The organism is Salinispora sp. H7-4 (genome assembly GCF_013416675.1).
In the GTDB taxonomy this organism is placed as follows: domain Bacteria; phylum Actinomycetota; class Actinomycetes; order Mycobacteriales; family Micromonosporaceae; genus Micromonospora; species Micromonospora vitiensis.
On the sequence record NZ_JABZED010000033.1, the window covers coordinates 116,421 to 214,596 of the forward strand.

Sequence of the window (98,176 nt, forward strand, 5' to 3'; positions counted from 1 at the left end):
CAGCTCCACGGCCGTGACCGAGTTGCGGCCTGACAGCTCGGAGTAGGCACCGGACTGGTCGTTGAGGACACCCAGCACGATCGCGCCACCGGTCACCTTCTCGTCCCCATCGGACTGGGGACCCCCACCACCGCAGCCGGCGACCACGAGCGCCGTGGCCGTTGCCGCCGTGACCACACCCACCGTCCTACGCATGACCATCCCTTCGTCCGCGCACCGCGCGGGATCGGTCCTGAGCTACTCAGATGCCGAGGTACGACAGCAGTTCGCGTTCCCGCGACCGCACCTCGGAGTTCTCCATCGCCGCCGTGACGCGCCCCTCGGCCAGCAGGTAGTGCCGGTCGGCGACGCTGGTGGCGAAGCGCAGGTTCTGCTCCACCAGCAGCACCGTCGCCCCGTGCCGCTTGGCTTCCCGCAGCAGGTCACCGACCTGCTGTACGAGCAGCGGCGCCAGCCCTTCGGTTGGTTCGTCGCAGAGCAGCACGCGGGCGCCCATCCGCAGGACCCGGGCCAGCGCCAGCATCTGTTGCTCGCCGCCGGAGAGCGTCGTGGCGGCCGAGTTGCGCCGCTGGTAGAGGGCGGGGAACGCCTCGTACACCCGCTCCAGCGACCACGGGTCGGGCCCAACGGTGGGCGGCAGGGTCAGATTCTCGGTCACGGTCAGGGTGGCGTAGCTACCCCGATCGTCGGGAACCCAGCCGAGTCCCCGCCGGGCCCGCCGGTCCGCCGACAGGTTGCCGAGCGCTGTCCCGCTCAGCTCGATGGTGCCCCGCCAGCCGGGGTGCAGGCCCATGACGCAGCGCAGCAGGGTCGACTTGCCGGCGCCGTTGCGACCCACCAGGGTGACCACCTCGCCGGGTTCCACGTGGAGACCGGCGTCCCGCAGCACCTGCGCCTCGCCGTACCAGGCGGAGAGGTTCTCAATGCGCAGCATCGGCGGCTCCCAGGTAGGCGGTGATCACCCGTTCGTCGGCGCGAACCTGCTGGTACGGGCCTTCGACGAGGACCCGGCCGGCCTGCAGGACGGTGACGGTGTCGGCGAGCCGACCGACGACGCTCATGTTGTGCTCGACCAGCACCACGGTTCGGCCCTGCCGGACCTGGGCGATCAGCTCGACGGTGCGGTCGACGTCCTCCAGCCCCATGCCCGCGGTCGGCTCGTCCAGCAGCAGCACCATCGGGTCCAGGGCGAGGGCGATCGCCAGCTCCAGGGCGCGCTTACGGCCGTACGCGAGCGCCTCGGCGGGCACCGCCGCCAGCTCGGCCAGGCCGACCATCGCCAACAGTTCGTCGGCCCGATCGGTGTAGCGCCGCATCAGCTTCGCCGACCGCCAGAACCGCCAGCCCAGCCCGCTCGGACTCTGCAACGCCAACTCGACATGTTCCCGGGTGGACAGCTGCGGAAAGAGGCTGGTGATCTGGAAGGAGCGGGCGATGCCCCGGCGGGCGACCTGCTCCGCCGGCAGGCCGGTGATGTCCCGTCCCGCCAGCTCGATCCGACCACCGGTGGGTGGCAGGAAGCCGGTGAGCAGGTTGAACAGGGTTGTCTTGCCCGCACCGTTCGGGCCGACGAGCGCATGCACACTGCCCTCGGCGACCGCCAGGTCAACGCCGTCGACCGCACGGAAGCCCCGGAAGTCGCGGATCAGCCCGTGGGCCGACAGGAGGTCTTGCCTGGCCATCGCCACCCCTCTCCCCGGCCTGGCGACGGACAAAGTCGGTGACTGCGGTCACAGGTCCGTCGGGTGTGCAGGAAACCTACGGCCGTAGATCGAAGAGAGGCTATGTTGCCAGACACCACATTCCGACACCCCGATGCGTGGCCGACCGACGCCCGGAAGGCGGGTTCCGGGGGCCGCCGGACGACGCGCCCAAACGCGGGTTCCGGGGTCGCCCACGAACGCAAGCCGGAGCAGCCGACCGGCGCCTACCCGGTCCGAGCTCAGAGCTTGTTGTGGCTCGTCTCCACCTCCATGGCATGCCGGACAGCCGACGCCACCTTCCCCAGGTTCATCTCGCGGAGGTGCTCAATCAACAGGCCCCGTACACCAGCGAGCGTCTTCGGCAAGACCACCAACTCCAACTCCGAGGGCGGGATGACGGCGCGAAAGCGGGGATCGTTCAGTGCACTTCCGATCAGCCGCTCCGCGATCCACTGTGGTGTCAGCTCTTTCACCACAAAAGTCAGGTGCACGCTGGTCTCCTGAGAATCCCGGGAGTGCGGGTTGTGCACCCATCCCCTGGGGAGCACCAAGACGTCCCGAGCGGCCAGCTCTACTGCCAGGTCTGGGCCAGCTTCCTGCCACTGCTTGGTCCACCCGTCGTCCCAGAGGCTTGTCGACATCGAATGGTCACGCCATGGCGCAGGGACCTTAGGCTCGAACAATTCCCAGGTCTTTATACCCTCCAGCTGCACCACAATCCCAAGATACTGATCCCAGTGATAGTCAAGCCCCTGAGCGCCCGGCGGTGTAATGAATGCGGTGACATAGCCTGAACAGCCGGTCTCCGCCTGAATTCCTACGCAAAGGGCACTCATGGCCGGGTGCCAGCGGTTAAGTTCACGGAGTTGGATGGTACAGCCACGCTCTAGCAGGAGTTGGGCACTTGCCGGCATCACCCGATCGTCCAGTGTGAACCGACTCGGATGAAGCCCCTCACCCTGATAATAGATGTTGACGTAGTCGCTCGGCGCGCAGCCCGTGTCCAAAAGGTTCCGAATCGTCTGGGCATTGACCATCCGCCCGATCGGGCTAGCTGGTGGTAGCTTCAACGTGTATGGGCGCTCCGGCCATTCTTTGATAATGGCGGCTGCAGCCTCGACCCCGAGGATAAATTCGAGGGACATAATTCTCCCAAGCATGGAAATCAGGTCGGCGGCAGTGGGCACGGCATGCCCACCTTGTGGCGGTGCGGGCAACAGATCACCGCAAGTGACACAACTCTGTTTCCGCTCACGCTTGCGGTGTAGTGCCAGATTGCGTCCGCTCCACCCAGCAACTCGGCGCGCGTGCACTCCAGGCGCACCGCCTTGTCCATGACGCTCAGCGCCGAGTCGGGGGGCTGCTGCTCGTACATGCCCGCGAGCCAGTCCAACGCTCCCCGTACGTCAGTCCACGTCCGCTCACGTCGGGTCTGGTTGGTTCGTAGCAGATAGTGGCCAGTTTCCAACGGCGGGAACGTTGCCCGTAGGAACGCAGCCGTCGCCGCATCACCAGGACTCAGCCCAGGCCGACGTTCGTGATCATGCTCTCGCCCGAAGAGCTGATGCGGGCCTATCCATGGACCGTAGCCGTGCCAGTGATGCGGCATCTTTCCCCCTGAGTAGAGGCTGGCCGCGCTACCGCGCGGCCAGCTCGGGCAGTCAGATTCCGTTGGCGTCAAGCCATTCAGCAAAGTTGCGCAGCTCGGAGCGGTCGAACCGCAGCAGCGGGGAGTCCGCCCCCAACTTCGAGTCACCGAGGATCACTGCCCCATCGGTGCCGGGAAGGATCGCTGCTGCGACGCAGCTTTCCATGGTGTTCGTGATACCGCCGCCGCAGAGTTTGCGAAGGTTGACCTCGGAGGCATCGACTGCGTACAGGTCGAGCGGTTCCATGAAAGGATCCCTTCAGGTGTGTGCCACACTGCGTGGATTCGTTCCACGCGCCGGGTGGTGCGCCTTTCGTCCCGGCCTGGCCGTCCGCTATCCACGGAGACGACCAGGCCGGACGTTTCAAGAGGACTCGGTACAGGCGATCCGCGCTGCCGATCGCCGCGACAGGCGGGCCAACTGATCGTCAGCCCAGTCGAGCTGCGGGCAACTATCATCATCGACGCACTTGGGACAGGTCGAACCCCAATGGTTACGAATGATCAATTCAAGCGCGTGCAACACCAAATCCAGATCCACCGACTCGGCAGCGCTGGCCAAGGAACGATCTGGTTCGGCTGTTTGGTGATCCCTTGCCACCGTCCATGCCAGAAACCGCTCCGTAAGCCCATCTGGCGTCCTTCCATTAAGCTGACGCAGCTGATCAGACGCCTCATTCAAAAGGACGCCAAGATAGGTTAGTAGGGCTGATTTCCTCCCGCGGAACTCGGCCAACAAGACAAGCCGCGCCGGTTGACAGGGCCAGTCGACACCGCACGCCCGACACCGCCAGAGCGGACGCATTGGCTGGTGTGGGATCAGCTTGCGCGTCACTGTGTTGGCCGACGGTCGCCACGTGCCCGAAACTGCCCCGCCAGCGTGAGGCAGCCGGCCCGGCCCGCCCGAATGACCGGTAGCACCTCGGTCGGACGCGGGGGCAAGTTAAGCCCGGGAACGCGCTTGACTAGTGACGGTGCAACGGTTCGCACCGACCGGAGCTGAGTGAAGTGCACGTTACCTCCCTTCTTGGAAGGGCTACCCCGGGACATAGGAAGTCCAGGGGCAGCCCCGCAGAATCCGCCCCAAGCCGTTCGCCTGGTCGGAACAGATCCGCATGGTGACAGTCTGGCGAGGACGCATTACTCTCGAAAGACCATCGCGCTGTCTGACGCTTAAGTAATAGTTGTGCCCCCCTAATGTGCAGAGACGTACAAGCGAGTGCAGAGGTGTACAGATGACTCGACTGCCCATGCTGGAACTGTTCGCCGGGGAGATGCGCCGGCTACGGGTTGATGCTGGCCTTTCTCAGGAGGCACTAGGGGACCAGATCAACTACTCGGCGAGCTTGGTGGCCGCCGTTGAGCAGTGTCGACGCCCTCCACGAGAAGAATTCACCATGCGCTGCGACAAAGTCCTTGCGTCAGGGGGGCTACTTGGACGAATCAGAGAATCTATCGTCAAAGAATCCCTAATGCCCTGGTTTCGCGAGTGGGTGACGATCGAACGGGAAGCCACCGCACTGTGCTCGTTCCAGCCCCTTGTCCTTCCCGGCCTGGTCCAGACCGAGGCATACGCACGAGCTCTACACGAGGGTGCGAGTCACCTGGTCGGGGATGAGATGGAGCAGCAGGTTGCTGCACGGCTGGCTCGGCAGGAGATCCTGCACCAGGAGTCCCCGCCCCTACTGGTCGCGGTACTCGACTACACCGCCCTGGAGCGCCCGATCGGCGGGCCAAAGGTGATGCGTGAGCAGTTGCTCCACCTCAGGGAAGTGGCCACTACGCCGAAGGTGCACCTACATCTAATCCCCAGGGGTACGGGGGCCTATCACGGATTGAACGGGGCGTTCGTCATCGCGACACCGCCCGAGGGTGAGGATATCGCCTACCTGGACAGCCAGTTGCACGGCACGATCGTGGAGCGCACGGCGGACGTACACTCGCTGCGGCAGACCTGGGAGTCTGTGCGGGCCGAGGCGTTGCCCCATGGAGCCACCCTCAACTTGATCTCGGAGGCAATAGAGTCATGGACCTGACCGGTGCCGTGTGGCACAAGAGCACCTGGAGCAGCGGCAACTCCGGTGACTGTGTGGAGGTCGCCGACAACCTTCCTGGCGTCGTGGGCGTTCGAGACAGCAAGGACCCGACCGGGCCGGCGCTGGTGTTCGGGCCAGCGGCATGGCGAGCATTCGTAACACACACCAAGCAGCACTGATCGTCAACAAAGGCCCGACTCCCCGCGAGTCGGGCCTTTGTTGTCGGCCACCGGAGCCGAAGCGGACGCCTCGGGCGGCCAGCCGGTCAACGCGGTGAGGGCCCGATCGACATCGTCCTCGCTGGAGTAGATGTGGAACGAGACCCGGACCCGGCGGCACACACCGCCGTGCGGGCTGGCGGGTCACTCCGGGTTGGAAGCGTTTCACCGCACGTCTCGCAGGTGCAGGTGGTAGAGAATGGCATTCGTTGGTAGGGGTGTTGTCGGCCGGGAGTAGGAAACGATGCACGGAATCTGTCAGCGGGTAGTCCGTGGCACTGGCCGGGTGGGGCGCGTCCTCGCTGGATGGTTCTTTCTCGCGTTTGCGGTGACGGTGACGCAGGCGCTCAGCGTATGGCCCGCGATCGCGCAGTCCGGACTATCGTCGTCTGTCGTCGCGTCGGACACCGTCCTCGCCTGGGGCCAAAACACCGACGGCCAACTGGGCGACGGGACCACCACCGACCGCAGTACACCCGTCGCCGTCGACCTGCCCACGGGCACCACGATCACCGCCATAACCGGCGGCGACAGCCACAGCCTGGCAGTGACCTCCACCGGCATCGCCCTCGCCTGGGGCGAAGGCTCGGCGGGCCAGTTGGGTGACGGGAGCACCACCGACCTGAGCACACCCGTCGCCGTCGACCTGCCCACGGGCACCACGGTCACCGCCATCGCCGGCGGTGGCAACCACAGTCTGGCGAAAACCCCCACCGGCGCTGTCCTTGGCTGGGGTAACAACTTCGATGGTCAGCTGGGCGACGGAAGCACCACCGACCGCAGTACACCCGTCCCCGTCGACCTACCCACAGGCACCACGACCACCGCAATCGCCGGCGGCGACAGCCACAGCCTGGCAGTGACCTCCACCGGCACCCTCCTCGCCTGGGGCAAGAACAGCGACGGCCAACTGGGCGACGGAACCACCACCGACCGCAGCACACCCGTCGCCGTCGACCTACCCACAGGCACCACGATCACCGCAATCGCCGCCGGCGACGACCACAGCCTGGCAGTGACCTCCACCGGCACCCTCCTCGCCTGGGGCGAAAACGGCGATAGTCAGCTGGGCGACGGAACCACCACCAACCGCAGCACACCCGTCCCCGTCGACCTACCCACAGGCACCACGACCACCGCAATCGCCGCCGGCGACGACCACAGCCTGGCAATGACCTCCACCGGCACCGCCCTCGCCTGGGGCAAAAACAGCGACGGCCAACTGGGCGACGGAACCACCACCAACCACACCACACCCGTCCCCGTCGACCTACCCACAGGCACCACGATCACCACCATCGCCGCCGGCAATAGTGGTGACCACAGCCTGGCCCTCGTCGCGCCACCGACGTCCACCACCACCTTGCAGGTCACACCACCAAACCCGACAGCGGATCAGGATGTCACCCTGACCGCCACCGTCACCTGCAACGTCGACACCCCCACCGGAACCATCACCTTCCGCACCAACGCCACCACCCTCGCCACCACACCCCTGACCACCGCCACCGCCAGCCACACCGCCACCCTGCCCGCCGGCACCCACACCCTCACCGCCCACTACACCAGCACCAACACCTGCCCCAACAGCCAATCCACACCCACCACCATCACCATCGCCCCACCACCCGACGACCCCGACCTGCCCATCACCGGCCCCAGCCTGCCCACCACCATCGGCGCCGCCACCCTGCTCACCCTCACCGGCGCCACCCTCATCCACCTCACCCACCGACGCCGACCAACACACGAGAACCAACATCGAGGATGACCTCGGTGTGAACGTCCCAGAAATGTGTCGCCCACCTCCCCGAGCAGCACTGAACATCAACAGCACAGGCCCGACCCGCAGGGTGTCGAGCCTGTGCTGTTAGCCAACGCCGCCGACGGCGGGCACGCACGGGGACGCCTCGGGCGGTCAGCCGGTCAACGCGGTGAGGGCGCGATCGACGTCGTCCTCGCTGGAGTAGAGGTGGAACGAGACCCGGACCCGGCCGGCGCGTACCGCCGCCCGTAGGCCGGCGCGCTCCAGCCGCGACTGCGCCTCCGGCACCTCGGCGGTGGTGATCGCGCTGTCGCCGGGCGGCAGCCCCAGGCCGGCGCGGAATCGGTTGGCCAGCGCCACGTTGTGCGCGTGGATCGCCGGCACCCCCACCTGCAGCAGCAGCTCCAGGGCGGGAGCCGCACCGATGTAGCTGAACCAGGCCGGGGCGATGTCGAAGCGGCGGGCGCTGTCGGCGAGGCGCAGCGGCGGACCGTACAGAGATGTCAGCGGGTCGGCTCCGGCATACCAGCCGGCGGCGTCGGGGCGCATCCGCTCCCGCAGCTCGGGCGCGTAGTACGCCAGGGCGGTCCCCTTCGGGGCCAGCAACCACTTGTACGCGGCGAGAACGACCACATCCGCGAGCGCGGCGTCGAACGGCAGCCAACCGCAGGCCTGGGTGGCGTCAACCGCCACCAGGGCGTCGTGTGCTCGGGCCGCGGCGACGATGTCCGCGTACCGGGCCACCGCGCCGTCGGCGGACTGCACCAGGCTGAACGCGACCAGGTCGGTGTCGGCGTCGATCGCGTCCACGAGACCCGCCAGCGGAACGGTACGCACCCGGACGCCCCGCTGCTCCTGGGCCAGCCAGGGAAAGAGGTTGGAGGTGAACTCGACCTCGGGGACCAGCACGGTCGCCCCCGCCGGCAGCGCCGCGGCCACCGGCGCGAACAGCTGCGACGCCGCGCTGCCGATCGCCACATCCGGTTCGGGGACACCGACCAGGCGCGCGAACGCGGCCCGGGTACGTGCCTGGGCCTCGTCCCAGCCCTCCCCTGTCACACCCATGTTCCCCGTGCGCCAGCCGGCGAGCGCCTCCTGCAACGCCGCCCACGCCGGGTCGGGCGGCAGCCCGTAGCTGGCGGTGTTCAGCCAGCCCTCATGGGGCTGCCACAGCTGCTGTGCCTGCTTGATCTGCATGGCACCGACGCTAGCGACCGGGCCCGCCGCCGCGGAGGACCAATTCGACGCGGGCGGCACCGGCACCGGGCGGAGGTCAGCCCACGTTGGCCGGGCCCAGGACGCTCTTCAGGTCGGCCATCAGGGCGGTCGTCGGCGCCACCCGGAACGGGCCGAGGCGCAGCCGGGTCACCTTGCTGCCGTTGAGGAGCTTGACGTGCACCTCCGCGTCGCCCGGGTGCAGCACCAGGGTCTCCTTGAGCCGCTCCACCAACGGCGGCGTGCAGCGGGTCACCGGGATGGTGAGGGTGACCGGCTTGTTGGCCGAGTTGCTGCTGACATCCGGAATCGACATGTCCATGGCCATGATCCGCGGGGTGTCGTCCCGGCGGTCGACCCGCCCCTTGACCACCACGATCGCGTCCTCGGCGATGTACTCCCCGATCACCTCGTAGGTGTTGGGGAAGAACAGCGTCTCCACCCCGCCGGCCAGGTCCTCCAGCGTCGCCGACGCCCACGCCCGGCCCTGCTTGGTGACCCGGCGCTGCACCCCGGAGAGGATGCCCGCGAGGGTCACCACCGTCCCGTCGGGGACGGTCCCCTCCTCGGAGAGGGCCGCGATGGTGGTGTCGGCGGCCGCACCGAGCACATGCTCCAGCCCGAACAGCGGATGGTCGGAGACGTAGAGGCCGAGCATCTCGCGCTCGAAGGCGAGCTTCTCCCGCTTGTCCCACTCCCCCTCGCCGATCACCGGCATCACCGTGGTGCTCTGTCCGGCGTCGGTGTCGGCGAACCCGGCGCCGAAGAGGTCGTACTGGCCGACGGCCTCCTTGCGCTTGACGTCGGCGTACGCGTCGATGGCGTCGGCGTGCACCGTGAGCAGGCCCTTGCGGGAGTGGTTGAGCGAGTCGAACGCACCTGCCTTGATCAGGGATTCAATGGTCTTCTTGTTGCAGACGACCGCCTCCACCTTGGACAGGAAGTCGTAGAAGTCGGCGTAGGCGCCCTTCTCCCCCCGGCAGCGCATGATCGAGGTAACCACGTTCGCGCCGACGTTGCGGATCGCGGCCAGACCGAACCGGATGTCCCGGCCGACCGGGGTGAACGGCCCGGCCGAGGTGTTCACATCCGGCGGGAGCACCTGGATGCCCATCCGGCGGCACTCCGACAGGTAGAGCGCCATCTTGTCCTTGTCGTCGCCCACCGAGGTGAGCAACGCCGCCATGTACTCGGCCGGATAGTTCGCCTTGAGGTAGCCGGTCCAGTACGACACCAGGCCGTACCCCGCGGTGTGGGCCTTGTTGAACGCGTAGTCGGCGAAGGGGACGAGGATGTCCCACAGGGTCTGGATGGCCTCGTCGGAGTAGCCGTTGCCGCGCATGCCGTCGCGGAACGGCACAAACTCCTTGTCGAGGACCTCCTTCTTCTTCTTACCCATCGCCCGGCGCAGCAGGTCGGCCTTGCCGAGGCTGTAGCCGGCGAGGACCTGGGCGGCGCGCTGCACCTGCTCCTGGTAGACGATCAGGCCGTGGGTGGGGCCGAGGATCTCCTCCAGCGGCTCGGCCAGCTCCGGGTGGATCGGGGTGATCTCCTGGAGGCCGTTCTTGCGCAGTGCGTAGTTGGTGTGTGAGTTGGCGCCCATCGGGCCCGGCCGGTACAGCGCCAGAACGGCGGAGATGTCCTCGAAGTTGTCCGGCTTCATCGTCCGCAGCAGCGACCGCATCGGCCCACCGTCGAGCTGGAACACGCCCAGGGTGTCGCCCCGGGACAGCAGCTCGTAGGTCGGCTTGTCGTCCAGCGGCAGCTGGAGCAGGTCGACGGTGCGCCCGTGGTTGCTCTCGATGTTCTTCAGCGCGTCGTCGATGATGGTCAGGTTGCGTAGGCCGAGGAAGTCCATCTTCAGCAGCCCGAGCGACTCGCAGGTCGGGTAGTCGAACTGCGTGATGATCGCCCCGTCGGCGTCCCGGCGCATCAACGGGATGTGGTCGACGATCGGCTCGGCGGACATGATGACCCCGGCGGCGTGTACCCCCGTCTGCCGGATCAGTCCCTCGATCCCGCGGGCCGTGTCGATGACCTTCTTGACGTCCGGGTCGGACTCGTAGAGACCACGGATCTCGCCGGCCTCCGCGTACCGGGAGTGCTTCGGGTCGAAAATACCGGTCAGCGGGATGTCCTTACCCATCACCGCCGGTGGCATCGCCTTGGTGATCCGGTCGCCGACCGCGTACGGGTAGCCGAGCACCCGCGCCGAGTCCTTGATCGCGGCCTTCGCCTTGATCGTGCCGAAGGTCGCGATCTGGGCGACCTTGTCCTCGCCCCACTTCTCCGTGACGTATTTGATCACCTCACCGCGCCGACGCTCGTCGAAGTCGATGTCGACATCCGGCATCGAGACCCGCTCGGGGTTGAGGAACCGCTCGAAGATCAGACCGTGTGGCAACGGGTCCAGGTCGGTGATGCCGAGCGCGTACGCGACGAGTGAACCGGCGGCCGAACCGCGGCCCGGCCCCACCGCGATTCCCTCGTTCTTGGCCCACTGGATGAAGTCGGCCACCACGAGGAAGTAGGACGGGAACCCCATCTGGATGATGACGCCCAGCTCGTATTCGGCCTGCTTGACGTGGGTCTCCGGGACACCGTTCGGGAAGCGGCGGGCGAGCCCCTTGAACGTCTCCTTGCGGAACCAGGACTCGTCGCTCTCCCCCTCCGGCACCGGGAAGACCGGCATCAGGTTCCGGAAGTCGAACATCCCGGCCGGGTCGACCATCTCCGCGACCAGCAGGGTGTTCCGGCAGCCGGCGAGCCACAGCTCGGAGGAGTCGACGGCGCGCATCTCGTCGGCGGACTTGATGTAGTAGCCGCTGCCGTCGAACCGGAACCGGTTCGGATCGGCGACGTTCGCCGCGGTCTGCACACAGAGCAGGACGTCGTGCGCCTCGGACTGCGCCTGGTAGGTGTAGTGCGAGTCGTTGGTCACCACCGGCGGGATATCCAGCTTGTGGGAGATCTCCGTCAGCTCCTGGCGGACCCGGCGTTCGATGTCGATGCCGTGGTCCATCACCTCCAGGAAGAAGTTCTCCTTGCCGAAGATGTCCTGGTATCTCGCGGCGGCCTTCAGCGCCTCGTCGTACTGGTCCAGCCGGAGCCGGGTCTGCACCTCGCCGGAGGGGCAGCCGGTGGTGGCGATCAACCCCTCGGAGTGCTCAGCGAGGAGCTCCGCGTCCATCCGCGGCCACTTGACGAAGAAACCCTCGGTGAACGAACGGCTGGTCAGCTTGAACAGGTTGTGCAGACCGACCTTGTTCTTCGCCCAGATGGTCATGTGGGTGTAGCCACCGCTGCCGGAGACGTCGTCGCTCTTCTGCTCCGGCCGCCCCCAGCGCACCCGCTTCTTGTGGAACCGCGACTCCGGCGCGACGTACGCCTCGATCCCCAGGATCGGTGTGACGCCGGCCGCCATCGCCTGCTTGTAGAAGTCGTTCGCGCCGTGCATGTTGCCGTGGTCGGTCATCGCCACGGCGGGCATCCCCTGCCGGTTGACCTCGGCGAACAAGTCCTTCAGCCGGGCCGCACCGTCGAGCATCGAGTACTCAGTGTGCACGTGCAGATGCGCGAACGAATCGCCCATGCGTGGCCCCCCGGGTCGCTTCATGGGTGGTGAGAAGAACGGTCGGCCCACCCTATCCCCGGCCGCCGACACACCTCCAGCGAGCCGCGCGGGGCGCCCGGCCGGGCGGCGGGGGGCCGGGGGAGCACCCCGGCGGTGCCGCCCCGGAGCCAGGCCGACACCGCCGGTTCCGCCGGCGGGGGATCAGTTCGCGGACACCTCGGCCGGCAGCTCAACCGGGACCACCGTCGCCTCGATGTCGGCGCGCAGGGCGGCGATCCGCCGGGCCAGCTCGGCCACCACCCCGGCGAAGGGCACCTGCGTCGTGACCCCGGTCACCCGGTCCCGTATCTCGGCCGCGCCGTCGGCGACGCTGCGCCGGCCGATGGTGAGCCGCAGCGGCAGACCGATCACGTCCGCGTCGGCGAACTTGACGCCGGCCCGCTCGGCCCGGTCGTCGAAGAGCACCTCCACTCCGGCCGCCCAGAGCTCGTCGTAGACCCGCCGGGCCAGCTCACCGGCGGCGGACGCCAGGTCGTCCAGGAGGGTGAGGTGCACCTGGTACGGCGCGATGGTGACCGGGAGCCGCAGCCCCCGCTCGTCTCGGTGCTCCTCCGCGAGGCAGGCGAGCAACCGCCCCACGCCGATGCCGTAGCAGCCCATGGTCACCGGCCTACGCTGGCCGTCGGCGTCCAGGTACTCCGCGCCGAGGGCGGTCGAGTAGCGGGTACCGAGCTGGAAGATCTGCCCTACCTCGACCCCGCGGGCGGTCCGCAGTTCACTACCGCACTCCACGCAGGCGTCACCGGCACGGGCGGCGGTGATATCGCCGACGTGGTCGGCGACGAAGTCCCGCCCCACGTTGACGTTGCGTAGGTGCACGCCCTCCCGGTTGGCGCCCGCGACCAGGTTCGTGGACGCGGCGACCAGCTCGTCAACGACGACGGTCACGCCCGTCACCCCGACCGGCGAGCCATAACCGGCCACTGCGCCCACCTTGGCGATCTCCTCCTCGGTCATCGGGCGCAGCTCCGCCGCCTGCACCAGGTTGCCGATCTTGGTCTCGTTCGCCTCCATGTCGCCCCGGACGACCGCCAGGATGAACTCGGTGCGCACCGTCTGATCGCGCTCCTCCCGCGACGCGGCCAGGAAGATCGCCTTGGCGGTCTCGGCCGCCGGCACGCCCAGCGCCGCCGTCAGCGCCGCGATGGTGGTGGCCCCCGGGGTGGCGATCTCCGCCAGCTCCGCCCACGGCGCGGTGGACGGCGCCGGCTTGCCGAAGGTGGCGGCCTCCCGGTTGGCGGCGAAGCCACAGGAGTCGCAGATCAGCAGGGTGTCCTCGCCGATCGGGGTGAGGTACACGAACTCGTGGGCCAGGCTGCCGCCCATCATGCCCACGTCGGAGCGGACCGCCGCGACCGGCAGCCCGCACCGCCGGAAGATGGTGAAGTACGCCTGATACTGGGTCCGGTACCGCGCCGCCAGCCCCGCCGCGTCCACATCGAAGCTGTACGCGTCCTTCATGACGAACTCCCGTACCCGGATCAGGCCGGCCCGCGGACGCGGGTCGTCCCGGAACTTCGTCTGCAGCTGAAACACCAGCCGCGGCAGCTGGCGGTAGGACTCGATCTCCGACCGGCCGAGGAACGTCACCAGCTCCTCGTGGGTCATCGCCAGGACCAGGTCCCGGCCGCGACGATCCCGGAAGCGGGCCAGCTCCGGGCCGACCGTGAAGTAGCGGCCGGACTGCTTCCACAGCTCGGCCGGATTCACCACCGGCATCGAGACCTCCTGTCCCCCGACGCGCTCCAGCTCCGCGCGCAGCACGGCCTCGATCTTGCGGATGGTGCGCCAACCGAGCGGAAGATAGGCGAAGATGCCCTGCCCGACCTGCCGCAGCATGGCGGCCCGCTGGAGCAGTTGGTGTCCCTCCGACTCGGAACGTCCCGGCGCGGTGTGCAGGGTGGCGCCGAACATGGTCGACATTTTCATGGCTGTGCCCTCACAAATCGAAAATGGCGCTGCTCCCGGGTTACGAAATGCCCGGGTCTGTGCGGTGAATGACCTCAGGGTGCGAGCGGGGGAAGACGGAAAGGCGGCGAGCGCGAAGGGACCGAGCCGCCGGAAGGGGGCCTAGGCGCCGGAAGGGGCCGAGCCGCCGGAAGGGGTTGCCGGCGCGGACACCCGCCGGCGACGGAGCGTCGCTCAGCGGGGCGCCGGCGGAGTAGGTCGAGGCGCTGGCGGGCCGGAGGGCACGCCGAGCACCGGGCTCGGCCCGCCCTGCTCGATGCCGCTCATCAGCGCCCCACCCTCCACATCAACCACTGCGACTGTAGCGGAAACTCTCCCGGCCGTCGGCGCAGTTCCGGCGGGCGAACCCGGAGCGACCGGTTCCGGCGCCGGCCCGGGCCGGGAGCAGCGCCGGTCCGGCGAGATAGCATCGTCGACCGATGGATACCGTGGCGGGGATGCACTGGCGCCGGCCCGGGCCGACCCCGGAGCAGCAACGGCGGGACCTCTTCGTGGGGCTGGCCGTGACCGTGCTGGCGATAGCCAGCCTCACCCTCACCCGCGGCGCGGGTCTGTTCCTGCTCGGCCCGCCCCCGTCGTTCCCGGAACAGCTGCTCTGGGCCGTCGCGGTGGGCCTACCGCTGATCTGGCGGCGGCGATTCCCGGTAGCGACGATGCTGGTCATCTCGGTCGCGTTCGTCGCGGCACAAGTCCGCGCCGCACCGGAGACGCAGGTCACCACGGGGGTGCTGTTCACGGCTCTCTACACCGTCGGCGCCTGGGGACAGGACCGCCGCCTGGCCCGTCGGGTGCGGATCGGCGTGATCGCCGCCATGTTCGGTTGGCTGGGCATCTGGTACTCGATCCGGCTGCGCAGTCTGCTGGCGGACCCGCCGCCCGAGGCGTTCGCCAACGCCGTGGGACCGATTCCCCCGCCGATCGCCGCGGTGCTCAGCGGCGCACTCGTCAACATCCTGTTCTTCGGGCTCGCCTACTTCTTCGGTGAGATCGCCTGGCTGGCCGCCCGACGCGAGCACGAACTCCAGGCGCAGGCCGATGAGCTACGCCGGTCGCAGGCCGAGGTCAGAGCGCACGCCGTGATCGGGGAGCGGGTGCGGATCGCCCGGGAACTGCACGATGTCGTCGCCCACCACGTCTCGGTGATGGGGGTGCAGGCCGCCGCCGGCCGCCGGGTCCTCGACCGGGATCCGGCCAAGGCCCGCACCGCGCTGGCTGCGGTCGAGGAGTCGGCGCGCACGGCGGTGGACGAGCTACGCCGGATGCTCGGCGTCCTGCGGGCCCGCGACCACGAGCCGGACACCGTCGAACCGCCTCCCGGAATCAGCCGGGTCGCCGCCGTGGTCGAACGGGCGCGCGAGACCGGCCTCGGAGCCACGCTGGGGGTGTACGGCGACCCGGTGCCGATCCCGGAGTCGATCTCCCAGGCGACGTACCGGATCGTGCAGGAAGCAGTGACGAACACGCTCAAACACGCCGTTGCGGCGACCACACTGGACATACGGATCCGCTACCTGGCGCACGAGGTGGAGGTGGACGTGACCGACGACGGCCGCAGCAGCGGTACGACGAATGCCGACGGGGTGGGCCTGGTCGGTATGCGCGAGCGGGTCGCCACCCACGGTGGCACGCTGGAGATCGGCCCCCGCGCCGTCGGCGGCTGGCGGGTCCGGGCCCGCCTCCCGCTGTCGCTGACCGAGCGGCAGGCGGCGTGACCGCGGCGCCGGCGACGAGCCGGGCCATCCGGATCCTGCTCGCCGACGACCACCACCTCGTGCGTACCGGGTTCCGGGTCATCCTCGAGGTGGAGGACGACATCCAGGTCGTCGGGGAGGCCGCGGACGGCGAGCGGGCGGTGAGCATGGCGGGGGCGCTCCGCCCGGACGTGGTCCTGATGGACGTGGAGATGCCCCGGGTCGACGGGCTGGAGGCCACCCGACGGATCGTCGCGGACCTGGCCCGACCGCACGCTCCGGCCGTGTTGATCCTCACCACCTTCGACCGGGACGACTATCTGTTCGCCGCGCTGCGCGCCGGAGCCAGTGGATTCCTGCTGAAGAACGGCACGCCGGAGGCGCTCGTGGCGGCGATCCGGGTGGTCGCCCGCGGCGATGGCCTCATCGCCCCCGAACTCACCCGGCGAGTGATCGCCGCCTTCGCCAAGCCGGGCGGCGAACCAACGACGGCAGCCGGGGCGCTGCCAGACCTCACGCCACGCGAGCACGAGGTGCTGGTTCTGGTCGCCTCCGGGGCGAGCAACGCCGAGATCGCGGCCACCCTCCGGCTCGGCGAGGCGACCGTGAAGACCCATGTCAGCCGGGTGCTGGTCAAACTCGGCCTACGGGACCGGGTGCAGGCGGTGGTCTTCGCGTACGAGCACGGGGTGGTGCGGCCGGGCAGGTGACCCGCCTCCGTCGCGGGGTGGAGCCGGTCGTCCACCTACCGGGGGACGGAACGGGCCGCGAGGTGATCTAGCGTTGCCAGCGTGACGAACATGCTCCGACTCGACGGCGTCGACCGCAGCTTCGGTGGCCGCCGCGTGCTCCAGAATGTGTCCTTCGACGCGGAGGCCGGTCGGATGACCGGCTTCGTCGGCGGCAACGGTGCCGGCAAGACCACCACGATGCGCATCATCCTCGGCGTGCTCGCCGCCGACGCCGGCCAGGTGACCTGGCGGGGGGCGCCGCTGACCCGGACGGTCCGTCGGCGCTTCGGGTACATGCCGGAGGAACGCGGCCTGTACCCGAAGATGGCGGTCCGGGAACAGCTCTTCTACCTGGCCCGGCTGCACGGGATGACCGCGCCGGCGGCGGCGCGCAGCACCGATACGTTGCTGGAGCGGGTCGGTCTCGCCGACCGCGGCAACGACCTGCTGGAAAAACTGTCGCTGGGCAACCAGCAACGGGCCCAGATCGTCGCCGCGCTGGTCCCCGACCCCGAGGTGCTGGTGCTCGACGAGCCCTTCTCCGGCCTCGACCCGCTGGCCGTGGACACGGTCGTCGACGTGCTGAAGGAACGGGCCGCCGCGGGGGTGCCGGTGCTTTTCTCCAGCCACCAGCTGGACGTGGTGGAGCGGCTCTGCGACGACCTGGTGATCATCAGCGCGGGGACGATCCGCGCCGCCGGCAGCCGAACGCAGCTGCGGGCCACGCACACCGCACCCCGCTACGAACTGGTGGTGGAGCACGACGCCGGCTGGCTACGCGACCACCCGGGCGTGACCCTGGTCGAGCTCGAGGGCGCCCGCGCCGTGTTCGAGTTGCCCCGGGGGGCCGATGAGCAACCGGTACTCCACGCCGCGCTCGCCCGTGGACCCGTCCGCGGGTTCCGACCCGTCGTCCCGTCGCTGGCCGAGATCTTCCGAGAGGTCGCCCTGTGAACACCCTCGCCGCCACCCAGCTGGTCGCGGCCCGCGAAGTCCGGGCCAAGCTGCGCGACCGCACCTTTCTCCTCAGTACGCTGATCTTCCTGCTCATCGCCGCCGCCGCGACGACGCTGCCGTCGCTACTGTCCGGCGGCCCCGCCACGGTGGCCGCCACCCCGGCGGTCTCGGCCGAACTGCGCGCCGCCGGACTCGAGGTCCGCGAGGTACCCGACGACGCCGCCGCCGAACGGGCGGTTCGGGACGGCGACACCGACGCGGCGGTGGTCGCCGGGCCCACCGTGCTCGCGCGGGAGAAGGCCCCCGCCGACGTGGTGGCGGCGCTCAGCGTCGAACCGCCGGTACGGTTGCTGAACCCCACCCCGGCGGAACCACCGGGAGCCGCACTGGTGCCGTTCATCTTCGCGTTCGTTTTTCTGCTCACGTCCCAGACCTTCGGCGTACAGATCGCACAGAGCATCATCGAGGAGAAGCAGACCCGGATCGTCGAGATCCTGGTGGCCGCCGTGTCGGTACGAGCCCTGCTCCTCGGCAAGATGATCGCCGGCACCGTGCTGGCCCTGGGTCAGATCGCGCTGGTGGCGCTCGTCGCGGTCGTGGGCCTGCGACTCTTCGGTGACAGCGAGCTGCTGAACCTACTCGGGCCGGCGATCGGCTGGTTCCTGCCGTACTTCCTGCTCGGCTTCGTCCTGATCGCCGCCCTGTGGGCGGCGGCCGGCGCCCTGGTCAGCCGGCTGGAAGACATCGGCACAGTGGCCATGCCGGTCCAGTTGGTGGTGATGATCCCGTTCTTCGGGGTGATCTTCCTCAGTGACAACGCGTTCGCCATGCAGGTGCTGTCCTACGTGCCGTTCTCGGCGCCGACCGCGATGCCGCTCCGGCTGTTCACCGGGGACGCCGCCGGCTGGGAACCTCCGCTGTCCCTGGCCCTGCTCCTGGTCACCGCGCTCGCCGTCCTGGCCGCCGGTGCCCGGGTGTACGAGGGGTCGCTGCTGCGGACCAACGGCAACACCTCGCTCCGGACGGCCTGGCGGGAACGAGAGACAGTGGGCTGAAATCCCACCCCGAAAAAAGCGCACCCCGTGGGTCCGGCCCGGGCCGGATCCACGGGGTGCGCGCGACCAGCGGCGGGTCAGCCGAGTCGCGCAAGCAGCTCGTCGGAGGCGTCGAAGTTCGCGAAGACGTTCTGCACGTCGTCGCAGTCCTCCAGCACATCGATCAGCTTGAGGACCTTCCGAGCGCCCTCCTCGTCCACCGGGACGCTCATGCTCGGGACGAGCGAGGACTCCGCCGACTCGTACTCGATGCCGGCGTCCTGCAACGCGGTACGCACCGCGACCAGGTCACCCGGCTCGGAGAGCACCTCGAACGCCTCACCCAGGTCGTTGACCTCCTCGGCACCCGCGTCCAGGACGGCCAGCATCACGTCGTCCTCGGTGGTGCCGGCCTTGGCCACGATCACCACGCCCTTGCGGTTGAACAGGTACGACACCGAGCCGGCATCGGCGAACGAGCCGCCGTTACGGGTCAGGGCGGTCCGCACCTCGGTGGCGGCGCGGTTCCGGTTGTCGGTCAGACACTCGATCAGCAGCGCGACGCCACTGGGCCCATAGCCCTCGTACATGACTGTCTGGTAGTCGGCACCACCGGACTCGAGGCCGGAGCCCCGCTTCACCGCGCGGTCGATGTTGTCGTTGGGGACCGAGCTCTTCTTGGCCTTCTGGATCGCGTCGTAGAGCGTCGGGTTACCGGCCGGATCACCGCCGCCGGTCCGCGCCGCGACCTCGACGTTCTTGATCAGCTTGGCGAACATCTTGCCGCGCTTGGCGTCGATGACCGCCTTCTTGTGCTTGGTCGTCGCCCACTTTGAGTGGCCGGACATCCGCTACCTCCGTTGCTACCCGCCGTCTACCTCGACCGCACCGCACTCGCCCGCTCCCGCCGACGTACGCGGAGGGTGCCGGCCGGCTCTGGTGGAAGCCGCGGCGGAGAGCTGGCCCTGCCGAATCCCGGCAATCCTACCGGTGGCCCGCAGCCGTGCGTGAGCGCCGCACGACACCGCCGGGTCGCGCCGGGGGTGGCACGACCCGGCGGGGCTCGCCCGACCCGACCGGTGGCCGCTCAGATCGCGGCGCGGACCAGGTCCGCGAAGTACGCGTGCAGGCGCCGGTCGCCGGTCAGCTCGGGATGGAACGCGGTCGCCAGCAGGTTTTCCTGACGGACCGCGACGATCCGACCCGCCGCCGGGCCCTCGGTCACCGTACCGAGTACCTCGACGCCCCGGCCGACGCGCTCGACCCACGGCGCCCGGATGAACAGCGCGTGGAGCGGGCCGCCGTCGATGCCGGCCAGGTTCACCGGCGCCTCGAACGAGGCGACCTGCCGCCCGAACGCGTTGCGTCGAACGGTCATCTCGATGCCGGCGAAGCCGCGCTGGTCAGCACGGCCGTCGAGCACCTCACTCGCCAGCATGATCATGCCGGCGCAGGAGCCGTAGACGGGCATGCCGGCGGCGATCCGCTTGTCGATCGGCTCCCGCAGCTCGAAGAGGTCGGCCAGCTTGCTGATCGTGGTGGACTCGCCCCCCGGAATGACCAGCCCGTCCACCGTCTCCAGCTCCGTGGGGCGGCGGACCGGGCGGGCGTGCGCGCCCGCGGCCGCCAGGGCGGCCGTGTGCTCCCGGACATCGCCCTGCAGCGCGAGCACCCCGATGACGGGTGCCGTCATGTTCGCTCCTTCCGGAGGGTGCCGGGCAGCCCCGGCGGCCAGACCGCCGGCGTGGACCGGGCTACCTCGCGGGGCGGCGCACCGATCGGCCGGGGCTGAGCTCCCCTCACCAGCCGCGCTCGGCCAGGCGATCCGACTGCGACAGGGTGCCGGCGTTGATGCCGACCATGGCCTCGCCGAGCCCGCGGGAGACCTTGGCCAGCGTCTCCGGGTCGTCGTGGAAGGTGGTGGCCTTGACGATCGCGGCGGCCCGTTGGGCCGGGTTGTCGGACTTGAAGATGCCGGAGCCGACGAAGACCCCCTCGGCGCCGAGCTGCATCATCATGGCGGCGTCGGCCGGGGTGGCGATACCACCGGCGGTGAAGAGCACCACCGGCAGCTTGCCCGTCTCGGCGATCTCCTTGACCAGTTCGTACGGGGCCTGGAGCTCCTTGGCGGCCACGTACAGCTCATCGGTGGGCAGGGACTGGAGCCGGCGGATCTCGGCGCGGATCCCCCGCATGTGGGTGGTGGCGTTGGAGACGTCGCCGGTGCCGGCCTCGCCCTTCGACCGGATCATGGCCGCGCCCTCGGTGATCCGCCGCAGCGCCTCGCCCAGATTGGTCGCGCCACAGACGAACGGCACCGTGAAGGCCCACTTGTCGATGTGGTTCGCGTAGTCGGCCGGGGTCAGCACCTCCGACTCGTCAACGTAGTCGACACCGAGCGACTGGAGGATCTGCGCCTCCACGAGGTGACCGATCCGGACCTTGGCCATGACCGGGATCGAGACCGCCGCCATGATGCTGTCGATCATGTCCGGATCGCTCATCCGGGAGACCCCGCCCTGGGCCCGGATGTCCGAGGGGACCCGCTCCAGGGCCATCACCGCGACCGCACCGGCGTCCTCGGCGATCTTGGCCTGCTCCGCGGTGACCACGTCCATGATCACACCGCCCTTGAGCATCTCGGCCATTCCCCGCTTCACGTGCGCGGTGCCGGTGACCGGGGCGTTGGTGGAAGAATTCGAAGTCTGGGTATCGGGCACGGTTCATCGCTCCTAGGGACGTGCACGCGAGTGGCTGGTGCGAATGCTACGAGGAGCCACCCCGGCAGCCCGACAGCCAATCAGACCCATGGTGGCCTGCCCTGTGTCCGCCATCACGTACCCGGTCAGTCCTCGACCATGCCCTCCGGGGCGGCCAGCGTTGGTTCGTCGATGTCGAAGTACCGCGGCCACGGGCGCCGCCGCCCCATCCGCAACAGCCGGACCAGTGGCCGGCCCCGGGCCGCGCGGGCGTCCCGAACCAGATCCGTGTGCACCTGGCGGGCCAGGGCCAGCCGCCGGCTGGCGGCGATGACGGCCTCGGTGTCCGGATCGCCGGGCTCCAGCTGCAACGCCCGCAGCTGCCGGGTGAGATCGTTCTCGGCGGCCTCCCGCTCGTCCGGCCGCACGTCCAGCGCGACGCGGGCCGCCGCGTACAACTCGACGCCGTAACGACGTTCGGCGAGCACCGCGGCGGTCGCCGCCCGCCGCAGCAGGTGGGCGTCGAGCGCCCGGGCCGCGAGCTCCGCCCGGTCCTGCAACCGCTCGACCCGGCCGGCGGTCCAGACAAGGTACGTCGCCAGCAGCGCGGCGACCAGCGTCGCACCCACCAACCACCACATGCCCGGCATCGTAGTGCTGCTCCGTTCCCTCCGCCGGCCTCCCCGCTACCTCCGCCCCACCGGTCAGCCCAGCCCCACCCACTCCTGGTCGATCACCCGGCCGTCAGCGGCCTCAATCGCGGCGGCGTACACCTCGAGAATCCGGCGGGCAACCGTGGGCCAGTCAAACGTCGCCACCACCTGATCCGCGTAGGCGGTCAGCTCGGTCCGCGCGTCCGCGTCGTCCAGGAGGTCGGCCAGCGCCGCCCGCAGCGCCGCCGAGTCGCCGGTGCGGAACAGCCGCCCGGCCCGGCCCCGGTCCAGCACCCGGCGAAACGCGTCGAGATCGCTCGCCACGACCGCGGTCCCCGCCGCGAGCGCCTCGGTGAGGATCATGCCGAACGACTCCCCGCCCGTGTTCGGTGCCACGTAGAGGTGAACACTGCGCAACATGCGCGCCTTGTCCGCCTCGGAGACCAGCCCGAGAAAGGTGATGCGGTCCCGCAGCTCGGCCGGAAACTGGTCGTACAGGTCGGCCGGATCACCGGGGCCGGCGACCAGCAGGCGCAGCCCCGGACGCTCACCGGCCAACGACACGAACGCGTCCCGCAACACCGGGAAGCCCTTGCGGGCTTCGGTGAACCGGCCCAGGAAGCCGATCGTGCCGCCGTCACCGGGCGTGCACGAGCCCGGCCAGCCCGGCAGCGGCTCGGCATCGGCGAACTTCGCGACGGCCACCCCGTTCGGGATCTCCACCGCTCCGCCGTCCATGTGCTCCACCTGCACCTTGCGGGCCAGGGCACTCACCGCGATCCGGGCGGTGATGCGCTCCAGCACGATCTGGAGCACCCCCTGGGCGGCGGCGAGCACCCGGGAACGCGTCATCGCCGTGTGGAAGGTCGCCACCACCGGCCCCCGCGCGCAGAGCACGGCGAGCATCGACAGGCTCAACGCCAGCGGCTCGTGCACGTGCAGCACGTCGAAGTCGCCCCGGTTGATCCAGCGGCGGACCCGGGCGGTGGAGACCGGGCCGAAGGCGATCCGGGCCACCGAGCCGTTGTACGGCAGCGGAACCGCCCGACCCGCCGGCACCACGTACGGCGGTAGCTCCGACTCCTCGTCCGCGGGGGCCAGGACGCTCACCTCGTGCCCGAGCCCGATCAGCGCCTCGGCGAGATCCATCACGTGGTTCTGCACGCCACCGGGCACATCCAGGGAGTACGGGCACACGATGCCGATCCGCACGTTGGCGCCCCTCCCCTCAGACCTGTCCGGTAGGCGGCGAGGGCCGCGCCGCGCCGTTCGGTGTGGCACGCTGGTCCAGCCACATCCGTTGCAACATGTGCCAGTCTTGCGGATTGCGGGCCACGCCCGCCGCCAGCTGATCGGCGACCCGCTGGGCCAGTATCCGCACCCGTACGTCGAGCGGGCCCTGCTCGGGATCCGGCAGCTCCAGTGGCCCCTCGATCCTGGCACACGCGACCTCCGGCTCGTACCACAAGGAGGCGACGTAGAGCGGCGCACCGGTGCGCAGCGCCAGCAGGGCCGGGCCGGGCGGCATCCGGGTGGCGGAGCCGAAGAAGTCGACCGGCACGCCCCGGGCCGAGAGGTCCCGGTCGGCGAGCAGCGGCACCACGTAGCCGGCGTTCACCCGGTCAACCAGCACGTCGAAGGCGGGCCGTTCGCCACCGTGGGTGGGCAGGATCTCCATCCCCAGACCCCGCCGGAACGCAAGGAAGCGCTGGTAGATCCCCTCGGGCTTGAGCCGCTCGGCGACGGTGGCGATCGGCCAGCCCATCGCCGCGACCCAGGCACCCGCCATGTCGTAGTTGCCGGAGTGCGGCAACGCCACGATCGCGCCCCGGCCGGCGGCCACATCCGCGGCGAGCAACTCCTGGCCCTCGAGCCGGAATTCGGCGAGCAGCCGAGCCCGGCTCAGCGTCGGCAGCCGGAACGTCTCCATCCAGTACCGGGCGTAGGAGCGCAGCCCGGCGCGAACCAGCCCGTCCAGCTCGGCCTCGGAAACCTCCGGACCCACCACCCGGCGCAGGTTGGCGCGGAGTCGCGCCGCGCCCCCACCACCGCGGCGGTGGGTGTGGTCGGCGCCCGCCCGGAAGACGGCGGCCGCCACCGGCCGGGGCAGTGCGCGTACCGCACGCCAGCCCGCGAGGTAGGCCAGCTCGGTGAGGTTCATCGGCGCCACCGCTCGAACGCCCTCACCTCGGTCCGCCCGGGGCGGTGGGGAGCTGCTGGGCCTGCCGGTACACGTGGGCCATCCGCTGCCCCACCGTGAAGATCGAGACCGCGGCGAGCAGCCAGAGCGCGACCGGCAGGGCGACCTTCAGGCCCAGCCCGGCCAGCAGGCCCCCGACACCGACGATCAACAGCCGCTCCGTACGTTCGGCGATGCCCACGTTGCAGGTCAGGCCAAGCCCCTCGGCCCGCGCCTTCACGTACGAGACGAGTCCACCGGCGGCCAGACAGAGCAGCGCGGCGGCGAGGCCCGCATGGTTGCCCTCGGTGGCGAGGTAGTAGGCCACCGCACCGAAGACCGCGCTGTCGGCGACCCGGTCCATGCTCGAGTCGAGGAACGCCCCGAACCGGGTGGAGCCACCGCTCATCCGGGCCATCGTCCCGTCCAGCAGATCGGTGAGAGCGAAGACGGTGACGATCAACGCGCCGGCGACGAGATGACCGCGGGCTCCGAAGCCGAGCGCTCCGACGAGCACCCCGAGGGTGCCCGTCACAGTAACCGTGTTGGGGGTCACGCCCGCACGGAGCAGGCGGCGCGCGACCGGTTCGACGACGCGGGTCATGCCCGCACGGGCCGTCACTTGGAAGATCTTCGCCATGGCGGTCCCACGATAACGGTCCGGTGCCGCCAGCGGTACGGACGGTCGGGCGACCCGCCCGGGGGAACTTGTGTCGTACCGCCCTCGGGGTGTCTGATCGACCCAGAAAGGTGAGGCAGCTCACCGCTCCGCCTATCCCGTTCCCGCTTGGCAGCAGCACCCCGGAGGATATCGCCGCGCACCCGCCCCAGGCCGCTTTCTCTCGCGCGCGGCGGTCGCCACCACACACCCGGCTGAGGGAGGTGCGCCGATGGCGCAGAAGAGTCAGGACAAGGGGGTCGCCGGCGCGGTACCGGCGGTGACCCACCCCGGAGACATCCGCAACGTGGTGCTCGTCGGGCACTCCGGCGCCGGCAAGACGACCCTGGTCGAGGCGTTGCTCGCGGCAACCGGCACGATCGGTCGCGCCGGGAACATCACCGACGGCACCACCACCTGCGACCACGATCCGGCTGCCATCCGCCAACAACGGTCGGTGGCCCTGGCCTGCGCACCGCTCGTGCACGACGGGATCAAGGTCAACCTGCTGGACACCCCCGGCTACGCCGACTTCGTCGGCGAGCTGCGCGCCGGGCTGCGGGCCGCCGACGCCGCGCTCTTCGTCGTCTCCGCCGTGGACGGGATGGACGCCACCACCGCCGCGCTGTGGGAGGAGTGTGCGGCCGTGAACATGCCGCGGGCGGTGGCCGTCTCCCGGCTGGACCACCCGCGCGCGGACTTCGACGAGGCGGTCGCCCTCTGCCAGCGGGTGTTCGGCGACAACGTACTCCCGCTCTACCTGCCGATGCTCGGCGACGACGGCATCTCCACCGCCGGCCTGCTCGGGCTGATCACCCGCCGGGTCCTGGACTACACCGCCGGGCTGCCCGCCGAGGTGCGGGAGCCGGACCCGGAACACCTGCCGGCGATCGTCGAGTCCCGCAACGAACTGATCGAGGGAATCATCGCCGAGAGCGAGGACGAGACCCTCATGGACCGGTACCTCGAAGGTGCCGAGATCGGCACCGACATCCTCGTCGAGGATCTGGAGAAGGCGGTCGCGCGCGGTCACTTCTATCCCGTGGTGCCGGTCTGCGCGCAGACCGGGGTCGGGCTCGACGCCCTCCTGGAGGTGCTCACCGCGGGCTTCCCCGCACCACTGGAGCACGACCTCCCGGCGGTAACCGGGGTGGATGGCACGCCTCGCCCCCCGCTGACCTGCGACCCGGCCGGGCCGCTGGTCGCCGAGGTGGTCAAGACCACCATCGACCGGCATGTGGGGCGGGTCTCCCTGGTCCGGGTCTTCTCCGGCACGCTCCGCCCCGAACAGGTCGTACACGTCTCCGGGCACGGCCTGGCCGACCGCGGCCACCCCGACCACGACGCCGACGAACGGGTCGGCCACCTCTACTCACCGCTCGGCGCGGCGCTGCGCGAGGTGCGCGCCGGTGTCGCCGGTGACCTCTGTGCGCTCACCAAGTCGGGCAGCGCGGAGACCGGCGACACGATCTCGGCCAAGGACGACCCGCTGCTGGTCGCGCCCTGGGAGATGCCGGAGCCGCTGCTGCCGGTGGCGATCGTGGCGCACAGCCGGGCCGACGAGGACGCCCTCGCCCGCAACCTCGCCCGGCTGGTGGCCGGTGACCCCACCCTGCGGCTCCACCGCGACAGCGAGACCCATCAGCTGGTGCTCTGGTGCATGGGGGAGGCGCACGCCGACGTGGTGCTGGAACGGCTGCGCACCGGTGGGGTCGAGCTGGACACGGCACCGGTGCGGGTCGCCCTGCGGGAGACGTTCACCGTAGCGGCCAAGGGGCACGGCCGGCACGTCAAGCAGTCCGGCGGGCACGGCCAGTACGCGGTCTGCGACATCGAGGTGGAACCGCTACCCCGGGGCGCCGGCTTCGAGTTCGTCAGCCGGGTGGTGGGTGGAGCCGTACCGCACAACTACATCCCGTCGGTGGAGAAGGGGGTCCGGGCCCAGCTGGAGCGCGGGCTGGCGGCCGGCGCCCCCCTGGTGGACCTGCGGGTGACGCTCGTGGACGGCAAGGCGCACAGCGTCGACTCCTCCGACGCGGCGTTCCAGACCGCCGGTGCGCTGGCGCTCAGGGACGCGGCCGACAAGGGCCAGCCGACGTTGCTGGAACCAGTTGACGAGGTGGTCATCCGGGTGCCCGACGCGTCGGTCGGTGCGGTGTTGGGCGACCTCTCCGGCCGACACGGCCGGGTGCTCGGCACCGAGCCCGACACCACCGCCGAGGGGCGAACGCTGGTCCGCGCCGAGGTGGCCGCGACCGAACTCCTCCGCTACGCCGTGGAGCTGCGTTCGATGACCGCCGGTACGGGCACCTTCCGCCGCGAGTTCGCCCGCTACGAACCCATGCCCAGCCACCAGGCCGACCGGGTCCGCGCGGAACGCGGCTGACCGGGTACCGCGACGACGGTCACCGCCTTCGGTCCGCCGACGAGGGTGGCCGGCGCCGCGGGATGTTGGGCCGGTGGCCGGCGCCGCGGGATCGTGGGGGCGGTGGCCGGCGCCGCGGGATCAGTGGAGTCAGGAGGGCCAGGCGCTGGCCAGCAACGCCCGGGTGTCGCCGAGCAGCTGCGGCAGGACCTTGGTCCGGCCGATCACCGGCATGAAGTTGGCGTCACCACCCCAGCGGGGCACCACATGCTGGTGCAGGTGCGCGGCGATACCGGCACCGGCGACCCCACCCTGGTTCATCCCGAGGTTGAAGCCGTGGGCACTGCTGACCTTACGGATGACGCGCATCGCGGTCTGGGTGGTGGCGGCCAGCTCCGCCGTCTCCCGGTCGTCGAGGTCGGTGTAGTCGGCCACGTGCCGGTAGGGGCAGACCAGCAGGTGCCCCGGGTTGTACGGGTACAGGTTGAGCACCACGAACACGTGCTCGCCCCGCGCCACGACCAGGTTCTCCGGCTCCGGCCGCCGCGGGGCGAGGCAGAAGGGGCAGCCGGTGGGCCCCTCGTATCCGCCCTCGGGCCGGTCCCCGCCGGAGATGTAGGTCATCCGATGGGGCGTCCAGAGCCGGTCCAGGCCGTCGGCCATAGCATCGCTGTTGGTGTGTTCCTCCGCCCCAGTCACAGCAGCGATCCTACGGCCCGGGCGCCCGTCACTCCTCGGCAGCCGAAGGTCCCTGGTTGGCGCGGGAGTTGACCACATCGAGGACGTGGTTGACCGCCTCGGCCGCCGGCACCCCGTTGCGCTGGGAGCCGTCCCGGTAACGGAACGACACGGTGCCCGCCGCCACGTCGTCGTCGCCGGCGATCACCATGAACGGAATCTTCTGCTGCTGGGCGGTCCGGATCTTCTTCTGCATCCGGTCGTCACCGGCGTCGACCTGGGCGCGTACGCCGGCCGCCCGCAGCGCGGCGACGAAGCCGTCCAGGTACTCGGTGTGCTCGGCGCGGATCGGGATGCCGACCACCTGCACCGGCGCCAGCCAGGCGGGGAACGCTCCGGCGTAGTGCTCGGTGAGTACGCCGATGAAGCGCTCGATCGAGCCGAACTTCGCGCAGTGAATCATGATCGGCTGCTGCCGGCTGCCGTCGGCTGCCTGGTACTCCAGCCCGAAGCCGGCTGGCTGGTTGAAGTCGTACTGGATCGTCGACATCTGCCAGGTGCGGCCGATCGCGTCCTTGGCCTGGACCGAGATCTTCGGGCCGTAGAAGGCGGCACCCCCCGGGTCCGGCACCAGCTCGAGCCCGGTGTCCCGGGCGCACTGCTCCAGCACCGCCGTCGCCGTCGCCCAGTCCTCGGCGGAGCCGACGAACTTGTCCGGTTTGGTCTCGTCGCGGGTGGACAGCTCGAGGTAGTAGTCGGTGATGCCGAAGTCCTGCAGCAGGCCAAGCACGAAGGCCAGCAGGTGCTTGATCTCCGCGGGCGCCTGCTCCTTGGTGCAGTAGGAGTGCGAGTCATCCTGGGTGAAGCCGCGCACCCGGGTCAGCCCGTGGATGACGCCGGACTTCTCGTACCGGTAGACCGACCCGAACTCGAAGAGCCGCATCGGCAGTTCCCGGTAGGAGCGCCCGCGCGACCGGTAGATCAGGTTGTGCATCGGGCAGTTCATCGCCTTGAGGTAGTAGTCCGCCCCTTCGAACTGCATGGGCGGGAACATCCCGTCGGCGTAGTACGGCAGGTGGCCCGAGGTGTGGAAGAGGCCTTCCTTCGAAATGTGCGGGGTGCCGACGTAGTCGAAGCCCTCCTCGACGTGCCGGGACCGGACGTAGTCCTCCATCGTCCGCTTGAGCACGCCGCCCTTGGGGTGGAACACCGGCAGGCCGGAGCCGATCTCGTCGGGGAAGCTGAACAGGTCGAGGTCGGCGCCGAGCTTGCGGTGGTCCCGCCGGGCGGCCTCCTCCAGCAACCGCAGGTACGCCTTCAGCTCGTCCCGGGTCGGCCACGCGGTGCCGTACACCCGCTGCAGCTGTGGGTTCTTCTCCGAACCACGCCAGTACGCGGCGGCCGACCGCATCAGCTTGAACGCCCCGATCAGTCGGGTGTTCGGCAGGTGCGGGCCGCGGCAGAGGTCCGACCAGCAGACCTTGTCCGTGTCGGCGGCGAGGTTGTCGTAGCTGGTCAGTTCCCCGCCGCCAACCTCCATCACCTGGGAGGAGTCCAGCCCGTCGCCCTTGAGCTCGACCAGCTCCAGCTTGAACGGCTCGGCCGCGAGCTCGCCGCGGGCCTCGTCCCGGTCCCGGAAGCGGCGGCGGCGGAACCGCTGCCCGGACTTGATGATCTCCTGCATCCGCTTTTCCAGCTTCGTCAGGTCCGCGGGCTGGAACGGCTGGTCAACCGCGAAGTCGTAGTAGAAGCCGTTCTCGATCGGCGGGCCGATGCCCAGCTTCGCCTCGGGAAAGAGATCCTGCACGGCCTGGGCGAGCACGTGGGCCGTGGAGTGCCGCAGCACGGCCAGCCCGTCCGGGGTGTCGATGCCCACCGGCTCGACCACGATCTCCTGTTCCGGGGTCCAGTCCAGGTCGCGAAGCTGGCCCTGCGGGTCCCGCACCACCACGACCGCGCTGCGACCGGTCAGCGGCAGTCCGGCCGCCGCGACCGCGTCGGCCGCCGTCGTCCCGGCGGCCACGACGACGGGGTCGGCCACAACGGGGTTACGGGGTGCGGACACGGTGACTCCTCAGGGCAGACGGTACGACTCGCTGCCGATGCTATCGGTCCACCCACCGCGCACCCGCCACGGCCGGGCCGTCGGCGCTCAGGGCAGCCAGTCCGGCAGCGATTCGCGGGCGGCCAGCCACTCGGTCGGCACTCCGGCGGGGGTACCGACCCCGGTGTGTGCGGCGACGATCGCACCGACGATCGCCGCGGTGGTGTCCACGTCCCCGCCCGCCTCGACGCAGACCCGTACGGCCGTCGGGTAGTCGTCGAGGTGACTGGCGGCGACCCAGCAGGTGAAGGGGACGGTGTCCGGCGCGGTGACCCGCGACCCGTTGCCGAGTTCGGCGACGGCCACCTCCGGGTGCCGGCCGAGCAGCCGGGTGGCCGCCCGGACCCCACGACACACCTCGCTCGTCGGGTCCAGCGCGGCGGCCACCCCGGCGAGCAGGCGCGCTGGCTCCGGGCGGTGGCCGTCCAGCCGGCCCCGGGCGGCGAGCGAGGCCGCCACGGCCACCGCGACGGCACCGGCGACGCCCTCCGGGTGGGCGTGGGTCACCTCGGCCGAGGCGCGGGCCTGGGCCGCCGCGCGGCTGCTCGAGTCAGCGAAGTACGCACCGAGTGGTCCGACCCGCATCGCGGCGCCGCTGCCGCAGGAGCCCTGCCCCGCGAAGGCGGAGGCCGCGGCCACCGGCCACGGGGTGCCGGTGCGGACCAGCCGCAGGATGCCGACCGCCCCGGGACCGTAGCCCCGGTGCGGTTCGCACCGCTCGGCGAAGGCCAGGGCGAGGGCGTCCCGGTCGATCCGCCCGGTCTCGGCGAGCGCGGCGACGACCGAGCAGGCCATCTCGGTGTCGTCGGTCCAGGCCCACGGGGACGGCGGGAGCCGGCCGGCGGCCAGGTCGGCCGGCCGGCGACCGGGGACGAAGAACTGGGAGCCGAGCGCGTCACCGACCGACAACCCGGCCAACGCGTCCCGGGCGAGCGCCAGTCTCGTGTCGGCGAAGAGGGTGAAGGACATCGTTCTACCAGCTTGCCGGTTTCACCCCGGTGCCGCAACGCGCCCACCTTGCCGCGCCGAGTACCGTCTTGGGGTGGCCACCGTGCTCCTGGTCGAAGATGATCACGTCGTCCGCGGCGCGATGCTGCGCTCCCTGACCGGCCGGGGGCACGCCGTACACGCCGTCGGCACCGCGCTCGAAGCCCTGCGCCGGGTGGCGGCGGAGACCCCTGACCTCGTCGTACTCGACCTGGGCCTGCCGGACCTCGACGGTTCCGACGCCCTGCGGATGCTGCGGGGTATCACCGATATCCCGATCATCATCGCCACCGCCCGCGACGATGAACAGTCAGTCGTCCGGCTGCTGCGCGCCGGTGCGGACGACTACATGATCAAGCCATTCACCGGCGCACACCTGGACGCCCGGATCACGACCGTGCTGCGGCGGGCCGGTCGGGCCAGCCGGACGGTCCAGCCCGCGGTGCACGAGGTCGGCGGACTCCGCATCGACGTCGGTGAACGCAGCGCCGAGCTGGACGGGGAGCCGTTGGCGCTGACCCGCAAGGAGTTCGACCTGCTGGCGTACCTGGCGGCACGACCGGGCCGGGTAGTGTCGCGCCGGGAACTCTTGGAGGAGGTATGGCGACAACCGTCGGTCGGCGAGGACCAGACCATCGACGTTCACCTCTACTGGCTACGCCGCAAGATGGGCGAGACCGCGGCGAAGCCGCGCTACCTGCGCACCGTGCGGGGGGTGGGCCTCCGGCTGGTAGCACCCGGCTGAGGTGGTCCCTGGCCCTGACCGTGGCGGGCGTGTGCACGCTCACGGCCCTCGGGTTCCTGGTGCTGTCGGCCACCGGTCTCGGCGACGGGAGTCCGTGGTGGCTTCCGGTCGGCGTGGGGGTGACGCTGGTCGCTACCGCGGTGTTGGTGGTTGATCGGGTGGCGGCCCGCACCGTGCACGCGGCCCGGGGCCTGACGCAGGGAGCGCTGGCCCTCGGCGCGGGCGACCTCAACGTCCGGGTGGAGCCGAGCGGTCCAGGGGAGTTGGTTGCGGCCGGGTACGCATTCAACCGGATGGCCGAGCACCTGGTCGCCACTCGCGCGGACGAGCGGGAACTGGTGGCCGACCTGTCCCACCGGCTACGCACACCGCTGACCGCGCTGCGGCTGGACGCCGAGGCGCTGGACCCGGACGACACCAGCATCGGAATCTTCAGCGAGGCGGAGCTGGATCGTCGGCGTGGAATCCGGCGGATCCGGCAGGCGATCGCCACCCTGGAGGACGAGGTCGACCAGTTGATCAAGACGACCCGTAAGGCGGCCACGCAGGAGACCGCGCCGGGCAACTGCGACGTCAGTGAGGTGGTCCGGGAACGGATGCGGTTCTGGTCCGCGCTGGCCGGCGACCAGAACCGGCCGTTCCGGGTCACCGGGGCGCAGCTACGCATTCCGGCGCCGGTGCCGCGGGCGGAGCTGGCCGCCGCGCTGGACGCGGTGATCGGCAACGTTTTCCGGTACACGCCCCAGGGAACGGCGTTCGAGATAGCGGTCTCCCGGCGGGACGGATACGTCGCCATCCGGATCGACGATGCCGGGCTGGGCGTCGCAGACCCGGACCGGGCGCTGCGCCGGGGTACCAGCGACCGTGGCTCGACCGGGCTCGGCCTGGACATCGCGAAGCGGGTCGCGGTGCAGGCCAACGGCTCGGTCAGCATCGACCGCGCCCAACTGGGCGGGGCGAGCGTGGTGATGCTGCTGGCCGACCCGGAGGCGACACCGCGGCAGGTCAGCCGGTTCGGCCTGGTGGGCCGGCGGGCCCGGGAGGCCCGCGACCACGCCGACGGCGGCCGACGCTGGAACCGGCGCCGCCCGGCTGATCGCTGAGCTACCCAACCGGCTGGTCGCTGAGCTACCCAAGCTGTGCCCGCGCCTAAGTTCTCCTTAGATCCCGCTTAACACCGACGCTGCGCCGACCCCGGCCTGTCATGATCAGGAGGCGAACCCACCACTTCGCCGGCCCGCCACCCAGGCAGCCTCGGCCGGTGAAGCCGTGCGCGCGGCGGGAACCCGTTCCCCCTCCTCCCCGCCGCGCGCACCCCGCTCAGGACGCCTTCGCCAGGTAGGCGTCGATCTCCCCGGCGATCCGCTGCTTGCTCGCGGGGTCGAGGAAGGACGCCGTCACCGCGTTGCCAGCCAGCGCGGCGACACCCGGCGGACCGAGGTCGAGCAGCCGGGCGGCCACCGCGTACTCGTCGTTGAGGGTGGTGCCGAACATCGGCGGATCATCAGAGTTGATCGTGACCAACAGCCCGGCCTCGACCAGCCGGGGCAACGGGTGCTCCTCAATCCGGGCCACCGCGCGGGTGCGGACGTTGGAGGTCGGACACACCTCCAGGGCAAGCTGCCGCTCGGCCAGGAACGCCAACAGTTCCGGGTCCTCGACCGCCGAGATGCCGTGCCCGAGCCGTTCGGCACCCAGGTCGCGCAGCGCGTCCCAGATGGTCCGCGCCCCGGTGGTCTCCCCCGCGTGCGGCACCGACCGAAGGCCGGCCGCGCGGGCCTGATCGAAGTACGGCTTGAACTGGGGTCGGGGCACACCGACCTCCGGGCCACCCAACCCGAAACTGATCAGACCATCGGGGCGCTCGTCCAGGCTGATCCGCAGGGTCTCCTCGGCCGCCGGCAGGCCGGCTTCACCCGGGATGTCGAAGCACCAGCGCAGCTCGATGCCGAAGTCGGCCGCCGCCCGGCTACGGGCGTCCTCGATCGCCTCGCAGAACGCCGGCGCGGGAATCCCCCGGCGCACGTGCGAGTACGGGGTGACGGTCAGCTCCGCGTAGCGGACCTGCTGACGGGCCAACTCCCGGGCCACCTCGTGGGTGAGCAGCCAGACATCCTCCTGATCCCGGATCAGGTCCACCACGCTCAGGTAGATCTCGACGAAGTGCGCGAAGTCGCGGAAGGCGAAGTAGTCGGCGAGCGCCTCCGGGTCGGCCGGGACCGGGCTGCGCCCCTCGTGCCGGGCGGCCAACTCGGCGACGATCCGGGGCGAGGCGGAGCCAACGTGGTGCACATGTAACTCAACCTTGGGCAGGCCAGCAATAAAGGTGGACAGGTCGGTCACAGGTTCTCCTCTACGCGGGCGGCGGTACGGGCAACGAAAAAGACGCGGCGGAACGGAAAGCACACCTGGCCCTGCTCCACCGGGTACGCCTCGGCGAGCCGTTCGCTCAGTTCCCTGCGGAAGTCGGCCCAGCCGGTGGGGTCGAGCGCGGCGCGCACCGGACGCAGCGCGGTCCCCTCCATCCAGCTCAGCACCGGATGGTCGGCGTCAGCCGGAGCCGGAAGCAGGTGCACGTAGCTAGTCTCCCAAGCGTCCACCGCGCACCCCTCGGCGGCCAGCAGCCGGGCGTAGCCGACCGCGTCGTCCACGGGCGCGGCGCGCAGCAGCGGGCCGAGCACCGTACGCCAGGCCGGGCGGTTGGCCACCGTCCGCAGTGCCCGGTGCGACGGCGCGTCGAAGTTGCCCGGCACCTGCACGGCGAGGACGGCGCCGGCCGGCAGTTCCCGGGTCCAGCGGGTGAGCAGGTCCCGGTGCTCGGGTACCCACTGGAGCAGTGAGTTGCTGATGACCACGTCCTGGTCCCGGCTGGGACGCCAGTGTCGGACGTCGGCGACGGCGAACTCCACCGGACTGTCCAACGAGGCGGCCCGGTCGATCATCTCCGGTGCGGCGTCGATGCCGGTGACCCGGCTGCCGGGCCAGCGCTCGGCGAGGATCGTGGTCTGTGTGCCGGGCCCGCAGCCGAGGTCGACCACCGCCCGGGGCCGGGTGGTCGGCACCCGGGCGAGCAGGTCGTGAAATGGCCGGGCCCGTTCGTCGCCGTAGCGCAGGTATGTTGTCGGATCCCACATCACCCCTCCAAACCGTACGTACGTCTTTTTGAATTGTGGCCCACCGTGGTCCGGACCAGCCCGAATCACTAGGCTCTCCTCATGGAGCAGCGCACCCTTCCCCGGCTGAACCGCGCCGTCGGCGTGGTCGGCCCCGGCACCTGGCAGCTCGGCGCCGACCGGGGCACCGTCTACGACGACCCGGCCCGGCCGCAGGTGCACGACCGGTGGTGAACGGGACGGGCGCCCCCGGCGGGCGAGAACGCGAATTCGTGCTGCGCGGCTGGCTGGCGCTGGCACTCGGGCTGCTGGCCGTGGTGCTCGGCGCCCTCTGGACCGTGCAGGGGCTGGGATTCATCGAGGGCAGCGTGCTGACCGACGTGCGGCTCTGGGCCGTCGCCGGTCCGGCGCTCGCGCTCGCCGGGTTGGTCTCGCTCTGGCTCGGCCTCCGCACCCGCCGCCGCTGAACTCCACCGAACCGAACCGGAAACGACGATGCCCCGCATCCCGGAAAGGATGCGGGGCTCGTGTCGATCCGGGCGAGCCGGATCAGCCACTGACCGGCGGTCCGCCGGTCAACGTAGCTCAGAGGGGGCGGACCTGCTCGGCCTGCGGACCCTTCTGACCCTGGGCGATCTCGAACTCCACCCGCTGGTTCTCCTCCAGCGTGCGGTAGCCGCTGGACTGGATGGCCGAGAAGTGGACGAACACGTCAGCACCCCCGCCGTCGACGGTGATGAAGCCGAAGCCCTTGTCAGCGTTGAACCACTTCACGGTTCCCTGCGCCATGTGTATCTCCTTCTAAAACTGGCGGCCGTGCACGCCGTGCGGCCGGTTGGCCGTTTTCGAGCAGCGGCGCCTGAGGCGGCCCCCCGGAAGGAGACTTCTCTCAACCCACGCCATCTCGTCAACAGCGTGGAACAGCAAACCACGTACGCAAAAACTCTGCACAGCCTACCGGACGAAATTCTCTGACATGTGACCTGTCGGCTGCCTAAGATCGGCCCGGCCGACCCCCGCAAACCAACGAAAAGGCCCCACGTCACCCGAATTCGGCGAGGGATCCAGCTCACCGAGCCGAGGTCACTTCGGCCAGTTGCCGGTCACCCGGCGCATCCCCACCGCTCCGCCCCGGTCCACCGCCGCCCGGACCACCGCGAAAATCGCCCCCTGCAACGCCGCCGCCGCCAGGATCTCGCCCCAACCGCGGTCCTCGTCGGTGGCGCTCGGCGCCGCGCCGGCACCTGCCACCTTCCACACCTGCTCGAAGATGGCACCCGCCGCGGCACCGGCGGCGAAACCCAACAGAATGCCGACCGGCTTGTATGCGGCCTTCCCCAACCCTCTACTCACCGACGCCTCCCCCAGACGATCATCAGTACGGCGACGGCGGCCACCGCGCCCGCGGCCAACACGGTGAACGGCACCGGGCTGCCGTGGGCCCGTTCACCGCTCGGCCGGGCCCGCCCGCGCACTCGCGCCGCCGCCGCTGTTGCCTGCTCCCGCACCCGCCCCTTCGCCTGCTCGGTCGAGGAACGCAGCCGCTTCTTCACATCAGCCTTGGCGGCCAGCGCCTCCATCGTCTCGCTGAGCTCGACCCTGGTCCGCCGGATCTCCTCGCGGAGCGCCTCAGTGTCCCCGCGGGCCCGCCCATTACCCGTCATGCCGATCTCCCGTCCTGCGCTGCGGCCTTCCCATCCTTCATCGCTGCGGTGACGGTATCGACATCCGCCCGGACGCTGCGCACCGTGCCCGCCGGTACCGGCGGGACCGCCTGACCGACCTGTTTCTTACCAACCAGGGCGAGGGCCCCGGCGGCGACGAAGAGCACCACCGCGACGATCAGGGCGGCCACCCAGGCGGGCAGGACCAGGGCGAGCAGCAGAATCACGGTCGCCACGAGCGCACCGAGCCCGTACAGCGCCAGCATCCCGGCGCCGCCGAAGAGGCCGATGCCGATCCCGGCGTGCTTCCCCTTCTGGGCCAGCTCCGCGCGGGCCAACGCCAACTCGTCGCGGACCAGCCGGGAGACCTGCTCGGTGGCCCGCTGCACCAGTTCGGCGGTGGACGGCTCGCTCCCAGCCTGGGTTGGACGGGCATTCGCCAGGTCAGCCATGCTGTCCTCCTCTCCTCGTCACCGCGCTTCATACCCACCGGGAGCCGTCCGTCGATCCATCGCCCGACCCACGCCGCCCGGCGCAGGTCAGGGGTCGCGCAGCAGGTCCCCCCAAAACGCCGTTCCAAACGTTTCGCACTCGGCCCAACGTCTCCCGCCCGACCACGTCACGCTAACCCCTCCGGCCAAGCCGGCGCAGCCGACGATCGTGGCGGAGGCCCGCCGCGGGTCCGCCGTCCGGCACGACCAGCCGGCAGCACGAAGGCGGCGAGCAACGGGGCGGAGGCGACCAGCGGCGGGGCGAAGGCGACCAGGGACGGGGCGAAGGCGACCAAGGACGGGGCGGAGGGATCAGGGGCGGGAGTCGGCCGGCTCGTCCGGGCCGACGAAGGCCTCGCTGCGGGCGGCACCGTCCTCGCTGCCGCCGAAGATCCGGGCATCGTCGGACCCCGCACCGTCGGCGAGCCGGCCGGCCGGCGACGGGCGACGGGGCGCATCCCACTGCCACGGCTGGCCACCCCCGGTGTCACCGACCTCGGCCCGCATTCGGGGCATCGCGGTCGGCCGCTGCTTCCACACCCAGGCAACGAGGTGCTCGCGGACCAGACAGCGCAGGTCCCAGAGGTTGCCGGCGTTCGCCGCGCTGACCAACGCGCGCACTTTGATCATGCCGCCGGTCGCGTCGGTCACCTGCAACGCGCAGACCCGGCCATCCCACAGTTCGTTGCTCTCCGCCAGCCGACGCAGTTCCTCCCGCATCGCCTGCACCGAGATCGACCAATCGACATCGAACTCGGCGGTGCCGAGCACCGCGGCCTCGCTCCGGGTCCAGTTCTGGAACGGCTTGCTGGTGAAGTACGACGTGGGCAGGATCAACCGCCGGTCGTCCCAGATCCGCAACACCACGTAGCTGAGGGTCAGCTCCTCGATCCGACCCCACTCCCCGTCCACGACCACCACGTCGCCGAGGCGTACGGCGTCACTGAAGGCGAGCTGGAAACCGGCGAAGACGTTGCCCAGCAGACTCTGCGCGGCCAACGCCGCCACCACACCGAGAAGACCAGCGCTGGTCAGCACGCCGGCACCGACCCCACGGACGGCGGGGAAGGTCATCAGCATCACGCCGAGCGCCAGGAAGACCACCACCGCGGTGGTCAACCGGCGCAGGAGCACCACCTGGGTACGGATCCGACGGTGCCGGTTGTCCGCCACCTCGGCCTGGAACCGGGCGAGTGCGGTGTTCTCGAGCACCACCAGCAACGCGGCGACCAGCCAGGCGGTGGCGGCGATCACCCCGAGCACCAGGATGTGCAGGAGGGCCTCGAGCCAGCCGGTTTCCTCCGCGTTGCGGGTGGTGAACCGCACGGCGAACTGCACGGCGAGGATGGTCGCCGCCAACTGGAACGCGCGGTGCGCGTGCTGGGCCAGCCCGGTCAACAGCAGCGAACGCTGGCCGAGCCGCCGGATTATCCGGTGCGTGACGCCGACCACTAACAGGGCGCCCGCCGCGGCGGCAACCGCGGCGATGATCGTCCCGAGGTAGCTCTGCACGGTCTCTCCTCCTCACCAACCGGGCGTCAGGACGCCGGCGAAGGCCCAATGGTGCCGGCCATCGGCCAGGCCGACCAGTTCCGACCTTCTGGTCACGGCAGCGGAGGAGACAGCAGGCACCGAAGAGGATGCCGGAGTGACGACGCTGACAGCACCTGCCCGGGAGCTACCGTACGCCACGCCGGCGGCAGTAGCCCCGGAGACGCCGTCCCGGAGCGGGTGGAAAGTCCGCCCCGGGACGAGGGGGGCTCCGGAAACTCAGCCCTGCGCCACCTGGATAGCGACCTGGTCGGCGGTGACATTCTCCAGCGTGACCGAGAGCCCACCGACCTCGGCGGCCGGCTGCCCGGTGGTGAGGGTGAGCTGCTCGCCGGCGACCTCGACCGTCACCTCGTCGTCCTGGGCGCCGATCAACCTGGCCTCGACACCGAGGATGCTGGCCTCGGCGTTGGTCTCGCGGTCGAAGGTGACTGTGCAGCCGTCCAGCCCACAGTCGGTGGAGACCCCCTCGGCGGAGCTGCAGCCGGCCAGCACGGCGGCACCGAGGGCCAGGCCGACGAGGAGACCGGCGGTGCGACGGGGGGTTTTCGGGGGGAGGGGAACGCATCGGTTCGTCACGGCCCAAGGGTACGAGACGGTCGCCGTACCGACTCTCCGCCGACTTCCACGGCGCGGGTTAGGGTCCGCTCATGCCGTTCGACATCGCCCGCATTCGGGCCGCATATCCCGCCCTGGCACAGGGGCACGTCCACTTCGACGGTGCCGGCGGCACCCAGACCGCCGCGCCGGTGATCGCCGCGGTGACCGAGACGATGGGTACGGCGCTGGGCAACCGCAGCGAAGGCAACGGTCCCGGCCGACGCTCGCTGGAACTGGTGGCCGCCGCCCGTACGGCCCTGGCCGACCTGCTCGGCGCGGACCCGGAGGGGGTGGTGCTGGGCCCGAGCGCGACCGCGCTCACCTACACCCTGGCCCGCACCCTCGCCTCAACCTGGCGGCCGGCCGACGAGGTGGTGGTGTCCCGACTCGACCACGACGCCAACGTCCGGCCGTGGATCCAGGCAGCCGAGGCGGCGGGCGCAACCGTACGGTGGGCGGAGTTCGATCCGCACAGCGGCGAGCTGCCGGCCGGCCAGTACCCCGATCTGGTCAACGAGCGGACCCGGTTGGTGGCGGTCACCGCCGCCAGCAACGCGATCGGCACGATGCCCGACGTGGTGGCGATCGCCAAGGCAGCGCACGCCGTCGGAGCGCTGGTCTGCGTGGACGGTGTGCACTCGGTGCCGCACGGTCCGACCGACCGCACCGCGTTGGGCGCTGACTTCCTGGTCACCAGCGCCTACAAGTGGTCCGGCCCGCACGTGGCCGCGGTGGCGGCGGATCCGGCGTGCTGGGAGCGCCTGCACCCGGCGAAGCTGCGCCCCTCCGCCGACTCCGTACCCGATCGATTCGAGTACGGCACGCCCAGTTTTCCGCTGCTGGCCGGCGCTGCCGTCGCCGTGGACCACCTCGCCGGGTTGGACCCGACGGCCACCGGGAGCCGACGGGAACGGCTGCGGAGCAGCCTGAGCGCGGCCCGCGCGTACGAGGAGGGGCTGTTGGACCGACTCCTCGACGGTCTCGCCAACCTGCCCGCGGTCACCGTGCTCGGCTCGCCGGCCCGGCGCTGCCCCACGGTCTCGTTCCGGCTGGCCGGCCGGTCTCCGGCCGAGACCCAGGCGGCGCTCGGCGCAGCGGGGTTCTGCCTCTCCGCCGGTGACTACTACGCCTACGAGTACTTCCAGACGTTGGGGCTGCGGGACAGCGGCGGGGCGGTACGCGTCAGCCTGTACCACTACAACACCGCTACCGAGGTGGATCGGCTACTCGACGAGGTGGCGAGGCTCTCCCCCCGCCGCTGACGCGCCTCGGTCCGCGATCAGCCGATCCCGTGCCGAACGGCCCATCCCGGCCCGCGATCAGCTGATCCCGGTCAGGAGCTCCGCCGCGGCCCGACTGCCGGCGCGGGTCGCGCCGTGGGTGGCCACATGCACCGCCCCGGTGACCAGTTCGGGTAGGCCCAGCTCGACGACGACGGCATCCGGTCGGTCAGCCAGGGCATGCGTCACTGCCGTCCGCATCCACGGGTGCCGGTGCAGGTCACGGACGACGAGGACAAGGTGCCGGCCACCGGCTTCGGCGGTGAGGTCCGGGGGCACCTCGGCCTCGGCGTACCGGACAGCGGTGGTGCCCGGCAGCAACGCTGCCAGGGGCGCGGCGACGCCCCACGGTGTCTCGGTGCCGATCGCGAGGTTGCGGGGCGGCGCGAACTCGACCACGTGGGCCGGGCCGGCCAGCGGCAGCGCGCCCAGCCCGGCACGTCCCGTGGTGACCCGGACGGCCCGGCGGGCGGCGGCGAACCCCACCGCCGAACCGCTACCGGCCGCCGGGCGGGCGGTCCGGCCGGCCTGGCGAGCGGCGGTGGTGGCGGCGAGTTGGTCGACCCGCTTGGCCGCCTCGACGAGGCGCTCCTCGGGCAGTTCGCCCGCCGCTACGGCGGCCACGATCGCGTCCCGCAGCCGCCGAGCCGCATCCTCGTCAGCATGCTCGCCACCAACGCAGATGGCGTCGGCCCCGGCGGCCAGGGCTCGCACCGCGGCGCCGGTGAAGCCGTACCGGTCGGCGACCGCGCGCATCTCCACCGCGTCGGTCACCACGACTCCGGCGAAGCCCAACTCGTCGCGGAGCAGGTCGGTGAGGATCCGGCGGCTCAGGGTGGCCGGTAGGTCCGGGTCCAGCGCGGGCATGAGCAGGTGACCGGCCATGACCGCCTGCACGCCAGCGGAGAGCGCGGCCCGAAACGGGGTCAGCTCCACCGCGTCCAACCGGCGTCGATCACCGGCGATCCGGGGCAGGCCGTGATGGGAGTCGACCTGGGTGTCACCGTGTCCGGGGAAGTGTTTGGCGCAGGCCGCAACGCCGCCGGCCTGTAGGCCCCGCACCCAGGCGGCGGTGTGTCGGGCCGTCAGGTCCGGATCCGCACCGAAGGACCGGACTCCGATCACCGGGTTGTCCGGATTGGAGTTGACATCGGCGTCCGGCGCGTAGTTCAGCGTGATCCCCAGCGCCGCCAGCTCCGCGCCGAGGTCGTATGCCACCTCCTCGGTCAGCAGCGGATCGTCAATCACGCCGAGGGCCAGATTGCCCGGGCGGGAGCTGCCGAGACCCGACTCGATCCGGGTCACGTCACCGGCCTCCTCGTCGATGGCGACGATGACGTCCGGCCGCTCCGCGCGCAGCGTCGCGGTGAGCGCGGCGACCTGCTCCGGGTCGGCCACGTTGCGGGCGAAGAGCACCACCGCGCCGAGCCCCTCCCCCAGCCAACGACGCACCCAGGACGGGGCGGTGGTACCGACGAAGCCCGGCTGAAGGACGGTGGCGGCCAGGGATGCGAGGTGGGTCTCACGGGCGCTCACACCGCCACCTCGGGCCGCTCGGCGAACCAGTCGGTCATGTCCCTCCCCTGTCTCTGCGCCCGGCGGTGACGCTTTGCCATGGTCACATCACCCAAATAAATAGTCAATAAACCTAACAGTTGCTGGGTGGCAACCGGCCCGGGAGAGTTCAGGAATGGACTCCGCACTTCTGGCCGAGGCGACAAGCCCGGCCGACGTCCCCGGTGTACGCCTCCTCGGCGTGGTGGTGGGCGGCCTGCTGCTGGTCGCCGCGATCCGAGCGATGTTCCGCCGCTGAGCCCGACCCGCTTCACCACCGGCCGTCCCAGACCGCCGACGCGGCCCGGGTTGGCTGCCCCGACTCGGGGGCGCCCGCCATCGATCAGGTCTCGGCCAGCAGTTCGAGGACCCCCCGCTCGGCATCCTCGCGGGGCATCCACCGACCGACCGGCGCCAGCACCCCGTCGTGGTAGAGGTCCACGACCCGGGGGTCGACGTAGGACGTACGGGCCACCGTCGGCGTGTTCCCGAGCAGCACCGCCACCTCACGCATGACCGCGGCCACCGCGCGGCGGCGAGCGGTGGTCGACCGCTCTCCGCCAGCAGCGGCCAGCCCGGTGGCCGCCAGGACGGTGGCGTGCCAGGTCCGGAAATCCTTCGCGGTCATCTCACCACCGCTGGCCACCCGCAGATACCCGTTGACATCGTCTCGGCGCACGTCCCGCCAGTGCCGGCCGTCCCAGTAGCCGAAGAGCCGAGCCGCGGCGCGGCGTCGACGCCGCAGGTTGGCCAACACCTGGCACAGCACCGGGTCCTCAATCCACCGAACCTGCTCGACTCCGCCCTTCGCCGGAAACTCGAGGACCATGCAGCCACGGCGGGCGTGGGCGTGCTCCGGACGCAGGGTGGACACCCCGAACGTCGGATCGTCGCCGGCCGCATACCGCTCGCTGCCCACCCGGAAGGCACCCAGATCCAACAGCCGAGCGACCGTGGCCAGCACCCGATCTCGGTTCAGTCCCCGACCGTCGAGGTCCGCCGCGATGCGCTCGCGCAACCGGGGCAACCGCCGGGCCACCTCGAGCACGTGGTCAAATTTCGCCTCATCCCGCTTGCGCCGCCACTCCGGGTGGTACAGATACTGTCGGCGACCAGCCGCGTCAACTCCGATGGCCTGGATGTGCCCGTTCGGATGCGGCGAGATCCACACGTCCTGCCAGGCCGGCGGGATGACAAGGTCACGCAGGCGGGCCAGCCGATCCGGATCACGGACCGGCTCGCCGGCCGGATCGCAGAACCCCCAGCCCCGGCCCCGCCGGTGGCGCCGGTAGCCGGGCCGGCCCGGGTCACTACGCCGCAGTCGCACCGGTCGTCCGTACCGTCCGCTCCACCTCGGCCACGGCGACCAGCACCTGGTCAACGTTGATCGCCGCCAACGTCGGATGGGGCTCCGCACCGTCCCGCTCCGCACCGTCCCGCTCCGCACCGTCCCGCTCCGCACCGTCCCCGCCGCCGTCCGCCCCGAGGCTCCGATGCCACGTCCGTTCGGGTGGTGGCCCCCAGTGGGCCGGCGAGTGGGGACCGAAGAGGACCACCGAGGGAGTGCCGTAGGCGGTGGCGAGGTGGGCGATGCCGGTGTCGCCGCTGACCAGCAGGCGGGCGTGGGCGACCAGGCCGGCGAGGTGGCGCAGGTCGGTACGGCCGGCTCGTACGGTGTGCCCGGGCAGCCCGGCGAGCTGCGCGACCCGGCGGGCGAGGGGGCGCTCGGCGGCGTCGCCGGTGATGACGATCTCATGGCCGGCGCCGGCGAGCTGGCGGCCGAGGGCCGCGAACCGCTCCACCGGCCAGCGTTTGCCCGGGATCTTCGAGCCCGGATGCAGCACGGTAACCCCGGTCGGGGTCCGGCCCGGCGCTGGCCGGCGCAGACCCAGGTCCGTCGGGTCGGTCGGAACACCATGCCAGGCCAGGAGGCGGCACCACCGGCGGACCTCGTGCTCGTCGGCCCGCCAGGAGGGGCCGTCGTGGTGCCCGGCGGCCCGGTTGGCGAAGGCGAACAGCCGGCGGGGGCGGGTACCGACCAGCAGGCGGTGTGACTCGGGCCCGCGGCCGTGCAGATTGACCGCCAGGTCGGGGGCGGGGCCACACCAGCGCAGGTGAGCCAGATCGGCGGTGTCGACCAGCTCGTCAATACCGCCGATCAGCTCGACCAGTGGGGCCAACCAGCTCGGGGCGAGCAGGACCAGTCTTTCGTCGGGGTAGCGGACCCGCAGGGCACGCAGGGCCGGCACGGCGGTGGCGAGGTCGCCGAGGCCCAGCGCACGAAGGATCAGGATCACGGGTAGGAGGACTCCTGTTCGGCACAGACCACCAACTCCCGGACGGCGCAGCCGGCGGGTTGGGTCAGGGCGAACATGACGGCGGCGGCGGTGTCGGCGGGATCGTTGAGGATCGCGTCCGGCCCGGGTCGGTACTGCGGGTCGCGGTCGTCGAAGAAGGCGGTGCGCATACCGCCGGGGATGAGCAGGGTCACGCCGACCCGGCCGGCGAGCTCGGCGGCGAGGGAGCGGGTGAACCCGACCACCCCGAACTTCGCCGCGCAGTACGCCGTCGCGTCACTGACCGCCTTGACCCCCAGCGTCGAGGCGACGGTGACGATCCGGCCCCGGGACGTCTCGAGGAACGGCAGTGCCGCCCGGACGACGGCGGCGGTGGCGAGCAGGTCCACCGTGACGATCCGGTCCCAGACCTCCCCCGGCAGGTCGGCCAGCCGACCCGGTACATCCATTCCGGCCGCCGTCACCACGGCGTCCAGGCCGCCATGATCCGCGGCGAGTTCTCGGGTGGCGGCCTCGGCCGCCCGGGTGTCGGCCAGATCGCAGGCCGCCCACGGCACCCCCTCCGCCGGGGGCAGCCGGTCCAGCACCAGCGGTCGCCCACCCGCCTCGGCCACCGCCGAGACCACCGTTGCGCCCAGCCCGCTCGACCCGCCGGTCACCAGGACCGTGTACCCGGCGTTCATCGGATCCCCGCCGACCGGTGCGACCGGGCCGCCGCCGCGGGTGGCGGGTCTCCCCGTAGCACCGTGGTTGCCGCCGAGGTGGTGGCGCTGGCGCCACCCCGCCGGCACGCAGCGGCGATCATGTCGGTGGTCGACCGCCCATCCAGGTACGGCACCACCACGGTGTGCCCACCCCACCGCCGCACCAGCTCCGCCTCCGGCAGCACTGGTTCGCCACCACCGGTGGCATAGTCGCCCCCCTTGACCCAGATATCCGGCCGGAGCCAGGTCAGGGCCGCCTGCGGAGTCGGATCGCCAAAGACCACGACCGCATCGACACAGCTCAAGGCGGCGAGGAGGCGGCTCCGGTCCCCCTGCGGCATCACCGGCCGGTCCGGACCCTTCAACGCCGCGACGCTGGCATCGGAGTTGAGGCAGACCACCAGGCAGTCGCCGAGTTGACGGGCGGCCTGCAAGGTCGCCACGTGCCCCGCGTGCAGCAGGTCGAAGCAGCCGCCGGTCGCGACGACGGTGCCGCCGGCGGCGCGGACCTCGGCGACGACGGTGGCGGCAGCCGCCACGCCGACCCGCTCGGCCGGGACCCCCGGCACCACTGATGGCAACGGCCCCACCGGTGACGGCAGCATGCTCGCCACTCCCCCACCCGCCACGTACGCACAGGCCTCGGCGACCGCCTCCTGCACCGCCTCGGAGACCAACGCACCCCGGGCCAGGGCGAGGGCGGCGGTGGCCGCGAACCGATCCCCCGCACCGCAGGTGTCACCGTCCGCTGTGGATACCGCGGGTACGATCAGCGGCGTCGGCCCGGCGTGGCAGAGCAGCGCTCCCTCGCCGCCCATCGTCACCGCGACGGCCCGCGCCCGCCACCGCCGACGCAACTCCAGTGCGCCCCGCGAGGCGGTCACCAGCCGAGTCTCGCCCGGCGGCACCTTCGCCAGATCGCGCGCCTCGGACTCGTTGGGCGTTGCCAGGTGCACCCCGGGCACCGCGGCCGGCCCCCGGGGATGCGGATCCCAGACCACCGGTGCCCGGGTGCCGGCCAACGCCGCCCGCAGTGCCGGCTGCCCGGCCACTCCACGGCCGTAGTCACTGACCAGCACGGTGGCGGCCCCGGCGATGGCCCGCAGCACCGCCTCCGCCGGCGGGCCGGGCGCACCGACGGCACCGCCGCGGTCATGGCGCAGCAGGACCCGGCCCTGCGACCGCAACCGGACCTTCTCCGGAGTCCCGCCGGCCAACCCGAGGGCATACACCCCGACGCCGGCTGCGGCGAGGAGCGAGCTGAGCCGGGCGGCACCGGCATCGTCGGCCAGGGCGGTCACCAGGACGACCTCGGTGTCCGGCGCCGCCGCCGCGAACATCGCGGCCAGACCGGCACCACCCGGCCGGTCCGTGGACGCGGTCTCGTCGAGCACCGGCACCGGCGAGTCCGGACAGAGCCGGTTCACCGCCCCCTCCACGTCCCGGTCGAGCAGGGTGTCGCCGACCACCACCAGGGGTCCCCTCACACCTACCTCCTCATCCCCTCGACCTGCTGCCCGTCCTCCGGGACCACCTCAACCCCGGTCCGTACCGGCCCGGCGGCCGGTAGGTTGGCCGGCACCTCGGCCTCCAGGCCGGTCAACGGCACCCCTGCCACCGGCTCCCCCGGCACCCCCGCCACCGGCGGCCCCTCCGGCGTACCCGCGGTGGCGGCCAGGACCACCGGCAGCGCCTGCTCGGTGTACTCACAGAGCAGGTGACTGGTGACCAGGTGCAGTTCCTGGACGATCTGCCCGTCCGGCGCGGGAACGGCGAGGGTCTCGTGGCAGAGACCGGCCAGCGGGTTGGGAGCGGGGCCGGTCAGCGCCCAGCAGCGCAGGCCGACCTGGTGACCGGCCTGCGCGGCCTGAAGGAGGTTCTGACTCCGGCCGCTGGTGGACAACAGCAGGAGAATGTCACCGGGGCGACCGTGGGCGTGCACCTGACGGGCGAAGACCTGGTCGTAGCCGTAGTCGTTGCCGATGGCGGTAAGGGCGCTGGTCTCGCCGTGCAGGGCGATGGCGGAGAAGGGCTGGCGGTCGGCGCGGAGCTTGCCGACGAGTTCGGCGGTGAGGTGTTGCGCCTCGGCGGCGCTACCGCCATTCCCGGCCACCAGCAGCCGACCACCGCCAGCGAGGGTACGGGCGAGCTCGGCTCCCCAGGCGGGGAGTAGCTGGGCAGCCCGCCGATACGAGGGCAGCGCGGCGGCGAGGCCCGCCAGGTGCTCCTCCAGCAGCGACCGGGGCGGAGTCATCCGGCCACCACCCGGGTCGCCCGGCCGAGGGCCGTCACGTCGCCGTAGACGTCCACCAGCCGCTCCGCCGTGGCCGCCCACGCGTAGCGCTCCCGAGCCCGATCCAACGCCGCCGCCGCGTACCCGAACCGACGGATCCGGTCGTCGAGCAGTCGCTGGATCGCGGTACCGAGCGCCCGGGGGTCCCGGGCGGGTACGAGGTCACCGGTCACCCCATCCACCACGGTGTCCCGGATTCCCCCGACCACGGTTCCCACCACCGGCACGCCGCACGCCATCGCCTCGAGCGGGGTCAGCCCGAACGGCTCGTACCACGGCGCGGCCACCAGTAGGTCCGCGGACCGGTACCAGTGGCCCATCTCCTCCCGGGGCACCGCGCCAGCCAGCTTGACCCGGTCGGCCACCCCGCAGCTGTGGGCCAGGGCGCGGAGCCGGCCTGCGTACGGGTCGGCTTCGAGGAGCCCAGCCGGCGGGCCGCCGACCACCACGCACTCCGCCTCCGGCACGTGGGCCATCGCCCGGACCACGGTCTGGAAGCCCTTCCGCTCGACCAGCCGCCCCACGGTGAGAATGCGGGGGCGGCCGTCGTCGCGTGCGGCGGCCGGCCCCAGCGGGGCGAAGGTACGGAGGTTGACTCCGGAGGGGACGACCGTCATCCGCGACCGGGGCACCCCCATCCGCACCAACTCGCCGACCTCGTCCTGGCACTGGGCGATCACCCGGTCCACCGCGCGACCGAGTTGCCGCTCGTACCCGATGCGGCGGGCCGGGCTGGTGTCCTGCACGCCCTGGTACCGCCGCTTCACCACGCCGAGCGCGTGGTACGTCTGCACCACCGGCACCCCGGTCCTACGGCCGGCGGCGAGCGCGGCGAGGCCGCTCATCCAGAAGTGCGCGTGGACCACCTCCGGGGTCCACTGATCGCCACGCCACCGTTCGGTCAGCCAGTGGCTGAACTCCGGCATGTGTGGCAGCAGGGCGTCCTTGGCGAGCGGCTCGGCCGGGCCGGCCGGGACGTGGACCACCTCGTACCCGTCCGGGCAGCGAACCGTTCCCGGCAGGTCAACGGCGTCCCAGCGGGTGTAGACCCGGACCTCGTGGCCGGCTGCGGCGAGCGCCGCGGAGAGCTCGGCGACGTGCGTGTTCTGGCCGCCGGCGTCCTCCCCGCCGAGGACCGCGAGCGGGCTGGCGTGTTCCGAGATCATCGCGATCCGCATACTTCCTCCTCCAGCAGCCGGTCCCAGTCGGTGAGGAAACGGTCCAGGCCGTACCGGTCCCGGGCGGCCCGCCGGGCGACAGCCCCCGCCCGGCGGGCGCTCACCGGGTCCGCCAGCAACTGACCGGTGGCGGTGAGCAGGTCGTCGACCCGGGTGGCGAGGGCGCCGGCCCCGGGCGGCACCGCCATCACGGCCTCGGTGGTGGCGAGCGCGACGACCGGCATTCCGATCGTCATCGCCTCGATCAGACTCAGCCCGAGCGAGGTCCAGCGGCACAGGTGCAGGTATGCCCGCCGCCGCGACAACTCGGCGTGCATCCGCGCCTGGGGCAGGTCGTCGTGACTGGTCACGCGGTCGGGGGGCAGTCCCAGCCGGTCGGCGAGCCCGGTCACCTTCAGGCCGAACACGTCCAGCGGGGCGAGCTCGGCGAACCGGGGCAGCAGGTCGGTACCGGTGACCCGCCACCGGCGAACCGGTTCGTTGATCACCACTGCGAGCCGCTCCAGCTCGCCGCTGTAGCCGACCCTCGGTGGTACGACCCCGTGGTCCACCACGGTCGTTCGGGTGCCACCGGTGTCCCAGTAGAGCTGGTTGAAGGCGGTCACATGGGCGATCAGCAGGTCGGCACGGTCCGCCATCGGGTGTCGGCTGTTCGGCACCGCACCGTCCTTCGGGGTGTTGTGCTCGACGTAGATCGCCGGGATGTCGCGGCCCGGCCGACGGCCCAGCCACCCGGTGGCCAGGGCCTCCTCCTCGGGGCGTTGCAGGAGGATCAGGTCCACCTCGGCGGTGGCCAACTCCGCCGGGGTGATCTCGACCGCGTTCTCCGGCCAGGGGTAGGTACGGGCCCGACCGCGACCGTCCGGACCGCGGTCGGGGGTGACCGGCACCAGGTAGCGATGCTTGCCGTGGACGAACGACGTCGTCCAGGAGCCGTGCACATGCCAGAGCAGGATGTTCATCGGCCGCTCCGGGCCAGGGCGGTGGCCCCAGCCGACCTCGGCGGCCGGGACGGCGCCACGCCGAGCAGGGTCAGTGCGGTCAGCACCTCCTCGGGCCGAATTCGGCTCAGGCACGGGTGGCCGGGCACCGGGCAGGTGGCGGCGCGGGTGCCACGGCAGGCGGCGTCCGGATCCCCGAGCCGAACGGTCGGCACCCGCCACGGTCCCCACTGACCGAACGGGACGGTCGGGGCGAAGAGGCTGACCACCGGGATGCCGTACGCGGCGGCGAGGTGGGCCGCACCGGTGTTGCCGACGATCACCGCGGCGGCGCCGGCGACGGTCGCGGCCAGCTCGGCCAGCTCGGTCCCGCCGCCGAGGTCAACGGCGAGTCCGCCGGCCACCTGGGCGGTCAGCGCCACCTCGTCCGGACCGCCGGTGACCACGACCCGGTGGCCCGCATTGACCAGCGTCCGGACCAGCTCCACCGCCAGGTCCGGCGGCAGCCCCCGGGACTGTGCCGCCGAGCCGGGGTGTAACACCAGGTAGCCCGGTGCGCCCGCCGGCGCGGGCGGCGGCGGCACGGGCCGCAGCCGCAGGGCCGGTTCGTCGTCGGGCGGTAGGGGGTATCCGGCGGCGGCGGCGAGCGAGAGCGCGCGTTCGGGCTCGGGGACGCCGACCGGGACGCGGTGGCGAATGTCGAGCAGGCTCCCGGGGTAGTCGTCGCTGATCGCGCTGATGCGCTCCACGCCGACGGTACGCAGCAGCAGCGCCAGCGGGAGGGGAGACTGGTGGTAGCTGGTGAAGATGATCGCCTCGTCGGCGTTGACGGCGGCGAGGGTGGCGGTGAGCGCGGCAATGTCCGGCCCGGTGACCGGTGCGGGCACCGGATCGATCCAGGGCAGTTGGTGCACCACGACGGTGTCCACGCCGGGTAGGAGGTCGGCGGCGGCGCGACCCCGCGGTCCGCACAGCAGGACGACTCGGCGCGCGTGGGCGGCGACAGCCCGAATACCCGGGCCGGTTACGACGACGTCACCAGCCGAGTCGGAGCGAACGACAAGAACGGTTCCGGTGCCTCCGCTGGCGCGTGTCGGCCGGCCCGGCCCTGCCGGGACCAGGGGCGACGTGGACCCCATTGGTAGCGGGGGCGACGCGGAGCCAACAGCGGCCAGGGGCGGCGGGGCCGCCGACGCAGCGGTGGACTGGTGGGAGGCCGGGGCAACCGCGGTCTGCCGACGAAGAATCTCGGCTACCGCGGTCGGCAGATCCACGGCGACCCACGGGGCGGCGCTGGTCTCGGCGGGTCGGGTCAGCGGCGTGGGCACCAACACCGCCTGGGCGCCGGCCGCCAGGGCAGCGGTGACATCGCGGCCGATGTCACCGATCAGAACGCACCGTTGCGGTGTGGTGCCGAGCCGGCGGGCGGCGGAGTGGACCAGTCTGGGCGCGGGTTTGCGGCAGTCGCACCGGTCCGCATCGTCGTGCGGGCAGACCAGCCAGGCGTCGAACGGGCCGAGCAGCTGCTCGACCCGGGCATGCACGGCCCGCAGTTGCGCCCTGGTGAACAGCTTCTTGGCCAGCCCGGACTGGTTCGTCACCACCGCGAGCCGCAAGCCCGCCGCGCGGAGCGCATCCAGCGCCGCCCGCGCCCCTGGCATCGGCCGTACCCGATCCGGGTCCCCGTTGTACGGCACGTCCTCGATGAGGGTGCCATCCCGGTCCAGCAGCACCGCGTCAAAGAGGCGGGGAACCCCACCAAGCCGGCCGGGGCGGGATGCTACCCGGGCCGACCTACGCTGATCCGGCTCCACCTGTGGCACGGCCGGCGGGTTCCCGGGGCCCCGGGGAGTAAACCTCGGTGCCGACGCCACCGCCCCGGGGAGGCGATGACCGAGGGCGGACTCGACCCCGAACGCGGTCTCGGCCCCGTGGTGGACTTACCCGCCGCCCGCGAGAAGCTAACCCGACCACCGGCCGCCCATCCCGCTTGCTGAAACCACCGGGCCCGTGCGCCGATTCGCCGCGCCCCAGCATTCGTGCACAAACTACCCGATTGCCCGCATTGCAGGGCCTTTCACTAACCAAGCGTGTCCTCCGGGCAACGCTGGGCGTTAACAGACAACGTGGGCCGGGCCAAGGCCAGGGAGCAGTCACACGACGTACCGGGGCACTGGCTACCCTCGCAGGGAGCCAAGCCCGCGAAACAAGGATTTCCGACATGAGTGAACCCGTGCAGTTGCCGTCGCCCTGGCGGGACGTGCGCCTGACCGTGGTAGTGCCGACCTACAACGAGGTGGGCAACCTTCCAGCGCTGGTGGAACAGCTACTCGCGCTACCCTTGCCGGGCTTGAAGGTCCTCGTGGCCGACGACAACTCGCCGGACGGCACCGGCGAGGTCGCGGACAAGCTGGCCCTGGAGCACCCGGGCCGGATCGAGGTCGTCCACCGGGCCGGCAAGGAGGGCCTGGGCCGGGCGTACGTGGACGGCATCGGGCGGGCCCTCGACGACGGCGCCGAGTTCGTGGCGCAGATGGACGCCGACCTGTCCCACCCACCAGACGCGCTGCCGGGCATGCTGGGCGCACTGCTGTCCACCCAGGCGGGTGTGGTGATCGGGTCCCGCTACGTGCCGGGTGGCGAGCTGGACGAGAACTGGCCGCTCTACCGGCGGGCATTGAGTGGCTGGGCGAACCTGTACGTACACACCCTGCTACGGGTACGGATCCGCGACCTCACCGCCGGTTTCAAGATCTGGCGGGCCGACGCGCTGCGCGACATCGGCCTGCAGCGGGTGCAGTCCAATGGGTACAGCTTCCAGGTGGAGATGCACTACCTGGCCACGAAGCTGGGGCACACGATCCTGGAGGTGCCGATCCGGTTCGAGGAGCGGCGAGACGGCGCCTCGAAGATGACCACCGCCACCAAGATTGAAAGTGCCCTGATGCCGTTCCGCCTGCGCAGCAAGCACCGCAACGTCGAACGCTGAGCTGGCCGCCGGGACGGCGTCACGGCCAGTTTCCGGTAGCGCGTCGAGACGGGCGCGGTGGCGGCGGGGTTCGCACCACGCCGCGCCACGGTCAGCGGTAGACCGCGCGCTGGGCGGCGCCGACTGTCGCCGCGTACACACCACCGGTGAACGCGGCGTCGCGGGCCACCGCCGCCCGCGCCGCGTTCGCACCCGGCGCCCCGTGGACCCCGGCGCCGGGATGCGCCGACGAACTGGCCAGAAATAGCCGGTCAACGGGGGTGTCGGCGCGGCCGAGTCCCGGGATCGGGCGGAAGAAAAGCTGTTGGTGGGCGGCGGCCGTGCCACCACCGATTGTCCCGCCGACCAGGCTCGGGTCGCCCGCCTCCAGGTCCGCCGGTCCCGCCACGTGCCGGCCCACCACCAGCGCGCGGAAGCCCGGGGCGGCCTCCTCCAGCACCTGCTCCATCCGCTGCACCTGCGCGGCGATCTCCTCGACCCGCCACCGCCGTCGGAACGGCAGGTGGGTGTACGACCACAGCGACTCGGTACCGGGTGGTGAACGGCTGGGGTCGGCCACCGTCAGCTGCCCGACCAACAGGAACGGGTCCCGGGGGAGTTCCCCGCGGGCCAGCGCCGCCGCATAGCTGGTCAGCCCGTCGAGATCGGCTCCGAGGTGCACGGTGCCGGCGGTGGCGACCGCCCGGTTGCGCCACGGCACCGGGGCGGAGAGCGCCCAGTCGACCTTCAGCGTCGAGCCGTCCCAGCGAAACTGGGCCAGGTCCGCCACCAGCCGCGGCGGCAGGACGTCGGCCCCGACCAAATCCAGATAGAGCGCGGGTGCCGGCACGTCGGCGAGCACCGCGCGGCGGGCCCGCCAGAGCCCGCCGTCCTCGGTCCGGACGCCCATCGCCCGCCCCCGGGCGGTCAGCACCCGATCCACCCGCGCGCCGCAGCGGAGCTGGCCGCCCCGGTCGGTGAGCCGGGCCACCAGCGCATCGGTGATCTGTTGGGCACCGCCGTCCGGCACCGGCCAACCGACCTGCTGACCGAGCATGGCCAGCAGCCACCCGTACGCCCCGGAGCCGGCCTCCTCCGGGGCCAGGTCGGTGTGCAGCGCGCAGCCGGCGAGCAGCGCCGTCCCGCCCGCTCCGGTGAAGAGTTCGTCGCCGAGCCGGCGTACCGGTGTCACCAACCGGCGGGCCAGCCGCAGCGCGCCAGCGACCCGCAGCCGGCGTAGCAACGCGAGGCTGCTGCGCACCGGCGGGAAGGGGGTGGTGATGGCGTCCAACACCGGGCCGCCCACCTGGCGCCAGTCGTCGTAGGCCGTCAGCCACCGTTCCCCGTCACCAGCCCCGAAGCTCTCCAGGGAGGCGGCGGTGGTCTCCGGGTCGCGGTTGAGCACCGCCGCCCGCCCGTCCGGCAGCAGGTGCGCCAACACGTCTGGGGCATGTCGCCACCGCAGCCCGTACCGGTCCAGGCCCAGCCCGCGTAACACCGGCGACGCGTAGCCAAGAGGGTAGAAGGAACTGTAGAGGTCGCTCAGGTAGCCGGGTGCGGTGACCTGGGCTGACCGGACCGCGCCACCGGGCGCCCCGGTCGCTTCCAGCACGAGCACGTCCCAGCCGGCGTCGGCGAGCAGGTTGGCGGCCACCAGGCCGTTGTGGCCCGCTCCGATGACGATGGCGTCCGGGGACGCCACATCGACTCGACTCACTCGATCATGTTAGCCAGCGGTCTCCGGGAACGATTAGCGTTTGCCCGGGGCTACCCGGGGCATCTACCGCCGCATGTACACGGTTACTCAGCTCATCGGCGGGGTGTGGGGGGCCGGCGGCGAGGGCGGCGACCTGGTCGTCCACGACCCGGCCGACGGCACTGCGGTCAGCTCGGTGCCGGTGGCGACGGCGGAGGAGGTCCGCAGGGCGGTGGCGGCGGCACGGAGCGCCGCCACCGAGTGGGCCAGGACACCTCCGGCGGAACGGGCCGCCGCCCTCCATCGGGCCGCGGACGCGGTGGCGACGGCCGCCGCCGAGCTGGCGCAGGCCACCACCGTGGAGATGGGCAAGCCGCTCGCGGATGCGCGGGGCGGGGTGGAGGCGGGCGTGGCCACCCTGCGCCAGTACGCCGAACTGGCACCGATCCGCGGTGGCCGGACCCTACACGGCGCCGCGGAGGCGATCGACTTCATGCTGCCACAGCCGCGCGGTGTGGTCGCCGCCATCACCCCCTGGAACGATCCGATCGCGGTCTCCTGTGGCCTGCTCGGCGCGGCGCTGGTCACCGGCAACGTGGTGCTCTACAAGCCCAGCGAACGGACTCCGGCGACCGGATGGCTGCTGGCGAAGGCGGTGGACACGGCGCTACCGCCCGGCGTGCTCTCGCTACTGACCGGCGGGCCAGAGGTGGGCGCGGCACTGGCCGCCCAGCCGGTGGACGTGCTCGCCCACGTCGGTTCGACCGCCACCGGCCGGACGATCGCCGCCGCGGCGGCCCGGACCGGGGCGAAGGTGCTCCTCGAAAACGGTGGCTGCGACCCGCTCGTCGTTGACGCGGACGTGGACCCACAGTGGGCGGCCGAGCAGGCCGCCATGGGTGCGTTCGCCAACGCCGGCCAGATCTGCGTTGCCGTGGAGCGGATCTACGTACACCGGGATGTGGCCGAGGACTTCGTTGCCGCCCTGGTCGACCGGGCGCGGGCCCTGCGTACCGGACCGGGCGTCGATCCGGCGACGGAGCTGGGCCCGTTGGTTGACCGGCGGCACCGCGACCACGTACACGGGCAGGTCACGGCCGCGGTGGCGCAGGGAGCCCAGCTTCGGGTCGGCGGCACGCTACCGGATGGCCCGGGTGCCTTCTACCCGGCAACGGTGGTCACGGACTGCCGGCAGGACATGCCCCTGGTTCGCGACGAGACCTTCGCCCCGGTCGCCCCGGTCGTGGTGGTTGACTCGTTCTCGGCGGGCCTCCGGTGCGCGGCCGACTCGCCGTACGGGCTCGCCGCGACCGTACTGACGGGGTCGATGAGTCATGCGCAGCGCGCCTGCCGGGACCTCCCGGTCGGCACCGTGAAGATCAACGCTGTCTTCGGCGGGGCGCCGGGTGGGGCTGCGCATCCGCGTCGGGGCAGCGGGCAGGGCTTCGGGTACGGGCCGGAGTTGCTCGACGAGTTCACCGCCACCAAGGTGGTCCACCTTCAGGCGCCGGGCGGCGGACACTGGTGAAGTGGGCCACCCGGCGCCGAAAGGGTGGTGTCACGGCGCTCAGCCGGGGTCTACCGGCTCCGGCCCTGCTGCCGGGCCTGGGCGGTCCGCCGGTTGTTGGCCTTCTCGATCGCCTGCACCAGTTCCGGCTTGGTCATGGTTGACCGGCCGGAGATGTCGAGTTTGCGGGCAACCCGCAACAGGTGATCCTTGCTGGCGTTCGCGTCAACGCCCCCCGCTGTCGCCGCGCGGCGCCGGGGACCGCCACCGGCGGCCTGTCGGTCACTCGGACCCTTGCGGCCCTTCGGCTCCCAGTGGTCGCCGACCTTCTCGAACTCATTCTTGACCGCCGCGAACGCGGTCCGGCTGGCCCGCTCCCCCCCGCCGTACGTCTGCAGGGCCGAGTCGTGGGTCTTCTCCCAGGTACGCTGCGCCTTGTCTGGGGAGCGTCGCAGCGTACTGGGCATGTCCTCCCGCCCGGGCATCTCGATCCTCCTCCACGTCAGTGCGTCTACAGTGATCTTTCCCCACGGCCGATCCGACAAACCGGATCTGTCCGGGGTTTACCCCCGGAGCCCGTCGGGTAGCGCAGAAGACATGGAACGCGGCAGCAGCAAGCACGGACCGAGGCTCGACGACGAGATGGAGAGCGAGGTCAGCGGCCTCGTACAGGGTCCAGGAGCGGCCGGCTCGCGGGTCAACGAGTTCCGTCAGCCGGAGCCGGCGGGCGAGGACCAACCGGAGCCCAGGACGGCGCCGGCCGGCGCGCTGCGCAGCGGCAGCCCGCAGGGCATGAGCTCCGACGATGTCGAGGCCCGCAGCCGGCTCGGGCGGTTCATCACGATGACCGCCCTGCCGGGCGACCGCGAGACCCTGGTCGCCAACGCACGGGACAACGACGCTCCGGCCGACCTGGTCGCCGCGCTGGAACGCCTACCCACGGGGACCCGCTACCAGACGGTCTCGGAGATCTGGGCTGCGCTCGGCCACCGCAACGAGACGACCCGCTGGTAACCCGGGACGTCACCCGGACCGAGCCGCCGAAAACGGCGGGGAGGAGGAGCTGATGAGTGGTGTCATGGAATACGTGGATGTCGCCGTCCCGATTCGCACCGCCTACGACCAGTGGACCCAGTTCGAGGAGTTCCCACACTTCATGGAGGGGGTAGAGGAGGTGCGGCACCTCTCCCCGACGATGACCCACTGGACCGTGGAGATCTCCGGGGTACGGCGCGAGTTCGACGCCGAGATCACCGAGCAGCTCCCGGACGAGCGGGTCGCCTGGCGCTCGATCGGTGGCACCCAGCACGCCGGGGTGGTCACCTTCCACCGGCTGGACGAAAGCACCAGCCGGGTCACGCTCCAGCTCGAGTTCGAGCCGCACGGCGCGGTGGAGCACGCTGGCGACACGCTCGGCGTGGTGGACCACCGGGCCAAGGGTGACCTGGAACGGTTCAAGCAGTTCATCGAAGAGCGCCACCATGCGACCGGTGCCTGGCGCGGCAAGGTCGACCGCGCGCAGCCCTGACCCGTAGCGCTCCCCGCCGACGGCCCCCGGCACGACCGGGGGCCGTCGGCGGGTTTCGCGCGGCTGGAAGTCGGGTACCGCCGAAGGTATGACCGACGACAAGGCGTGGCGTGACGAGGAGCGGACTCCCCTGGCGGAGCTGGACCGGGCCATCGCGCGTTCGGCGATGGACGGCCAGGCCGACGACGTGACCGCGAACGACGCCGGCGAGGAGGCCGCTTTCGGGCACGGTCCCCAGGCGGTGGACCGCGGCGGCCAGGCCGCCGGGACCGGCCGGGAACCGACTGACCCGGACCGGGCCTATCGCCCGTCCACGACCGGGCGGACCGGACCGGACACCATGTGATCTCGAACACCGACCTGCGCCCACCGGGGTCGGTTCTCCCGGTGCCGGTGCGCCCCTACCGACAGGACGCACCGGCACCGGCGCGAGCGCTGGGCGCCCCTCGGCAGGTCCCGCATCGCTTCGGCGGGGCCGGGACACCGGCCCGGGTCGGCCAACCGGTCGAGGAACAAAACCGCTGACCAGGCGAGGTCAACCACCCGTTCCGCGGGTTAGTCTCGTTCCCCATGCGCGCACCGTTGGAACGGGTCAACCCCCGCCTGCTCGCTGACGCCGCCCGCTCGACGCTGGCGTCGCTGTCCAGCACCGTGGGCACCGACGGCCTGGCTGCGGCGGCAGCGCGGCCCGGGCTCCTCGCCCTGGTCGACCAGCACGCCGCGGCGGTCCGGGAGAGCCTGAATGGGGATCACCGGCCGCTCACGGTCGCTGCCCTGGCCGGCTACACGGAGGGAATCCACGCCGCCGCCCGGGCCCACGACTGGCATCCGCCGGCGGGGCCGATCGACTGGGCGGCGCCGCCGGACTGGCTCCTCACCCGCCTCCTCGCGGTCGCCGCCCTGGCCAGATCCCTGGACGGTCCCCGGCCGGCCCCGCTCCCGCCGCTCTGAACCGAATCGGGGGTGGCCCCGATGATGGTGACCACCCCCGTCCTCCGGTCGCCGCTCAACGGTCGAACTGTTGGGTGTCATCGCCCGACCTGCGACCACCGCTACCCGCGGTCGCCGCCTCGTGGGACTTCTCCTGCGCCCGTTCCCGTTCGGGCCCGGTCCGGTCGGCCATCTGCCGTTCGACGTCGCTACGGCCGGCTCCCTGTGCCTGTCGGTGCTGCTGGACAGCCCGTCCCTCCTCGGCCATCCGGCTCAGCCAGCCCTCCCAGCGGCCCTGCATCGGCTTGACCAGACCACCACCGACACCCACGATCAGGATGCCGGCCACCGTGGCGAGCACGGCGATCAGCACCGGCGTGGTCACCGTGGTGGCGATGCCAACCTGGTTCAGCGCCGCGATCACACCGAGGGCCAGGATGAAGACGGCCGCCGCATCGGCCAGGACCCGGCCGTACGTGAGACCGCCGAGCGCCCCACTGACCAGGTCACGGACCGCGCTCGCAATGGCCGCGGCCACCACCACGATGACGATCGCCACGAACGCTCGGGGTATCCAGGCCACCACGCCACTGATCAGGTCACTGATCGCGTTGGGTCCCCACACCCCGAAGGCGAACTGCAGCGTGAACAGCAGTACGGCGTAGTACGCGAGCCGCGCGAGGATGTCGCTGGCGTCGTACCTGGTACGCGCCAGGGCCCGTTTGATGCCGCCACGCTCCACGGCGCGGTCGAAGTTCACCCGTTCCAGCGCCGCGTCCACCGCTTTGAGGACGGCTCGGGCGATGAGCCATCCGATCACAAGGATCACGATGAACGCGACGGCTCTCGGTATGAACAACAGCACCGCCCGCCACATATCGGTCAAGGCGGCCCCGATGTCGACCTGCCGCACCGCGAGGGTTTCCGGCATGATGCCCTCCTTCACATGGACTACCTCGCGCGCATACCCCGTCACCGCACCGGCACTCCGTAGCGATCCTCGGCGTTTTCCGGGCCGTCGCGGGGTCGCCTTGAGCTGCCGACGAAGACCGCTCCGTAGCCAAGGCTGCCGAACCCACACCGGCGCGGGGTGCGGTGCTACTGGTCGGTTCCGCGGGCGAGAAGGGCCCGGGCCAGGTCGTGGCCGGAGCGCCAGGCGGTCTGGGCACGGGGCGGGCCGAAGGCGTCACCGGCCAGGCCGATCCCGTCGTCGTCCAGGTGGTACGTAGCCGTCACTTCCACGGTCGGCTTCGCGTACGTCCACCGGTGCACGTACAGCTCCTCGGCCGACATCGGCAACGCGAGCAGGTCGCGAACGGCCAGCTCGATGGCGGAGGCCGCAGCGGCGGGCTGAGCCAGGTGCGCGGCGGCGAATTCCGGGGTGCTGTGCGCGACGAGAACCGGTGCCGCGTCGCCCCGGCGGTCGCCATCATCGCAGACCAGCGCGAGCACCGGATGGGCGTTGACGAAGGCGCCGCGTAGTTCGCCCCAACAACGTTCCGGGAAGCGCAGCATCGCGGCGAGCGACGGCGACCAGCCCTGGGCTCGCGTGGCCCGGGTCGCGGTGGTCAGGGCCGGGTCCAGCAGCGGCGCCGCCTGCGGGCCGGGCATGGCCAGCACCACCGCCGCGCAGGACTGCCCATCCACGGTCGGGCCGGGTCCGACGCGGTGCACCGGACGGCCGAGGTCCACCGGCAGGTCCTGGGCGAGCTGCTCCACCAGCGAGCGCAGCCCGCGGGGTGCGGCCCAGCGCATGGGCCCCGCCACCTCCCGCCGGCCTGCACCGCGGTACGCGAAGAAGGTGTCGGTCCATTCGCGGGCCAGGCCCGCCGCCCGCCACTGCCGCAGCACCGCGGCGAAGCCCGGGTCGCTGACCGTCAGGTACGCGGCGCCCAGGTCCACCGGGCGCCCCGCGAAACGCCGGCTGGCCATCCGTCCGCCGGCCACCCGCCCCCGCTCCCGCAGGTGCACCGGTACGCCCGCCCGGGCCAGTTCACGGGCGCACGCCACCCCGGCCAGGCCCGCGCCGACCACCACCACGCCTGCCGCTTCCCCGGACACCGGTCGAGCCTACTGGCCGCCGGTGCGCCGCCACCCTGGTTCGGCCCCGCCGGGGCGCGAGCACGGGTTACCCCCTTGGCCGAGGGGGAACGTGGCTGGTTGACGAAGGAGGAGACTCATGAACACACCTTCGCGTCCGACCTCGGCCTGGCGTCCCGGACTACCGGGCGGCGACACCATCCCCTCCGGTCCGGCGGGTCATCCGTCGCCCCCCAGCGGCGACGGCGACGGGCCGGGGATGGGGCCGCCGACGATGACTATCGGCTCATATCCGGACTATCGCACCGCCCAGCGGGTTGTTGACTACCTGGCGGACAACCGGTTCCCGGTGGAGCACACCGCCATCGTCGGCACCGACCTCACCCTGGTCGAGACGGTCCTCGGCCGGCTGAGCACCGGGCGGGCGGGGCTGCTCGGTGCCGGTACCGGCGCATGGTTCGGTCTCTTCATCGGGTTGCTGTTCGGCATCTTCACCGCGGGGAACTGGCTCGCGGTGGTCCTCGCCGGTCTGGTGATCGGAGCGATCTGGGGTGCGGTGTTCGGGGCGGTGGCGCATGCGATGACCGGCGGTCGCCGCGACTTCACCTCGGCCAGTTCACTGCGCGCCAACCAGTACGCGGTCATCGTTGATCAGCAGTATGCCGAGCAGGCCCGTCAGCTGCTGGGCCGGCTCCACCTGCAGGCACCGCAGCGACAACCGGACTAACCCTCACCAGCGCACGCGGCTGCTGGCCGGGTGGAAGGACTGGAAGGACGGTGCCGGACCGACACCGCGTGTACCCCGGCCGCCAGCGGCGGCCGGGGTACACGCACCACGTCAGGACAGCGCGAATATGCCCGCGACGCCCAGGAGCACCATCACCAGGACGGCCACCAGCGCCCCCCGCTCCCCCTCGGCCGCCGATGGGCGGTCCTCGGTTCCGCGGTTCCTCGTCTCACCGGGCATTGACTGGCCTCCTCGATGCTCGGGGCTAGTCCCGTCCGGCTGCCGGCCAGTCGGGATGTCGGTCCGAATCAGGGCGACGCGCCCGTTGCCGCGAAGGCTGTTGCGCTCCCCCGCTGGACGCACCGAGGAATGAGTTACCCACCGGGGCAGGGAGTAACCGTGCCGAGCCACCTGCTCGCCCCGGCGGGCGGGAGGCCGGGGCGCGGGGACGAGCGGGCGGTGGCCGGGCTGCAGGGCCCGGCCACCGCCAAATCAGATCAGCGGGGTTCCCGCCACATCGGCCAGAACGGCGTGCCGTCGGGCAACCGGAACGGCTCACGTACCTGGTAGCCGTGCTTGGCGTAGAGCTCGACGCCAAGCTCGCTGGACGCCTCCAGATATCCGGGCATCCGGTTGGCGTCCAGCCACGCGTGGTGGTGCCGCAACAGCGCGGTGCCCACGCCCTGGCCCTGCCGGTCCGGCTGCACGGCGAGGAAGGCGAGGTGGTGGTGGTCGGGCTGCGGATGGTTCGCGGCGAAGAGCTCATCGAGGTGGGCGAAACGATCCGTCCACTCGCCGCACACCGCGGCGAGCCGGGCATCGTAGTCCGGTGGCGGCGGCGCCGGATCCGCACCGATCGCGGGGAACCAGACGGCCACCCCGGTCAGGTCGGTGGTGCCGAAGACCAGGCCGTGCCGCATCGCATGGTCGACCAGGATCTCGAACTGTCCGGCGAGCACCGCCTCCCGCTTGCCTTCGTCGGGCACCAGCCAGCGCGGCGCGTCGAGCACCAGGAATGCCGCGGCGATCCGCTCCGCGACCAGCTGCGTCCGTTCCGGCCCGAGCCGCTCGACACCGATGCCGGTCACCGCCGGGCCTCCGCCTGCTCCGGCGCCGCTGCCCGTGACTCGGACGTCTCCGGCAGGGCCGTGGCGGCGCTCTCCGCGCCGAGCCCGATCCGGGCGTAGATGACCGGACGGCTGACCCGCAGGACCAGCCCCCACACCACGCCCAGCAGCGCGGCCACCAGGTACGCGATCGGGACTCCCCAGCGCAGGGTGTGGTCGGCCGGGACGCCGAGCAGGTCGGCGAAGTTGAGCACCGCCAGGGTGAAGACACCCAGCAACGCCACCGCGGCGAGCCCGGGCGCCACCGCCCGCCGCCACAGCGACTCCCCCTGGCCGTTACGGGCGAAGTAGGAAATCACCGCGATCGAGGTGGTGGCGATCAACAGCAGCACCCCGAACGAACCGCTGGTGCCGCACCAGAAGAAGAGCTGCACGATCGGATCCCACCCGTTGACCGCGTACAGCAGGATCACGACCAGGCCGAGAGCGCTCTGGGCGAGGGAGGCCGTGCGCGGGGCGCCGCTGCTCGGCGAGGTCCGCCCGAAGGCCGCCGGCAGCACCCGCTCCCGGCCGAGGGCGAACGCGTACCGGGCGGTGGTGTTGTGGAAGGAGATCATCGCGGCCACCACCGAGGTCAGGAACAGCACCTGGCCGATGGTCACGACCGTGTCGCCGAGGTGCTCGGCGGCCAGGTTGAAGATCAACGCGACACTCTGCTCGCCGGCCTGCTCGGAGATCTGGTCCGGCCCGACCGCGACGGTCATGCTCCAGGACGAGAGCGCGTAGAGGCCCGCGATAATCGCGATAGACAGGTAGGTGGCCACCTTCACCGTTCGGCGGGGATCCTTGCTCTCCTCGCTGAACACCACCGCTGCCTCGAACCCGACGAAACCGAGGATCGCCAGCACCAGCACCGCGCCGAGGCCGGGGACGAAGAGGTTGTCCGGTGCGAAGGCGGCGAAGCTGACCTCGCCACCGGCGGGGTTGCCCAGCTGGGCGATGTCGAACACCAGGACCACGGCAATCTCGGCGAGCAGCAGCACCGCGAGGACCTTGCCGTTGATGTCGACCCGAAGCAGCCCCAGCACGGCGACGAACGCCCAGGCACCGAGGGCCACCAGCCACCACTGCACGCTGACTCCGAAGAGCCGGTCCAGGACCGGTTCGGCGGCGGCGCCGATGGTGCCGTACAACCCGACCTGCAGGGCGTTGTACGCGATCAGCGCCACCCAGGCGGCGCCGACACCGGCCGGACGACCCAACCCGCGGGAGATGTACGAGTAGAAGGCGCCGGCGTTTACCAGCCGGCGGGCCATTGTCACGTAGCCAACGGAGAAGAGGGCGAGTAACGCGGCGACCATGAGGAAGGCCAGCGGGATGCCGAGCACGCCGATGACGCCGTAGCCGGTGGTCACCACACCCGCCACCACGGTTAGTGGCGCGGCTGCGGACAGGACGAAAAAGACCACCGATGGCACACCGAGCCGGCCACGGGCCAGCGCATCAGAGACGTTGCTCGGTTTTTCTATGGTTGCTGACGAGGGCATTGACCACTCCGGTTTAGGGACACGAGGGATGTTGTTTCGCGATCACAGGGAACCGCGCAGCACCGCCGCCCCGACAGCGGCCTCGGTCTGCGTCGCCAGTTCCTTCAATGGCGGGGGCAGCGAGGCGACCAGTTCGGTGAACCGGTGCTCGGCTCGGGGCCCGACGCTCCACAGCACCTCCCGGGTGAGGCCCGCCGCACCGATCAGCCCGAGTAGCACCGCGTCAGCGAGGGTCGGTGGTGGGTCCGACCGCTCCAGCAGCACCCGCAGGCGGGTCGCCGGCCAGGCTGCCGCGTTCGGATCCACCGGGACGTAGCCGACCTTGCTGCGCAGCAGTCGCCGGCTCTCCTGACGACGCAGCACGCCCGCCCGGGACAGCCGCTCCCCCACCGAGGTGGCGGCACTCTGAGCGAGGAAACTGAGCCAGATGCGCACCGACCGGTGTTGCGCCTCGCCGACCAGCTGGTCCAGCACGGTATGGGCGAGTGCATCGGAGGGCGGCCGGGTATTGAGGACCGAAACATCACCACCGGCCACAGTGATATGTCCGCCGAGGAGCAACTCACTGAGGAGGCAGCCAGCCAGCCCGAGGCCGGTGGCGGACGAGTGCAGCTTCGGCCTACCCCGGGTATCATTGTGAGCGATCAGGAAGAATTCGTCGGCGACCAGCAACCCGGTCCTCCCACCTGTCATCCACAGTGATCGCAACTGGGCAAGGATGCATTGCACCGCGCGTAACTGCAACTCCCAATTAGAAGGGTTGCACTCCGTATTCATGCGAGCTGGGAATCTTGCCGTGCCGGATTCGGAGGGTGACCGCAAGCCTGACCGAACGCCGTGACCGAATGGCCGACCAGCTCGCGCACATCGCGGCAGTCGCACAGTTTCCGAGCTTTACGGTGCAAGTACTACCGGCCTGGCGTACCGCCCTCCGGCGTTGACGGGGTACGCGGCGCCCGACCCACCGACGGTGGGACACTCCTGCCGTGTTCTCCGAAGCCCCCATTGACCTGCCGGTCCGGCCGGTGGTGCCCGCGGTGCTGGCGGCGCTGCACGCTACCGGCACCGCGGTGTTGGTTGCGCCGCCGGGCAGCGGCAAGACCACGCTGCTCCCGCTCGCCGTGGCCGAGGAGGTGACCGGCCGGGTGCTGGTGGCGCAGCCCCGCCGGATGGCCGCCCGCGCCGCTGCCCGCCGGATGGCCGCGCTGCTCGGCGAACGGGTGGGCGAGCGGGTCGGGTACGCGGTGCGGGGCGATCGCCGGGTCGGACCAGGCACCCGGATCGAGGTGGTGACGACCGGCCTGCTGGTCCGCCGGCTGCAGCGCGACCCGGAGCTGACCGGCAGCAGCGCCGTCCTGCTCGACGAGATCCACGAACGGCAGCTCGACGCCGACCTGGCGCTCGCATTCACGGTGGAGGCGCGGGCCGCGCTCCGCCCGGAGCTGTGGTTACTCGGCATGTCGGCCACCCCCGACTCGGATCGGGTCGCCGCGTTGCTCGGCGGTGGCACGCCCGCACCGGTGGTGCAGGCGTCAGCGGCGGCGCACCCGGTGACCCGGATCTGGGCACCGCCGCCCCGCCCGGTCCTCCCCGCCGGCGGTGGCCGGGTGGATCCGGTGCTACTCGACCATGTCGCGGCCACCATCCGGCGGGCCCTACGCGAGCACGACGGCGACGTGTTGGTCTTCCTCCCCGGCACGGGAGAGATCGCCGCCATCCGCGCCCGACTGGCCGGCCTGCCCGCCGAGGTCGCGGTCCTGCCGTTGCACGGCCGGCAGCGCCCAGCGGAGCAGGACGCCGTGTTGCGGGCGCAACCGTCCCGGCTCGGCGGGTCCGACGCCGCACCCCGCGCCGGCTCCGACCGCGACCGTCGGCGGGTGGTGCTGGCGACATCGGTCGCCGAGAGCAGCCTGACGGTGCCGGGGGTACGGGTGGTCGTCGACTCGGGGCTGGCCCGCGTCGCGCGTACGGACCTCGCCCGCGGGCTGGGCGCGCTGGTCACCGTCCCGGTGTCCCGGGCCGCCGCCACCCAGCGGGCCGGTCGGGCCGGCCGGGAGGGCCCGGGGCAGGTGTACCGCTGCTGGTCGGCTGCGCACCACGAGCGACTCGCCGCACAGCCGGAGCCAGAGATCGCCACCGCCGACCTCACCCGGTTCGCGCTGGACATCGCGGCCTGGGGCACGCCGGACGGACACGGCCTCGCGCTGCCGGACCCGCCGCCGCCAGCCGCGCTCGCCGTGGCCCAGGAGTCTCTGGTCGCACTCGGCGCGCTTGACGCCGATCGGCGGGTCACCAGCCGCGGCCGGGCGATCGCCGCGGTCGGCACGCACCCCCGGCTGGGCCGCGCCCTGATCGACGGTGCCGCCCAGCTGGGCCCGGACCGCGCGGCCGAGGTGGTCGCCCTCCTCGCCGAGGAGGGGATCGCCGGCACCCGGGACGACCTCACCGCCGCGCTGCGACGGCTTCGCTCCGGAACGGACGCCGTCGCCACCAACCGCTGGCGAGCCGAGGTACGCCGGCTGCGTACCGCCCTGCCCGGGGGCCCGGTACCGACGACGTCGGAGCCCAGCCGCCCCGACGACCTGGCCGCGGGACTGGTCGTTGGCCTGGCGTACCCGGAACGGCTGGCCCGCATCCGGCGGCCGGGCGACCCGACGTACCTGATGAGCGGTGGGACCGCCGCGACGCTGGCGCCCGGGTCGGCGCTGACCGATGCGGTGTGGCTGGCGGTCGCGGTCGCCGACCGGACGCCGGGCGCGCCGGCTGCCCGAATCCGACTGGCGGCTCCGATCGACGAGGCGGCCGCCCGGGCGGCCGGCGGCTCGCTACTGACCACGGCGCGCGAGGTGGCCTGGTCCGGGACGGATGTGGTGGCTCGGGAGGTGGTCCGACTTGGCTCCCTCGACCTCGTGGAACGCCCGCTCGTCGCGCCACACCGGGACGAGCTGCGCAACGCGCTCGTGGCCGGCCTGCGCCGTACCGGGCTGGGGCTGCTGACCTGGTCCCCGGCGGCCCGGGCGTTCCGCGAACGGTTGGCGTTCTGCCACACGGCCCTCGGCGACGGGTGGCCGGAGGTGGGCGACGAGGCGCTGCTGGCGGCGGCGCCGGACTGGCTCGCGCCGGAGCTGGCCGGGGCACGGCGGCGGGCCGACCTGGCCCAGATTGATGTGCTCTCCGCGCTGCGCCGCCTGCTGCCCTGGCCACTCGCGGCCCGCCTGGACGAACTCGCCCCGGAACGACTCACGGTGCCCAGCGGTTCCCGGATCCGCGTCGACTACACGGATCCGGCCACACCGGTGTTGGCGGTCCGGCTCCAGGAGACCTTCGGCTGGCCGGAGGCACCCCGGATCGCTGCTGGTCGGGTCCCCGTCCTACTACGACTTCTCTCCCCCGCCGGGCGTCCGGTCGCGGTCACCGCGGACCTGGCGTCTTTCTGGCGGTCCGGCTACCCGCAGGTGCGGGCGGAGCTGCGCGGGCGCTATCCACGGCACTCCTGGCCGGTGGATCCGACGACCGCCGAACCGACCCGGCGGGCCAATCCGCGCCGCCGCTGAGGCTCACTCCGCCACCAGGTCGGCGACGACGGCGGTGATGTTGTCCGGGCCGCCGGCGTGCAGCGCCAGGTCGATCAACTTCCGGGCGCACTCGGTCCGGTCGGGGTATTCGGCGAGCACCTCGGTGAGCGTCTCGGGGCGGACCACGTTCGACAGCCCATCGCTGCACAGCAACCAACGATCGCCGGCCCAGGGGACCATCGTCGCGTAGGCCGGGGAGATCTCCTCGCCCTGCAGCGCCTGGGTCACGACCGCGCGCCGGGGGTGGCTACTCGCCTCATCCGGGGTGATGACCCCCTGGTCAACGAGGAGCTGCACGAACGTGTCGTCCCGGGTGATCTGTTTGAGCACGCCCTCGCGGAACAGGTACGCCCGGGAGTCACCGACGTGGGCCAACGCGAGGCAGCTGCCCGTTCGGGAAAGGAGCAGGGCGGTCAGCGTGGTACCCATGCCCTGGCGTTCCGGCTCGGCACTGACGGCCTGCCGAATTCGTGCCGTCCCCACCGCAATGGCCCGCTGCAAGGCAGCTACCAGCTCATCTTCGGGGGTCGCCACGTCGATGGGCGCAATCGAACTGATCGCCATCGAGCTGGCAAGATCACCAGCGGCCATCCCACCCATACCGTCGGCGACGGCGACGAGCCAGCTACCTGAGTGCAGGGCGTCCTGGTTCCCACTCCGGATCAGCCCACGGTCGCTCATGCCGAACGAACGCAGCTTCAAGGTCATGGGAGGCAGCCTGCCAGGCGAAGAGGCCGTTGTCTCAAGGAGGCACCCCGGCCCGGCGTGGCGCGGCGAATCTCACCGTTGCCGAGCCCACCGGCGGAAAGCCGGCGCCTCAGCCGGACAGCGGCGTAGGTATCTCCCCGCCGACGCGGGCATCGCCAACTCCGCTCACTCGAACAGCGAATGCCGGGTGCCCGGTTCCTCCCGGCGACGCGCGCCCCGCCGCCGCTGGATGATCACCAGGTCGACGACGGCGACCACGGCGAAGAGGGCGCAGACCACCCCCAGCCAGACCACCCCCGCCCGGAACGCCAGCACGCCGAACACCACCATCGTGACCAAGCCGAAGCTGGCGAGCACCAGGCGAAGGTTGAGCGCGCTGTAGGCGTGACCGACGGTGCCACGGGCACGCCGGGGCTGCGATCTCGTCATCACCTGGGCCTACCCGCCCAGGGCCCGCCTAACCCGGAGCCCGTTCCGGCCAGCGCCCACCCCACCAGGAGCCAACCCCGGCCAGAAGCAACGTCCGGCCGAAGTTGTTCCGACCGTGCGGGCTGGCCGCGGTGAATCGGCTCACCACCCGGGTTAGTCGCGTTACACCAACACACCGCACGCCGGTCAATCCGGGTTTCGGCGAGGAACATGGAGACATGACCAGGACGCCCCCGATGCCAGTGACCGTCTCAGTCGCCCGACGCACCGACCCGGCTCGAACCCAGGAGATGGTGGCGTGGATGCGCGCCGGTACGGCGTTGGCGGAGGCGTTTCCGGGCTTTCTCGGGGCCGGATGGATCCGCAGCGCCCCCGGATCCGGCGAGTGGCACATGCTCTACCGGTTCGCCGACGACGAGACGCTGCGTCGCTGGGAGGAGTCACCGCAGCGGCACTGGTGGCTGGCCTCAGCGCAAGGCGTCGTCGAGCACACCCAGGTGGAACGCCGGACCGGGGTCGAGGGCTGGTTCTCCCGGCGGGGGCAGGCTGTCGAGCCGGTCAGCGCAGAGCCGACCGCTCCGCCACCGTCGCCGCCACGTTGGAAGCAGGCGGTGACGATCTGGTTGGCGTTCTTCCCCCTCAGCCTGAGCGCGACCCTGCTGACCGGCTGGCTCATCCCGGATGTCCCGGTGCCGGCTCGGGTGCTGATCATGACATTGACGCTGACACCACTGATGACGTACGTGGTGCTGCCCCGGATCACCCAGGCGCTCGCCTGGTGGCTGCACGGCCGGCCTCCCGCCCGCGGCCCACGATGAGGACCAACCGCGGTTCCCGCGCGCCAGCTGGCGCCGCGCCGCAGTTCGGTGCTGCATATCCGACACTCCCGACCACCACCCCGACCGCACCCATAGAGTGCCCAGGCAATCACCCGCCACTCGGCCGCCTGGGGAAGCCATGCCTCGACGCTGGGTCACCGCCGTCCTCTGCCTACTCGCGCTCGTTGCACTCGCCTGCGAAAACGGCGGCGGCACAGCACCCAGCCCCGGTCCAGGGTCCCCCGGCACCGAGGCCGGCGGGATCGCCGCCCTCGGTGACTCGATCAGCACCGGCTTCGGTTCCTGCCTGGTAGTGACCCCGTGCGAACGCAACTCCTGGTCAACCGGGAACAGCCTCCGGATGGAGAGCCACTACCGACGGCTACTGGACCATGATCCGGCCATCCGTGGGCAGGCGTTCAACCACGCGCAGGCGGGAGCCCGGGCGTCTGCGCTCGCCGGCCAGGCGAAGCAGGCGACGCGGGACCGACCGGGCCGGATCACCGTGCTCATCGGCGCCAACGACGTCTGTCACGGCGAGGTAGCGGCGATGACCCCGGTGGAGACGTTCCGGAGTCAGGTGGACCGGGGGCTACAGGTGCTGGGTGCGGAGCTGCCGAAGGCGCGGCTGCTGGTGGTAAGCATTCCGGACCTGTACCGACTCTGGGAGGTGGGGCACACCAACGAACGGGCGGTACGGGCCTGGAGTCTGGGAATCTGCCCGGCCCTGCTCAAGAATCCGACCTCCACCGACCCGGCGGATCGTTCCCGACGAGACGCCGTACGCGAACGCGTCGCCGACTACAACGAGCAGCTCGCCGCGGCCTGCGCGGCGTACGGCTCCCGTTGCCGCTACGACGACGGTGCCGCCCACCGGCTCCGGTTCACGCTGGACCTGGTCAGCACCTTTGACTGGTTCCATCCCAACCTCGCCGGCCAGGAGCGGCTCGCCGAGGTCACCTGGGAAGCCTGGGGACGCATCGCCTGAATTGGCGGTCCCCCGTGTCATCACACCGGCCACCCACCCCCCTGTGCTGGTGGTACAACGCCCGCGACCGTGCGGCGAGTTCCCTGGTTGCCGAGGAACTCGCCCAGGTACCCAGGATGATGGCGACCCCCGGCAGCACCTTCGCGACAACCCGTTTGGTGGCCCGCGCACCGGCCATCTGGGCAAGTTGGGCACCGAGGCGAAGCGTCACCTGGCCGAGCGGGGCCTGACCGAACAGGGCCTGACCGAACGGGGCCGGACCGAACAGGGCCGAACCGAACGGGGACGGACGGAGCGGGGCCTGGCCGGCGCCAGGACCGAAGAGCGCATCAGCGCGCTCTCGGCCGGCGGCCGCCCCGAGCGCGAGCCGTGCGTCGTGCGCGGCCTGGTGCACCTTCTGCAACACCAGCAGGTCAACGGCGCGGTCATGGTGCGTGGCGTCCAGCCCGTAGGCGGCTGCGACGTGCAACACCATCCGGGCCTGGGTCCAGGCGAGGAGACCCACGTCGATCACCAGGCCGGGCAGGCCCGGTGCTCCGGAGGCCACCTCGGGGAACCGGGCGTGGTTGACGAATCGGCGAACCGCCTGCTCGGCCAGGTCCTCCTCCGGCACCATCTCGGACTGCTCGGCGCGGACCCGCCGCGCCCACTGAGCCGCCTCCGGGCCGAGTTGGCGCACTGCTGCCAGGGCGAGGTGCTCCGGTGCGTACTGCGGGTCCTCGCGCATCCGGTCCCACAGCTCGGCTGGCGGCTCCGCGACGGCCGGGGCCGCCTCGGGTGTCTGCGGCGGGCGAGCGCCGGGCTGACCATCGGCGGGCGCGGCATCAGTCACTGTGGGCTCCCCGGGGTCTGTGGCTGGGCGGCCTACCTGCCAGCTTCACCGCTGGCGCGCACGCGGTCAACGATGGTGTTCAGGTTGCACGGGCGAACCTGCGGCTGCTGCGGCGTGCCGGGCATTGCCTTCGCCGCCCCCACCCGTTCAGATGTTGTCCGCTGGGTGAGCGGAGAAAATGCCCCGATCCGGTGGATGGGAGACAAGTCGGCCTCCTTCCGTGGTGCGGTATCCAGAGGTAGCTCGCCGGGACAACCCCCGCACCGAGCCACCGAACGGTCTGTCCACTGTGCCTGACCACTCGGTGGGCGTACGGCGAGTTGACGCCGGTCGCCGGGCTCCTCCCCGGTCGGCAGGGGCGTCCCGGCGCAGCGAACGCCCATCCTGGCAGCCCGGCCGGGAGCGCGGACCGGGACCCGGTCCGGGGGCCCGGCGGAATGCCGCGGGACTGCAGGTAGTTTCCCCAACCGGGTGCCGTTCGTGCAGGACGGCCCACAGCCACATCCAGGGAGGTCCGCACCGGTGCTCGACCCACACGAGCTCTACGAACTCACCGACGATCTGCCCGACCTCGGGCAGCCCGTCCTGATCCAGGCGCTCTCCGGCTTCGTTGACGCCGGTAACGCCACCCGGTTGGCACGCGAGCAACTACTCACCTCGCTCGACGCGCGGCCGGTGGCCCGGTTCGACCTGGACCAGCTCTTCGACTACCGCTCGCGCCGGCCGATGATGACCTTTGTCGAGGACCACTGGGAGTCCTACGACGCGCCGGCCCTGGAGCTGCACCTGCTCCGCGACGACGCCGACACCCCATTCCTGCTGCTCACCGGCCCCGAGCCGGACCTGCAGTGGGAACGCTTCGTCGCCGCCGTGGCCGGGCTCTCCGCCCGGTTGGACGTCCGACTGACCGTCGGGCTCAACGCCATCCCGATGGCGGTGCCACACACCCGCCGCACCGGCGTCACCGCCCACGCCACCCGACGTGAACTCACCGCGGGCTACGAGCCATGGCTGCAACGGGTGCAGGTGCCGGGCAGCATCGGGCACCTGCTGGAGTACCGCCTCGGCGAGCAGGGCCGGGACGCGCTGGGCTTCGCGGCGCACGTGCCGCATTATGTCGCGCAGACCGAGTACCCCGCCGCCGCCGAGGTGCTGCTCGCCTCGGTGTCACGCAGCACCGGGCTCCTCCTGCCCTGTGAGAACCTGCGGGCCGCGACCGAGGCGGTGCGGACGGAAATCGACCGGCAGGTTGCCCAGACCGAGGACGCCGCAGCGCTGGTCCAGGCGCTGGAGGAGCAGTACGACGCCTTCACCCGGGGACGCGGCCAGCCGAACCTGCTCAACACCGGGTCCGAGGCCCTGCCGACCGCCGACGAGCTGGGTGCCGAGTTGGAACGTTTCCTGGCCGAACAGACCCGCCCCAACGACAACCCCGGCGGCTGAACCGGCCGCCGGGGCCGACGGGACGCCAAGCTGACCGCAGGACCCCGGTCGGTCCGCCGAGCGCGGTCACCTGCGGCCCGCCGGGCCACGCCGAGAGCGCGGGACGGGGAGCGGCACCGAGCGCGGAACGGGGAGCGGCACCGAGTGCCCTCCCCGACGGCCCGTCGGCGACACGCCCCGGGCGAGCAGCAGGTCGGCGACAGATCGGGCAGGCTGGGACCCATGCGCCTGGCGACGTGGAACGTCAACTCCGTTAAGGCCCGCCTTCCTCGGCTAATCGAATGGCTGGCGGGCACGAACCCAGATGTCGTCTGCCTCCAGGAGACGAAGTGTCCCGACGGCGCGTTCCCGGTCGCCGAGGTTGGCGCGCTCGGCTACACGGTCGCCAGCCACAGTGACGGCCGGTGGAACGGGGTCGCCATTCTGTCCCGGGTCGGCCTGGCCGATGTCACCCTCGGCTTCCCCGACGAGCCGGGCTTTCCCGATCCGGAGGCCCGTGCCCTCGCCGCCACCTGCGCCGGACTACGGGTCTGGTCGGTCTACGTGCCCAACGGCCGGACCCCCGACGACCCGCACTACGCCTACAAGCTGGCCTGGCTCGGCGCGCTCCGGGACACTCTGGAGGGCGAACTGACCGGCGATGCGCCGTTGGTGGTGTGCGGCGACTTCAACGTGGCCCCCAGCGACGCGGATGTCTGGGATCCGACCCTGTTCACCGGCTCCACCCACGTCACGCCCGCCGAACGAGCCGCGCTCGCGGCGCTACGCGATCTGGGCCTCGCCGACGTCGTACCAACCCCGATGAAGGGCCCGCACCCGTTCACCTACTGGGACTATCGGGCCGGGATGTTCCATCAGAACAAGGGCATGCGGATCGACCTGGTGTACGCCTCGGCTCCGTTCGCCCGTGTCGTCCGGACCGCATACGTGGACCGGGAGGCCCGCAAGGGTAAGGGCCCCTCCGACCATGCTCCGATCGTCGTGGACGCCGACCCTGCCCCGGTGGTGGAGGCGTTCTGAGTACCCGGCCGGCGACAATTCGCGCCACACTCTGTGTTACCAGTCAATCGCCGAGGGTAGGATTGACTTTAATTGGACCGTCGGGGATATTCCTAGTGGCACGTTTGACACACCGGGACGGGAACGGTTAGATCCTGGGATTCAACCGACACCACCATCCCGACAATACGCCCAGAGCCCCCCACCTTTAAAGGCGCAGATGAGGCTTCGAGAATGCTCAATCGAACAATAGAGTTCACCAAGCAACACACACCCAATCTGACGCGCCGGATGGCACGCCGCGTAGAGCTCGAGGCCCACAATGCGAGAAAGCGGCTCCTCGTCCCGGTGGTCAGTCGGTGCGAGTTCGACAACATCTACCACTGCACCGTGCACAAGACAGGCAGCCAGTGGATCAAAGCCCTGTTCAGCGACCCGACCGTCTATCGCCACTCCGGGCTACTCCCCTACGACCCGCGATTCTACAAGCGACGCAAGCTACCCCTCATTCCACCCGGCCGGGCAGGCCTAGCACTGTTTCATTCTTACCCGCGCTTTAAGAAGATTCCGAAGCCTGGCACCTATCGCGCCTTCTTCGTGATTCGCGACCCACGCGATATCGTTATTTCAAGCTACTTTTCGCTGCGTAACTCACATGCTCCCATGGGTGACATCCTCCAGGTACGGAAAACACTGCAGGAAATCCCGATGAAGGAAGGGTTACTTTACGTCATCGAACGCCACTCCAAGCGGAACCTCTTCAAGCAGCTCCGGTCGTGGGCGGTCGCCCCGAGCTCCGAGACCTTCCGGCTGTTCCGCTACGAGGACCTGACCGGTGAGCGGCAGCTGGAGGAGGTGGACCAGCTGATGCGGCACTGCGGGATCACCCTGCCCGACACCGAGCTGGAGGCCCTGTTGTCCCGCTACAGCTTCACCAAGATGCGGAAGGATCGGGAAGCCGCGGGGAAAGTTTCCCACTACCGAAAGGGCAAGGCCGGCGACTGGCGTAACCACTTCGACGACGAGGTTTACGCGGCTTTCACCGCGGCGACCGGAAATCTCGTTGAGCTGCTCGGCTACCCGGCCCGCGACGCGGTTTCCTGACCGGGATCACCGGGCCCGGTCTCACGTCATGGTGGCGAAAGCGATGACGTTGTCGGCGTAGCCGGTGCGGCCCCCCACCCAGGCTCCACCGCAGGTGATCAGGCGCAGCCCGGCCGGCCCGGAGTCGCCGTACACCCGCTCGGCCGGAAGCTGGTCCTTGGGGAAACGCTCCACCGAGTCGACCCGGAATCCCACAACCGAGCCGTCGGCGCGGGTCACCTCGATCGGGTCACCGGGACTCAGCCGGTGCAGGTCAACGAAGACCGACGGACCATCCCTGGTGTCAACGTGACCGACGATGACCGCCGGCCCCGGCTCGCCGGGGACCGGCCCCCGGTCGTACCAGCCGGTCTCGTGTGCCCGCTCCAACGGCGGTACGGCGATCGAGCCGTCCCGGGCCTGCCCCACCGGCGCGATCGGGGCGGCGACACCGATCGCGGGTACGGCGAGGCGGACCGGCTGGCTGGTGACTGGTTCCGTACCGGCGCCACCGGCGGGTCGGTCCACGTCTGCGGTGCTCGCCCACTCCAGTGAGCCGGTGGTCCGGCCCAGCCCGGCACCCGTGGCGAAGACCCCCACCAGCACCAGCAGCACGGCGAGCGGCGCGGCCCACGGGCTACGCCGGCCCGCCGGTCGGCGGGCCGTGCGGACCGTACGGGCCCTGGTCATCGGCGGGTAGCCCCGCGGAGTCGGCGGAGGGACACCAGCCACACCACCAGACCGACCACGGTCAGCCCGACCCCGACCGGCAGCAACAGCTCCGCGGAGAAGTTACTGGCGGACCCGCCGAATCCGGTGGCCGGGCCACGACTGGACGTGACCGACTTGACGACCTGGAGCATCGTTGACGCGGTCTCACCGTCGCGGCACTCCAGTTTGACCCGGTAGCTGCCGGGCAGGGTTCGTTCCCGCACCATCGCCGTCGCGGTCAACAGCCCATTGTCCGGCTTGACCTGGACGCGGCCGAAGGCGTCGGACCAGACGTTCGCCGGGATGGAGTTGTCCCGGCAGCTCGCCCGGATCCAGACCAGGTAGCCGGCCTTCACCGTGCTCGGACTCACCTCAACGAAGACGGTCGACGGCTTCGGCCCCTCGGGCTGCATGGGCGCGGCCACCGGGCGAAGTGCCCCCTCGGGAGTCGACGCCGCGACGAGGGAGGACCAGGCCGACGCCGCTTCGGCAGCAGCCGGTCGGGCCGACGCCACCTGGGCTGACGCCGGCCCAGCCGTCGCGTTCGTGGCCCCGACCGCGAGCAGCGGGCCGACGACCGCGACCGCGATCGTCGCCACCAGGCCCCCGCGGGTCCCCTTCACCACAGCCCCCTCCCGACCCGGCTGGGCTGCCCTGCACACCCGGCCTGCCACACGGGGAATCCCGACATCCCCGTCGCACATCACATCCGATTCGGCGCGGTCCTCGCGTACGCTCGGATCGCTGTGACCCTCACCGACTCTCACCCCACCGCGCCCGCGCGGAGCATCCGGACCTTTCACCCGCGACGCGGCCGGATGTCGCCGCGCCAGACCAGCGCGCTGCAACAGCTGTGGCCGCGGTACGGCCTGACCGTCCCGGAGGTGCCCGGCAGGCCGGTGGAGCCGGCTGTCCTGTTCCCGCGCCGGGCGCCCCTGGTGTTGGAGATCGGTTCTGGGATGGGCGACGCCACCGTGGCGATGGCCTCCGCCGATCCGGACCGAGACTATCTGGCGGTTGAGGTGCACACGCCGGGAATCGCCAACCTCCTCGACCTGGTGGAACGGCACTCCCTGAGCAATGTTCGGATCGCCGAGGGCGACGCGTTGGACCTGGTCAGCGCTCTGCCCGCCGGCTCACTCGACGCGGTACACGTCTTCTTTCCAGACCCGTGGCCGAAGGTCCGCCACCACAAACGGCGCCTCATCCAGCCCGATCACGTCGCCCTGCTGCGCTCGCGGTTGGCGACGGGGGGCACGCTGCACTGCGCGACCGACTGGGCCGAGTACGCGGACGCGATGCGGCGGACCCTGGACGCCGATCCGGGGCTGGTGAACCCGCACGACGGCTTCGCGCCCCGTCCCGAGCACCGCCCGGTGACGAAGTTCGAACGCCGCGCCCGGACTGCCGGCCGACCGGTGGCCGACCTGATCTACTACCGCCGCTAAGCCCGGCGGGACGCCGATGACCGGCCCGGTTGGCGCGGGCGGTGCTGGTCGGGGCACCATGGACCCCGCCATGACACTTACCGCCGCGCTGCCGGCCAGCGCCGACCCCGACACCCTGTACGACGCGTTCGCCGGTTGGGCCTCCGACCGCGGCCTCGATCTCTATCCGCACCAGGAGGAGGCGGTCATCGAGATCGTCTCCGGCGCGAACGTGATCATGAATACGCCGACCGGGTCCGGCAAGAGCCTGGTCGCGATGGCGGCGCACTTCGCCGCGCTCGCCGACGACCGGACGACCTTCTACACAGCCCCGATCAAGGCCCTGGTGTCGGAGAAGTTCTTCGCGCTCTGCGAGGCGTTCGGGGCCGACAACGTCGGCATGCTCACCGGCGATGCCAGCGTCAACCCAGATGCGCCGGTCATCTGCTGTACCGCGGAGATCCTGGCCAACCTCGCGCTGCGCGAGGGCACCCGGGCGGACGTCGGCCAGGTGATCATGGACGAGTTCCACTTCTACAGTGAGCCGGACCGGGGTTGGGCCTGGCAGGTGCCGCTGATCGAGCTGCCGCAGGCACAGTTCATCCTGATGTCCGCCACGCTCGGGGACACCACCCGGTTCGTTGCCGACCTCACCCGCCGCACCGATCGCCCGACCGCCGTCGTCCAGACGGCCGAGCGCCCGGTCCCCCTCCTCTTCTCGTACGCCACGACGCCGATGCACGAGACCCTCGAGGAGCTACTGGAGACCCGCGAAGCCCCGGTGTACGTCGTACACTTCACCCAGGCGGCGGCCCTGGAACGGGCCCAGGCGCTGATGAGCGTCAACGTCTGCACCCGGGCCGAGAAGGACATGATCGCGGCGGCGATCGGAAACTTCCGCTTCACCTCCGGCTTCGGCAAGACCCTGTCCCGGCTGGTCCGACACGGCATCGGCGTACACCACGCGGGGATGCTGCCCAAGTACCGCCGCCTGGTCGAGACGCTGGCCCAGGCCGGGCTCCTCAAGGTCATCTGCGGCACGGACACCCTCGGGGTCGGCATCAACGTACCGATCCGCACCGTGCTCTTCACCGGGCTGTCGAAGTACGACGGCACCCGGACCCGACTCCTCAAGGCCCGCGAGTTCCACCAGATCGCCGGCCGCGCCGGACGGGCCGGCTTCGACACCCTCGGCCGGGTCGTGGTGCAGGCACCCGAGCACGTCATCGAGAACGAGAAGGCCCTCGCGAAGGCCGGCGACGACCCGAAGAAGCGCCGCAAGGTCGTCCGGAAGAAGCCGCCGGAGGGGTCGATCGGCTGGGGCAAACCCACCTTCGAACGCCTGGTCGAGGCCGAGCCGGAGCCCCTGGCCTCCAGCTTCCAGGTCAGCCACGCCATGCTGCTCAACGTCATCGGCCGCCCCGGCGACGCGTTCGCGGCGATGCGACACCTGCTCACCGACAACCACGAGGACCGCGCCGCCCAGCGCCGGCACATCCGCCGCGCCATCGCCATCTACCGGGCGCTGCGGGCCGGTGGCGTCGTCGAGGAACTACCCGAGCCGGACGAGTCCGGCCGCCGGGCCCGACTCACCGTCGACCTCCAGCTCGACTTCGCCCTCAACCAGCCGCTGTCGCCCCTCGCCCTCGCCACCATCGAGCTCCTCGACCGCGAGTCCCCGGCCTACGCCCTGGATGTGCTCAGCGTGATCGAGTCGATCCTCGACGACCCGCGCCAGGTGCTCTCCGCGCAGCAGTTCAAGGCGCGCGGTGAGGCGGTCGCCGCGATGAAGGCCGAAGGCATCGAGTACGAAGCCCGCCTCGAACTGCTCGACGAGGTCACCTGGCCCAAGCCCCTCGCCGAACTGCTGGACAACGCCTACGAGATGTACCGCCAGGGGCACCCCTGGGTGGCCGACCATCAGCTCTCCCCCAAGTCCGTCGTCCGGGACATGTACGAGCGGGCGATGACCTTCGGCGAATTCGTCCAGTTCTACGGGTTGACCCGGTCCGAGGGCCTCGTCCTGCGGTACCTCGCCGACGCGTACAAGACGCTCCGGCACACCGTCCCCGAGGACGCCAAGACCGAGGAGCTGGTCGACCTCATCGAGTGGCTGGGCGAGCTGGTACGCCAGGTCGACTCCAGCCTGATCGACGAGTGGGAGCGGCTGCGCAACCCCTCCGACGTGGACGAGGTCGCCGTCGCCCTGGACGACCAGCCGACGGCGGTCACCCGCAACACCCGGGCCTTCCGGGTGCTGGTCCGCAACGCCCTGTTCCGTCGGGTGGAGTTGGCCGCCCTGCACCGCTGGGACGAGCTGGGCGAGCTGGACAGCGCCGCCGGCTGGGACGCCGCCGCCTGGGAAGACGCCCTGGAACCGTACTTCGAGGAGTACCCGGAGATCGGCATCGGGCCGGACGCCCGCGGGCCGGCGCTGCTGCTGATCGAGCAGGGCAGCACGACCTGGACCGTACGCCAGATCCTGGACGACCCCGAAGGTGACCACGACTGGGGAATCAGCGCCGAGGTGGACCTCGCCGCCTCCGATGAGGCGGGCGCGGCGGTCCTCCGGATCACCGAGGTCGGACAGCTCGGCGGCTGACACCCCGGCCGGGCTCAGTCGTCGCCGTCCGGGTGGAAGCCGGTGCGTTCGCCGCCCTCGGACTCGTGTTCGCAGCGTCGCCAGAACTGACGGGCGGCGAAGCCCTCCCGTCGGAGCCAGTGCTCGGTGTAGACGATCCGGTCCGCATCGATCACCACCAGGGTGTCCCGTGGCGGTTCGGCGAGCGATCTGCCCCGTTCGGCGTGCTCGTTCTCCCACCGAAACGCGGCCCAGTAGGGCTCGCGGTCGGGGTGGTCGGGTGGCAGCACCCGAGCCTCGCCGAAGAGCTGCGCGCCGCGGCTGCTGGCCAGCCCGACCAGCGGGGCGAAGATACCCACCGAGACCCGTGGGTCCCGGGCGATGTTGCGCAGCTTCGGTGACCGCGGCGCGGCGGTGAACATCACCGCGAAGTCGAGCGGGTAGTAGCGCACCGGAGTGGCCAGCGGCCCGTCGGGCCCGACTGTGGCCAGCACACACATGTTCTGCGACGAGAGCAGGTTACGGATGCGCTCCGCAAGCCGGTCCCGCGGCAGCCGCCGCGTCGGCGCGGGTTCCGCGAGCCACGGGTTCGTCAAGGGCATCGCTGCATCCCCCATCATGCGATGATCACTCGCGAACACAGTATCGATCCTGAGGTCGGCGCGGCGCTCGAGAGTGGACTCACCGGGTGCGCTTCGCGTAGGCGACTGTCCGGCGGGCGTCGCGCCAGGCGATCCAGGCGGTCCGGAGCCGAGGCAGGGAGACGGCTTCGCCGCACCGTCTGGCGCTGAGGTGGCCGATCAGCCAGGTGGGAGCGTTCGCCTGGTTGATGGCCTGCGTCTTGGTGAGAAGCTCGCCGTGGTCGAGGGCGTGCCGGCCGCGTGCCATGGCGGTGAGACCGAGCTCGGCAATCGTGGGTTCCAGCCACCACCAGGGACGCCGGACAGCCAAGCCCCAGTAGCCGGTCAGCTCCGCCCGCGCCGCTGCTCGGACGTCGGCGTCCGACGCCTCGGGAAAGACCTCGCGGGGCGAGCGCCCAAAGACCTCGTATCCGTGTCGCACCAGCTCCGCCCGGGTGACCCGGGAAAGAGTGCGGTGAACGAAGCGGCCATGGGTCCAGGTGGGATGCGGTAGCTCGAGCTCCGCAACGGTCGCGCCGTCGACGTACCCGCACCCGAGCTTGGCTCCCGCGCCACTTCCGCGGTCGAGACGGCGGTGAATGGCAGCGAGCGCCGCCTGCCGGCCGGCGTCGACGCGCCCATCCACGAGCGCGACCAGATCAAGGTCGCTGACGCCCGGAATGTAGTCGCCGGTGGCCAACGACCCGGCGACCATCAGGTCGCTGACCCAGCCGAGACCTCGCAGTTCGTTGCCCAGGTCGTGGACCGCAGCGGGTGCTATCGCCATGCCGGCGAGGGTAGTAAGCACCGGCAACCCGCCAACCAGGGCGGGATCCAAGCGAGCATCATTGAGCCGTCGCGCCTACCACCTTCGACCACGTTGCCCGCAAGGGACGAACCTGATCGGGTCTCACCGGCTGGGGCTCCCGCGTCTCACTCTCGAAGAGTTCGTTCGGCATGTCGTAGTACTTCGTTGTTCGGCCCAGGTGTGTCATGCCGAGCCGACGACAGACTGCCTGGGAGGCCCGATTGTCCGGATGCGTGACCGCGATGACCCTCGTCAGCCCCCGGTCGAACGCGTCCGACAGGACCGCCGCCGCTGCCTCGGTGGCGTAGCCGTGCCCCCAGGATTCCGGATGCAGCTGCCAGCCGATCTCGACCTCGGTCGGCCCACCGGCCTGCTCCCCTGCCGACAGCGGAATCGGCTTGAGCAGGAGATTACCGACCAGCCGGCCGTCCGCCGCCGTGGTGATAGCCCAGATCCCGTGGACCGGATCATCGATGGCGCGGCGGCGTGCGATCGAGGCGAGGGCACGCTCGCGATCGTTCATGATCGTGGGCTGCGGGCCCACAAATCGCACCACCTCCCAGCGCGACTCAAGATCAAACAGAAAGTCGGCATCCTCGTCCTGCCAAGGACGCAGCCGGAGGCGGTCACTCACAATGGTGCGCATGCGATCCATCTAGCCAGCACCGGCACCACGACTCAACCCGATTCGCCGCACTCGCACTGCGTAGCCGCAGTTCTCGCCACACAATCGGCCGCCCCTCCCGACGCACCAGGCCCCCTTCGGGCAAGGGGTTACCCCGTCACCGCACACCACCCAAGAACCGGGCTACACTCGCGCGGGCGAGCCGGCTGGTCGCCCACTCCACCTGCCAGCACGGGTACGGAGTCAGCCGCGACCACCACACTCGACAGCCAGCGCACATGCCGTCGAGCCCTCGGACGTGCACCGCAAGGATCACTTGCTCCGGCCCGCCGGTCACTGCTCGCCCCCTTGAGGCCAGTGACCCCGATTGATTGGGATCCGATGCCGGGCACGACACGGCAGTTCGGCTCCGCACCGGCAGACACGCCGCCATCGTTGCCACGACCAGACCGAACAATGCCGTCGGGCAAACGTCAACGCGGTGGCTGACAGGTAGTCGTCGTACGAGACGCGCCGCACGCACCCTCCCTCGTCGCTCGCGAGGGCAGCCTCGCTGCCCTCTGACTGCGGAGGACGCGGCGACCGGGCGCAACTCGCACCGCCCGCCGCATCCCGTAAACGACAAGCTACGGTGGGTTGCACGCTGGAATGGGTAAGGTTCCTACCTCCCGATCACGAGACGAGTCCGACTCGGGCCGCGAGGTCGCGGGCATCGTCTCGGGTGGCACGCGGGCCGCCGAGCAGGTCCACGGTGATCTGACGGGCGTACCCGTTGAAGCGGATCGTCTCTGGGGCGGACTCGTACGCATGCCGCAGCATCGCCACCGTCGCTTCCGTATCGCCCTTGCCGTAGTGCGCCCGCGCGACCTCGATCAAATGGCGCGCCCGGCGCGGCCTCGACGGGATCGCTGCCGCATCGTGGCGGCGGGCCTGCCGCACCGCCTCGCCGGACTTCTGCAACTCCACCGCCACGGTCACTGCGTGCGCGCCCATGATGGCCCGGGAAAACGACGTCTGCGGCTGGTAGAAACCCTGCGGTAGGCGCTGCGCCACGCGATCCGCGCGATCCCAGTACCGCCAGGCCCGCCCTTCCGTGCCGGCACGAGCCGCCGTGTACGCGGCCTCGAAGTTCAGCGCACCCCACAGCGCCAGCAGATTCGTGCTCCCATCGACCGTTGCCGGCTCCACGGCCGACAGCACGTCCAGCGTCACCGCCATCGCGGTGTCCCAGTCCCCAGCGTCCCGATGCACCTGACACAGGAACCACCCGGCACCGGCCACCGCCTCCGGGTCACCGGACTCCTGCGCCACCACCATCGCCCGATCCGCCACCCGCCACAACAACTCGGCAGCAGGCTGGTACGCGATGAACATCTGCGCCAACCCGAGCGTCTCCGCTAACAGCACCTGCGCCTGCCGCCGCTCGTCACCCTCGTACCCCAACACTGCACGCTGCGTATCCCGCAGCAAACCCGGCAACAGACCGCCCAGCACCGTCCGGTGATCCGACGCCTGATGACGGGCCCGCCATGCCATCGCCAGCCGCTCCCTCAGCCTGACCAACGACTCCGCCGGGACGCCATCAGCGAACACGACCCGGTTCACGGCATCCCGCACCGACGCCAACGCCGGATGCTCCGGCCCACTGACCACCACAGACCGGTCACCCAACTCCACGGCCAGGACAGACACGTCGACCTTCAGAGCACGCGCAATCCGATCCAGCATGGGAAGTCGTGGCGGCAAGATCCGGTCGGTCTCGACCGCCTTCACCCACTCGGCGCTACGGCCCACCAACCCACCCAGCACCGCCCGGGTCCTTCCGGACCGCTCCCGGTAGACCTTCAACCGTTGCCCGAACGTCAACTCTGGCAAGGAATCCACCCGGAACCTCCTCGCGTAGCACTGAACGCACCACCGACCCATCAAGCCGCACTCCCGCCCAACGCTACCGATCCGCAGGCTGCCTCAGAACCCCCACCCGTAGTAGCGGCCCGCCACACCGTGTCACCGGCGCAACCATCAGCCGTCGGCTGCTCGGAAAGACCTAGTTGGACAGATACGATCGCGGCCAGCAGACTAGCCCCGCTGGGATCGTCGAGCTGCCGCTCCTCGGAAGGGAATCCGCATGTCTAGGTACGACGCGATTGTCATCGGAGCCCGCTGCGCAGGCGCGTCCACCGGCATGCTCCTGGCCCGACAGGGGCACCGGGTGCTGGTATTAGACCGATCGAGCTTCCCCAGCGACGTCATCTCGACCCACTTCCTCTGGCCGCACGGGACCTCCTACCTGAACCGGTGGGGCCTGCTGGACCAGGTGCTGGCGGTCACCCCGTCGCACACCGAGGTCACCTTCGTCAACGACGGCATTCCGCTCACCGGCTCGGTGCCGGACGAGCTGCTGCGCGCGTACTTCCGCGACTGGCATGGCGACGACTCGGGCGTGGTGCGCACGTACGCCTCGGTGCGCCGCCACGTACTCGACCAGATGTTGGTCGAGGCGGCGAGTAAGGCCGGCGCCGAGGTGCGGACGAACTTCACGGTGCGGGAGCTCATCACCGAGGGCGACCAGGTCGTCGGGGTACGGGGACGCGACTCCGACGGGCAGTTGGTCGAGGAGCGCGCCCGAATCGTGATCGGTGCCGACGGGCGCAACTCGTTCGTCGCCCGCACCCTCGGCCTACCGAAATTCGACGAACGGCCCCGGTGCACCTTCGCCTACTGGAGCTACTACTCCGGCTTCGACCTGGGTCCGGCGCAGCTGCACCGACGTGGTCGGCTGGCCTGCGCCGTCGCACCCACCAACCACGACCAGAACATGGTGCTGGTCTGGGGTCCGAGCGAGTGGTCCCGCGAGTTCCGTCGCGACGTGTCCGGCAACTTCCAGCGGGCGCTGGATTTCGTCAGCCCGGAGCTGGGCGAGGTGGTCCGGACGCAGGGCGTGCGGGCGGAGCGCGTCTACGGGACGTTGGATCAGTCCGCGTTCCTCCGGCCCCTGGCCGGACCGGGCTGGGTGCTGGTCGGGGATGCCGAGTCGGCCAAGGACCAGTGCACCGCGATCGGGATGACCCACGCGTTCCGGGGCGCGGAGCTGGTCGCCGACGCGCTGGGCCGGTGGTTCTCCGGGGACGTGTCGCTGGAGGCGGCGATGGCCAGCTATGAAGGCCGCCGCCGCAGCCAGAACGCCGCCGCCTACTACGACTACGTCTGCACGCTCGCGGAGATGCGCCCGTACCGCCACGACGAACTGCAGTTGTTCGTGGCGTTGCGCGGAAACCAGCAGGAGATCGACCGGTTCGTCGCCACCCACGCCGACGTCGCGCCGGTCTCGGAGTTCTTCCAGGCGTCGAACCTCCTCCTGCTCAACGACGCCGCGAAGGAGACCTCGGCCGGGTACCCGGTGTTCGAGGACTACCCCGCGACCGCTCGGATGTACCAGCAGAACCTGTTCGCCTGACCCGTACCCCGCCCGGAGATCGACTGTGTCCCTGCCTGAGCTTGACCAACGCAACGACGACGAACTGATCGGGACCATCCTCGCGGCCGCCGGCCGGCAGGATCTGGAGGCGATGGCGGCAGCCGCGGCCGAGGTCTCCGAGATGACCCGCAACTGGGCCACCCACATCCCGTGGGACGAGTTCGACTCGTTGGACGAGACCACCCTCAACGAGGTGGTCGCCGACCTGACCCAGATGTGGGAACCCGTCGACCTACAGGTTGACGCCGACGAGGCGTACGCGCTCGACAAGAACGCCTATGACTTCTACCGGCCGGCCGGCCGCAACCTGATGACCCGTACCGAGGAATTCCACGGGTGGGTCGAGGCGCGGCGGCGGACCGAGACGTGGCAGTACTCCAGGACGCTGGAAGCCGCACCGAGCAGCATCGCCCAGATCACCAACGACATCGGCCGGCGTACCCGCGGGATCAACTTCAACTCGCAGGACTATCTGTCGTTCAACACGCACCCGGCGATCCGGGAGGCGGCGACCAAGGCCATGCGGGACTACGGTCCGCACAGCGCCGGGTCACCGATGGTGCTCGGGAACACCCGAATCTCCGACGAACTGGAGGCATCACTCGGGGAGTTGGTCCGGGCCGAGCAGGTGACGCTCTTCCCGACCGGGTGGGCCGCCGGCTTCGGCGCGATGGCGGGCCTGGTCCGCCAGGAGGACCACGTTCTGATCGACCGGCTGGCGCACTCCTGCCTCCAACAGGGGGCCCGGGCGACCACCCGCAACGTGGTGCGCTACGAACACCTCAACGTGGAGGCGGTCCGTCGCCACCTGGTCGACATCCGCCAGCGGGACAGCCGCAACGGCATCCTCGTCGTCACGGACGGCCTCTTCTCGGTGGACGCGGACTGGCCGGACCTGGTGACCCTGCAGCAGGTGTGCCGGGAGCACGACGCGACGCTGCTCGTCGACGTGGCGCACGACCTGGGTTCGATGGGCCCGGGTGGCACCGGTGTCCTCGGGTTGCAGGAGGTGCTCGGCGACATCGACATCGTGATGGGCGCCTTCTCCAAGACGTTCTGCTCCAACGGCGGCTTCGTCGCCTCGGCCTCCCCGGCGCTCAAGCAGTACCTCAAAATGTTCGGTGGGTCGCACTTCTTCTCCAACGCGCTGTCGCCCGTGCAGACCGCCGTGGTCCTGGAAGCCTCGAAGATCATCCGATCCGCGGAGGGCGACCTCCTCCGTTCCCGGCTGCGCACCGCCGTCACCGCGCTTCGAGACGAGCTGACCGGGCACGGGCTGACCTGTATGGGTGAACCGTCGCCGATCGTGCCGCTCCTGATCGGAAACGAGAAGCTGGCGCGGATCGCGAACCGCCTGCTCTTCGACCGTGGGGTGCTCGCGTTCATGGTGGAGTTCCCGGTGACTCCCACCGGCTCGTCGCGGTTCCGGCTTCAGGTGCAAGCGAACCATGAGCCGGAGGAGGCACGCGCCGCAGCGAGGATCATCGCGGACGCCATCACGGACGCCCGCACCTACCTGTCCAGCGCCTTCGGGAGTACGGAGCGGTAGCCATCGCCACGCCTCATCAGCCGACCCCGGCTGGCCGGGTCATCCCGCCGGACGGTGATGCGGGAGGAGTCAGATCACGGCCAGGGCCTTGGTGATGTTCCGCTCGGCCAGAGCCAGCATCCACTGGCGGTCCGGGAAGTCGGTGTCGGCGATCCGAAGGGGACCCTCGATCAGAGACAGGACCTGGGCGAATCGGTAGAGCTCCAGCCGGTTGGGGTCGAGTTCGACGGACTGGAGCGCGGGGTACGCGTCACCGAAGCGCAACTGCAGCCAGGCATGCTCCCACTCCACGTCGAAGAACGTCAGCCCCTCGATGTCGATCATGGCGGGTGCACCGGAAGGCGGGACGAGCACGTGGTCCGGTCCGAGTTCGCCGTGTATCAACCGGTAGTCGTGGCGAACGGTGACCGCGCCGCGCAGGCGCCGGAGATGGTCGGTGATTCGGTCGTGGGCATCGGCGAGGCGGGCGTCGCGGGCGGCCGCCGCGTCGAGGTGACCACGCGCCCGGTCCTGGATGATGTCCTCGGTGCTGCGGGTCTGTAGGGCCTCCCCGCGGGCGATGGCGGCCAGCTTGCCGTAGTGGGTGCTGCGGGAAGTGTGCATGCGGCACAGGGCAGCACCAAGTGTGGACAGCGGCGTCATGGCTGCGGCCGGGTCATGTTCCATGAGCGCCTCGAGCGTCACCGCACCGACATCCTCGACCAGAGCAAGGTCGGCCGGGTGGTAGCGGCCGGCGCGGTCGAGCATCAACAGCCGTGGCGTCCGCACGTCCACGGCGCTGAGGGCGGCGTAGTTGGTGGCGAACAACTCGACGCCCGACGCGTCGGTGAAGGGATCGTCGGGGACGGCTGGTGCCGGCGGCCAGTAGTTCTCGCCTGCTGCCCAAACATAGAGGATCGCTGTCGACTGGTCGTCCAATCTGAGCCGGTAGACGCCCTTCTTGCTGCCACCGGTCAGCCGGTCCAGGGCGGCAGGTCTACGGTCTGCGCCGAACTGGTCCACCACCAGGTCGTGCAGGTCGTCAGATTATAGGACTGCCCGTGTCACAGGTCGCCTTTCTCCTGTTGCTCGGCAGGGGTTCGTGATGGGCGCAGCGGCTTCCTGAGAGTACGGAGTTAGCGTGTTGCGGCGTCGGTGAGGATCGCTTCGAGTCGTGTCCGGCATTCGCCCGCGAAGGCGGGCCAGGTATTCCGGTAGTAGGAGATTCCGGCGATGCCCACGGCGATGGCCCATGCCCGAGCCTTCGCCCAGCTCACGTCGTCGAGGTCCATGGCGTTCCAGTAGGCCTGTCGCGCTGGAGCCGGCAGATCCCAGGCCGGGGCGTGCTCGGCAGCAGGAAAGCCGATCGACAGTCCCCCGAAGTCGATGACGGCGTGCAGTCGGCCCCTCGCTGCCAGAAGGTTGGCGGGGCGAAGGTCACCGTGGAGCCATACGTGCGAACTGCAGGGCTCGGGCAGCCTGATGGCGGCGCGCCAAAGCCCTGCCAGGGTGTCGATATCGAGGTCGTCATCCATCGTGGTCCAGCAGTCCGCGAAATAGGTGCTGATGGCCTCTTCGCAACCCTTCAGGCTGCCTCCGCGGTACCAGCTCAGTTCACCGGCGCGAGAGGCACTCATGAGATCGATGCCGTGCAGCTCATGAACGAATATTGCCAGCTCTGTTCCGAAGGCGGCCCAGTCCTGGACGGTATTCGCGTTGACCGCGGTTCCGTCGATCCAGCGGTAGATCGACCAAGGCAGCGGGAACTCGGGGGTTGGCGTGCCGGCGTAGACCGGTTCCGGCGTCCGGTAGGTCAGGAGCGGTCCCAGCCGAGGAAGCCACGTCCGCTCCTTATCCAGGGACGGCGCCTTGTCGGCTGTTCGCGGCAGCCGGACCAGGAGGTCTTCTCCCAGCCGGTACATGATGTTGTCAGTGCCGGCGCCTGCCGGTGACAAGGGCAGCGATGCCCAGTCCGGGCGTTGAAGCTGCAGAAGTGACGTGACGACTGCCTCGTCAACCCGAATCTCGTCCTTGTGCAGCATGGCAGAGATGCTGCCGTAGCCGGAGGAGCCGGACCAACCAAATTTCTCAGCAGCAGCAGCGACCGCGACCTCCCCCGGAGCAGCCAGGTGTGGTGCGAGGCGGGGCCGGCAGGCCCGACAAGAGACGACCATGCTGTCGGGTCCGCCGGAAGATTGCGGGTGACCGAGGCGCTGACCAGCAACTCGCAAAGGTAGGTCCAGACGACATCGTGCCGAAACGTCCGGGCCCATCTTGCGAAAATCTGACCCGAGGCGACCATGCACCGCGAAGGTAGGTCCCCTGACTCGGCCTTCTCGCCGTTCAGAGGAGGTGCTCGCGCCAGTCCCGGCCTGGTGCGCTGAAGAGGAGGCCGTTCTCGTCGAGCGCGTTGTAGATCGTCAGGTGTCCTGCTGGGAAAGCGAAACCGAGGGCGACGCTGCCGTCGGCCATGGTGCCGCCGGCCCATTCGAGAAGGCTGGCGTGGCGCAGCTCTTGTCCGCGGAGTTCTTCGAGCTGCGCGATCGGTTCCGGCCGCCAGGCAAGTTGGAAGTCGTCGGAGGTCGGCCAGGTGAGGGGCTGATGCGGGTCGATGCTGTTGAAGGTGATCGACAGGTCGTCGGTCTTCTGATGGTTAATCTCGACCTGCTCACTTCCAAAGTCAAGCAGGACAGGGCAGTCGGCGAACCATTCGTCGGCGCCGAGGTCCCAGACCAGCCAGACGTGGCGCAAGGTTCGGCCGGCAAGACCAGCAAGGCGACGACCGTGGGCGGCACTGACCGTCTTCAGGCCATGCAGCCAGTGCGGTCGGTAGCCGGCGATGCCGAAGTCAAACACATGATCATTCTGCCATCGCGACCCGTCGGGTGCCGCCTGGCGCCAGGCGAGTCAGTAGTCCGGCGCGGGACATAGCCAGTTCGGCATCGCGTCGCCTTCCTCCACTGCGGCAAGCTCGTCGAGCATCTCGGTGAGCCTGCTGGGCGTGATGTCAGTCTCACCGCCGACATAAAGACCATCCTCGGGCCGGGTGGATCGGAACGCCGAGACATCGACGTGCGGCCCGTAAAAGAGAACCAGCTCGGCTTGGAGGACATGCCCCACGACACGAAGTAGCCAGGTCGGATCCATGCCTGGAGCGTCCAGCGGCCCGAGAAGTTCAAGCTGAAAGAGCGTCTGGGCCTCGCTCCATGCGCCAAGGGCTGCGCCGAGTTCGAGGTCTCTGCTCTCGAAGGGCTCTTGGGCTGGCTGATCACGAAGCGGCATGCCGACGAAGGTAGCGATCCGGTCGTCCGGCGCCGATGCTCGGTCAGCAGTCGGCGCCGGATCCGGCGGGTGCTACTTGTTCTTGCTCTTGCGGATCAGCCCGTTGAGCCGCTGGAAGAGCTTCTCGATGCGGTCGAGGGTGGCGGTGTCAAGCTCGGGCAGTGAGGCATGTTCCCGCAGGTAGGTGCGGGCGGGCTTGTAGTGGTTGAACTTGCCGCCGGCAATCTTCTTCTTCTGGAAGTATGCCTCGACTTGGCGAACGACGCGCGGGTCCCGCGCGTTGAGGTCGGCTGCGGTGATCGGCGCGGGCAGCTCGCTGGCGTAGGCGCGGTTGACGAGTTCGATGTAGAAGTCGCGGTCGAAGAGGTCCTCGATGTCGGCATCCGCTGCGCCGGTGAACTCCTTGATCTCGATCAGGCCGTTCTTGGCGAGCTGATCGTTGGCCCTAAGCTGCTGAACGGCTTGGACGTCCTTGGTGCTGGAGTCGACCAGTACCGCAATGTTGATCTTGTTGGCGCCCAGCAGGGCGGCGAACGTGGACAGCTTGCCGGCTCCACCGATTGGGGTGACGACCCAGCGCTGGTCGAGGCTGGTCCGGCGGGCGGTTTCGGCCGCGTCGTTGAAGATATCCAGGTAGATCATGTCGCTGGGGCCTTCGACGAGCAGGGTGTCGTCGGCGACGAACAGCGTCTGGGTCATCTCGATGCCCATGGCGGCCAGCAGCGGGAAGGCCATGTCAGTGTCGGCTTTGAAGATCTCCTCGGAGACCTTGGTGCCGCCGTCGAGGTGGTCGATGACGGTGCGGGCCCGCGTTGCTCCGACGGCGCTGCCCTCGGCATCCGCCCGCGCCGCCGCGACCGCTACCTCCCCCGCGTACCCGGTCGGAGTCAAAACCCGCCCGGCGAGCCGCCGCAGAGACTTCACGCATCTCCTCGTCCGCCAGCCGGACGTTCAAGCAGTTCAACCGCCCGGACGGCATCCGCGCCCGGTTACGGGCCAGCGGCACTACCGCGCTGGAGCCCGTCGGAGAATCGACGCTCATACCACAACTGACGCCGCTTCCCGGCGACCAACTCGGCGCGTACGGGTGACTCGCAACCCGTTCCGGACGGCTCGCAAGATCACTCGCAGACTTATCCGGACACTCGCAGGATTCGCGCGGACGCGACACATGCGTGGGTGATTTGTCCTGGTCGACGTCAGCTCCGTCGATTAGAATGTATGTACTAATCTCGCCGTTGAGCTGGGAGGATGCCCGTGACCGCGCCCACCCCCGCCACTCCCCTCGCCCCCTACACCACGCTCCTTGGCTTCACCCGTTACGTCGACCGCACCGGCCCGACCAAGGCCACCTTCGTCGGCGGCCTGCGGCGGCAACGGGCCAGCCGCTCCGGCTTCAACCCACATGGCCAGTTCGTCAAGGCACTCAAGGCCGACATCGCCTTCCACACCAGCGGCACCCACCTCGATCGGGTGGTCACCGCCGTCAAACCCCGCTGGCGTCCGCTCTACCAGGCGTTGGCGCCGGGGGCGATGGCCTGGCTGCTGTCCCTCGGCGCACCCCGGTCGGTCGACCTGGCCCAGACCCGCGACGCAATCGCCCTGCTGGGCGACCTGCCCGTGAGAATCAACCCACACTTCGGAATCCGGTACGCCGACGGGCGCGCCGAGGCCATTCGCCTGCACTTCGACGAGGCTCCGCCGAGCGACGAGGCAGCCCTGGCCATGCTGCACCTGATGGGCCGGCAGATGGAGGCGATTCTGCCGCACGCCGAACCCGTCCTGGTCGATGTCCGCCGTGGCCGGGCGCACCGCACGCCGGCGACCGCGAAGCCCGCGGAGATCGAGCGCTGGCTGACCGGCGAGGCCGCCGCCTTCCACGCACTGTGGAGCACGGCGGCCTGACCGCGCGGGGTGGGTGGAGGGTCAGTAGCCCGTCGTGTCGTCGATGCTGGCTTGCGCGGTCGGCACCAGGAAGCTCCGCTCGAAGGTGAGGACCACCTCGCCGGTGGCTTTGCGGCCGATGGTGCGGCAGCTCACGATGCCCTCGCCCGGCCGGCTGGCGGAGAGCCGTTTCGCGGTCACCTCGCTCTCGGCGTACAGCGTGTCGCCCACGAAGACCGGCTGGGGAAGATGGATCCGCTCCCAGCCGAGGTTCGCGATGGCCCGGCCGCTGGTGCTGCGGGCGGTCATCCCGCCGACGATGCTCAGGGTCACCAGACTGGAGACCAGGGGCTGGCCCCACCGGCCCGCCTCGGCGTATGCGCCGTCGATGTGCAGCGGTGACGCGTTCATGCTCAACATGCTCATCAACACGTTGTCCATCTCGGTCACGGTGCGGCCGGGCCGATGCTCGATCACCGTGCCGACGACGATCTCGTCGTAGTAGAAGCCGACCTGTTCGCGGTATCGGTTCTCGCCTACCCTCCGGAAGCCGACCGGACCGGAGCCGGTCGGCTTCCCGGCCTGCTCAGGCCGCATCGGTAAGCTCCCGTACATGGTCGGCGAAGGTGGCCAGGACCGACCGGTCAAGGTCGGCGCGGATCATGATCCGCAACCCGGCCTGGCCCTGCGGCACGATCGGAAAGAACACCGCCGAGCTGTAGAAGCCACGCCGGTACAACTCCGCGGAGAGTTGGACTGCCCGGTCGGTGTCGCCCACGGTGATTCGACGTACCGGCAGTCCGTTTCCGGCAAAGGAGGTGGGTAGCAGCTCATCGAAGTACGCCACGTTCTCGTCCAGTCGGCGCTGCAACTGGCCCAGCTCGGGTGAACGGTGAATGGCGGCGCTCGCCAACGAGGCCCCGACCAGTGGCAGGGCCATGTTCTGCGACCACCCCACCGGCCCGGCGTGCCGGGTCAGGAAACGGGACATCGCCGGGTCGCCGAGCATGGCCACACCACCACCGGTGCCGAAGCCCTTGCCCAGGCTGGTGACGATGACGGTGAGTGGATTCATGACCAGTCGGGATCGGACGAAGCCCTCACCCCGCTCGCCGACCAGCGACAACGAGTGCGAGTCGTCGATGAAGAGGAACAGACCGTACCGGTCCTGGAGTTCCAACAGACCGTCCAGGGCAGCGGCGCCGCCCATCGAGTACGCGCCGTCGGCGACGTAGGCCACGCTGGGATACTGCCGGCAGATGTCCTCCAGGTAGTTCAGGTCGTTGTGGTCGCAGGTGAGGACCAGACTTTCCTCTGCGCAGATGGGCTTCACGTACGACATGCAGAAGTGGCAGTGCCGGTCAAAGACCATCACCCTGGGGCCGCCCGGAGCGAGGTGCCCGGAGGCCACCAGGGGCAAGATGCCGGCGGCGAGCGCGCTACAGGTGGCACCGGGGAGGATCTGGGCACCGAACAGTTCTCCCAGCTCCTCCTCCAACCGGGCCAGCAGTTGGTGCCGGATGCGGGTGGTGGAGGTGACCAGCCAGGTGGTGCCGGCCTCGCGTAGCGCCGACACCGCCCCCTCAATCACTGCCGGATGGTGGTTGAGGCCGAGGTAGGCGCAGGAGCACATGTTGACGAACTCGTGGCCGGTCGCCCGGTCAACGAGCCGGTTGTTGGAGTCGCCCGAGGGCGTGTCGACACTGATCCCGGTCAAACCGTGGTCCGCCGCTGCCTGCCAGACCGGGTCGGCGGTCCGGATCATCTTCTCCGCGTGGCGGTACCGGTGTGGACCGACGAAGCTCTGGTGTTCCGCTGTGCGCGTCATTTCCTCTCCCTGCCAGTGAGACTGACCGCTGTTGTCCCGGCCACGGGTCAGCCGGATGAGTCGAATTCGTCGAGCAGCCGCTGGGACGCCTCGAAGAAGGGCCGGCCGACCATCACCCCGTCAACGGTGGTGATGCCCTGGCCGCTGCGCTGGCCGGCGGCCACCACTCGCCGGGCCGCTTCCAGGGATGCCGCGTCGGGGGAAAAGACCTGGTTGATGACCGCCACCTGGCGTGGATGCAGGGCGATCTTGCCGCTGAACCCGAGGTCCCGAGCCAGAATCGCCTCCCGCCGTAACGCGGCCAAGTCCTGCACGTGGAAGGTCGGCGAGTCGATCGCCTCCACCTCAGCCGCCCTGGCGGCGTTCACCACCCGGGTCCGGGCCTGCGCCAGCGGCTCCCAGCGCAGTTGGGCACCAATAGCGGACGCGTAGTCCGCCGACCCGAAGACCAGCGCACGCAGGTGGGGCGACGTCGCCGCGATCGCCGCGGCGGCCTCCACCCCTCGTGGTGTCTCAATCACCGCGCACAGCTCGAGGTCCGGACGGACCGGCCGGAGTAGTCGCGCGACTATCTCAATGTCGCGTGGCGATTCGACCTTGGGCACCAGCACGATGGAGGGCCGGATTGGATACTCGCGCAAGGCGAGTAGATCCCGCATACCTTCCGATTCGGTAAGTGTGTTCATCCGAACGGCGCAACGGCGACCGGACGCGCTCTCCCCACTGAAGAACGCGCTCCCCCGGTCCCGGGCCTCGGCCTTGTCCTGCGGCGGCACCGAGTCTTCCAGGTCGACCAGGCAAATGTCGGCTCCCGAACGGTGGCAGGTTGCGTACCTGCCGACCGCGGTCGCCGGCGTACACAACATGGAACGGCAGTACCGGGCGTACATCACACCTCCCGGCGTACGTCGATGAGAACCTTGCCCGAAGTGGCGCGGGCGGCGACCGCCGTGTGGGCGACGCCGACCTCGTGCAGCGCGACGGTCCGGTCGACGTGGACCGTAAGCTGGCCGTGAGCCGCCAGCTCGAAGAGCCGGCCGACGATTCCGCACAGCAGCTCACGGTCGTCCACCACGTGCCGCATCCAAAAGCCGGCACAACCGATGGAACGCTCGGCCAGTTGCGCGGTGGTCACCGCGACGACACCGGTGGGGTCCTCCGGACCGACGGGCACGTCACCAGCTCCGCAGGTTCCGGGATCGCTCGAGTTGCCGGGCCGCCAGCCGAGGCAGACCAACCGTCCAAACGGTGCCAGGCCGACCAGGGCGGCCCGCGCCACCGCGCCGCCCACCGAGTCGACGAACAGGTCCACGCCGGCTCCGCCGGCCGCCTCCCGCACCCGGTCGGCCAGCTCTGGATCTGCCGGGTCCAGCACCACATCTGCGCCGAGTCCGGTGACGAACTGTCGCTTCGCCGAGGTCGACGCCAGGCCGATCACCGGCGAGGCGCCAAGCGCCACCGCGAGCTGCACCGCGAGGTGTCCAACCCCGCCGGCCGCGGCGGAGACCGCGACACTCTCCCCGGCCCGCAGCCGACCGGCCAACGACAACGCCCCGTACGCGGTGCTGCCCTGCTCGAACAGACCGAGCGCCTGCGGGTCATCGATGCCCGCCGGAATCTCCACGGTGTGCGCCTCCGGGGCCGCCACCACTTCGGCGTACCCACCGCCCTGGCGTAGGAGCGCGACGACCCGCCGTCCGTCGGCCCGTCGACGCCCGACCGCCTCCACGCCGAGCACCGCCGGCAGCGGCAGCTCGGGGTGAGCACCGGCGCAGCGCTCCAGGTCATCGAAGTTGACCCCGGTCAACGTCACGTCGATCAGACTCTCCCCCACCCCCGGCGATGGCTCGGGTATCCGCTCGACGCGTAGTGCTTTCGGACCACCTGGTTGGCGCAGAACCACCGCCCGCATGGACCGGGTCATCGCGGCCACCAACGTCCGCTGCGATGCGAACCGACGAGTACCGGTCCCCAGCCACCGCTACGGGTGCGTCCCGACGATGCGGAGCAGGTCATGCCGACTGGTCCACGAAGAGTTCCCCCCGCCGGCGATGCAGCTCCTCCGCCGCCTGAAGGTCATCCGCGATGGCGCAACAGGCGACGGTACCGTCCGCGTCCACGTCGTCGGAGGTGATCACGACCCCGGTACAGCTGGTGGCGTCGTACGCCAAGCCGGCCGTCGCGAGCCGCTCGACAGCCGCCGTGAACGACGGTACGGCCCAACCGAAGCGTTCCAGGAAGACCCGCTTTTCTCGGTACTCGGGATCGACCACCCGACCGTAGAGGGCCAGGTGGAGGTGGGTGGAGCCAGTTAGGCGACAGTTGGTCTCGGTGAAGAGCACCTGCTTGTCCGGAGTAGCGATAGCGTCGGCACATACCACGCCCCGGTAGCCGAGTACACGGAGGGACTCGACCAGCCGGTGGGCGCCGTCTAGCAACTCTGCCCGGGTCTCCGCGTCGATCGTCTGCGCCGGCAGCACCTGGCCGATTGCCCTTGGCGCCATCAGCAGATCTCCCACCCCGATCAGCTGCGCCGCCTCGTCGGTCACGATGTACTCCGCGTAGCTGGTGGCGGACCTGGGGAAGAACTGCTCCACCACCAGCCGGTGGGCCTGGCCTGCGGTGAGCCCTTCCCACCGCTGCTGTACGTATGCCAGCAGCGCGGGATGGTCCGGCAAAACCACCGCCCGGGTCGCGCCGGTCGGCACGACGCCATCGGTACGGCTGAGGACCTCGTTGCCGAGACCACCTCCGTTGAACTCCATCTTGACGATCGCGTCGTGTCCCTGCTCGAAGAGGTCAGCTATCGCCTCCAGTGCCTGCTCCGGCCGGGCAACCACGGTGCCCGGCGCGATCGGCACCCCGGCTCCGGCGGCCAGGGCCCGGAACCCGGCCTTGCTGTTTACCAGCGCATCACCGGCCTGGTTGCTGAACGGATAGCCGGGTAAGGCCGCCTCGGCGCCGAGTGTCCGGGCGATCCTGGTGATGGAGAGGTCCTTGTAGACGGCCAAGATCTTGGCCGGAGGCCGGTTGCCGAGCGCACCGCGTAGCTTGTCCAGAAAGCTCGGATCGGTCAGCCGATCTGGGGTGAGGATGTCCGAGCCGAGACTGCCCGGTGGCGGGATCACAGTGGTCAGGGTCGAGGCGCGGGTTCCGGTCAGGTCAGTGATGTAGCTCAGGTAGTCCGCCGGCGGGGCGAACGGCAACACCAGCACGTCGCCGTCCCGGGCGAACCAGAGTAGGCGCTGCGCGGCACAGCCACCACCGCGCAGTTGGTCGGCGGTCAGCGCCGCCAGATCGCCGACCATCTCCCAGGTTCGACTATTACCGATAATCAAGGTTCTCATTACCGCCCCATCAGTTCGGCGGGATTTTCGGACACGGCCCCGCCCAGCCGGATCAACCGACTGTTGAGCTGCGAAATGAGACAGAACGGGGCATCGTTACGAACCGTGTGTCAACGTATGAAGAGATCTCCGATTTGCTGATCGACACGCTATCAATTGACACCGGCGAGAGCAAGGAGTGATCTTGCTAGCACCCAGTGTAGCGGCGATCAGCCTCCCGGGGTCGCGCCGTGAAAGATCATCAGCGACGCCACCCTCACCCATATCCAGTCGCACCATTCATCCACATGAGATTTAAGCAGCCTACCGACGTTACGATCACCGCTGGTCACAGCCAACCCATCCCAGCCGGCCCGGCCCACCCCACCGTGCCGCCAGCCTAGATCATCATTGCCGAAAGTATCGATCACTGGTTGCATGAGTGACGGACATAGCTCCAAGCTGCCACTGCAGGTAACAACCACGTCACGCTCCTCGTCACTGCGGGTGAGCGCACCACACATACGTCTCCTGGGGGGGCCACATGAGGCTGCACAGTTTCGATGAATGGTCGCCGTTACGCGAAATCGTCGTGGGTTCAGCCTCGGGCTACCGACAACAGGCCCGCGACCTCTCCTTCGATCTCTTCTTCTACGACAACCTCATCCACGACAACCCAAAGACTCACCCTATCTACTATCCACGGTTCATGGCCCACGGTCAGCCGACGCCGGGATCATTGACCTCGAAAACCCTGGATATCAAGCAGCGCTATGTGGACGAGTTACACGAAGACGTGGAAGGAATAGCTGGGACGCTCAAGTCCCTTGGCATACGCGTTCACCGACCGATGAACCTCCGCGAGGGCGCGGCACACTTCGCCACCCCCGCGTGGTCCGCCACCGCGCTGCCGCCCCTGAACGTCCGGGACAACACGTTGATCCTGGGTGACGAGATCATCGAAACGCCACCAATGATGCGCTCGCGCTACTTCGAGACACAGTTCCTGAAGCCCGTTTTCATGGAATACTTCAAACACGGCGCCCGGTGGACGGTGATGCCCCGACCGTGGATGACCGACCGCTCCTTCGACCTCGCCCACGCCGAACAGATCGTCACGATGGAGACGGTGCCCACCATCAACGACTCCCCCTATGACGTGGGCATCGAGATGCTCTTCGACGCCGCCCAGTGCCTGCGATTCGGTCGGGACATCCTGGTCAACATCGCGACGGCGAACCACCTCCTCGCGTGTGAGTGGTTGGAGCGCCACCTGGCGGGCCGCTACACCATCCACCGGATCGACCGGCTGGCCGACAGCCACATCGACAGCATGGTGCTCCCCCTGCGACCGGGCACGTTGTTGATCCGCTCCCGACGGTTCCTCGACTACCTGCCCAAAGCTCTCCAGAAGTGGGATGTCATCGAGGCGCCCGAGCCGAAAGCACAGAACTTCCCCCAGTACGACGACGATGACGTCATCCTCACCAGCCCGTTCATCGACCTGAACGTGTTGTCAATCGATGAGCACACCATCATGGTCAACGATTCCTGCCCGGAGCTGAGCCGCGCACTGGAAAAGCACGGCTTCGACGTCGTGCCGGTACGTCATCGCCATCGGCGATTGTTCGGCGGCGGCCTCCACTGCTTCACCCTGGACACCGTGCGCGACGGCACACTCGAGGACTACTTCTCCTGATGGAGTTTGTCGCACCAACCAGCCCCAGCTGGTAGCAACACCGATCTTGCCGGCTCGACCCCCCAACCCCTGCGGCTTGTCGCCGGAGCCGACGGAGGGATCCTAGTACGGCAGTCGCCGTTCGTGAGGTGACCTCGGGTCCCGCGGGAACGAGGACGGC

General features: G+C 70.5%; 97 protein-coding genes and 1 pseudogene (1 of these 98 running past the window's edge). 34 read left to right on the forward strand and 64 right to left on the reverse strand.

Annotated elements, in window-relative coordinates:
• From H0524_RS15025 to H0524_RS24890, 6 genes are all read right to left on the reverse strand, one after another.
• Positions 1-201, reverse strand: partial view of an ABC transporter substrate-binding protein gene (locus tag H0524_RS15025; RefSeq protein WP_180199189.1) — the 5' portion only. Its footprint begins 1,059 nt before the window's first position; 201 of the gene's 1,260 nt are visible here — the first part of the coding sequence; it begins with the start codon at positions 199-201; its stop codon lies beyond the left edge, outside the window.
• A gap of 40 nt (positions 202-241) precedes the next feature.
• Positions 242-934 carry an ABC transporter ATP-binding protein gene (locus H0524_RS15030; protein ID WP_180199190.1) on the reverse strand — a complete coding sequence of 231 codons (693 nt, stop codon included), beginning with the start codon at positions 932-934 and terminating at the stop codon, positions 242-244.
• Positions 921-1,682 (reverse strand): ABC transporter ATP-binding protein, encoded by a 762-nt coding sequence (locus H0524_RS15035; RefSeq protein WP_180199191.1) that lies wholly within the window; start codon positions 1,680-1,682, stop codon positions 921-923. Before H0524_RS15035 ends, H0524_RS15030 begins: the two co-directional genes overlap by 14 nt.
• A 260-nt stretch (positions 1,683-1,942) precedes the next feature.
• Complete coding sequence (locus tag H0524_RS15040; RefSeq protein ID WP_309225116.1) at positions 1,943-2,890, reverse strand: JmjC domain-containing protein; 948 nt, start codon at positions 2,888-2,890, stop codon at positions 1,943-1,945.
• 474 nt (positions 2,891-3,364) lie between these two features.
• A complete protein-coding gene (locus tag H0524_RS15045) occupies positions 3,365-3,598 on the reverse strand; it encodes a DUF397 domain-containing protein (protein ID WP_180199192.1) in 234 nt (77 codons plus the stop codon).
• A gap of 117 nt (positions 3,599-3,715) precedes the next feature.
• The gene (locus H0524_RS24890) at positions 3,716-4,156 is read right to left on the reverse strand and encodes a flavin reductase (protein WP_255435981.1); all 441 of its coding nucleotides are present in this window, start codon (positions 4,154-4,156) and stop codon (positions 3,716-3,718) included.
• Positions 4,157-4,625: 469 nt separating this feature from the next.
• On the opposite strand from H0524_RS24890, the pseudogene H0524_RS24895 reads away from it, so the two are divergent.
• From H0524_RS24895 to H0524_RS15060, 4 genes and pseudogenes are all read left to right on the forward strand, one after another.
• Positions 4,626-4,760 (forward strand): annotated as a pseudogene (locus H0524_RS24895) (multiprotein-bridging factor 1 family protein); the annotation flags it as partial.
• Between the two features lie 63 nt (positions 4,761-4,823).
• Positions 4,824-5,387 carry a DUF5753 domain-containing protein gene (locus H0524_RS15050; protein ID WP_255435982.1) on the forward strand — a complete coding sequence of 188 codons (564 nt, stop codon included), beginning with the start codon at positions 4,824-4,826 and terminating at the stop codon, positions 5,385-5,387.
• Positions 5,378-5,566 carry a DUF397 domain-containing protein gene (locus H0524_RS15055; RefSeq protein WP_180199194.1) on the forward strand — a complete coding sequence of 63 codons (189 nt, stop codon included), beginning with the start codon at positions 5,378-5,380 and terminating at the stop codon, positions 5,564-5,566. The genes H0524_RS15050 and H0524_RS15055 overlap by 10 nt, the downstream gene beginning before the upstream one ends.
• A 283-nt stretch (positions 5,567-5,849) precedes the next feature.
• The gene (locus H0524_RS15060; protein ID WP_180199195.1) at positions 5,850-7,376 is read left to right on the forward strand and encodes an Ig-like domain repeat protein; all 1,527 of its coding nucleotides are present in this window, start codon (positions 5,850-5,852) and stop codon (positions 7,374-7,376) included.
• Between the two features lie 147 nt (positions 7,377-7,523).
• Here the strand turns inward: H0524_RS15060 and H0524_RS15065 are convergent, their stop codons facing one another.
• The 3 genes from H0524_RS15065 to H0524_RS15075 form a co-directional block, all read right to left on the reverse strand.
• Positions 7,524-8,567, reverse strand: a complete 1,044-nt coding sequence (locus H0524_RS15065; RefSeq protein WP_180199196.1) for an aminotransferase class V-fold PLP-dependent enzyme — start codon at positions 8,565-8,567, stop codon at positions 7,524-7,526.
• 76 nt (positions 8,568-8,643) lie between these two features.
• Positions 8,644-12,177: a DNA polymerase III subunit alpha gene (gene dnaE / locus H0524_RS15070; RefSeq protein WP_180199197.1), complete on the reverse strand. Its 3,534-nt coding sequence runs from the start codon at positions 12,175-12,177 to the stop codon at positions 8,644-8,646.
• A gap of 183 nt (positions 12,178-12,360) precedes the next feature.
• The gene (locus tag H0524_RS15075) at positions 12,361-14,142 is read right to left on the reverse strand and encodes a proline--tRNA ligase (RefSeq protein WP_180199268.1); all 1,782 of its coding nucleotides are present in this window, start codon (positions 14,140-14,142) and stop codon (positions 12,361-12,363) included.
• Positions 14,143-14,606: 464 nt separating this feature from the next.
• On the opposite strand from H0524_RS15075, the gene H0524_RS15080 reads away from it, so the two are divergent.
• From H0524_RS15080 to H0524_RS15095, 4 genes are all read left to right on the forward strand, one after another.
• Positions 14,607-15,899 carry a sensor histidine kinase gene (locus tag H0524_RS15080; protein WP_180199198.1) on the forward strand — a complete coding sequence of 431 codons (1,293 nt, stop codon included), beginning with the start codon at positions 14,607-14,609 and terminating at the stop codon, positions 15,897-15,899.
• Positions 15,896-16,588, forward strand: coding sequence for a response regulator transcription factor (locus H0524_RS15085; protein ID WP_018725616.1), 693 nt, complete (start codon positions 15,896-15,898; stop codon positions 16,586-16,588). Before H0524_RS15080 ends, H0524_RS15085 begins: the two co-directional genes overlap by 4 nt.
• Before the next feature lie 90 nt (positions 16,589-16,678).
• Positions 16,679-17,563: an ABC transporter ATP-binding protein gene (locus H0524_RS15090; RefSeq protein ID WP_180199269.1), complete on the forward strand. Its 885-nt coding sequence runs from the start codon at positions 16,679-16,681 to the stop codon at positions 17,561-17,563.
• Positions 17,560-18,621 carry an ABC transporter permease gene (locus H0524_RS15095; RefSeq protein WP_180199199.1) on the forward strand — a complete coding sequence of 354 codons (1,062 nt, stop codon included), beginning with the start codon at positions 17,560-17,562 and terminating at the stop codon, positions 18,619-18,621. Before H0524_RS15090 ends, H0524_RS15095 begins: the two co-directional genes overlap by 4 nt.
• Positions 18,622-18,698: 77 nt before the next feature.
• On the opposite strand, the gene H0524_RS15100 is transcribed toward H0524_RS15095, so the two are convergent.
• From H0524_RS15100 to pgsA, 7 genes are all read right to left on the reverse strand, one after another.
• Complete coding sequence (locus H0524_RS15100) at positions 18,699-19,448, reverse strand: YebC/PmpR family DNA-binding transcriptional regulator (protein WP_018725613.1); 750 nt, start codon at positions 19,446-19,448, stop codon at positions 18,699-18,701.
• Positions 19,449-19,687: 239 nt separating this feature from the next.
• Positions 19,688-20,293 carry a pyridoxal 5'-phosphate synthase glutaminase subunit PdxT gene (pdxT, locus tag H0524_RS15105; RefSeq protein ID WP_018725612.1) on the reverse strand — a complete coding sequence of 202 codons (606 nt, stop codon included), beginning with the start codon at positions 20,291-20,293 and terminating at the stop codon, positions 19,688-19,690.
• A gap of 106 nt (positions 20,294-20,399) precedes the next feature.
• Complete coding sequence (pdxS, locus tag H0524_RS15110) at positions 20,400-21,320, reverse strand: pyridoxal 5'-phosphate synthase lyase subunit PdxS (RefSeq protein ID WP_180199200.1); 921 nt, start codon at positions 21,318-21,320, stop codon at positions 20,400-20,402.
• 125 nt (positions 21,321-21,445) lie between these two features.
• Positions 21,446-21,940, reverse strand: coding sequence for a hypothetical protein (locus H0524_RS15115; RefSeq protein ID WP_180199201.1), 495 nt, complete (start codon positions 21,938-21,940; stop codon positions 21,446-21,448).
• Between the two features lie 63 nt (positions 21,941-22,003).
• Entirely contained in the window at positions 22,004-23,164 is a 1,161-nt protein-coding gene (locus H0524_RS15120) for a glycosyltransferase family 4 protein (protein ID WP_180199202.1), read from the reverse strand.
• Positions 23,165-23,180: 16 nt separating this feature from the next.
• The gene (locus tag H0524_RS15125; protein WP_180199203.1) at positions 23,181-24,113 is read right to left on the reverse strand and encodes a phosphatidylinositol mannoside acyltransferase; all 933 of its coding nucleotides are present in this window, start codon (positions 24,111-24,113) and stop codon (positions 23,181-23,183) included.
• A 22-nt stretch (positions 24,114-24,135) separates the two neighbouring features.
• Positions 24,136-24,771: a phosphatidylinositol phosphate synthase gene (gene pgsA, locus H0524_RS15130; protein WP_180199204.1), complete on the reverse strand. Its 636-nt coding sequence runs from the start codon at positions 24,769-24,771 to the stop codon at positions 24,136-24,138.
• 250 nt (positions 24,772-25,021) lie between these two features.
• Here pgsA and H0524_RS15135 point away from each other — a divergent pair, with 250 nt between their 5' ends.
• A complete protein-coding gene (locus H0524_RS15135; protein WP_180199205.1) occupies positions 25,022-27,175 on the forward strand; it encodes an elongation factor G-like protein EF-G2 in 2,154 nt (717 codons plus the stop codon).
• A gap of 129 nt (positions 27,176-27,304) precedes the next feature.
• Here H0524_RS15135 and H0524_RS15140 read toward each other — a convergent pair whose 3' ends face one another.
• The 3 genes from H0524_RS15140 to H0524_RS15150 form a co-directional block, all read right to left on the reverse strand.
• Positions 27,305-27,817 carry an HIT domain-containing protein gene (locus H0524_RS15140; protein WP_018725605.1) on the reverse strand — a complete coding sequence of 171 codons (513 nt, stop codon included), beginning with the start codon at positions 27,815-27,817 and terminating at the stop codon, positions 27,305-27,307.
• Between the two features lie 64 nt (positions 27,818-27,881).
• The gene (thrS, locus tag H0524_RS15145) at positions 27,882-29,897 is read right to left on the reverse strand and encodes a threonine--tRNA ligase (protein WP_180199206.1); all 2,016 of its coding nucleotides are present in this window, start codon (positions 29,895-29,897) and stop codon (positions 27,882-27,884) included.
• Between the two features lie 87 nt (positions 29,898-29,984).
• Positions 29,985-30,905, reverse strand: a complete 921-nt coding sequence (locus H0524_RS15150; protein WP_180199207.1) for an ADP-ribosylglycohydrolase family protein — start codon at positions 30,903-30,905, stop codon at positions 29,985-29,987.
• Between the two features lie 73 nt (positions 30,906-30,978).
• Here H0524_RS15150 and H0524_RS15155 point away from each other — a divergent pair, with 73 nt between their 5' ends.
• Positions 30,979-31,668 carry a response regulator transcription factor gene (locus tag H0524_RS15155; protein WP_018725602.1) on the forward strand — a complete coding sequence of 230 codons (690 nt, stop codon included), beginning with the start codon at positions 30,979-30,981 and terminating at the stop codon, positions 31,666-31,668.
• 20 nt (positions 31,669-31,688) lie between these two features.
• Positions 31,689-32,771, forward strand: a complete 1,083-nt coding sequence (locus H0524_RS15160) for a HAMP domain-containing sensor histidine kinase (protein WP_180199208.1) — start codon at positions 31,689-31,691, stop codon at positions 32,769-32,771.
• Between the two features lie 217 nt (positions 32,772-32,988).
• Here the strand turns inward: H0524_RS15160 and H0524_RS15165 are convergent, their stop codons facing one another.
• Positions 32,989-34,011, reverse strand: coding sequence for an adenosine deaminase (locus H0524_RS15165; RefSeq protein WP_180199209.1), 1,023 nt, complete (start codon positions 34,009-34,011; stop codon positions 32,989-32,991).
• Positions 34,008-34,802: a trans-aconitate 2-methyltransferase gene (locus H0524_RS15170; protein ID WP_180199210.1), complete on the reverse strand. Its 795-nt coding sequence runs from the start codon at positions 34,800-34,802 to the stop codon at positions 34,008-34,010. The genes H0524_RS15165 and H0524_RS15170 overlap by 4 nt, the downstream gene beginning before the upstream one ends.
• Positions 34,803-34,883: 81 nt before the next feature.
• On the opposite strand from H0524_RS15170, the gene H0524_RS24900 reads away from it, so the two are divergent.
• Together H0524_RS24900 and H0524_RS15175 are read left to right on the forward strand one after the other, a co-directional pair.
• A complete protein-coding gene (locus H0524_RS24900) occupies positions 34,884-35,015 on the forward strand; it encodes a hypothetical protein (protein WP_018725598.1) in 132 nt (43 codons plus the stop codon).
• Positions 35,009-35,248: a hypothetical protein gene (locus H0524_RS15175; RefSeq protein WP_180199211.1), complete on the forward strand. Its 240-nt coding sequence runs from the start codon at positions 35,009-35,011 to the stop codon at positions 35,246-35,248. The genes H0524_RS24900 and H0524_RS15175 overlap by 7 nt, the downstream gene beginning before the upstream one ends.
• Positions 35,249-35,366: 118 nt before the next feature.
• On the opposite strand, the gene H0524_RS15180 is transcribed toward H0524_RS15175, so the two are convergent.
• The 6 genes from H0524_RS15180 to H0524_RS15205 form a co-directional block, all read right to left on the reverse strand.
• Complete coding sequence (locus tag H0524_RS15180; protein WP_013732668.1) at positions 35,367-35,570, reverse strand: cold-shock protein; 204 nt, start codon at positions 35,568-35,570, stop codon at positions 35,367-35,369.
• A 294-nt stretch (positions 35,571-35,864) separates the two neighbouring features.
• On the reverse strand, positions 35,865-36,134 hold the full coding sequence (locus H0524_RS15185) for a DUF4235 domain-containing protein (protein WP_026184307.1): 270 nt from the start codon (positions 36,132-36,134) through the stop codon (positions 35,865-35,867).
• On the reverse strand, positions 36,131-36,445 hold the full coding sequence (locus H0524_RS15190; RefSeq protein ID WP_180199212.1) for a DUF3618 domain-containing protein: 315 nt from the start codon (positions 36,443-36,445) through the stop codon (positions 36,131-36,133). Before H0524_RS15190 ends, H0524_RS15185 begins: the two co-directional genes overlap by 4 nt.
• Positions 36,442-36,897 carry a phage holin family protein gene (locus H0524_RS15195; RefSeq protein ID WP_018725594.1) on the reverse strand — a complete coding sequence of 152 codons (456 nt, stop codon included), beginning with the start codon at positions 36,895-36,897 and terminating at the stop codon, positions 36,442-36,444. The genes H0524_RS15190 and H0524_RS15195 overlap by 4 nt, the downstream gene beginning before the upstream one ends.
• A 351-nt stretch (positions 36,898-37,248) precedes the next feature.
• A complete protein-coding gene (locus H0524_RS15200) occupies positions 37,249-38,448 on the reverse strand; it encodes a mechanosensitive ion channel family protein (protein ID WP_180199213.1) in 1,200 nt (399 codons plus the stop codon).
• 258 nt (positions 38,449-38,706) lie between these two features.
• Positions 38,707-39,066, reverse strand: a complete 360-nt coding sequence (locus H0524_RS15205) for a hypothetical protein (RefSeq protein ID WP_018725592.1) — start codon at positions 39,064-39,066, stop codon at positions 38,707-38,709.
• Between the two features lie 71 nt (positions 39,067-39,137).
• On the opposite strand from H0524_RS15205, the gene H0524_RS15210 reads away from it, so the two are divergent.
• Entirely contained in the window at positions 39,138-40,349 is a 1,212-nt protein-coding gene (locus H0524_RS15210; RefSeq protein WP_180199214.1) for a cysteine desulfurase-like protein, read from the forward strand.
• A 57-nt stretch (positions 40,350-40,406) separates the two neighbouring features.
• On the opposite strand, the gene H0524_RS15215 is transcribed toward H0524_RS15210, so the two are convergent.
• The gene (locus H0524_RS15215) at positions 40,407-41,903 is read right to left on the reverse strand and encodes a glycoside hydrolase family 3 protein (protein WP_180199215.1); all 1,497 of its coding nucleotides are present in this window, start codon (positions 41,901-41,903) and stop codon (positions 40,407-40,409) included.
• A gap of 154 nt (positions 41,904-42,057) precedes the next feature.
• Between H0524_RS15215 and H0524_RS24905 the strand changes: the two genes are divergently transcribed.
• The gene (locus H0524_RS24905) at positions 42,058-42,180 is read left to right on the forward strand and encodes a hypothetical protein (protein WP_255435967.1); all 123 of its coding nucleotides are present in this window, start codon (positions 42,058-42,060) and stop codon (positions 42,178-42,180) included.
• Between the two features lie 84 nt (positions 42,181-42,264).
• Here the strand turns inward: H0524_RS24905 and H0524_RS15220 are convergent, their stop codons facing one another.
• Genes H0524_RS15220 through H0524_RS15255 form a run of 8 tightly spaced genes read right to left on the reverse strand, consistent with a single transcriptional unit; the run spans position 42,265 to position 51,157 of the window.
• The gene (locus H0524_RS15220; RefSeq protein ID WP_180199216.1) at positions 42,265-43,248 is read right to left on the reverse strand and encodes a DNA topoisomerase IB; all 984 of its coding nucleotides are present in this window, start codon (positions 43,246-43,248) and stop codon (positions 42,265-42,267) included.
• Positions 43,232-44,218 carry a glycosyltransferase family 9 protein gene (locus tag H0524_RS15225; RefSeq protein WP_180199217.1) on the reverse strand — a complete coding sequence of 329 codons (987 nt, stop codon included), beginning with the start codon at positions 44,216-44,218 and terminating at the stop codon, positions 43,232-43,234. The genes H0524_RS15220 and H0524_RS15225 overlap by 17 nt, the downstream gene beginning before the upstream one ends.
• Positions 44,215-44,901 (reverse strand): SDR family oxidoreductase, encoded by a 687-nt coding sequence (locus tag H0524_RS15230; RefSeq protein ID WP_180199218.1) that lies wholly within the window; start codon positions 44,899-44,901, stop codon positions 44,215-44,217. Before H0524_RS15230 ends, H0524_RS15225 begins: the two co-directional genes overlap by 4 nt.
• Complete coding sequence (locus H0524_RS15235) at positions 44,898-46,409, reverse strand: PfkB family carbohydrate kinase (RefSeq protein ID WP_180199219.1); 1,512 nt, start codon at positions 46,407-46,409, stop codon at positions 44,898-44,900. Before H0524_RS15235 ends, H0524_RS15230 begins: the two co-directional genes overlap by 4 nt.
• Before the next feature lie 2 nt (positions 46,410-46,411).
• A complete protein-coding gene (locus H0524_RS15240) occupies positions 46,412-47,176 on the reverse strand; it encodes an SIS domain-containing protein (RefSeq protein ID WP_180199220.1) in 765 nt (254 codons plus the stop codon).
• The gene (locus tag H0524_RS15245) at positions 47,173-48,393 is read right to left on the reverse strand and encodes a glycosyltransferase (RefSeq protein ID WP_180199221.1); all 1,221 of its coding nucleotides are present in this window, start codon (positions 48,391-48,393) and stop codon (positions 47,173-47,175) included. Before H0524_RS15245 ends, H0524_RS15240 begins: the two co-directional genes overlap by 4 nt.
• The gene (locus H0524_RS15250; RefSeq protein ID WP_180199222.1) at positions 48,378-49,355 is read right to left on the reverse strand and encodes a glycosyltransferase; all 978 of its coding nucleotides are present in this window, start codon (positions 49,353-49,355) and stop codon (positions 48,378-48,380) included. The genes H0524_RS15245 and H0524_RS15250 overlap by 16 nt, the downstream gene beginning before the upstream one ends.
• Positions 49,352-51,157, reverse strand: coding sequence for an HAD-IIIA family hydrolase (locus H0524_RS15255; protein WP_180199223.1), 1,806 nt, complete (start codon positions 51,155-51,157; stop codon positions 49,352-49,354). The genes H0524_RS15250 and H0524_RS15255 overlap by 4 nt, the downstream gene beginning before the upstream one ends.
• Before the next feature lie 398 nt (positions 51,158-51,555).
• Between H0524_RS15255 and H0524_RS15260 the strand changes: the two genes are divergently transcribed.
• On the forward strand, positions 51,556-52,323 hold the full coding sequence (locus H0524_RS15260) for a polyprenol monophosphomannose synthase (protein ID WP_018725579.1): 768 nt from the start codon (positions 51,556-51,558) through the stop codon (positions 52,321-52,323).
• Between the two features lie 91 nt (positions 52,324-52,414).
• On the opposite strand, the gene H0524_RS15265 is transcribed toward H0524_RS15260, so the two are convergent.
• A complete protein-coding gene (locus H0524_RS15265; protein WP_375372005.1) occupies positions 52,415-54,004 on the reverse strand; it encodes a phytoene desaturase family protein in 1,590 nt (529 codons plus the stop codon).
• Between the two features lie 88 nt (positions 54,005-54,092).
• Here H0524_RS15265 and H0524_RS15270 point away from each other — a divergent pair, with 88 nt between their 5' ends.
• Positions 54,093-55,526, forward strand: coding sequence for an aldehyde dehydrogenase (locus tag H0524_RS15270; protein ID WP_180199270.1), 1,434 nt, complete (start codon positions 54,093-54,095; stop codon positions 55,524-55,526).
• Positions 55,527-55,576: 50 nt separating this feature from the next.
• On the opposite strand, the gene H0524_RS15275 is transcribed toward H0524_RS15270, so the two are convergent.
• Complete coding sequence (locus tag H0524_RS15275; RefSeq protein ID WP_180199225.1) at positions 55,577-55,990, reverse strand: ChaB family protein; 414 nt, start codon at positions 55,988-55,990, stop codon at positions 55,577-55,579.
• A gap of 112 nt (positions 55,991-56,102) precedes the next feature.
• Here H0524_RS15275 and H0524_RS15280 point away from each other — a divergent pair, with 112 nt between their 5' ends.
• The 4 genes from H0524_RS15280 (at position 56,103) to H0524_RS15295 (ending at position 57,984) form a co-directional block, all read left to right on the forward strand.
• Positions 56,103-56,519, forward strand: a complete 417-nt coding sequence (locus H0524_RS15280; protein WP_180199226.1) for a DUF2795 domain-containing protein — start codon at positions 56,103-56,105, stop codon at positions 56,517-56,519.
• Between the two features lie 52 nt (positions 56,520-56,571).
• On the forward strand, positions 56,572-57,033 hold the full coding sequence (locus H0524_RS15285; RefSeq protein ID WP_180199227.1) for an SRPBCC family protein: 462 nt from the start codon (positions 56,572-56,574) through the stop codon (positions 57,031-57,033).
• Between the two features lie 88 nt (positions 57,034-57,121).
• Positions 57,122-57,379: a hypothetical protein gene (locus H0524_RS15290; protein WP_011905647.1), complete on the forward strand. Its 258-nt coding sequence runs from the start codon at positions 57,122-57,124 to the stop codon at positions 57,377-57,379.
• 224 nt (positions 57,380-57,603) lie between these two features.
• Positions 57,604-57,984 carry a DUF6401 family natural product biosynthesis protein gene (locus tag H0524_RS15295; RefSeq protein ID WP_180199228.1) on the forward strand — a complete coding sequence of 127 codons (381 nt, stop codon included), beginning with the start codon at positions 57,604-57,606 and terminating at the stop codon, positions 57,982-57,984.
• Between the two features lie 55 nt (positions 57,985-58,039).
• On the opposite strand, the gene H0524_RS15300 is transcribed toward H0524_RS15295, so the two are convergent.
• Both H0524_RS15300 and H0524_RS15305 read right to left on the reverse strand, forming a co-directional pair.
• Positions 58,040-58,894 (reverse strand): hypothetical protein, encoded by an 855-nt coding sequence (locus H0524_RS15300; RefSeq protein ID WP_180199229.1) that lies wholly within the window; start codon positions 58,892-58,894, stop codon positions 58,040-58,042.
• A gap of 167 nt (positions 58,895-59,061) precedes the next feature.
• Positions 59,062-60,003 carry an NAD(P)/FAD-dependent oxidoreductase gene (locus H0524_RS15305; RefSeq protein ID WP_180199271.1) on the reverse strand — a complete coding sequence of 314 codons (942 nt, stop codon included), beginning with the start codon at positions 60,001-60,003 and terminating at the stop codon, positions 59,062-59,064.
• 259 nt (positions 60,004-60,262) lie between these two features.
• Here H0524_RS15305 and H0524_RS15310 point away from each other — a divergent pair, with 259 nt between their 5' ends.
• Positions 60,263-60,730: a general stress protein gene (locus H0524_RS15310; RefSeq protein WP_180199272.1), complete on the forward strand. Its 468-nt coding sequence runs from the start codon at positions 60,263-60,265 to the stop codon at positions 60,728-60,730.
• Between the two features lie 111 nt (positions 60,731-60,841).
• On the opposite strand, the gene H0524_RS24910 is transcribed toward H0524_RS15310, so the two are convergent.
• The 4 genes from H0524_RS24910 to H0524_RS15325 all read right to left on the reverse strand — a co-directional run bounded on the left by H0524_RS24910 (position 60,842) and on the right by H0524_RS15325 (position 64,016).
• Positions 60,842-60,970 (reverse strand): hypothetical protein, encoded by a 129-nt coding sequence (locus H0524_RS24910; RefSeq protein WP_018725569.1) that lies wholly within the window; start codon positions 60,968-60,970, stop codon positions 60,842-60,844.
• Between the two features lie 257 nt (positions 60,971-61,227).
• Complete coding sequence (locus H0524_RS15315) at positions 61,228-61,818, reverse strand: N-acetyltransferase (protein ID WP_018725568.1); 591 nt, start codon at positions 61,816-61,818, stop codon at positions 61,228-61,230.
• Entirely contained in the window at positions 61,815-63,344 is a 1,530-nt protein-coding gene (locus H0524_RS15320) for an APC family permease (protein WP_180199230.1), read from the reverse strand. Before H0524_RS15320 ends, H0524_RS15315 begins: the two co-directional genes overlap by 4 nt.
• A gap of 42 nt (positions 63,345-63,386) precedes the next feature.
• Positions 63,387-64,016, reverse strand: a complete 630-nt coding sequence (locus H0524_RS15325) for a GPP34 family phosphoprotein (RefSeq protein WP_180199273.1) — start codon at positions 64,014-64,016, stop codon at positions 63,387-63,389.
• A 314-nt stretch (positions 64,017-64,330) separates the two neighbouring features.
• On the opposite strand from H0524_RS15325, the gene hrpB reads away from it, so the two are divergent.
• Positions 64,331-66,898: an ATP-dependent helicase HrpB gene (gene hrpB / locus H0524_RS15330; protein WP_180199231.1), complete on the forward strand. Its 2,568-nt coding sequence runs from the start codon at positions 64,331-64,333 to the stop codon at positions 66,896-66,898.
• 3 nt (positions 66,899-66,901) lie between these two features.
• On the opposite strand, the gene H0524_RS15335 is transcribed toward hrpB, so the two are convergent.
• Entirely contained in the window at positions 66,902-67,627 is a 726-nt protein-coding gene (locus H0524_RS15335; protein ID WP_180199232.1) for a PP2C family serine/threonine-protein phosphatase, read from the reverse strand.
• 165 nt (positions 67,628-67,792) lie between these two features.
• Positions 67,793-68,056 (reverse strand): DUF6343 family protein, encoded by a 264-nt coding sequence (locus H0524_RS15340; protein ID WP_018725563.1) that lies wholly within the window; start codon positions 68,054-68,056, stop codon positions 67,793-67,795.
• A gap of 218 nt (positions 68,057-68,274) precedes the next feature.
• Here H0524_RS15340 and H0524_RS15345 point away from each other — a divergent pair, with 218 nt between their 5' ends.
• Together H0524_RS15345 and H0524_RS15350 are read left to right on the forward strand one after the other, a co-directional pair.
• The gene (locus H0524_RS15345) at positions 68,275-68,874 is read left to right on the forward strand and encodes an antibiotic biosynthesis monooxygenase (protein ID WP_180199233.1); all 600 of its coding nucleotides are present in this window, start codon (positions 68,275-68,277) and stop codon (positions 68,872-68,874) included.
• A gap of 139 nt (positions 68,875-69,013) precedes the next feature.
• On the forward strand, positions 69,014-69,862 hold the full coding sequence (locus H0524_RS15350) for an SGNH/GDSL hydrolase family protein (protein ID WP_180199234.1): 849 nt from the start codon (positions 69,014-69,016) through the stop codon (positions 69,860-69,862).
• Here H0524_RS15350 and H0524_RS15355 read toward each other — a convergent pair.
• Complete coding sequence (locus H0524_RS15355) at positions 69,831-70,694, reverse strand: hypothetical protein (RefSeq protein ID WP_309225118.1); 864 nt, start codon at positions 70,692-70,694, stop codon at positions 69,831-69,833. The genes H0524_RS15350 and H0524_RS15355 overlap by 32 nt on opposite strands.
• A gap of 522 nt (positions 70,695-71,216) precedes the next feature.
• On the opposite strand from H0524_RS15355, the gene H0524_RS15360 reads away from it, so the two are divergent.
• From H0524_RS15360 to H0524_RS15370, 3 genes are all read left to right on the forward strand, one after another.
• Positions 71,217-72,137: a proteasome assembly chaperone family protein gene (locus H0524_RS15360; protein WP_180199235.1), complete on the forward strand. Its 921-nt coding sequence runs from the start codon at positions 71,217-71,219 to the stop codon at positions 72,135-72,137.
• Positions 72,138-72,359: 222 nt separating this feature from the next.
• Entirely contained in the window at positions 72,360-73,157 is a 798-nt protein-coding gene (locus H0524_RS15365; protein WP_180199236.1) for an exodeoxyribonuclease III, read from the forward strand.
• Between the two features lie 213 nt (positions 73,158-73,370).
• A complete protein-coding gene (locus tag H0524_RS15370) occupies positions 73,371-74,240 on the forward strand; it encodes a sulfotransferase domain-containing protein (protein WP_180199237.1) in 870 nt (289 codons plus the stop codon).
• Positions 74,241-74,261: 21 nt separating this feature from the next.
• On the opposite strand, the gene H0524_RS15375 is transcribed toward H0524_RS15370, so the two are convergent.
• Positions 74,262-74,909, reverse strand: a complete 648-nt coding sequence (locus tag H0524_RS15375) for a class F sortase (protein WP_180199238.1) — start codon at positions 74,907-74,909, stop codon at positions 74,262-74,264.
• Complete coding sequence (locus tag H0524_RS15380; RefSeq protein ID WP_180199239.1) at positions 74,906-75,556, reverse strand: hypothetical protein; 651 nt, start codon at positions 75,554-75,556, stop codon at positions 74,906-74,908. Before H0524_RS15380 ends, H0524_RS15375 begins: the two co-directional genes overlap by 4 nt.
• Positions 75,557-75,676: 120 nt before the next feature.
• Between H0524_RS15380 and trmB the strand changes: the two genes are divergently transcribed.
• A complete protein-coding gene (trmB, locus tag H0524_RS15385; protein WP_180199240.1) occupies positions 75,677-76,378 on the forward strand; it encodes a tRNA (guanosine(46)-N7)-methyltransferase TrmB in 702 nt (233 codons plus the stop codon).
• A gap of 70 nt (positions 76,379-76,448) precedes the next feature.
• Entirely contained in the window at positions 76,449-78,959 is a 2,511-nt protein-coding gene (locus H0524_RS15390) for an RNA helicase (RefSeq protein ID WP_180199241.1), read from the forward strand.
• A 14-nt stretch (positions 78,960-78,973) separates the two neighbouring features.
• Here the strand turns inward: H0524_RS15390 and H0524_RS15395 are convergent, their stop codons facing one another.
• The 5 genes from H0524_RS15395 to H0524_RS15410 all read right to left on the reverse strand — a co-directional run bounded on the left by H0524_RS15395 (position 78,974) and on the right by H0524_RS15410 (position 82,875).
• Positions 78,974-79,540, reverse strand: a complete 567-nt coding sequence (locus tag H0524_RS15395; RefSeq protein WP_180199242.1) for a pyridoxamine 5'-phosphate oxidase family protein — start codon at positions 79,538-79,540, stop codon at positions 78,974-78,976.
• 79 nt (positions 79,541-79,619) lie between these two features.
• A complete protein-coding gene (locus H0524_RS15400) occupies positions 79,620-80,345 on the reverse strand; it encodes a nucleotidyltransferase domain-containing protein (protein WP_180199243.1) in 726 nt (241 codons plus the stop codon).
• A gap of 58 nt (positions 80,346-80,403) precedes the next feature.
• Complete coding sequence (locus H0524_RS15405; RefSeq protein WP_180199275.1) at positions 80,404-81,012, reverse strand: GNAT family N-acetyltransferase; 609 nt, start codon at positions 81,010-81,012, stop codon at positions 80,404-80,406.
• A 136-nt stretch (positions 81,013-81,148) separates the two neighbouring features.
• Complete coding sequence (locus tag H0524_RS24915; protein ID WP_309225119.1) at positions 81,149-81,514, reverse strand: hypothetical protein; 366 nt, start codon at positions 81,512-81,514, stop codon at positions 81,149-81,151.
• A 149-nt stretch (positions 81,515-81,663) separates the two neighbouring features.
• Positions 81,664-82,875, reverse strand: a complete 1,212-nt coding sequence (locus H0524_RS15410) for a helix-turn-helix transcriptional regulator (protein WP_180199244.1) — start codon at positions 82,873-82,875, stop codon at positions 81,664-81,666.
• 244 nt (positions 82,876-83,119) lie between these two features.
• Between H0524_RS15410 and H0524_RS15415 the strand changes: the two genes are divergently transcribed.
• Together H0524_RS15415 and H0524_RS15420 are read left to right on the forward strand one after the other, a co-directional pair.
• Positions 83,120-84,448 (forward strand): NAD(P)/FAD-dependent oxidoreductase, encoded by a 1,329-nt coding sequence (locus tag H0524_RS15415; RefSeq protein ID WP_018214866.1) that lies wholly within the window; start codon positions 83,120-83,122, stop codon positions 84,446-84,448.
• A 25-nt stretch (positions 84,449-84,473) separates the two neighbouring features.
• Positions 84,474-86,018, forward strand: coding sequence for an aminotransferase class I/II-fold pyridoxal phosphate-dependent enzyme (locus H0524_RS15420; protein ID WP_180199245.1), 1,545 nt, complete (start codon positions 84,474-84,476; stop codon positions 86,016-86,018).
• A 69-nt stretch (positions 86,019-86,087) separates the two neighbouring features.
• Here H0524_RS15420 and H0524_RS15425 read toward each other — a convergent pair whose 3' ends face one another.
• The 5 genes from H0524_RS15425 to H0524_RS24920 form a co-directional block, all read right to left on the reverse strand.
• Positions 86,088-87,023, reverse strand: a complete 936-nt coding sequence (locus tag H0524_RS15425) for an aminoglycoside phosphotransferase (protein WP_180199246.1) — start codon at positions 87,021-87,023, stop codon at positions 86,088-86,090.
• Between the two features lie 110 nt (positions 87,024-87,133).
• Positions 87,134-88,039 (reverse strand): aminoglycoside phosphotransferase family protein, encoded by a 906-nt coding sequence (locus H0524_RS15430; RefSeq protein WP_180199247.1) that lies wholly within the window; start codon positions 88,037-88,039, stop codon positions 87,134-87,136.
• Positions 88,040-88,340: 301 nt separating this feature from the next.
• Positions 88,341-88,853 (reverse strand): hypothetical protein, encoded by a 513-nt coding sequence (locus H0524_RS15435; RefSeq protein WP_180199248.1) that lies wholly within the window; start codon positions 88,851-88,853, stop codon positions 88,341-88,343.
• A gap of 51 nt (positions 88,854-88,904) precedes the next feature.
• Positions 88,905-89,279, reverse strand: coding sequence for a hypothetical protein (locus H0524_RS15440; RefSeq protein WP_180199249.1), 375 nt, complete (start codon positions 89,277-89,279; stop codon positions 88,905-88,907).
• 72 nt (positions 89,280-89,351) lie between these two features.
• Positions 89,352-90,203: a TOPRIM nucleotidyl transferase/hydrolase domain-containing protein gene (locus tag H0524_RS24920; protein ID WP_255435970.1), complete on the reverse strand. Its 852-nt coding sequence runs from the start codon at positions 90,201-90,203 to the stop codon at positions 89,352-89,354.
• A 333-nt stretch (positions 90,204-90,536) separates the two neighbouring features.
• Between H0524_RS24920 and H0524_RS15450 the strand changes: the two genes are divergently transcribed.
• Entirely contained in the window at positions 90,537-91,184 is a 648-nt protein-coding gene (locus H0524_RS15450) for a hypothetical protein (protein ID WP_180199250.1), read from the forward strand.
• A gap of 21 nt (positions 91,185-91,205) precedes the next feature.
• On the opposite strand, the gene H0524_RS15455 is transcribed toward H0524_RS15450, so the two are convergent.
• From H0524_RS15455 to H0524_RS15475, 5 genes are all read right to left on the reverse strand, one after another.
• Positions 91,206-91,760, reverse strand: a complete 555-nt coding sequence (locus H0524_RS15455; protein WP_180199251.1) for a MaoC family dehydratase — start codon at positions 91,758-91,760, stop codon at positions 91,206-91,208.
• On the reverse strand, positions 91,750-92,991 hold the full coding sequence (locus tag H0524_RS15460) for an aminotransferase class I/II-fold pyridoxal phosphate-dependent enzyme (RefSeq protein ID WP_180199252.1): 1,242 nt from the start codon (positions 92,989-92,991) through the stop codon (positions 91,750-91,752). The genes H0524_RS15455 and H0524_RS15460 overlap by 11 nt, the downstream gene beginning before the upstream one ends.
• Positions 92,992-93,038: 47 nt before the next feature.
• Complete coding sequence (locus tag H0524_RS15465) at positions 93,039-93,881, reverse strand: CoA ester lyase (RefSeq protein ID WP_180199253.1); 843 nt, start codon at positions 93,879-93,881, stop codon at positions 93,039-93,041.
• On the reverse strand, positions 93,881-94,903 hold the full coding sequence (locus H0524_RS15470) for a zinc-binding dehydrogenase (protein ID WP_180199276.1): 1,023 nt from the start codon (positions 94,901-94,903) through the stop codon (positions 93,881-93,883). The genes H0524_RS15465 and H0524_RS15470 overlap by 1 nt, the downstream gene beginning before the upstream one ends.
• 100 nt (positions 94,904-95,003) lie before the next feature.
• A complete protein-coding gene (locus H0524_RS15475; RefSeq protein WP_180199254.1) occupies positions 95,004-96,338 on the reverse strand; it encodes a peptide ligase PGM1-related protein in 1,335 nt (444 codons plus the stop codon).
• A 523-nt stretch (positions 96,339-96,861) separates the two neighbouring features.
• Here H0524_RS15475 and H0524_RS15480 point away from each other — a divergent pair.
• Complete coding sequence (locus H0524_RS15480) at positions 96,862-98,016, forward strand: glycine amidinotransferase (RefSeq protein WP_180199255.1); 1,155 nt, start codon at positions 96,862-96,864, stop codon at positions 98,014-98,016.
• Positions 98,017-98,176: the final 160 nt, after the last annotated feature.

What these genes read in the sequence shown, in the direction of transcription:
- H0524_RS15030 (WP_180199190.1), bottom strand. Translation starts at nt 934, where the DNA reads ATGCTGCGCATTGAGAACCTCTCCGCCTGGTACGGCGAGGCGCAGGTG.
- H0524_RS15035 (WP_180199191.1), bottom strand. Translation starts at nt 1,682, where the DNA reads ATGGCCAGGCAAGACCTCCTGTCGGCCCACGGGCTGATCCGCGACTTC.
- H0524_RS15045 (WP_180199192.1), bottom strand. Translation starts at nt 3,598, where the DNA reads ATGGAACCGCTCGACCTGTACGCAGTCGATGCCTCCGAGGTCAACCTT.
- H0524_RS24890 (WP_255435981.1), bottom strand. Translation starts at nt 4,156, where the DNA reads ATGCGTCCGCTCTGGCGGTGTCGGGCGTGCGGTGTCGACTGGCCCTGT.
- H0524_RS15050 (WP_255435982.1), top strand. Translation starts at nt 4,824, where the DNA reads ATGCCCTGGTTTCGCGAGTGGGTGACGATCGAACGGGAAGCCACCGCA.
- H0524_RS15055 (WP_180199194.1), top strand. Translation starts at nt 5,378, where the DNA reads ATGGACCTGACCGGTGCCGTGTGGCACAAGAGCACCTGGAGCAGCGGC.
- H0524_RS15060 (WP_180199195.1), top strand. Translation starts at nt 5,850, where the DNA reads ATGCACGGAATCTGTCAGCGGGTAGTCCGTGGCACTGGCCGGGTGGGG.
- H0524_RS15065 (WP_180199196.1), bottom strand. Translation starts at nt 8,567, where the DNA reads ATGCAGATCAAGCAGGCACAGCAGCTGTGGCAGCCCCATGAGGGCTGG.
- dnaE (WP_180199197.1), bottom strand. Translation starts at nt 12,177, where the DNA reads ATGGGCGATTCGTTCGCGCATCTGCACGTGCACACTGAGTACTCGATG.
- H0524_RS15075 (WP_180199268.1), bottom strand. Translation starts at nt 14,142, where the DNA reads ATGTCGACCATGTTCGGCGCCACCCTGCACACCGCGCCGGGACGTTCC.
- H0524_RS15080 (WP_180199198.1), top strand. Translation starts at nt 14,607, where the DNA reads ATGGATACCGTGGCGGGGATGCACTGGCGCCGGCCCGGGCCGACCCCG.
- H0524_RS15090 (WP_180199269.1), top strand. Translation starts at nt 16,679, where the DNA reads ATGCTCCGACTCGACGGCGTCGACCGCAGCTTCGGTGGCCGCCGCGTG.
- H0524_RS15100 (WP_018725613.1), bottom strand. Translation starts at nt 19,448, where the DNA reads ATGTCCGGCCACTCAAAGTGGGCGACGACCAAGCACAAGAAGGCGGTC.
- pdxT (WP_018725612.1), bottom strand. Translation starts at nt 20,293, where the DNA reads ATGACGGCACCCGTCATCGGGGTGCTCGCGCTGCAGGGCGATGTCCGG.
- H0524_RS15115 (WP_180199201.1), bottom strand. Translation starts at nt 21,940, where the DNA reads ATGTGGTGGTTGGTGGGTGCGACGCTGGTCGCCGCGCTGCTGGCGACG.
- H0524_RS15125 (WP_180199203.1), bottom strand. Translation starts at nt 24,113, where the DNA reads ATGAACCTCACCGAGCTGGCCTACCTCGCGGGCTGGCGTGCGGTACGC.
- pgsA (WP_180199204.1), bottom strand. Translation starts at nt 24,771, where the DNA reads ATGGCGAAGATCTTCCAAGTGACGGCCCGTGCGGGCATGACCCGCGTC.
- H0524_RS15135 (WP_180199205.1), top strand. Translation starts at nt 25,022, where the DNA reads ATGGCGCAGAAGAGTCAGGACAAGGGGGTCGCCGGCGCGGTACCGGCG.
- H0524_RS15140 (WP_018725605.1), bottom strand. Translation starts at nt 27,817, where the DNA reads ATGGCCGACGGCCTGGACCGGCTCTGGACGCCCCATCGGATGACCTAC.
- H0524_RS15150 (WP_180199207.1), bottom strand. Translation starts at nt 30,905, where the DNA reads ATGTCCTTCACCCTCTTCGCCGACACGAGACTGGCGCTCGCCCGGGAC.
- H0524_RS15170 (WP_180199210.1), bottom strand. Translation starts at nt 34,802, where the DNA reads ATGTGGGATCCGACAACATACCTGCGCTACGGCGACGAACGGGCCCGG.
- H0524_RS24900 (WP_018725598.1), top strand. Translation starts at nt 34,884, where the DNA reads ATGGAGCAGCGCACCCTTCCCCGGCTGAACCGCGCCGTCGGCGTGGTC.
- H0524_RS15180 (WP_013732668.1), bottom strand. Translation starts at nt 35,570, where the DNA reads ATGGCGCAGGGAACCGTGAAGTGGTTCAACGCTGACAAGGGCTTCGGC.
- H0524_RS15190 (WP_180199212.1), bottom strand. Translation starts at nt 36,445, where the DNA reads ATGACGGGTAATGGGCGGGCCCGCGGGGACACTGAGGCGCTCCGCGAG.
- H0524_RS15195 (WP_018725594.1), bottom strand. Translation starts at nt 36,897, where the DNA reads ATGGCTGACCTGGCGAATGCCCGTCCAACCCAGGCTGGGAGCGAGCCG.
- H0524_RS15210 (WP_180199214.1), top strand. Translation starts at nt 39,138, where the DNA reads ATGCCGTTCGACATCGCCCGCATTCGGGCCGCATATCCCGCCCTGGCA.
- H0524_RS24905 (WP_255435967.1), top strand. Translation starts at nt 42,058, where the DNA reads ATGGACTCCGCACTTCTGGCCGAGGCGACAAGCCCGGCCGACGTCCCC.
- H0524_RS15230 (WP_180199218.1), bottom strand. Translation starts at nt 44,901, where the DNA reads ATGAACGCCGGGTACACGGTCCTGGTGACCGGCGGGTCGAGCGGGCTG.
- H0524_RS15240 (WP_180199220.1), bottom strand. Translation starts at nt 47,176, where the DNA reads ATGACTCCGCCCCGGTCGCTGCTGGAGGAGCACCTGGCGGGCCTCGCC.
- H0524_RS15245 (WP_180199221.1), bottom strand. Translation starts at nt 48,393, where the DNA reads ATGCGGATCGCGATGATCTCGGAACACGCCAGCCCGCTCGCGGTCCTC.
- H0524_RS15250 (WP_180199222.1), bottom strand. Translation starts at nt 49,355, where the DNA reads ATGAACATCCTGCTCTGGCATGTGCACGGCTCCTGGACGACGTCGTTC.
- H0524_RS15260 (WP_018725579.1), top strand. Translation starts at nt 51,556, where the DNA reads ATGAGTGAACCCGTGCAGTTGCCGTCGCCCTGGCGGGACGTGCGCCTG.
- H0524_RS15270 (WP_180199270.1), top strand. Translation starts at nt 54,093, where the DNA reads ATGTACACGGTTACTCAGCTCATCGGCGGGGTGTGGGGGGCCGGCGGC.
- H0524_RS15275 (WP_180199225.1), bottom strand. Translation starts at nt 55,990, where the DNA reads ATGCCCGGGCGGGAGGACATGCCCAGTACGCTGCGACGCTCCCCAGAC.
- H0524_RS15280 (WP_180199226.1), top strand. Translation starts at nt 56,103, where the DNA reads ATGGAACGCGGCAGCAGCAAGCACGGACCGAGGCTCGACGACGAGATG.
- H0524_RS15285 (WP_180199227.1), top strand. Translation starts at nt 56,572, where the DNA reads ATGAGTGGTGTCATGGAATACGTGGATGTCGCCGTCCCGATTCGCACC.
- H0524_RS15290 (WP_011905647.1), top strand. Translation starts at nt 57,122, where the DNA reads ATGACCGACGACAAGGCGTGGCGTGACGAGGAGCGGACTCCCCTGGCG.
- H0524_RS15295 (WP_180199228.1), top strand. Translation starts at nt 57,604, where the DNA reads ATGCGCGCACCGTTGGAACGGGTCAACCCCCGCCTGCTCGCTGACGCC.
- H0524_RS15300 (WP_180199229.1), bottom strand. Translation starts at nt 58,894, where the DNA reads ATGCCGGAAACCCTCGCGGTGCGGCAGGTCGACATCGGGGCCGCCTTG.
- H0524_RS15310 (WP_180199272.1), top strand. Translation starts at nt 60,263, where the DNA reads ATGGGGCCGCCGACGATGACTATCGGCTCATATCCGGACTATCGCACC.
- H0524_RS24910 (WP_018725569.1), bottom strand. Translation starts at nt 60,970, where the DNA reads ATGCCCGGTGAGACGAGGAACCGCGGAACCGAGGACCGCCCATCGGCG.
- H0524_RS15320 (WP_180199230.1), bottom strand. Translation starts at nt 63,344, where the DNA reads ATGCCCTCGTCAGCAACCATAGAAAAACCGAGCAACGTCTCTGATGCG.
- H0524_RS15335 (WP_180199232.1), bottom strand. Translation starts at nt 67,627, where the DNA reads ATGACCTTGAAGCTGCGTTCGTTCGGCATGAGCGACCGTGGGCTGATC.
- H0524_RS15340 (WP_018725563.1), bottom strand. Translation starts at nt 68,056, where the DNA reads ATGACGAGATCGCAGCCCCGGCGTGCCCGTGGCACCGTCGGTCACGCC.
- H0524_RS15345 (WP_180199233.1), top strand. Translation starts at nt 68,275, where the DNA reads ATGACCAGGACGCCCCCGATGCCAGTGACCGTCTCAGTCGCCCGACGC.
- H0524_RS15350 (WP_180199234.1), top strand. Translation starts at nt 69,014, where the DNA reads ATGCCTCGACGCTGGGTCACCGCCGTCCTCTGCCTACTCGCGCTCGTT.
- H0524_RS15365 (WP_180199236.1), top strand. Translation starts at nt 72,360, where the DNA reads ATGCGCCTGGCGACGTGGAACGTCAACTCCGTTAAGGCCCGCCTTCCT.
- H0524_RS15370 (WP_180199237.1), top strand. Translation starts at nt 73,371, where the DNA reads ATGCTCAATCGAACAATAGAGTTCACCAAGCAACACACACCCAATCTG.
- H0524_RS15375 (WP_180199238.1), bottom strand. Translation starts at nt 74,909, where the DNA reads ATGACCAGGGCCCGTACGGTCCGCACGGCCCGCCGACCGGCGGGCCGG.
- H0524_RS15390 (WP_180199241.1), top strand. Translation starts at nt 76,449, where the DNA reads ATGACACTTACCGCCGCGCTGCCGGCCAGCGCCGACCCCGACACCCTG.
- H0524_RS15395 (WP_180199242.1), bottom strand. Translation starts at nt 79,540, where the DNA reads ATGCCCTTGACGAACCCGTGGCTCGCGGAACCCGCGCCGACGCGGCGG.
- H0524_RS15400 (WP_180199243.1), bottom strand. Translation starts at nt 80,345, where the DNA reads ATGGCGATAGCACCCGCTGCGGTCCACGACCTGGGCAACGAACTGCGA.
- H0524_RS15405 (WP_180199275.1), bottom strand. Translation starts at nt 81,012, where the DNA reads ATGCGCACCATTGTGAGTGACCGCCTCCGGCTGCGTCCTTGGCAGGAC.
- H0524_RS15415 (WP_018214866.1), top strand. Translation starts at nt 83,120, where the DNA reads ATGTCTAGGTACGACGCGATTGTCATCGGAGCCCGCTGCGCAGGCGCG.
- H0524_RS15430 (WP_180199247.1), bottom strand. Translation starts at nt 88,039, where the DNA reads ATGCTGCACAAGGACGAGATTCGGGTTGACGAGGCAGTCGTCACGTCA.
- H0524_RS15440 (WP_180199249.1), bottom strand. Translation starts at nt 89,279, where the DNA reads ATGCCGCTTCGTGATCAGCCAGCCCAAGAGCCCTTCGAGAGCAGAGAC.
- H0524_RS15455 (WP_180199251.1), bottom strand. Translation starts at nt 91,760, where the DNA reads ATGCGGCCTGAGCAGGCCGGGAAGCCGACCGGCTCCGGTCCGGTCGGC.
- H0524_RS15460 (WP_180199252.1), bottom strand. Translation starts at nt 92,991, where the DNA reads ATGACGCGCACAGCGGAACACCAGAGCTTCGTCGGTCCACACCGGTAC.
- H0524_RS15465 (WP_180199253.1), bottom strand. Translation starts at nt 93,881, where the DNA reads ATGTACGCCCGGTACTGCCGTTCCATGTTGTGTACGCCGGCGACCGCG.
- H0524_RS15470 (WP_180199276.1), bottom strand. Translation starts at nt 94,903, where the DNA reads ATGCGGGCGGTGGTTCTGCGCCAACCAGGTGGTCCGAAAGCACTACGC.
- H0524_RS15475 (WP_180199254.1), bottom strand. Translation starts at nt 96,338, where the DNA reads ATGAGAACCTTGATTATCGGTAATAGTCGAACCTGGGAGATGGTCGGC.
- H0524_RS15480 (WP_180199255.1), top strand. Translation starts at nt 96,862, where the DNA reads ATGAGGCTGCACAGTTTCGATGAATGGTCGCCGTTACGCGAAATCGTC.